Source organism: Bradyrhizobium sp. 197 (assembly GCF_023073375.1).
Taxonomy (GTDB): domain Bacteria; phylum Pseudomonadota; class Alphaproteobacteria; order Rhizobiales; family Xanthobacteraceae; genus Bradyrhizobium.
In genome coordinates this window covers 1-110,779 of the sequence record NZ_JADPJJ010000065.1, presented here as the reverse complement: position 1 = coordinate 110,779, position 110,779 = coordinate 1, and the positions used below count along the sequence as shown (strand labels likewise).

Annotated in this window: 113 protein-coding genes, 1 tRNA gene and 2 pseudogenes (1 of these 116 cut by a window edge); 69 read left to right on the top strand and 47 right to left on the bottom strand. The window is 64.3% G+C overall.

From position 1 onward, the window contains the following. From IVB27_RS15345 to IVB27_RS15330, 4 genes are all read right to left on the bottom strand, one after another. Positions 1-1,276 carry the 5' portion of an MFS transporter gene (locus IVB27_RS15345; RefSeq protein WP_247444343.1) on the bottom strand. Its footprint begins 146 nt before the window's first position, so only the first 1,276 of its 1,422 coding nucleotides appear in the window; it begins with the start codon at positions 1,274-1,276; the stop codon falls past the left edge of the window. A gap of 175 nt (positions 1,277-1,451) precedes the next feature. Beyond that, entirely contained in the window at positions 1,452-2,477 is a 1,026-nt protein-coding gene (locus tag IVB27_RS15340) for an aldo/keto reductase (protein WP_247444342.1), read from the bottom strand. A 117-nt stretch (positions 2,478-2,594) separates the two neighbouring features. Then, positions 2,595-2,885: a hypothetical protein gene (locus tag IVB27_RS15335; RefSeq protein ID WP_247444341.1), complete on the bottom strand. Its 291-nt coding sequence runs from the start codon at positions 2,883-2,885 to the stop codon at positions 2,595-2,597. A 45-nt stretch (positions 2,886-2,930) separates the two neighbouring features. Further along, the gene (locus IVB27_RS15330; protein WP_247444340.1) at positions 2,931-3,887 is read right to left on the bottom strand and encodes an AraC-like ligand-binding domain-containing protein; all 957 of its coding nucleotides are present in this window, start codon (positions 3,885-3,887) and stop codon (positions 2,931-2,933) included. 186 nt (positions 3,888-4,073) lie between these two features. Between IVB27_RS15330 and IVB27_RS15325 the strand changes: the two genes are divergently transcribed. Together IVB27_RS15325 and IVB27_RS15320 are read left to right on the top strand one after the other, a co-directional pair. Continuing rightward, complete coding sequence (locus tag IVB27_RS15325; RefSeq protein WP_247444339.1) at positions 4,074-5,090, top strand: carbon-nitrogen hydrolase family protein; 1,017 nt, start codon at positions 4,074-4,076, stop codon at positions 5,088-5,090. 28 nt (positions 5,091-5,118) lie between these two features. After that, the gene (locus IVB27_RS15320; protein ID WP_247444338.1) at positions 5,119-6,159 is read left to right on the top strand and encodes a phenylacetaldoxime dehydratase family protein; all 1,041 of its coding nucleotides are present in this window, start codon (positions 5,119-5,121) and stop codon (positions 6,157-6,159) included. A 3-nt stretch (positions 6,160-6,162) separates the two neighbouring features. On the opposite strand, the gene IVB27_RS15315 is transcribed toward IVB27_RS15320, so the two are convergent. Continuing rightward, positions 6,163-6,801 carry an HAD family hydrolase gene (locus tag IVB27_RS15315; protein ID WP_247444337.1) on the bottom strand — a complete coding sequence of 213 codons (639 nt, stop codon included), beginning with the start codon at positions 6,799-6,801 and terminating at the stop codon, positions 6,163-6,165. 232 nt (positions 6,802-7,033) lie between these two features. Here IVB27_RS15315 and IVB27_RS15310 point away from each other — a divergent pair, with 232 nt between their 5' ends. Both IVB27_RS15310 and IVB27_RS15305 read left to right on the top strand, forming a co-directional pair. Continuing rightward, positions 7,034-7,315 carry a type VI secretion system-associated protein TagO gene (locus IVB27_RS15310; protein ID WP_247444336.1) on the top strand — a complete coding sequence of 94 codons (282 nt, stop codon included), beginning with the start codon at positions 7,034-7,036 and terminating at the stop codon, positions 7,313-7,315. 76 nt (positions 7,316-7,391) lie between these two features. Next, entirely contained in the window at positions 7,392-7,592 is a 201-nt protein-coding gene (locus tag IVB27_RS15305) for a hypothetical protein (protein ID WP_345946877.1), read from the top strand. A gap of 55 nt (positions 7,593-7,647) precedes the next feature. Here the strand turns inward: IVB27_RS15305 and IVB27_RS15300 are convergent, their stop codons facing one another. Next, a complete protein-coding gene (locus tag IVB27_RS15300; RefSeq protein WP_247444334.1) occupies positions 7,648-8,664 on the bottom strand; it encodes a TRAP transporter substrate-binding protein in 1,017 nt (338 codons plus the stop codon). A gap of 21 nt (positions 8,665-8,685) precedes the next feature. On the opposite strand from IVB27_RS15300, the gene IVB27_RS15295 reads away from it, so the two are divergent. The 4 genes from IVB27_RS15295 (at position 8,686) to tsaA (ending at position 11,442) form a co-directional block, all read left to right on the top strand. After that, positions 8,686-9,726, top strand: coding sequence for a lytic transglycosylase domain-containing protein (locus IVB27_RS15295; protein WP_249811585.1), 1,041 nt, complete (start codon positions 8,686-8,688; stop codon positions 9,724-9,726). A 105-nt stretch (positions 9,727-9,831) separates the two neighbouring features. Further along, positions 9,832-10,572, top strand: coding sequence for an AzlC family ABC transporter permease (locus IVB27_RS15290; RefSeq protein ID WP_247444333.1), 741 nt, complete (start codon positions 9,832-9,834; stop codon positions 10,570-10,572). After that, positions 10,569-10,919 carry a branched-chain amino acid transport AzlD family protein gene (locus IVB27_RS15285; protein WP_247444332.1) on the top strand — a complete coding sequence of 117 codons (351 nt, stop codon included), beginning with the start codon at positions 10,569-10,571 and terminating at the stop codon, positions 10,917-10,919. The genes IVB27_RS15290 and IVB27_RS15285 overlap by 4 nt, the downstream gene beginning before the upstream one ends. Positions 10,920-10,950: 31 nt before the next feature. Next, positions 10,951-11,442, top strand: a complete 492-nt coding sequence (tsaA, locus tag IVB27_RS15280) for a tRNA (N6-threonylcarbamoyladenosine(37)-N6)-methyltransferase TrmO (protein ID WP_247444331.1) — start codon at positions 10,951-10,953, stop codon at positions 11,440-11,442. A gap of 13 nt (positions 11,443-11,455) precedes the next feature. Here the strand turns inward: tsaA and IVB27_RS15275 are convergent, their stop codons facing one another. The 4 genes from IVB27_RS15275 to IVB27_RS15260 are packed head-to-tail and all read right to left on the bottom strand — an operon-like array spanning position 11,456 to position 14,450. Next, positions 11,456-11,884 carry an HIT family protein gene (locus tag IVB27_RS15275; RefSeq protein ID WP_247444330.1) on the bottom strand — a complete coding sequence of 143 codons (429 nt, stop codon included), beginning with the start codon at positions 11,882-11,884 and terminating at the stop codon, positions 11,456-11,458. A 51-nt stretch (positions 11,885-11,935) separates the two neighbouring features. Then, positions 11,936-13,177: a GNAT family N-acetyltransferase gene (locus IVB27_RS15270; protein WP_247444329.1), complete on the bottom strand. Its 1,242-nt coding sequence runs from the start codon at positions 13,175-13,177 to the stop codon at positions 11,936-11,938. Between the two features lie 53 nt (positions 13,178-13,230). Beyond that, positions 13,231-13,977: a glycerophosphodiester phosphodiesterase gene (locus tag IVB27_RS15265; protein WP_247444328.1), complete on the bottom strand. Its 747-nt coding sequence runs from the start codon at positions 13,975-13,977 to the stop codon at positions 13,231-13,233. A gap of 5 nt (positions 13,978-13,982) precedes the next feature. Further along, positions 13,983-14,450 carry a RidA family protein gene (locus IVB27_RS15260; protein WP_247444327.1) on the bottom strand — a complete coding sequence of 156 codons (468 nt, stop codon included), beginning with the start codon at positions 14,448-14,450 and terminating at the stop codon, positions 13,983-13,985. Positions 14,451-14,691: 241 nt separating this feature from the next. On the opposite strand from IVB27_RS15260, the gene IVB27_RS15255 reads away from it, so the two are divergent. Then, a complete protein-coding gene (locus IVB27_RS15255; RefSeq protein ID WP_247444326.1) occupies positions 14,692-15,537 on the top strand; it encodes a cell envelope integrity EipB family protein in 846 nt (281 codons plus the stop codon). 162 nt (positions 15,538-15,699) lie between these two features. Further along, on the top strand, positions 15,700-16,101 hold the full coding sequence (locus IVB27_RS15250; protein WP_247340667.1) for a RidA family protein: 402 nt from the start codon (positions 15,700-15,702) through the stop codon (positions 16,099-16,101). 30 nt (positions 16,102-16,131) lie between these two features. Here IVB27_RS15250 and IVB27_RS15245 read toward each other — a convergent pair. The 3 genes and pseudogenes from IVB27_RS15245 to IVB27_RS15235 form a co-directional block, all read right to left on the bottom strand. Beyond that, positions 16,132-16,506, bottom strand: a pseudogene (locus IVB27_RS15245) (ACT domain-containing protein); the annotation flags it as partial. Continuing rightward, positions 16,506-17,810, bottom strand: a complete 1,305-nt coding sequence (locus IVB27_RS15240; RefSeq protein WP_247444325.1) for a DNA polymerase IV — start codon at positions 17,808-17,810, stop codon at positions 16,506-16,508. The pseudogene IVB27_RS15245 and the gene IVB27_RS15240, both read right to left, overlap by 1 nt. Beyond that, on the bottom strand, positions 17,807-18,118 hold the full coding sequence (locus tag IVB27_RS15235; protein ID WP_247340660.1) for a DUF3572 domain-containing protein: 312 nt from the start codon (positions 18,116-18,118) through the stop codon (positions 17,807-17,809). The genes IVB27_RS15240 and IVB27_RS15235 overlap by 4 nt, the downstream gene beginning before the upstream one ends. Before the next feature lie 241 nt (positions 18,119-18,359). Here IVB27_RS15235 and IVB27_RS15230 point away from each other — a divergent pair, with 241 nt between their 5' ends. Then, entirely contained in the window at positions 18,360-18,725 is a 366-nt protein-coding gene (locus IVB27_RS15230; RefSeq protein WP_247340659.1) for a response regulator, read from the top strand. 14 nt (positions 18,726-18,739) lie between these two features. Further along, entirely contained in the window at positions 18,740-20,113 is a 1,374-nt protein-coding gene (locus tag IVB27_RS15225) for a PleD family two-component system response regulator (protein WP_247444324.1), read from the top strand. Positions 20,114-21,100: 987 nt separating this feature from the next. On the opposite strand, the gene IVB27_RS15220 is transcribed toward IVB27_RS15225, so the two are convergent. Together IVB27_RS15220 and IVB27_RS15215 are read right to left on the bottom strand one after the other, a co-directional pair. Further along, positions 21,101-21,373, bottom strand: a complete 273-nt coding sequence (locus IVB27_RS15220; RefSeq protein ID WP_247444323.1) for a hypothetical protein — start codon at positions 21,371-21,373, stop codon at positions 21,101-21,103. A gap of 1,708 nt (positions 21,374-23,081) precedes the next feature. Beyond that, positions 23,082-23,690 (bottom strand): TetR/AcrR family transcriptional regulator, encoded by a 609-nt coding sequence (locus tag IVB27_RS15215; RefSeq protein WP_247444322.1) that lies wholly within the window; start codon positions 23,688-23,690, stop codon positions 23,082-23,084. Positions 23,691-23,819: 129 nt separating this feature from the next. On the opposite strand from IVB27_RS15215, the gene IVB27_RS15210 reads away from it, so the two are divergent. Next, positions 23,820-25,058 (top strand): MFS transporter, encoded by a 1,239-nt coding sequence (locus IVB27_RS15210; protein ID WP_247444321.1) that lies wholly within the window; start codon positions 23,820-23,822, stop codon positions 25,056-25,058. 351 nt (positions 25,059-25,409) lie between these two features. After that, entirely contained in the window at positions 25,410-25,580 is a 171-nt protein-coding gene (locus tag IVB27_RS15205) for a hypothetical protein (RefSeq protein WP_247444320.1), read from the top strand. A gap of 446 nt (positions 25,581-26,026) precedes the next feature. Here IVB27_RS15205 and rpmG read toward each other — a convergent pair whose 3' ends face one another. Together rpmG and IVB27_RS15195 are read right to left on the bottom strand one after the other, a co-directional pair. Beyond that, positions 26,027-26,194 (bottom strand): 50S ribosomal protein L33, encoded by a 168-nt coding sequence (gene rpmG / locus IVB27_RS15200; RefSeq protein ID WP_247321864.1) that lies wholly within the window; start codon positions 26,192-26,194, stop codon positions 26,027-26,029. A 123-nt stretch (positions 26,195-26,317) separates the two neighbouring features. Further along, a complete protein-coding gene (locus IVB27_RS15195; protein ID WP_247340647.1) occupies positions 26,318-27,643 on the bottom strand; it encodes an LLM class flavin-dependent oxidoreductase in 1,326 nt (441 codons plus the stop codon). A gap of 216 nt (positions 27,644-27,859) precedes the next feature. On the opposite strand from IVB27_RS15195, the gene IVB27_RS15190 reads away from it, so the two are divergent. Then, the gene (locus IVB27_RS15190) at positions 27,860-28,405 is read left to right on the top strand and encodes a hypothetical protein (protein WP_247444319.1); all 546 of its coding nucleotides are present in this window, start codon (positions 27,860-27,862) and stop codon (positions 28,403-28,405) included. Here the strand turns inward: IVB27_RS15190 and IVB27_RS15185 are convergent, their stop codons facing one another. The 4 genes from IVB27_RS15185 to topA are packed head-to-tail and all read right to left on the bottom strand — an operon-like array spanning position 28,406 to position 34,750. Then, positions 28,406-29,167 (bottom strand): NUDIX hydrolase, encoded by a 762-nt coding sequence (locus IVB27_RS15185; RefSeq protein WP_247444318.1) that lies wholly within the window; start codon positions 29,165-29,167, stop codon positions 28,406-28,408. A 33-nt stretch (positions 29,168-29,200) separates the two neighbouring features. Then, positions 29,201-29,641 (bottom strand): DUF983 domain-containing protein, encoded by a 441-nt coding sequence (locus tag IVB27_RS15180; protein WP_247444317.1) that lies wholly within the window; start codon positions 29,639-29,641, stop codon positions 29,201-29,203. Further along, positions 29,635-31,983 carry a ribonuclease R gene (rnr, locus tag IVB27_RS15175; RefSeq protein WP_247444316.1) on the bottom strand — a complete coding sequence of 783 codons (2,349 nt, stop codon included), beginning with the start codon at positions 31,981-31,983 and terminating at the stop codon, positions 29,635-29,637. Before rnr ends, IVB27_RS15180 begins: the two co-directional genes overlap by 7 nt. A gap of 7 nt (positions 31,984-31,990) precedes the next feature. Then, positions 31,991-34,750, bottom strand: a complete 2,760-nt coding sequence (gene topA / locus IVB27_RS15170) for a type I DNA topoisomerase (protein WP_247444315.1) — start codon at positions 34,748-34,750, stop codon at positions 31,991-31,993. 228 nt (positions 34,751-34,978) lie between these two features. Here topA and IVB27_RS15165 point away from each other — a divergent pair, with 228 nt between their 5' ends. Beyond that, complete coding sequence (locus tag IVB27_RS15165; RefSeq protein ID WP_247444314.1) at positions 34,979-35,218, top strand: hypothetical protein; 240 nt, start codon at positions 34,979-34,981, stop codon at positions 35,216-35,218. A 158-nt stretch (positions 35,219-35,376) separates the two neighbouring features. Here the strand turns inward: IVB27_RS15165 and IVB27_RS15160 are convergent, their stop codons facing one another. Further along, the gene (locus tag IVB27_RS15160) at positions 35,377-35,862 is read right to left on the bottom strand and encodes a winged helix-turn-helix transcriptional regulator (RefSeq protein WP_247444313.1); all 486 of its coding nucleotides are present in this window, start codon (positions 35,860-35,862) and stop codon (positions 35,377-35,379) included. Positions 35,863-35,981: 119 nt separating this feature from the next. Here IVB27_RS15160 and IVB27_RS15155 point away from each other — a divergent pair, with 119 nt between their 5' ends. Then, positions 35,982-36,755, top strand: a complete 774-nt coding sequence (locus IVB27_RS15155; protein ID WP_247444312.1) for an SDR family oxidoreductase — start codon at positions 35,982-35,984, stop codon at positions 36,753-36,755. Between the two features lie 175 nt (positions 36,756-36,930). Then, on the top strand, positions 36,931-37,113 hold the full coding sequence (locus IVB27_RS15150) for a hypothetical protein (protein ID WP_247444311.1): 183 nt from the start codon (positions 36,931-36,933) through the stop codon (positions 37,111-37,113). A gap of 58 nt (positions 37,114-37,171) precedes the next feature. Here IVB27_RS15150 and IVB27_RS15145 read toward each other — a convergent pair whose 3' ends face one another. Next, positions 37,172-37,771 carry an FMN-dependent NADH-azoreductase gene (locus IVB27_RS15145; protein ID WP_247444310.1) on the bottom strand — a complete coding sequence of 200 codons (600 nt, stop codon included), beginning with the start codon at positions 37,769-37,771 and terminating at the stop codon, positions 37,172-37,174. Positions 37,772-37,853: 82 nt separating this feature from the next. Between IVB27_RS15145 and IVB27_RS15140 the strand changes: the two genes are divergently transcribed. Continuing rightward, the gene (locus IVB27_RS15140; RefSeq protein ID WP_247444309.1) at positions 37,854-38,264 is read left to right on the top strand and encodes a winged helix-turn-helix transcriptional regulator; all 411 of its coding nucleotides are present in this window, start codon (positions 37,854-37,856) and stop codon (positions 38,262-38,264) included. On the opposite strand, the gene dprA is transcribed toward IVB27_RS15140, so the two are convergent. Next, positions 38,261-39,403: a DNA-processing protein DprA gene (gene dprA, locus IVB27_RS15135; protein ID WP_247444308.1), complete on the bottom strand. Its 1,143-nt coding sequence runs from the start codon at positions 39,401-39,403 to the stop codon at positions 38,261-38,263. The genes IVB27_RS15140 and dprA overlap by 4 nt on opposite strands. Before the next feature lie 90 nt (positions 39,404-39,493). Between dprA and IVB27_RS15130 the strand changes: the two genes are divergently transcribed. Beyond that, a complete protein-coding gene (locus tag IVB27_RS15130) occupies positions 39,494-40,738 on the top strand; it encodes an amidase (RefSeq protein ID WP_247444307.1) in 1,245 nt (414 codons plus the stop codon). On the opposite strand, the gene IVB27_RS15125 is transcribed toward IVB27_RS15130, so the two are convergent. The 4 genes from IVB27_RS15125 to IVB27_RS15110 all read right to left on the bottom strand — a co-directional run bounded on the left by IVB27_RS15125 (position 40,730) and on the right by IVB27_RS15110 (position 44,984). Continuing rightward, positions 40,730-41,923 (bottom strand): patatin-like phospholipase family protein, encoded by a 1,194-nt coding sequence (locus IVB27_RS15125; RefSeq protein ID WP_247444306.1) that lies wholly within the window; start codon positions 41,921-41,923, stop codon positions 40,730-40,732. The genes IVB27_RS15130 and IVB27_RS15125 overlap by 9 nt on opposite strands. A gap of 147 nt (positions 41,924-42,070) precedes the next feature. After that, the gene (gene plsY, locus IVB27_RS15120) at positions 42,071-42,667 is read right to left on the bottom strand and encodes a glycerol-3-phosphate 1-O-acyltransferase PlsY (RefSeq protein ID WP_247444354.1); all 597 of its coding nucleotides are present in this window, start codon (positions 42,665-42,667) and stop codon (positions 42,071-42,073) included. Positions 42,668-42,729: 62 nt separating this feature from the next. After that, positions 42,730-44,031, bottom strand: a complete 1,302-nt coding sequence (locus IVB27_RS15115; RefSeq protein WP_247444353.1) for a dihydroorotase — start codon at positions 44,029-44,031, stop codon at positions 42,730-42,732. Between the two features lie 5 nt (positions 44,032-44,036). Further along, positions 44,037-44,984 (bottom strand): aspartate carbamoyltransferase catalytic subunit, encoded by a 948-nt coding sequence (locus tag IVB27_RS15110; RefSeq protein WP_247340632.1) that lies wholly within the window; start codon positions 44,982-44,984, stop codon positions 44,037-44,039. Positions 44,985-45,117: 133 nt separating this feature from the next. Here IVB27_RS15110 and IVB27_RS15105 point away from each other — a divergent pair, with 133 nt between their 5' ends. From IVB27_RS15105 to IVB27_RS15095, 3 genes are all read left to right on the top strand, one after another. Beyond that, complete coding sequence (locus tag IVB27_RS15105; RefSeq protein ID WP_247444305.1) at positions 45,118-45,876, top strand: M15 family metallopeptidase; 759 nt, start codon at positions 45,118-45,120, stop codon at positions 45,874-45,876. Positions 45,877-45,895: 19 nt separating this feature from the next. Beyond that, positions 45,896-47,539 (top strand): acyl-CoA dehydrogenase family protein, encoded by a 1,644-nt coding sequence (locus IVB27_RS15100; protein WP_247444304.1) that lies wholly within the window; start codon positions 45,896-45,898, stop codon positions 47,537-47,539. A gap of 124 nt (positions 47,540-47,663) precedes the next feature. Further along, positions 47,664-48,428: a CPBP family intramembrane glutamic endopeptidase gene (locus tag IVB27_RS15095; RefSeq protein ID WP_247444303.1), complete on the top strand. Its 765-nt coding sequence runs from the start codon at positions 47,664-47,666 to the stop codon at positions 48,426-48,428. Here the strand turns inward: IVB27_RS15095 and IVB27_RS15090 are convergent. Next, positions 48,425-49,354 (bottom strand): AEC family transporter, encoded by a 930-nt coding sequence (locus IVB27_RS15090; RefSeq protein WP_247444302.1) that lies wholly within the window; start codon positions 49,352-49,354, stop codon positions 48,425-48,427. The genes IVB27_RS15095 and IVB27_RS15090 overlap by 4 nt on opposite strands. Positions 49,355-49,357: 3 nt before the next feature. Next, entirely contained in the window at positions 49,358-49,849 is a 492-nt protein-coding gene (gene ruvX / locus IVB27_RS15085; RefSeq protein WP_247340622.1) for a Holliday junction resolvase RuvX, read from the bottom strand. Between the two features lie 47 nt (positions 49,850-49,896). Here ruvX and IVB27_RS15080 point away from each other — a divergent pair, with 47 nt between their 5' ends. Continuing rightward, a complete protein-coding gene (locus tag IVB27_RS15080; RefSeq protein ID WP_247444301.1) occupies positions 49,897-50,112 on the top strand; it encodes a hypothetical protein in 216 nt (71 codons plus the stop codon). Here IVB27_RS15080 and IVB27_RS15075 read toward each other — a convergent pair. Further along, positions 50,099-50,992, bottom strand: a complete 894-nt coding sequence (locus IVB27_RS15075; protein ID WP_247444300.1) for a LysR family transcriptional regulator — start codon at positions 50,990-50,992, stop codon at positions 50,099-50,101. The two genes, IVB27_RS15080 and IVB27_RS15075, sit on opposite strands and share 14 nt — an antisense overlap. Before the next feature lie 97 nt (positions 50,993-51,089). Between IVB27_RS15075 and IVB27_RS15070 the strand changes: the two genes are divergently transcribed. The 8 genes from IVB27_RS15070 (at position 51,090) to IVB27_RS15035 (ending at position 58,675) form a co-directional block, all read left to right on the top strand. Then, a complete protein-coding gene (locus tag IVB27_RS15070; protein ID WP_247444299.1) occupies positions 51,090-52,067 on the top strand; it encodes an NAD(P)H-dependent flavin oxidoreductase in 978 nt (325 codons plus the stop codon). A 19-nt stretch (positions 52,068-52,086) separates the two neighbouring features. Further along, complete coding sequence (locus IVB27_RS15065; RefSeq protein ID WP_247444298.1) at positions 52,087-53,163, top strand: NAD(P)H-dependent flavin oxidoreductase; 1,077 nt, start codon at positions 52,087-52,089, stop codon at positions 53,161-53,163. Between the two features lie 76 nt (positions 53,164-53,239). After that, complete coding sequence (gatC, locus tag IVB27_RS15060) at positions 53,240-53,527, top strand: Asp-tRNA(Asn)/Glu-tRNA(Gln) amidotransferase subunit GatC (protein ID WP_007611211.1); 288 nt, start codon at positions 53,240-53,242, stop codon at positions 53,525-53,527. 18 nt (positions 53,528-53,545) lie between these two features. After that, positions 53,546-53,758 carry a hypothetical protein gene (locus IVB27_RS15055; RefSeq protein WP_007611210.1) on the top strand — a complete coding sequence of 71 codons (213 nt, stop codon included), beginning with the start codon at positions 53,546-53,548 and terminating at the stop codon, positions 53,756-53,758. Further along, positions 53,755-55,230 (top strand): Asp-tRNA(Asn)/Glu-tRNA(Gln) amidotransferase subunit GatA, encoded by a 1,476-nt coding sequence (gene gatA, locus IVB27_RS15050; RefSeq protein ID WP_247444297.1) that lies wholly within the window; start codon positions 53,755-53,757, stop codon positions 55,228-55,230. Before IVB27_RS15055 ends, gatA begins: the two co-directional genes overlap by 4 nt. After that, the gene (locus IVB27_RS15045; protein ID WP_247444296.1) at positions 55,221-55,523 is read left to right on the top strand and encodes a hypothetical protein; all 303 of its coding nucleotides are present in this window, start codon (positions 55,221-55,223) and stop codon (positions 55,521-55,523) included. Before gatA ends, IVB27_RS15045 begins: the two co-directional genes overlap by 10 nt. Next, on the top strand, positions 55,520-56,998 hold the full coding sequence (gene gatB, locus IVB27_RS15040) for an Asp-tRNA(Asn)/Glu-tRNA(Gln) amidotransferase subunit GatB (RefSeq protein ID WP_247444295.1): 1,479 nt from the start codon (positions 55,520-55,522) through the stop codon (positions 56,996-56,998). Before IVB27_RS15045 ends, gatB begins: the two co-directional genes overlap by 4 nt. 1,410 nt (positions 56,999-58,408) lie before the next feature. Next, the gene (locus IVB27_RS15035; protein ID WP_247340607.1) at positions 58,409-58,675 is read left to right on the top strand and encodes a hypothetical protein; all 267 of its coding nucleotides are present in this window, start codon (positions 58,409-58,411) and stop codon (positions 58,673-58,675) included. A 491-nt stretch (positions 58,676-59,166) separates the two neighbouring features. Here IVB27_RS15035 and IVB27_RS15030 read toward each other — a convergent pair. The 3 genes and pseudogenes from IVB27_RS15030 to IVB27_RS15020 all read right to left on the bottom strand — a co-directional run. Then, a pseudogene (locus IVB27_RS15030) lies at positions 59,167-59,313 on the bottom strand (IS481 family transposase); the annotation flags it as partial. A gap of 60 nt (positions 59,314-59,373) precedes the next feature. Further along, a tRNA-Ser gene (locus tag IVB27_RS15025) sits at positions 59,374-59,466 on the bottom strand. A gap of 490 nt (positions 59,467-59,956) precedes the next feature. After that, on the bottom strand, positions 59,957-62,395 hold the full coding sequence (locus tag IVB27_RS15020) for a transglycosylase SLT domain-containing protein (protein WP_247444294.1): 2,439 nt from the start codon (positions 62,393-62,395) through the stop codon (positions 59,957-59,959). Between the two features lie 242 nt (positions 62,396-62,637). Here IVB27_RS15020 and dapA point away from each other — a divergent pair, with 242 nt between their 5' ends. The 4 genes from dapA to IVB27_RS15000 are packed head-to-tail and all read left to right on the top strand — an operon-like array spanning position 62,638 to position 65,118. Next, positions 62,638-63,528: a 4-hydroxy-tetrahydrodipicolinate synthase gene (gene dapA / locus IVB27_RS15015; protein WP_247340605.1), complete on the top strand. Its 891-nt coding sequence runs from the start codon at positions 62,638-62,640 to the stop codon at positions 63,526-63,528. A gap of 57 nt (positions 63,529-63,585) precedes the next feature. Then, on the top strand, positions 63,586-63,999 hold the full coding sequence (mscL, locus tag IVB27_RS15010; protein WP_247340604.1) for a large conductance mechanosensitive channel protein MscL: 414 nt from the start codon (positions 63,586-63,588) through the stop codon (positions 63,997-63,999). 59 nt (positions 64,000-64,058) lie between these two features. After that, positions 64,059-64,532, top strand: a complete 474-nt coding sequence (gene smpB / locus IVB27_RS15005) for an SsrA-binding protein SmpB (protein WP_247340603.1) — start codon at positions 64,059-64,061, stop codon at positions 64,530-64,532. Positions 64,533-64,536: 4 nt separating this feature from the next. After that, a complete protein-coding gene (locus IVB27_RS15000; RefSeq protein ID WP_247340601.1) occupies positions 64,537-65,118 on the top strand; it encodes a peroxiredoxin in 582 nt (193 codons plus the stop codon). Here IVB27_RS15000 and IVB27_RS14995 read toward each other — a convergent pair. Together IVB27_RS14995 and IVB27_RS14990 are read right to left on the bottom strand one after the other, a co-directional pair. Beyond that, complete coding sequence (locus tag IVB27_RS14995; protein ID WP_247444293.1) at positions 65,115-65,789, bottom strand: uracil-DNA glycosylase; 675 nt, start codon at positions 65,787-65,789, stop codon at positions 65,115-65,117. The two genes, IVB27_RS15000 and IVB27_RS14995, sit on opposite strands and share 4 nt — an antisense overlap. Next, the gene (locus tag IVB27_RS14990) at positions 65,770-66,414 is read right to left on the bottom strand and encodes a LabA-like NYN domain-containing protein (protein WP_247444292.1); all 645 of its coding nucleotides are present in this window, start codon (positions 66,412-66,414) and stop codon (positions 65,770-65,772) included. Before IVB27_RS14990 ends, IVB27_RS14995 begins: the two co-directional genes overlap by 20 nt. Before the next feature lie 329 nt (positions 66,415-66,743). On the opposite strand from IVB27_RS14990, the gene rpoZ reads away from it, so the two are divergent. The 14 genes from rpoZ to IVB27_RS14920 all read left to right on the top strand — a co-directional run bounded on the left by rpoZ (position 66,744) and on the right by IVB27_RS14920 (position 83,090). Beyond that, positions 66,744-67,136: a DNA-directed RNA polymerase subunit omega gene (gene rpoZ, locus IVB27_RS14985; RefSeq protein ID WP_024512695.1), complete on the top strand. Its 393-nt coding sequence runs from the start codon at positions 66,744-66,746 to the stop codon at positions 67,134-67,136. A gap of 208 nt (positions 67,137-67,344) precedes the next feature. Then, positions 67,345-69,630 (top strand): RelA/SpoT family protein, encoded by a 2,286-nt coding sequence (locus tag IVB27_RS14980; protein ID WP_247349466.1) that lies wholly within the window; start codon positions 67,345-67,347, stop codon positions 69,628-69,630. Positions 69,631-69,674: 44 nt separating this feature from the next. Beyond that, on the top strand, positions 69,675-70,427 hold the full coding sequence (locus IVB27_RS14975; RefSeq protein ID WP_247444291.1) for a pyridoxine 5'-phosphate synthase: 753 nt from the start codon (positions 69,675-69,677) through the stop codon (positions 70,425-70,427). Then, positions 70,424-70,843, top strand: coding sequence for a holo-ACP synthase (acpS, locus tag IVB27_RS14970; RefSeq protein ID WP_247444290.1), 420 nt, complete (start codon positions 70,424-70,426; stop codon positions 70,841-70,843). Before IVB27_RS14975 ends, acpS begins: the two co-directional genes overlap by 4 nt. 251 nt (positions 70,844-71,094) lie before the next feature. Next, positions 71,095-71,859 carry a signal peptidase I gene (gene lepB / locus IVB27_RS14965; protein ID WP_247444289.1) on the top strand — a complete coding sequence of 255 codons (765 nt, stop codon included), beginning with the start codon at positions 71,095-71,097 and terminating at the stop codon, positions 71,857-71,859. Then, positions 71,856-72,692 (top strand): ribonuclease III, encoded by an 837-nt coding sequence (gene rnc, locus IVB27_RS14960; protein WP_247444288.1) that lies wholly within the window; start codon positions 71,856-71,858, stop codon positions 72,690-72,692. The genes lepB and rnc overlap by 4 nt, the downstream gene beginning before the upstream one ends. After that, entirely contained in the window at positions 72,682-73,608 is a 927-nt protein-coding gene (era, locus tag IVB27_RS14955; RefSeq protein WP_247349461.1) for a GTPase Era, read from the top strand. Before rnc ends, era begins: the two co-directional genes overlap by 11 nt. Before the next feature lie 21 nt (positions 73,609-73,629). Next, entirely contained in the window at positions 73,630-74,010 is a 381-nt protein-coding gene (locus tag IVB27_RS14950; protein ID WP_247349460.1) for a hypothetical protein, read from the top strand. Positions 74,011-74,100: 90 nt separating this feature from the next. After that, entirely contained in the window at positions 74,101-74,853 is a 753-nt protein-coding gene (gene recO, locus IVB27_RS14945; protein ID WP_247444287.1) for a DNA repair protein RecO, read from the top strand. Between the two features lie 99 nt (positions 74,854-74,952). Further along, positions 74,953-75,234, top strand: a complete 282-nt coding sequence (locus IVB27_RS14940; protein ID WP_247444286.1) for a hypothetical protein — start codon at positions 74,953-74,955, stop codon at positions 75,232-75,234. A 64-nt stretch (positions 75,235-75,298) separates the two neighbouring features. After that, on the top strand, positions 75,299-77,557 hold the full coding sequence (parC, locus tag IVB27_RS14935; protein ID WP_247444285.1) for a DNA topoisomerase IV subunit A: 2,259 nt from the start codon (positions 75,299-75,301) through the stop codon (positions 77,555-77,557). A gap of 236 nt (positions 77,558-77,793) precedes the next feature. Next, complete coding sequence (locus tag IVB27_RS14930; protein ID WP_247444284.1) at positions 77,794-80,019, top strand: outer membrane protein; 2,226 nt, start codon at positions 77,794-77,796, stop codon at positions 80,017-80,019. Between the two features lie 213 nt (positions 80,020-80,232). Further along, positions 80,233-81,777, top strand: a complete 1,545-nt coding sequence (locus IVB27_RS14925) for a GMC family oxidoreductase (protein ID WP_247444283.1) — start codon at positions 80,233-80,235, stop codon at positions 81,775-81,777. Positions 81,778-82,805: 1,028 nt separating this feature from the next. Next, positions 82,806-83,090 (top strand): hypothetical protein, encoded by a 285-nt coding sequence (locus tag IVB27_RS14920; RefSeq protein WP_247444282.1) that lies wholly within the window; start codon positions 82,806-82,808, stop codon positions 83,088-83,090. 355 nt (positions 83,091-83,445) lie between these two features. On the opposite strand, the gene IVB27_RS14915 is transcribed toward IVB27_RS14920, so the two are convergent. Continuing rightward, the gene (locus tag IVB27_RS14915; protein WP_247444281.1) at positions 83,446-83,802 is read right to left on the bottom strand and encodes a hypothetical protein; all 357 of its coding nucleotides are present in this window, start codon (positions 83,800-83,802) and stop codon (positions 83,446-83,448) included. Positions 83,803-84,408: 606 nt separating this feature from the next. Here IVB27_RS14915 and IVB27_RS14910 point away from each other — a divergent pair. Both IVB27_RS14910 and IVB27_RS14905 read left to right on the top strand, forming a co-directional pair. Beyond that, positions 84,409-84,789 (top strand): GYD domain-containing protein, encoded by a 381-nt coding sequence (locus tag IVB27_RS14910; protein ID WP_247444280.1) that lies wholly within the window; start codon positions 84,409-84,411, stop codon positions 84,787-84,789. A 109-nt stretch (positions 84,790-84,898) separates the two neighbouring features. Beyond that, entirely contained in the window at positions 84,899-85,048 is a 150-nt protein-coding gene (locus IVB27_RS14905) for a hypothetical protein (RefSeq protein WP_247349445.1), read from the top strand. 5 nt (positions 85,049-85,053) lie between these two features. Here IVB27_RS14905 and IVB27_RS14900 read toward each other — a convergent pair whose 3' ends face one another. The 3 genes from IVB27_RS14900 to IVB27_RS14890 all read right to left on the bottom strand — a co-directional run bounded on the left by IVB27_RS14900 (position 85,054) and on the right by IVB27_RS14890 (position 88,076). Further along, positions 85,054-85,497 (bottom strand): DoxX family protein, encoded by a 444-nt coding sequence (locus tag IVB27_RS14900; protein WP_247444279.1) that lies wholly within the window; start codon positions 85,495-85,497, stop codon positions 85,054-85,056. Positions 85,498-85,872: 375 nt separating this feature from the next. Next, the gene (chrA, locus tag IVB27_RS14895) at positions 85,873-87,258 is read right to left on the bottom strand and encodes a chromate efflux transporter (RefSeq protein ID WP_247444278.1); all 1,386 of its coding nucleotides are present in this window, start codon (positions 87,256-87,258) and stop codon (positions 85,873-85,875) included. After that, entirely contained in the window at positions 87,258-88,076 is an 819-nt protein-coding gene (locus IVB27_RS14890; RefSeq protein WP_247349442.1) for a chromate resistance protein ChrB domain-containing protein, read from the bottom strand. The genes chrA and IVB27_RS14890 overlap by 1 nt, the downstream gene beginning before the upstream one ends. 197 nt (positions 88,077-88,273) lie before the next feature. Here IVB27_RS14890 and dmeF point away from each other — a divergent pair, with 197 nt between their 5' ends. The 3 genes from dmeF to IVB27_RS14875 all read left to right on the top strand — a co-directional run bounded on the left by dmeF (position 88,274) and on the right by IVB27_RS14875 (position 91,113). After that, entirely contained in the window at positions 88,274-89,242 is a 969-nt protein-coding gene (gene dmeF / locus IVB27_RS14885) for a CDF family Co(II)/Ni(II) efflux transporter DmeF (RefSeq protein WP_247444277.1), read from the top strand. A 79-nt stretch (positions 89,243-89,321) separates the two neighbouring features. Then, positions 89,322-90,152 (top strand): N-acyl homoserine lactonase family protein, encoded by an 831-nt coding sequence (locus IVB27_RS14880; RefSeq protein ID WP_247444276.1) that lies wholly within the window; start codon positions 89,322-89,324, stop codon positions 90,150-90,152. 82 nt (positions 90,153-90,234) lie between these two features. Then, complete coding sequence (locus IVB27_RS14875) at positions 90,235-91,113, top strand: DMT family transporter (protein WP_247444275.1); 879 nt, start codon at positions 90,235-90,237, stop codon at positions 91,111-91,113. On the opposite strand, the gene IVB27_RS14870 is transcribed toward IVB27_RS14875, so the two are convergent. Both IVB27_RS14870 and IVB27_RS14865 read right to left on the bottom strand, forming a co-directional pair. Beyond that, the gene (locus tag IVB27_RS14870) at positions 91,110-91,301 is read right to left on the bottom strand and encodes a hypothetical protein (RefSeq protein ID WP_247444274.1); all 192 of its coding nucleotides are present in this window, start codon (positions 91,299-91,301) and stop codon (positions 91,110-91,112) included. The genes IVB27_RS14875 and IVB27_RS14870 overlap by 4 nt on opposite strands. A gap of 31 nt (positions 91,302-91,332) precedes the next feature. After that, positions 91,333-92,490 carry an MFS transporter gene (locus IVB27_RS14865; RefSeq protein ID WP_247444273.1) on the bottom strand — a complete coding sequence of 386 codons (1,158 nt, stop codon included), beginning with the start codon at positions 92,488-92,490 and terminating at the stop codon, positions 91,333-91,335. A gap of 163 nt (positions 92,491-92,653) precedes the next feature. On the opposite strand from IVB27_RS14865, the gene IVB27_RS14860 reads away from it, so the two are divergent. Then, a complete protein-coding gene (locus tag IVB27_RS14860) occupies positions 92,654-93,913 on the top strand; it encodes an adenylate/guanylate cyclase domain-containing protein (protein ID WP_247444272.1) in 1,260 nt (419 codons plus the stop codon). Between the two features lie 28 nt (positions 93,914-93,941). Here IVB27_RS14860 and IVB27_RS14855 read toward each other — a convergent pair whose 3' ends face one another. Then, positions 93,942-95,186, bottom strand: coding sequence for an MFS transporter (locus IVB27_RS14855; RefSeq protein WP_247444271.1), 1,245 nt, complete (start codon positions 95,184-95,186; stop codon positions 93,942-93,944). 168 nt (positions 95,187-95,354) lie between these two features. Between IVB27_RS14855 and IVB27_RS14850 the strand changes: the two genes are divergently transcribed. Continuing rightward, entirely contained in the window at positions 95,355-96,710 is a 1,356-nt protein-coding gene (locus IVB27_RS14850) for an Nramp family divalent metal transporter (protein ID WP_247349433.1), read from the top strand. A gap of 77 nt (positions 96,711-96,787) precedes the next feature. Here the strand turns inward: IVB27_RS14850 and IVB27_RS14845 are convergent, their stop codons facing one another. From IVB27_RS14845 to hemB, 4 genes are all read right to left on the bottom strand, one after another. Beyond that, positions 96,788-97,126, bottom strand: coding sequence for a hypothetical protein (locus IVB27_RS14845; RefSeq protein ID WP_247444270.1), 339 nt, complete (start codon positions 97,124-97,126; stop codon positions 96,788-96,790). A gap of 69 nt (positions 97,127-97,195) precedes the next feature. Next, the gene (locus IVB27_RS14840) at positions 97,196-97,972 is read right to left on the bottom strand and encodes an arginyltransferase (protein WP_247444269.1); all 777 of its coding nucleotides are present in this window, start codon (positions 97,970-97,972) and stop codon (positions 97,196-97,198) included. A gap of 149 nt (positions 97,973-98,121) precedes the next feature. After that, positions 98,122-98,661 (bottom strand): RDD family protein, encoded by a 540-nt coding sequence (locus tag IVB27_RS14835; RefSeq protein ID WP_247349429.1) that lies wholly within the window; start codon positions 98,659-98,661, stop codon positions 98,122-98,124. 153 nt (positions 98,662-98,814) lie between these two features. After that, complete coding sequence (gene hemB / locus IVB27_RS14830; protein WP_247444352.1) at positions 98,815-99,876, bottom strand: porphobilinogen synthase; 1,062 nt, start codon at positions 99,874-99,876, stop codon at positions 98,815-98,817. 135 nt (positions 99,877-100,011) lie between these two features. Between hemB and IVB27_RS14825 the strand changes: the two genes are divergently transcribed. The 12 genes from IVB27_RS14825 to IVB27_RS14770 all read left to right on the top strand — a co-directional run bounded on the left by IVB27_RS14825 (position 100,012) and on the right by IVB27_RS14770 (position 110,626). Next, on the top strand, positions 100,012-100,509 hold the full coding sequence (locus IVB27_RS14825) for a DUF6163 family protein (RefSeq protein WP_247349428.1): 498 nt from the start codon (positions 100,012-100,014) through the stop codon (positions 100,507-100,509). Positions 100,510-101,016: 507 nt separating this feature from the next. After that, entirely contained in the window at positions 101,017-101,535 is a 519-nt protein-coding gene (gene ldtR / locus IVB27_RS14820) for a transcriptional regulator LdtR (RefSeq protein ID WP_007603420.1), read from the top strand. Between the two features lie 203 nt (positions 101,536-101,738). Further along, positions 101,739-101,972, top strand: a complete 234-nt coding sequence (locus tag IVB27_RS14815; protein WP_247444351.1) for a hypothetical protein — start codon at positions 101,739-101,741, stop codon at positions 101,970-101,972. Between the two features lie 37 nt (positions 101,973-102,009). Continuing rightward, positions 102,010-102,231 carry a hypothetical protein gene (locus IVB27_RS14810; protein WP_247349426.1) on the top strand — a complete coding sequence of 74 codons (222 nt, stop codon included), beginning with the start codon at positions 102,010-102,012 and terminating at the stop codon, positions 102,229-102,231. 270 nt (positions 102,232-102,501) lie between these two features. Beyond that, positions 102,502-103,800, top strand: coding sequence for a serine hydroxymethyltransferase (gene glyA, locus IVB27_RS14805; protein ID WP_247349425.1), 1,299 nt, complete (start codon positions 102,502-102,504; stop codon positions 103,798-103,800). 15 nt (positions 103,801-103,815) lie between these two features. After that, complete coding sequence (gene nrdR / locus IVB27_RS14800; protein ID WP_247349424.1) at positions 103,816-104,298, top strand: transcriptional regulator NrdR; 483 nt, start codon at positions 103,816-103,818, stop codon at positions 104,296-104,298. After that, positions 104,295-105,443 (top strand): bifunctional diaminohydroxyphosphoribosylaminopyrimidine deaminase/5-amino-6-(5-phosphoribosylamino)uracil reductase RibD, encoded by a 1,149-nt coding sequence (gene ribD / locus IVB27_RS14795; RefSeq protein WP_247444268.1) that lies wholly within the window; start codon positions 104,295-104,297, stop codon positions 105,441-105,443. Before nrdR ends, ribD begins: the two co-directional genes overlap by 4 nt. Position 105,444: 1 nt before the next feature. Beyond that, positions 105,445-106,053, top strand: coding sequence for a riboflavin synthase (locus IVB27_RS14790; RefSeq protein ID WP_247444267.1), 609 nt, complete (start codon positions 105,445-105,447; stop codon positions 106,051-106,053). 71 nt (positions 106,054-106,124) lie between these two features. After that, complete coding sequence (gene ribH / locus IVB27_RS14785) at positions 106,125-106,616, top strand: 6,7-dimethyl-8-ribityllumazine synthase (protein WP_247444266.1); 492 nt, start codon at positions 106,125-106,127, stop codon at positions 106,614-106,616. A gap of 2 nt (positions 106,617-106,618) precedes the next feature. Then, positions 106,619-107,116, top strand: a complete 498-nt coding sequence (gene nusB / locus IVB27_RS14780) for a transcription antitermination factor NusB (protein WP_247444265.1) — start codon at positions 106,619-106,621, stop codon at positions 107,114-107,116. 152 nt (positions 107,117-107,268) lie between these two features. After that, a complete protein-coding gene (gene thiL / locus IVB27_RS14775; RefSeq protein ID WP_247444264.1) occupies positions 107,269-108,270 on the top strand; it encodes a thiamine-phosphate kinase in 1,002 nt (333 codons plus the stop codon). 235 nt (positions 108,271-108,505) lie between these two features. After that, a complete protein-coding gene (locus IVB27_RS14770; RefSeq protein ID WP_027567258.1) occupies positions 108,506-110,626 on the top strand; it encodes a sodium-translocating pyrophosphatase in 2,121 nt (706 codons plus the stop codon). The last annotated feature ends 153 nt before the right edge of the window (positions 110,627-110,779 follow it).

Here is a 110,779-nt window from a genome sequence, read left to right as displayed (position 1 = left end):
TCGGATAGCGACCGAGGAACAGCGCGACCAGCGCCGCGCCAGTGGTCTGGCCGAGCAGCCGCGCGGTGCCCAGCATGCCGCTCGCGCCGCCGGCGCGCTCGCGCGGAGCGGCGGCGATCATGGTGCGGTTGTTGGGGGTCTGGAACAGGCCGAAGCCGGCACCGGCGAGCGCCATCCGCCAGATCACGTCGAGCGGCGTCGGCGTCGCCGGCAGGAAGGCGAGCGTGCCGAGGCCGCACGCAAACAGCGTGAGCCCGATGCCGCCGAGCAAGCCCGCCGGATAATACTCGACCAGGCGGCCGGCCAGCGGCGCCGCGAACGCCACAGCAATCGGCCATGGCGTGATCAGGAGGCCCATATGCACCGCCGAATAGCCGAAGCGGCTCTGGAGGTAGAACGGGATCGCAACGAAGGCCAGCATCTGCCCGCAGAACGAGGCGATCGAGGTCGCAATTGAAAGCGCGAACACCGGGATGCGCAACAGGTCGACCGGCAGCAGCGGCGAAGCCACGTGGGTTTCGCGGTAGATCAGCAGCGCGCCGGCGACGATGGCGATGGCAAACTGCACGAGGCAGGCGATGGCGGCCTCGCCATGACCGACGCTGTCGACGGCCGCGATGCCGACGCCGAAGGTGATCGCGGACAGCCCCGCGCTCTGCCAGTCGAAGGAGTGGCTCGCAGCCTTGGTGTGAGGCAGGCTACGCAGGCCGAGGACGAGTGTCACCGCGCCGAGTGGGACGTTGATGGCGAATAGCCAGGGCCAGCTGCCGAACGCTAGGATGCCGGCGGCGAGCGTCGGGCCGACCGCGGCCGAGAAGGCGACGACGAGGGCGTTGAGCCCGATGCCGCGGCCGAGTTGGCTGCGCGGGTAGGTGAAGCGCACCAGCGCCGCGTTGACGCTCATGATGCCGGCCGCGCCGAACCCCTGCACGATGCGTGCAATCGTGAGGAGCGGCAGCGTGTGCGCCAGCGCGCAGAAGGCCGACGCGAGCGTGAACAGCACCAGCCCCACCAGATAGACGCGGCGATAACCGACGATCTCGCCGAGCGAAGCCAATGGCAGCAGCGAGATCGTGATCGCGAGCTGGTAGCCGTTGACGATCCAGATCGAGAAGGCCGGGCTCGCGTCGAGGTCGGCCGCGATCGTCGGCAGCGCGACGTTGGCGATGGCGCTGTCGACGACCGCCATGATGATGCCGAGCGCAATCGTCAGCACCGCCTGGTTGCGCTGCGGCTGCGGCAGGCCGTCGGCATGCTCGATGGGGGCAGGCGACATGGTGGAGGCGCGCTTGATTCGAGCCGTGGTACATCTCCGAATAGGAAATAGCGAGATGCATCGCAACCCGGCAGGAGACCGACGGTTCCTGCACCGGGAGCGGGTCTCCCGGCGGCGAGGCATGGGCAGGACGGCTTTCGCAGCCTGCCAGGCGATTTCGCGTTTCCGAAGGTGTCTACACCGGCGGCGGATTGCGGTCGGTGAAGGTCGTGCGCTGGTGCCAGTACGGATAGGGCAGGGTCACCTTGCTCGCGGCATCGAGCTTTGCGATCTGATCCTTGGTCAAGGACCATCCGACCGCGCCGAGATTTTCGCGAAGCTGCGTCTCGTTGCGCGCGCCGATGATCAGCGTCGAGACTGTCGGACGCTGCAGCAGCCAGTTCAACGCGATCTGCGAGACGCTCTTGCCCGTTTCCTTCGCGACCTCGTCGATGGCCTCGACGACACGATAGACGTGCTCGTCCGGCACCGGCGGGCCGAACTCGGCCGTCTTGGGTAGGCGGCTTACGTCAGGCTTTGGCTGGCCGCGGCGGATCTTTCCGGTGAGGCGTCCCCATCCGAGCGGCGACCAGACCACGGCGCCGAGCCCCTGGTCGAGGCCGAGCGGCATCAGCTCCCATTCGTAGTCGCGCCCGATCAGTGAATAGTAGGTCTGGTTGGCGACATAGCGCGGAAAGCCGTGCTTGTCGGCAACGCCAAGCGACTTCATCAGGTGCCAGCCGGAGAAGTTCGAGACGCCGACGTAGCGGATCTTGCCGGCGCGCACGAGCCCATCGAGGGTCGCAAGCACCTCTTCAGGCGGGGTGAAGGCGTCGAAGCCGTGAAGCTGGAACAGGTCGATGTAATCGGTGCCGAGCCGGCTCAGCGAAGCATCGATGGCCGCGAGCAGATGTTGCCGTGACGATCCGATGTCATTGGGGCCGTCGCCGAAGCGGAACGTTGCCTTGGTCGAGATCAAAACCTTGTCGCGGCGGCCCTTGATGGCCTCGCCGAGAACGCGCTCGGACTCGCCGAGCGAATAGACGTTCGCGGTGTCGAACATCGACACTCCGGCATCGAGGCAGATATCCAGAAGGCGCCGCGCTTCGGCTGCGTCAGTCGTGCCCCACGCAGCGAGGCGGCCGACGCCGCCGAAGGTGCCGGTCCCAAGACTCAAGGCGGGCACCATGAGGCCTGAGCGGCCCAAGCGTCGGTATTCCATCGATATGCTCCTCGGCTGGCCGCTGGTTGAACGGTACGGCCTTGGTGCCGAATGGTAATGCAAGCTGGCGCCGTGTCCTACTCCACGCCCACATACCGGCCTTGCTTGGGAGCGGCCCTAGTCGTGCAGAAGCATGTCGTCGAAGGCTGCGTCAGTCACGCGCGCGCCGGTCGTCGTCGCCGGAAGCCGAGCCTCGCTCCACGTTACAGGTGAGGGAAGGCAGCCGGCGTCACTCTCGCGCGCCTGCCGCGGCAAGAGCGTCAGGGTCCAGCCCACCACGACCAGCACCGCGAGCCGGATCGCGATGACGCCCAGCAAGACCTCCGATCCGCTTGTGTTGGCGTGAGTCCTCATGTGCGCCAGCCTGATCCCGGCGGCAGCACCTGACAATCTGGAATTCACGAGCATTGCCTTCGCCTGAAGCGAAGGCTCCGGCGAATGGCTACCCGGATGTCAATGCCGCAATTGGCCCTGTCTGAAGTCGCGCGGCGACGTCCCGAAATGCTCGCGGAAGACGCGACCGAAATGGGAGAGGTCGTTGAAGCCCCAGGCAAAGGCGATCTCGCTGATGTGGCGGTGGGCGAGCACGGGCGAGGCGAGGTCGCGCCTGCATTGAGCGAGGCGCTCACCGAGGACGTGGCGCTGGAACGAGGTGTCCTCGTCGGCGAGGAGATCGTTGACGTAGCGGGAGGAGATGCCGAGCGCCGCTGCGGTCTCGGACAGCGAGAGGTCGGGATCGGCAAGAAAAGCCCGGATATGCGCTTTCAGCCGGTAGAGCAGGGCGGAGCGATGGGTCGAGGACGGCAGCGGCGTCTGGCCTAGCCGCTCGCCCAGCGCCATCGCCAGGACGTCGACGGCCTGTTCCGACAGAGCAGCAGCGTGGAGCGGATCGATCTGATCCGCGCTCTGGCAAAGCCGGTAGATGAAATCATAGGCGATCCTCTGTAGCGGCGAGTCCGGTCCGAAAGTGCTGGCGGTAAGGGCTTCGGTCGCGCCGAGCCGGCGCTGCAGCATCTCGCGCGGCACCTTGAAGATGGTCTGCGTGAACGTGCCGTCGAATTTCAGCTCGTAGGGACGGGTGGTGTCGTAGAGCGCAAACTCTCCCGGATGCACCACGGCCTCGCGGCCGTCCTGCACCACGCCGCCGGCGCCGCGATTGCCGAGCGCGATCAGGATGAAATCCTGATCCGAGCGCGCGATGCGAGAGGGCGTGCGCAACACGTGCTGACGATCGGAACAGACCTCGGAGCATTCCGCCTTGCCCAGCGGCGCCCGGGTGACCGAGCCGCGAAAGGCGCTGCCAAGGTCGGACTTGCAGTCGAGCCCGACGAAGACGTCGCAGACGATATCCTGCCAGAGCGCAAGCCGGCGGTGGCCGGGGCTGTCGTCCGTGGTGAACTGGATTGGCATCTGCAGAGCCTCCCTTTCACATCCCGTAAAATCGCATGTTGCGCGGATCGCGCCTGACCGAGGCAAATCCCGTACCGCCGTTCCAGTCGAGTTTTCGTGCCGGGGCGGTCGAGCGGGCCTGGTCCGGCTCTGGCCCAATAGACTGCATCGGACGTAGCTTCCGATCAACCGGCAAGGGAGGCGGGAATGGGCATCCAACATCCGAAATACAAGGTCGCGGTGGTGCAGGCAGCGCCCGCCTGGCTCGACCTCGATGCCTCGATCGACAAATCGATCGCCCTGATCGGGGACGCCGCCGAAAAGGGCGCCAAGCTGATCGCCTTTCCGGAGGCCTTCATCCCCGGCTACCCCTGGCACATCTGGATGGATTCGCCGGCTTGGGCGATCGGTCGCGGCTTCGTGCAGCGCTATTTCGACAATTCGCTGTCCTACGACAGCCCGCGATCCGAGCGGCTGCGCGACGCCGTGCGCAAGGCCAAGCTCACCGCGGTGTTCGGCCTGTCCGAGCGTGACGGCGGCAGTCTTTACCTGGCGCAATGGCTGATCGGGCCGGATGGCGAGACCATCGCAAAGCGCCGCAAGCTGCGGCCGACCCATGCCGAGCGCACCGTCTATGGCGAGGGCGACGGCAGCGATCTCGCCGTGCATGCGCGGCCCGACATCGGCCGTATCGGCGCGCTGTGCTGCTGGGAGCATCTCCAGCCGCTGTCGAAATATGCGATGTATGCTCAGAACGAGCAGGTGCATGTTGCGGCCTGGCCGAGTTTTTCGCTCTACGATCCCTTCGCGCCAGCGCTCGGCGCCGAGGTCAACAACGCCGCTTCGCGCGTCTACGCGGTGGAAGGATCCTGCTTCGTGCTGGCGCCTTGCGCGACGGTCTCGCAAGCCATGATCGACGAACTCTGCGATCGGCCGGACAAGCACGCGCTGCTGCATGCCGGCGGTGGCTTTGCTGCGATCTACGGCCCTGACGGGAGCCAGATCGGAGACAAGCTCGCGCCGGACCAGGAAGGGCTGTTGATCGCCGAAATCGATCTCGGCGCCATCGGTGTCGCCAAGAACGCCGCTGATCCCGCCGGGCACTATTCGCGGCCCGACGTGACGCGGCTCCTGCTCAACAAGAAGCGATACCAGCGCGTCGAGCAGTTTGCGCTGCCGGTCGACAGCGTCGAGCCCACCGACATTGCCGCGGCGGCGAGCTGATCGTCGGGATCGAGGGAGGGACACGATCATGGAATCGGCAATTCCTCTGCATCTCGAGACCCCGCGCACGCGCCACAAGCGTGTGCCGGACGATTACCAGCCGCCATATCCGTCCTTCGTGGCGCGCTACAAGCCCGCCGTGAGCCGCGTGTTGATGGCCTATTTCGGCGTTCAATATCGTGGCGCGGCGCCGGCGGTCGCGACGGACGCGCTCGCCGAAATCGCGGAGCGCTTTGCGGCGGAAGACGGTCCCTCGCATTGGGACCGCGCGCAATATGTCGATCAGGCCGGCTACGAGAACGTCGTTTCAGTGGCCTATTGGGACGACATCGCGCGCTTCGACGCCTGGTTCGGACCGGCGCGCGAGGCCTGGACCGGGAAGCAGTTCGGGGGCGTCGGCACCTTCATCGAGGTGCTGCGCCCCACGGTGGCGCGGCACGAGACGCTGTTCTCCTCGCTCGACCGGCCCGAGGGCGTTGCGGTGATTGCGCAGGGCATGAGCGGCGAGGTGCAGGAGCACGCCTATTGGGGCGGCATGCGCGACCGCATCCCGCTGTCGCAGACCGATTCGATGTCGCCGGGCGGCAATCCCGAGCTGATCCGCGACGGCGCGCGGCTGCGCGTGAAGGCGCACGACAATCTCTGCCTGATCCGGTCAGGACAGGATTGGAGCGATACCGAGACCTCGGAGCGAAAGCTCTATCTCGACGACGTCGAGCCGGTGTTGCGCGAGGGGATGGATTTCTTGCGCCATGACGGTCTTGGCATCGGCTGCTACGCCAACCGCTACATGCGCGTGCTTGCAGCCGACGGGAACGCGAGCGAAAAGTCCTACGGCCAAAGCTGGTGGAAGAGCCTGGCTGCGCTGGAACGGTGGGCGGAATCGCATCCGACCCACGTCAAGATATTCGGCGCGGCGATGAAATATCTGTCGACGCTCGGGCCATCGGCAAAATTGCGGCTCTATCACGAGGTCACTGTGGCCGCGGCGGACGAGCAGTTCTTCGAATATCTGAACTGCCACGCCAAGACCGGCATGCTGGCGGCGGTGGAGACCGTCAGTGCCTAGAACTTAGGCCACGCAGTGAGTGAGCAGCTCGGGATGCGCAGCGCATATGTGATGCGCGCCGGCGTCCCGCAGCTCGGCCTCGCTGCCATAGCCATACAGCACGCCGATCGCCGTCATGCCATTGGTGAGAGCGCCGACCACGTCGTGGCTGCGGTCGCCGATCATGATCGCGCTGGCGGGATCGACCTTGGCTTCGTCGAGCGCGTAGCGCAGCAGGTCGCGCTTGTCGACGCGGGTGCCGTCGAGCTCGGAGCCGAACACGCGCTCGAAATACGGTTTTAGTCCAAAATGCTCGACGATGCGGATGGCGTAGACCGCGGGCTTGCTGGTCGCCACGAACATGCGCGGTGTCGTTGCGGCAAGCGTTGTCAGGGTGTCCATGATGCCGGCATAGGCCTCGTTCTCGAACAGGCCGACATCGCTGAAGCGCTCGCGATAGAGCAGCAGCGCCCGGTCGGCGAGTTCCGCGCTGCCGGTGAGCTTTTCCAGGCTGGCGTGCAGCGGCGGGCCGATGCACCAGGTCAGCTCGTCCTCGCTCGGCACCGCCACGTTCAGCCGCTCCAGGGCGTACTGGATGGAGCGTGTGATCCCGGGTTTTGGGTTGGTCAGCGTGCCGTCGAGATCGAAATAGATTGTAACCATGTTGCCGCGCCTGGGTTGATACCGCCATCTATTGCTTGACCTAAACGAGGCCGCGGACCAAGGCAACGCGCAACAATTGTCACGCCGACATCCGCCTTCTTGATATTGCGTATCCCTAAAAGCTCGCTATTCGCGGGAGGGACGCGTAGAGTCGCGCCATCACCGCCCTTCCATTGGCATCAACCGGTGACTGAGGGTCACCAGTGCTCCCGCCGACTGAGCAGGAGCGTGTATGGCTGGATTTCGTCTGGTCGACTGGATCCGCCGGAGAGCGCTTCTTGTCGCGTTGATGCTGGGCACACTGTCGCAAGGCGCTGTCGCGGCAGGACCGGACTGCCGCGCGATCGAAAGCACGAGCGAACGTCTCGCCTGCTACGATGCTGCATTTCCTCCGAAGGAGAAAAAGCCCGCTGCTGCGGAGAACGATGCGTCCCGTAGTGCCTACAAGGACCCGTTCGTTGCGGAAGAGGCCAAAACCGCAGCGAAGCTGAAGAACATCTGCCGCGGCTGTTGAGGGTTGCTTGTTCGCCGTGTTCTCGTCGACCGGCGATTCCGGACTAGGATCGAGACAATTTTTTGGGAGAGGCCGGATGAGCGAGCGACTTGAAACTCTGCAGAAGGCCCGTGATCGCATGATCGAGGACAGGGACGCGCATGCGAAAGTGCTGGCCGCTCCCTTTGTGCGCGAGACGGCCGAGCGAGCGCGCAACAAGTTTATCGAGATCCAGGCGCTGATCGATGCCCTCGACCGCGCCATCCGGGGCGAATTCCCGGTTCCGGTCAAAACCTAGGGCGATAAGCAGCGACACCAGCGGAGCGTTCATCGCAGATGCCGCTACAGCTTCCTCATTGCTGTCTCGCCCATTCGACGATTGCGGTCGCTTCCGCGCCTGCCTGGGTTTCCCAGGCGGCGATCGCGTCCTTTGCTGCCTTCCGCAGCTCCGTGACAAGGAACGCAGGCGCCGGCTCGGCGATATGGACGCCATTGTCCCGCATGCGCGTATAATTTTCGGATGTGCGATGGGCGAGCAGCGCAAACTGGTTTTGCTCCGTCTCGGCCGCAGCAGCCAGCACCTCGCGCTGCATCGGCTCGGACAGTTCGGCAAATGCGTCGCTGCGGACGAAGGCGATCGAGATCGGCATCGCGTAGTTGATGGCCGTGAAATGCGGCAGGAAGTCCCACAGTTTGCGCCCCGCGCCGCCGTCGCCGGAGGTGAGGAAGGCATTCAGCCGGTGCTCCCTCAGTCCGGCAAGTGCTGCGTCCATCGGCAGGAATTGCGCGTTCGCGCCGGCCGCGCGCATGACCTCGCTGGAATTGGCATCGTAGGCCCGCAAGTTCAGTTTCGGCAGATCGTCGGCACTGTCGAGCGACCGTTCCGACCAGAGGCCCGTGGCCGGCCAGATCGTCAGATAGAGCAGCTTGAGGCCGCGCGCAGCGAGCGCCTTCTCATAGAGCGGGCGCGCCCGCAAATTGCTGGCGCGGGCGATTTCGACCGATTGCACGAGAAAGGGCAGGGTGGACAATCCGAGCACAGGGTCGAGGCCCGAGAGCGCGCCCGCGAAGGCATCGCCGCCCGCGATCCGGCCGTCCAGCGCCGCGCGCGGCATCTCGCCCGAATTGATCTTGAGCTCGTTGTCGAAAGCGTTGGTCACGGTCACGAAACCGTGGGTGCGCTCGGAGATGCGGCTGGCGAAGGTCGTCAGCCCGATCCCGGAGATGTTATTCTCAGGATATTCCGTGGTCATCCGCCATTTGACCTGCGCGGCGGCTGGCGCGACGCTCAGGATGAGTGCGGCGAGGGCAAGGATCGCGCGGATCCGTTTGGCGGGATATCGCATTGAGAAAAGCAGGTCAGGCAGCATATATTGGCAACTCGTCGAACCATGGCACGATGCCACAACATGGCAGATCATCTTGTTGCACGCCGCGCCGGCGCGCGCCATCACCATGCCTGCACGAGATGGGTGCAGATTGCGTTGTGCATCATCACCGCACTGCTTGTCTCGGCGACACGGGTCGCAGCATGGGACAGCTCGCCTGCAAAGACTGACGTCGCCGTCCCCAGCGTCGAGGAACTCGCGACGCCGCCGGCTAAGTCCGGCGATGCGCGCGAGAGTGACACGCGGGAGTCGATCTGCCTGATTATCGAGGCCGCTGCGCGCGATGCCAATCTGCCGCTGGAGTTCTTTGCCCGCGTGATCTGGCAGGAGAGCCGCTTCCAGGCTGATGCGGTGGGGCCGATGACGCGCAGCGGCGAGCACGCGCAGGGGATCGCGCAATTCATGCCGGGCACCGCGAGCGAGCGAGGACTGCTCAATCCCTTCAATCCGGTGCAGGCGCTGCCGAAGTCGGCGGAATTTCTGAACGAGCTGCGCAATCAGTTCGGCAATCTCGGCTTGGCGGCCGCCGCCTACAATGCCGGCCCGCGCCGGGTCCAGGAATGGCTCGCCGGCACCGGTCCGATGCCAGACCAGACGCGCAACTACGTCTTCGCCATTACCGGCACGAGCGTCGATGCATGGGCCAAGGCCGGCAGCACCGGCAAGGGCCCGCCGAGCTCGCCGCCGACGAGCTGCCGCGATCTGATGGTGCTCCTGAAGCGCGCGCCAAATGCCTTCGTCGCCGAGCTCGAGCAGCATGTGGAGCTCGCGGCCGCAAAGATCTGGGGCGTGCAGCTCGCCGCCGGCTTCGACCGCAACCGGGCGCTGGCGATGTATTCCCGCGCGGTCACGCGGCTAAGCGACGTGATCGGCGAACGTGATCCGAGCCTGCTGAGCTCGGTGATGCGCAGCCGCGGCACGCGCGCGTTCTACCAGGTGCGCATCGGCGCCGATACGCGGAGCGAGGCGGATGAACTCTGCGGTCGCATCCGCAAAGCCGGCGGGGCGTGCTTCGTGCTGAAGAACCGCGGCGTGAGCGGGTAGGGGCATCTCTCCAGCGTGCATGCCAGCCCCGCTGCGCGCTTTCTTGACGCGAGGCGCCGCATTGCCCGTTATGCAGGCACGATTCCTCATCCGTCCAAGACTCCCGTGGCGCTTCCTCCGCTCGATTCACCTCAATGGCAAAGTCCCTGGCGCGCCTTTGCGTGGGGACTGCGCTCGATCACGCAGACGATCCTCACCCTCGTCCTGTTCGCGACCTATCTCGGCATTGGTGCGCTCGCCCACGATAGCCATTTCAGCCTGCTATGGGCGCTTTGCTCGACGCTGTTCGTCTGGGCGGGACCGGCGCAGATCATCCTGATCACCACGCTCGGCTCTGGCGCGACCGTCATCCAGTCGGCGATTGCAGTCACGGTCAGCGCGGTCCGCCTGTTTCCGATGGTGGTCTCGGTGCTGCCGCTGATGCGCACGCCGACGACAAAACGGCGCGAGCTGTTTTTCGCGGCGCATCTCACCGCGGTGACACTGTGGGTCGAATGCCATCGCTTCCTGCCGCAGGTGCCGCGTGAGCGCCGGATCGCCTTTGTCAACGGACTTGGCTTCGGTCTCGTCTCGGTGTGTCTCACCGCCAACACGGTCGGCTATTTCCTCGCTGCAAATCTGACGCAGACGCTGGGCGCCGCGATCCTGCTGCTGACGCCACTGTCCTTCCTGTTCTCGACCGCACGCAACAGCCGCGAGGTTGCCGACGGCGTCGCGCTGGCGCTCGGGGTTCTGCTCTATCCGCTGGCCGCGAAGATGAACTCCGGCCTCGACATCCTCGTCAGCGGCCTCGTGGCCGGCACGATTGCCTATGGCGTGCATTGGTGGCGCGAGGTGCGCGCATGAGCTTTGCACAGCTCATCGGCGACTGGCACGCGCTCGCCGTGCTGTTCGTCGCTGGCGTTGTTCCCAACCAGATATGGCGCATGCTCGGCCTGTGGTTCGGCGGCGGCATCGACGAGGGCTCCGAGCTTCTGGTCTGGGTACGGGCGGTCGCCACCGCGATCCTGGCCGGCGTCATCGCCCAGATCGTGGTCGAGCCGCCCGGGGCGCTTGCGAGCGTGCCGGATGCCTTGCGCTACGGTGCGGTCGGCGCCGGCCTCATCGTCTTCCTGCTGGCCCGCCGCTCGATCTTCGCGGGCGTGGTCGCGGGCGAAGTCTTCATGCTGGCCGGTACGTGGTGGTTGGGCTAAAACCGCCGGCGAACAGCAGGGAATTGGAAATATGGTTCGCGAAAACGAGCTCCGCGAAGGCGAAGTCTCCATCGAGCTGCCGTCGACGCAGGATGCCGGCCTCGTCTTCATCGGCCGCATCCGCACGCCCTGGACCTCGCGGCTGGAGACGCCGCGGCAAGGCCGGCATGACGGCCCTATATGCCGGCTCGAGATCTTCGAACCGTTCGTGCCGGCGATCAAGGGCGTCGATTTTTACGGCAACCTCGAAGTGCTCTACTGGCTCGACCAGTCGCGCCGCGACATCGTCCTGCAAAGCCCTAAGAACAACGAGAAGACCCGGGGCACCTTCTCGCTGCGCTCGCCGGTCCGGCCCAATCCGATCGGCACGTCGATCGTGAAGCTCGTCGGCATCGAGGGCAATGCGATTCTGGTGCGTGGACTCGATTGCATCGACAACACGCCGCTGATCGACATCAAGCCCGATCGTTGCGAGTTCACCCCGCTGGCCGCACCGCAGCCGGGGGACTTTCAGACGGAGTGACGGGTGGTGACGATCAAACCTCCTTCAACGCCGCGATCAGCTTGGTCGCGTTCTCTTCCAGCACCTTGACGTCTTCCTTGCGGCTGGCGGGCGGCAGTAGGGCCACGCCGTCGTGGCGCGGCATCACGTGCATGTGGAGATGAAATACCACCTGTCCGCCGGCCGCCTCGTTGAACTGCTGCACGGTGATACCGTCAGCCCTAAACGCTGTCATCGCAGCGGCTGCGATTTTGTGCGCGCCGCGGGCGACATGGGCGTAGTCATCAGGCTTGATGTCGAGGATGTTGCGGGCAGGGGCTTTTGGAATCACCAGCGTGTGGCCTGGTGCCCGCGGCATGATGTCGAGGAAGGCAAGCACGTGCTCATCCTCGTAGATCTTGTGGCAGGGGAATTCGCCGCGCAGAATTTTTGCAAAGATGTTGTTGGTGTCGTAGGCGGTCATGGCGGCGGCTCCCTGGAATTTCGCGCTACTGTCACCAGCAGCAGTGAACCGTCAAGGCGCCTCGTCGGCGCCTTTGCGGAACGGGCCGAGCTCGGCCAGCTCCCGTCCGGCTTCCGCGACATAGGCGCGCTCGCGCTTGAGGTAATCGTCGATGGCGCGGCGCAAGCCGGGATCGGCGATGAAGTGGGCGGAGTGGGTGGTCCGCGGCAGGTAGCCGCGCGCGATCTTGTGCTCGCCCTGCGCGCCGGCCTCGACATTCCCCAGGCCGTGTTTGATGGCGAAGTCGATCGCCTGATAATAGCAGACCTCGAAATGCAGGAAGGGATGATGCTCGACCGCACCCCAGTTGCGGCCGAACAGCGTGTCCGAGCCGATGAAGTTGATCGCGCCAGCGATCCAGCGATCGTTACGGCGTGCCATGATCAGCAGCACGTCCTGGCTCATGGTCTCGCCGATCAGCGAGAAGAATTCCCGCGTCAGATACGGCCGGCCCCATTTGCGCGAGCCGGTCTCCATGTAGAACATGAAAAACGCATCCCACGCGTCTTCGGTGATGTCTTTGCCCGTGAGCCAGTGGATGGTGACCCCGGCGGCCAGTGCATCGCGCCGCTCGCGCTTGATCGACTTGCGGTGGCGTGAGTTCAGCGTCGCCAGGAAATCGTCGAACGTCGCAAAGCCCGGGTTGTGCCAGTGGAACTGCTGGTCGGTGCGTTGGAGGAAGCCGTGCTTCCCGAGCAGCTTCCACTCCGCCTCGCGCGCGAAGGTAACGTGCACCGAGGAGGCCTTGCTGACGCCGCATAGCGCCACCAGCCCGCTCGCCAGCGCCTCCGTGATGCGCTCGTGGTCAACGCCGTCGCGAACTAGCAGCCGCGGCCCCGTCGCCGGCGTGAAGGGAACCGAGACCTGAAGCTTCGGATAATAGCGCCCGCCAGCGCGCTCATAGGCATCCGCCCAGCCGCGGTCGAAGACGTATTCGCCTTGCGAATGCGATTTCAGATAGCAGGGCGCTACCCCCGCAACGCGGCCGTCGATCTTGGCCACGAGATGCCGCGGCCCCCAGCCGGTGCGGATTGTTGCCGAACCCGATTTCTCGATCGCGGATAGAAACGCGTGGGAGACGAAGGGGTTATAGGCGGGCCTTGAGAGGCCGTGGAAATCGCCTGGAAGCCCGGATAAGGTTCCCTTGCCATGCCCGTTACAAATCTTGCCGGGATTGGCGCAGGCGTCCCAATCGTCCGGCGACACTTCGCCAATGGAAGGTACTGCTTCGAGGGTGATTTCGGATGGTGCCATCGTGCCCAAGATCGTGCATTGCAGCAGCGACTTCAAGAGTGGGAACATCAAGCCTACGGCACGAAGCCCTCGAAGATCATCTGGTCTGCATATTGCCCGACCCGCGTCCGCTGCTCGGTCGTGCGCACGGTCCAGCCTAGCAGGGCGCAGCCGAGCACATTGCGGGCGATCCAGGGCGCCGGGGCCGGGAGGTGGTCGACCTTGAAGGCGACGAAATGCGGCTGGGTCTGGAAGCCGTGGCGCAGGTACAGCATGCTGTCGCGCTGCTCCTGGTTCAGGTAAGCCCAATATTCGTCCTCATAGCTCCGCTGCGCGACGATGCCGCGCGGGAGGGAGGGCAACAGGTCGCGCAGCGCCAGCACCTGGTCGGGATCGAACGACATACCGACCGCGGGCCCCTGATAGGACGCCAGCACCTCGGCCATCCGCTTCACCAGATTGCGGTCGCCGTCAAAATGGCTTTTGACCTCGATCACCAGCGGCACGCGGCCGGCGACCATGCTGCAGAGGTCGGAGAGCGACATCATCCGCTCGGCCGTGTCCTTGAACGTGACGGCCTTCAGCTCGGCGGCGGTCTTCTCGACCAGCGCGCCGACGGCTTCGGTCAGGCGGCCCAGCTCATGGTCGTGATGCACCATGGCCTCGCCGTCGGACGACAGCTGGATGTCGACTTCGATCGAGAAATTGCCTGCGATCGCAGCCTGAACCGCGCCCGGCATATTCTCGACGATTCCGCGGGAAATGTCGTGCAGGCCGCGATGGGCGACCGGCCGGGCTGTCAGCCAATCGGGAGCGCGCATTCCGCTCAGGCGACCTCGAACACGCCGTCGACCTCAACCGCCGCATCCGCGGGCAGCGAGGTGACGCCGACGGTGGTGCGGGCATGGCGGCCCTTGTCGCCGAAGGCGGCGACCATCAGGTCGGAGGCGCCGTTGAGGACCTTGGGCCCGTCCAGGAAGTCCGGCGCCGAGTTGATGAAGCCGCCGAGGCGCACCACGCGAACGACCTTGTCGAGGTCGCCCAGCGCCGCCTTGACCTGGGCCAGCAGGTTGACGGCGCAACCGCGGGCGGCCGCCGCGCCGTCTTCGATGGTCACGCCGGCGCCGAGCTTGCCCTTGGCGATCAGCTTGCCGTCGGGGGCGAAGCAGACCTGGCCGGAGACGAACAGCAAATTACCGGTACGCACGAACGGCACGTAATTGGCCACGGGGGTGGGCGCCTCGTGCAGCTTGATGCCCTGTTCCGCCAGCTTCTGTTCGACCGTGCCCGCCATGTCCGACCTCGTTGTCCAAAATTCATCCGCCCGGGGCGCATCCGTTGCAGGCCGGGCGCCCTGTTTCGCCCATCGTGCCGCCACATGCAAGCAAGCCCAAGGGCCTGCAAGCGGCTGCATTTAGTCGAGGCGGGGCAGGTGGTTCAACTGGGGCCGCAACTTTACGTGAAACGGCCTCAGTTGCGACGCAATGGAACGTTCATTAAAATGTCGAATTTGCGCTTTCCCCAAGGGACCAGACATGCTGCACCTTTTTCGGACTTCGCTCGGTGTGACGGCGCTCGCGGCGGCCGCTTTCGGTCCCGGAGGCGTCGCGCAGGCCGCCAACGGTCCATTCCTCGCGCATCAGGCACTCTACGATTTGAGCCTGGTGAAATCGCGCTCCAATTCGGTCAACAGCGCGCGCGGTCGCATCCTCTACAATTTCGCCGGCAGTTCGTGCGAGGGCTACACCTCTGAATTCCGCCAGGTTTCCGAGCTCGACAGCGGCGAGGGCAAGGTCACGCTCAGCGACCTCCGCTCCAATTCCTGGGAGGACGCCGCCGGCAAAAGCTACCGCTTCAAGATCGAGACGCGGATGAACGAGGCGGATGCCGGCCGGGTCGACGGCTCGGCCGAGCGCGACGGCGACCACATCAACGTCAAGCTGAAGCTGCCGGCGCCGAAGAGCTTTACGCTCGACGGCAAGATCGTATTCCCGACCGAACAGATCCAGCGCATCATTGCCGCCGCCAAGGACGGCAAGTCGCTGCTCGAGCTCTCCGTCTATGACGGCTCCGACGATGGCCAGAAGGTCTACAACACGCTGACCGTGATCGGCCAGCCGATCCCGGCCGAGCGCGAGGGCTCGCCCGATCCGTCGACGTCCGACGAGCACATGAAGTCGCTCAAGCGTTGGCCCGTGACCGTCAGCTATTTCGACCGCGAGGTCCAGCAGAAGGAAGGCGAGCAGACGCCGGTCTACGCGATGGCGTTCGAGCTCTACGAAAACGGCGTCTCGCGCCAGCTCGTGCTCGATTACAACGATTTTGTGATTTCGGGCGCGATGGGCAAGTTCGACGCGAAGGACAGCAAGCCCTGCAATTGAGGGTTCTTTCGTCATTGCGAGCGAAGCGAAGCAATCCAGAATCCCTCCGCGAAAAGATTCTGGATTGCTTCGTCGCAAGAGCTCCTCGCAATGACGGGGCTGGCTCTCCGCTCCCTCTCCAGCTACGCTTCCTCCCAACCACAAACATCCGGGAGGCCAACCATGCCCAAGCTCGATCATCTCCGGCCCAGCGGCCTGCATCACAATCCGGCCTATTCGCACGTCGTCACCGCCACGGGGGCGCGGACCATCTACATCTCCGGCCAGGTGTCGGTGGACGAGGAGGGACGGATCGTAGGCGAGGGCGATCTCGCCGCGCAGACCACGCAGGTGATGCAGAATCTCGGCCACGCGCTGAAAGCGGCCGGCGCGAGCTACGCCAACATCGTCAAGATCACGACCTTCGTCGTGAACTACAAGCCGGAGCTGCGCCCGATCATCGGCAAGGCCCGCTCGGCCTTCTTCGATGGCATGGAACCGCCGGCCTCTACCCTCGTCGGTGTCTCCGCGCTCGCCGCGCCGGAGTGGATGATCGAGATCGAGGCGATCGCGGTGGCGGATTGATTTCGGGCTACGCTCCAGACGCCTCTTGCAAACAGCCATCGCTTCGTCGGCCCGGTCAGCAGGCACGAAGAGATGGTCGTGATAAAAGGCCGACACGGCGTTCACGCTGATGCCGGCTGCGGCGAGACGCGCCGTGATCGCCGCCAGAAAGCCTACTGCATCGAGTGCGGAGTGAACCGTCAGCGTGATTAGGCGCGAGGCGAACGCGTAGCTTAGGCCTGCTGCTTCGGCCTCTTCGCGAGGGATCACGAGCGTGATGCCCTCCTGTTCGCGAAACGTCAGCAGCGGACTGAGCGCTGCGGGAATCGGCTGGTCTGTGGGGATCGCACAGAACACGAAGATGCCCGGCCGCATCTCCGGATTCATGTATCTCAGCAGCGCGTCGAGATCGCGTTCGCCTGTCATCACTCCTGCGCCTTTTCCGGCCCCTCATAGGCGATGCCTCGGATCACCGCGGCGCTGCCGAATTTTTTACGCAAGCTGTCCACCGCGCGCTCGGCGTGGGCGGCGCGGCGGTCGAGCATGTCGGTGTCGTCGGCGACCGAGCCCTCGCGCAGTGCGCTGACGCCGGCGCCCATCAGGCGGAAGGCGGTGCCGTCGATCTCCTTGGCCAGCATCTCGCGGCAGATCGAGAAGATCTTTGCGGCAAGCTGCGTCGGGGCTGCGATCGATTGCGAGCGCGTACGCTGGCGGAAGTCGGCGGTCTTCAATTTCAACGTGACGGTGGAGCCGGCAAGCTCGCTGCTCTTCAGCCGCGACGACGTCTTCTCGCACAGCCGCCACAGGATTTTCTCCAGCGTCGCGAAGTCGCGGATGTCGGTCTCGAACGTCGTCTCGCTCGAAATCGTCTTGGCGCCCCGATCAGGCTCGACGCGGCGGTCGTCGATGCCGCGCGCGAGCCGCCACAGCCTGCGGCCCTCGCTCGGAAACTGCCGCATCATCTCGATCTCGTCGGCCTTTTGCAGATCGGCGATGATGCGGAAGCCGCGTTGCATCAGACGCTCCTGCGTGGCCGGTCCGACGCCGAAGATGAAGCCGACCGGCCTCGAAGCCAGCATCTCGCGGGCTTCCTCCTGGTCGAGCGCGGCAAAGCCGCGCGGCTTGTCGAGGTCGGAGGCGATCTTGGCTAAAAACTTGTTGCAGGAGAGGCCGACCGAGACGCTGATGCCGATATCGCACTCGATGTTTTGCGCGAACCGCGCCAGCACCTTGGCCGGGATCATGCCGTGCACCCGCTCGGTGCCGGAGAGATCGAGGAAGGCCTCGTCGATCGAGAGCGGCTCGACCAGCGGCGTCAGCGCCTGCATGGCCTGGCGAACCTCGCGCCCGACCCGGACATATTTGGCCATGTCGGGCCCGATCACCGTCGCGTGCGGGCAGGCTTCCAACGCCTTGTACATCGGCATCGCCGAGCGCACGCCATAGGTGCGCGCGATGTAGCAGGCGGCCGACACCACGCCGCGTTTTCCCCCGCCGATGATGACGGGCTTGTCGGCGATCTCAGGATTGTCGCGCTTCTCGACCGTCGCGTAAAAGGCGTCGCAGTCGATATGGGCGATGGTCAGGTTTGCGAGCGCGCGGTGGCGGACGAGGCGAGGGGAACCGCAGGTGGAACAGCGCCGCAGGCCCAGGCTTTGGATGGCCATGTCCAGATCGGCCGAACAATCCCGGCAAAAGCAGAGAGGCCCGGCCGCTTCCGGGACGGTCACGGCACGTCGCGCTCCCAATGGGGGTCGCCGAGCGCGTCGCCCAAGACCTGCCGCGCTGCGGCAACGTTGGTCGGATGCAGCTCCGCAGTGTCCGCAAAGGCCTTCACGGTGGCGTCATCGCGCATCACGAAATCGAGCACGCTGAGGAGGAAATTCGGGTCCGAGGCCGCATTGCGCAACATCTCCGGGCCGACCCCTGTCTCCGCCAGGAACAGGCCCAGCCGCTCAGGCTCGCCGGCGACGAAGGACAGCGCCTGAAGCGCAACGATTTCAGCGACTTCGCGGGGGTTGTGAACAGGCTTTTTCACGTGGCCGGTTTGCCTTTCCGTTAACTTTCAGTGTCTACTTTGGAGTCATCATGCCCGAGTCTCGTGCCCAAGTCTTGCGACCCCGGACAAGCAACTGGAAACCACATCGCAGAAAGTCGGCCCCCGGGTTTAACGAAACTCAAGCGAATCTGAGGCTAGTTTGAATCCAGTTTTCGAAGCGCCGGTGAGCGGCGCCTGAGGCGGCACATGTATCGGTCTGTGGACCAAACAGGAGGGCGGGATGGCTAAGACCGTCCTGATCGTGGAAGACAACGAGCTCAACATGAAGCTCTTCCGCGACCTGTTGGAAGCGCACGGCTACCAGACCTCGGGTACCAGCAACGGCTACGAGGCGCTCGACCTCGTGCGCAAGACGCGGCCCGACCTCGTGCTGATGGATATCCAATTGCCGCAGGTCTCGGGCCTGGAGGTGACGCGCTGGATCAAGGATGATCCGGAGCTGCGCAGCATTCCCGTCGTCGCCGTCACGGCGTTCGCGATGAAGGGCGACGAAGAGCGCATCCGCGAGGGCGGCTGCGAAGCCTATTTGTCCAAGCCGATCTCGGTCGGCAAATTTATCGAGACGGTCCGGCGTTTCATCGGATAGGAAGTGAGTTCACAGTGTCCGCGCGTATCCTCGTCGTCGATGACGTTCCTGCCAACGTCAAGCTGCTCGAAGCCCGCCTGTCCGCCGAATATTTCGACGTGATGACCGCCTCGAACGGCACCGAGGCGCTGGAGATCTCGCGCCGGTCCGAATGCGACATCATCCTGCTCGACGTCATGATGCCGGACATGGACGGTTTCGAAGTCTGCCGCCGCCTCAAGACCGATCCGGCCACGCATCACATCCCTGTCGTGATGGTCACCGCGCTCGACAGCCCGTCCGACCGCAACCGCGGACTGGAGGCCGGCGCCGACGATTTCCTCACCAAACCGGTCTCCGACGTCGTGCTAATCGCGCGCGTGCGCTCGCTGACGCGGCTGAAGATGATGACCGATGAGCTGCGCATGCGCGCCATCACCTCGCTCGAGATCGGCATGCAGGCGCCCGAGCGCACCGCCGTGGCCGACACCGGCAAGGGCGGCCGCATCCTCCTGGTCGACGACCGCCAGTCCTCCTACGAGCGGCTGGCGACGATCCTCGCCGCCGAGCACACTATCGACGTCGAGCCGAACCCGACGGAAGCGCTGTTCCACGCCGCCGAGGGCAATTACGACCTCCTGATCGTCTCGCTCGACCTCAACAATTTCGACGGGCTGCGGCTATGCAGCCAGGCGCGCTCGCTGGAGCGTACGCGCCATGTGCCGATCCTGGCGATCGCCGACCCCGAGAACTCGACGCGGCTGCTGCGTGGCCTCGAGATCGGCGTCAACGACTATCTGCTGCGTCCCATCGACAAGATCGAGCTGCTGGCGCGCGCCCGCACCCAGATCCGCCGCCGCCGCTACACCGATCATCTGCGCGACAACGTGCAGAACTCGATCGAGATGGCGATCACCGACGCGCTCACCGGGCTGCACAATCGCCGCTACATGGAGAGCCATCTCGCGACGCTGGCCGAGCAGGCCGCGACCCGCGGCAAGCCGCTCGCGCTGATGATTTTGGACATCGACTACTTCAAGTCGATCAACGACAATTACGGCCACGACGCCGGCGACGACGTGCTACGCGAATTCGCCGTGCGGGTGCGTAAGTCGATCCGCGGCATCGATCTCGCCTGCCGCTACGGCGGCGAGGAATTCGTCATCGTGATGCCGGAGACCGATCTCCACGTCGCCGGCATGGTCGCCGAGCGGCTGCGCCGCTCGATCGCGGGCGAACCGTTCGCGATCCACAAGGGCACCAAGCGCATCGAAGTCACGATCTCGATCGGGCTGACCACGCTGGAGCAGAAGGGCGAGGCGGTTGGCGACGTCCTCAAGCGCGCCGACACCGCGATGTATCGCGCCAAGCACGACGGCCGCAACCGCGTGGTGTCGCAGGCCGCGTGAGGCCGCTCGCACAGGGCCGCACGAAAAAAAACGCGAAAACAACCCCATGCACAGTAGCCGGTGATAGTGGAATCAACGGCTTACGTCGGCCGCAAAACGGCTGATGCAGACAGCAACGCCGTTTGACTCGTCGGGCAAAACAGGGACATGCTGCTAGCATCCCGAACGTCAACAAACTGCGCCGTCATTCCCAGCGACCCGGCTACGCCAAGGCTTCGCCGAGGTGAGGTCCAGTGGCGCCGAAGCTTTTAGCGTGGGCGGCAGGCGGGGAATCCAGTCCGCCGCAGCGTCTACACATCGTGGTTGGACTCCACAGGTTATTCGACGGGCGGAGTCGCGGGCAGAACCGGAGCTGGGTTGTTTCCTCAGATCAGCAGCATCTTGCTGGTGACGGCATGGACTGGTTCACGCATCTCGCAACGGTGCAGGTAGCGAACGCACTGATGGCCACAGCGGCCTGATCCGCTCCCCGGCACTCCCTCAGGGAAGCGCCAAGCGCTTATGAGCCAGACGCGGAATAATCGAGGGGAAGCCGCCGCGCAGCCCGCCGGCGTCGCTCCGCTTGTTCGATCTGAAGCCGAAGATTTTCCAGCTCTGAGAGTTGTGAAGAGAGGTCGTTCAACCGTTGGGCCAAAAGGATCGTGCGAAATTCCTGCATTTATCGCCCCAGCACCAAAGCCATTCCAAGACTTCAGAGTATTCATCGGGCGGGCGCAACTTCATTAAAGCATGTGAATCTGGAACAAAAGGACCCTAGCTTCAGGGCGGTGAAGCTGGGGCTGTCTTGAGGCTGCCCTTTGGGGAAGGCAGTCGCCCTTGGCAAAGGGCAACGGGAAAACTTTGCCATCGGCAGGTCGTTCCAAAGCCATTCGTCGGCCGCAGAATTCCCGGATTTGTTGAGGCAAGCCGCTCCCTCAGGGGTATCGGCTCGCTCTCTCCAAAGGACCGCTCTTGGACTTTCCGAGAGCGGCTGTTTCGAATGGCTTGTCAGGCAGCCTTTTCCTTGAATTCGAAGTCCATGGTCCAAGTAGAATTTCCCGGCTGCCTTCGGAATATCCATATCGTCACGGTCGAACCGGGTGGGATGACGATGCTGTCCCCTTCGTGCATCGTGAATTGACGGATGTTGCTTTCGGTCGCCCAAATCGAATGGGAATAAACGTCCTTGTCGCTGGTCTTTGTGCAGCTCAGAACTCCTCCCTTCAAAACGGCGCGGGTGGCGGTCTGGCTGAGGGACGAGTCCATGTGGATGGTGGTCATCGGCAATCTCCAAAGGGCATGAAAAACGCCAGATGCTTCCTTGGGTTGTTGTCGCGTGTCAAGCGTCACCTGAGACCTTCCACTCCCTTCAGGCCGCTTGATATGTATCGACAAATCGAAACCGCCGCCGCCCTGGGAGGCGACGGCGGTTCTAGCCAAAGGTCCTAATAAAAGGGGGGCGGCCACCCAATACTACGCTCCGGTGGCGCATGAGCTTGTTTAATATCGAGGCGGAGCGCAAGCCGTTCCTCTCAGGGACGAAGCCTCAGGCGACGTTCGGCAGGTGGGACGGTTACGAGTGTCAGGACAGATATCGATTTTCGAGACTTCGGAGTTTTTGGCGTCGATCGTAGTGTAGGTGCACCGCAGGCGCGTCGCTCCGCTTCTTTGATCCGAGTTCGAAGTTCTTCCAATTCTGAGAGCTGAGAATTGAGTTCGTTCAACCGTTGGGCAAAAAGGAGACCGGGAGAGTTCTTCATCAATGCCTCCAACACAAAGCCGCTGAAAACTCTTAGCAAAAGAAAGGGCAGGCAGCCGCACTAGGGGGTGAACCGAAGGAAGGTATCGGATTTTAGCCCTGCTTTCTGTGCACTTTTATGAAACTGCTCACATTTTCCGCTGCATTCGAACTTCGGCCCGATTGTAGGTGCCTGTCCGCTCCCTTCAGGGATATCGGCTCGCTCTCTTCAGGGGAGCGTCTCTCGGGCGTTGGATCGATCTCTTCGTCCCAGCGCTTGGAGAGGTTTAGGGGGAAGCCCACCATCCGTCGGGGAATGGCTCCAGCAAGGTCCAATCGACTTGGTTGTCGTTGTCAGGGAGGTTGATAGCTCCTGCATTCCTGTTTGGTGGCGCGTGGCGACGGAGGCGGACAGACAGGGCGCCCGGTTCACGCCTTCGAAGGCGGCGCGAAGCAGGATGTGTCAAGCGTAATGGAGGCACACCGCGGGCGCTTCGCTCTGCTTCTTCGACCAGACCTCGAAGATATTCCAATTCTGAGAGCTGAGAAGTGAGTTCGCTAAGTCGTTGGGCATATAGGATTGCGCGAGAGCTTCGCATAAATGTCCTCCGCAGCACAAAAAACAATATCGGGAAAAAGTAGAAAGCTACCATGGGCAGATATCGGATTTCAATACGTCAGGCTCACTGCCTGAGGGGCGCTGGTTCCGCTAGCGCGGTCCATGACGCGCTCAGGAAGATGTCGGCTGGCGCGGAGGCGATTGAGTGCTCGGAGGCGACTGCAATGGAGGCACAATGCAAGCGCGTCGCTCCGCCTCTTCGACTTTAAGCCGGAGATCTTTCAGATCTGAAAGTTGAGAAGAGAGGTCGTTAAACCGTTCAACAAGAAGGGTCGCGTGATCGGCTTGCATCAACGCCTCCTGAGGTCTGCAGACCAAATTGTCGAGACAGCAAAAGGACCCCAGCTTCAGGGCGGTGAAGCTGGGGCTGTTGAGGCTGCCCTTTGGGGAAGGCAGTCACCCCTTGGCAAAGGGCAACGGGAAAACTTTGCAATCGGCAAGTCGTTCCAAGCCCATTCATCGGCCCCAGAATTCCCGGATTGTTGACGCAAGCCGCTCCCTCAGGGATATCGGCTCGCTCTCTTCAAGAGATCGAAGGTGAAGCACGGTGAACTAGGTTGGACGTTCGGGGGCGTGCTCGCCTATCCGGGCTTCTTGCGGCGAGCGGATCGGGTTCTGATCTATCAGCGGCTTCAGGGATACCGGGCGGCCCGCTTGCCTGCCTTCACTGCAGCCTTATCTCCCACATCCACCCCCGCATTCCGCAGCAGCACCTTCGCCGCTTCCTTCGCCGCGCGCGCCATCGCGGGATCGTCGCGAACGAGGTCCTGCGCGATCGAGCCGTCGACCAGCAGCACGAGCTGTGTTGCAAGTGCCTCCGCGTCCGTAACGCCGAGCTCGTTCAGCCGGTCGCGAAACCAGACGCGGCGGCTTTCCTTGAAGGCGATTGCGATCTTCTTCACGGCGCGATCCGCCGGGCCAAGCTCGGCGACCGCGTTCACGAACGGGCAGCCGCGAAAATCCTTGGCAGCAAAACGCCGCTCCAGCGAATCGAAGGTGGCGAGGATCTGCTCGGCCGGGGCCTTGTCCGAGGCGCGGGGCTGCACGAAGCGGCGTTCGAGATACGCCGCGATCAGCGCGTCCTTGGAGGGGAAGTGGTTGTAGAGCGTGCGCTTGGAGATGCCGATCTCGGCCGCGATGGTATCGACGCCGATGGCGCGAATGCCTTGCAGATAGAACAGCTTGTCGGCGGTCTCGAGGATCCGCTCTTTCATCGTCTGTGGGGCGGGCGGGGGAGCCATGCGGCGGTGAATGTCCTGTTCGCTTGACAGCGCGCGCTATCCATAGCCTAAGTACACAGGTCTGTGTAACCAAAATCAACGAGCAATGCAGACGACGGCGCGCGCGCCGCGCCGATGAGGGAGAAGAAAATGCCCCTGCTGCAGGTCCTGCGTCCGACATTGCCTATCCTGATCGGCGCCTCGATCATGCTGACGCTGAGCATGGGGCTGCGGCAGAGCCTCGGCATCTTCATGCAGCCGCTGACGCACGACATTCATCTGTCGATCTCCGACTTCACGCTGGCGCTGGCCGTGCAGAATCTCGCCTGGGGCTTTCTCCAGCCGCCTATCGGCGCGCTGACCGTGCGCTACGGCTTTCGTCCGATCATGATCGCCGGATCGTTCATGTACATCGCGGGCCTGGTGCTGATGGCGACCGCCAACGGGCTCGTCAGCATCATGATCGGCGCCGGCGTCCTGATCGGGACGTCGCTGGCCTGCACCGCAGCTGCGATCGCGATGTCGGTGGCGGCGCGCGCGGTGCCGGCGACGGTGCGCTCCACCGTGCTCGGCATCGTCTCCGGAGCGGGCTCGCTCGGCGCACTGCTGTCGGCGCCGATCGGGCAGATGCTCAACGAGGGATTCGGCTGGCGCGCCGGCCTCGTCGGCTTCGTCGTCATGTCGGTGCTGATGATCCCTGCGGCCTGGTATGCCGGGCGTGTCGACGCGATCCCGCTGCCGAAGCCTTCCGCCGATGACATCGGCGATGCAACGGCCGCGACCGCGGCGAAGACCGCGTTCGGCAACGCGTCCTTCGTGGTGATGACCTGCGCCTATCTCGTCTGCGGCATGCAGCTCGTGTTCCTCACCACGCACCTGCCGTCTTATCTCGCGATCTGCGGCCTCGATCCGATGCTGAGCGCGCAGACGCTGGGCATGATCGGCGGCTTCAACGTGCTGGGATCGCTGTTCTTCGGCTGGGCCGGCCAGCGCTGGAACAAGCTGGCGCTACTCGGCGGTATCTACATCCTGCGCTCGCTCGCACTCGCCTGGTACTTCATGCTGCCTGCGACGCCGGCCTCGACGCTATTGTTCGGCGCGATCATGGGCTTCCTCTGGATGGGCGTCGGCCCGCTGGTCGCGGGCGCGGTCGCCGAGATGTTCGGCTTGCGCTGGCAGGCGATGATCCAGGGCCTCGCCTTCATGAGCCACCAGATCGGCAGCTTCCTCGGCGCGTATGGAGGAGGGGTGATCTACGACGCGCTCGGCTCCTACACCATGGCCTGGCGCATCGGCGTGGCGCTCGGCCTCGCCGGTGGCATCATCCAGGTCGCGTTCGCGCTGATCCGGCCGTCGCAGCCCCCGGCGCCGGTGTTACGGACGGCGTAGGCTATCGTCAGTTTGCGAGCTTTGAACGGACGCCACGCTGCTTGGCACGAACGTTCGTCTGATACGGAAACGGATCGGTAAAGCTGAGAACTTTGCTCCAAGCCATTTTCCAATCTCCACTCAGCAATTACTAGATGCGACGGTAGGATCGAGCGCCTGTCCTGGGAAACAAAAATCGACGAGAACTATGCAACGGTAGCAAAATAGAAGTTAGAAGAATCTGCCGCATTTGCATAGCTCCCGGTTGCGTCAGTGTGACAAGCTAATCCCGCGGGACACAAACAATGATCCGGGAACGCCTCGGGCCGGCATCGGTTGGGAACGACCAACTCGAATGCTTTGAGGGCCGCTATGCAAGAGGAACACCTGACCATCGACCAGTGCGACGAACTAGCGAAAGCCCTGCGTGAAGATGCCGCTTGCTTACCGCATGGACCGGAAAGGGAAAACCTTTTGCAATTGGCGAAGGGTTACCACGCCCTTGCAAACATGAAAAAAATGGTTCTTGCTGCGATGAATTGACTGTGTCCAATGGCCGATGATGGCGGTTATCGGCCCGTTGTCGACATCGAGCGACTCGGCTTCGGCGTCGTCTTCTGCGCGCATAGCGGACGCGACATTTCCAGAAGCACGCGTCCTCGCGCTCTCGCGCCCCGGACGCAGCGCAACGCTTCTTCAGCGGTGCGCGGCAGAGCCGGGGCCCACGTCTCCTGCACCGCGTTGTGTTGCTTTCTGGATCCCGGCTCTGCGCAGCAGCGTTTCACGCTGCAGCGCGTCCGGGACACGAGAGGGAACGTGCGGGGCGCAGTCGCAGCCCTCGCGCCAACGCCGGGCGTCTGGTTGCCGGCCGCCTTTCCGGAAGCTTTCCGAAATGTGAAAGCGCTTGCGTCAGCGCAGACACGGAGAGAGGCACAAATAAAAACGGGGCCCGAAAGGGCCCCGCAAAACTCAGCAGTGTTTAGGCGATCTTACTTGATCTTGGCTTCGCGGAATTCGACGTGCTTGCGCGCGACGGGATCGTACTTCTTCTTGACGATCTTGTCGGTCATGGTGCGCGAATTCTTCTTGGCGACGTAGTAGAAGCCGGTGTCGGCCGAGGACACGAGCTTGACCTTGATGGTGACCGCTTTGGCCATGTTCTGAACCTCAACAATAAGGGAATCTGGAGCCGGCCAAACGGCCCGCGTTGGGCGGCAACCTAGCCAGAAACCGCCTGATGTCAAGATTTTAGGGGTCGAAAAGCACTCAAATCGGCCCGATCACCCCTCGAAGAACCGGTTTTTCGGCCGCGGCAGGCCCAGATTCTCCCTCAAGGTGGGCCCTTCATACTCTTTGCGGAAAATCCCGCGCCGCTGCAGCTCCGGCACGACCTTGTCGACGAAGTCGTCGAGGCCGGCGGGCAGGAACGGGAACATGATGTTGAAGCCGTCCGAGCCGCGCCCGACCAGCCATTCCTCCATCTGGTCGGCGATGGTTTTTGCGGTGCCGACGAAGGACAGCCCGCCATAGCCGCCGACGCGCTGGGCGAGCTGGCGCACCGTGAGCTTGTCGCGCGCGGCGAGGTCGACCATGCGCTGCCGGCCGCTCTTGCTGGCATTGGTCTCGGGGATTTCGGGCAGCGGGCCATCGGGATCGAAGCCGGAGGCATCGGTGCCGAGGATGACGGACAGCGAGGCGATGGCGCTGTCGTAGTGCACGCGGCTGTCGAGCAACGCACGCTTCTCCTTGGCCTCGTCGACGCTGTCGCCGACCACCACGAAGGCGCCGGGCAGGATTTTCAGATGCTCGGGGTCGCGGCCGATCTTCTCCATGCGGCCCTTGATGTCGGCATAGAGCTTTTGGCTGTCGGCGAGGCTGCCGCCGCCGGTGAACACGGCCTCTGCTGTCTCGGCCGCAAGCTGCCTGCCGTCTTCCGATGCGCCGGCCTGCACGATCAGCGGCCAGCCCTGCACAGGGCGGGCGATGTTGAGCGGCCCGCGCACCTTCAGATATTTGCCGTTGTGATCGAGCACATGCATCTTCGCGGGATCGACGAACACGCCGCTTTCGACGTCGCGCACGAAGGCGTCGTCGGCGAAGGAATCCCAGAGGCCGGTGACGACGTCGTAGAACTCGCGGGCGCGCTTGTAGCGCTCGGCGTGCTCCATGTGGTCGTCGAGGCCGAAATTCAGCGCGGCATCCGGATTCGAGGTGGTGACGATATTCCAGCCCGCACGTCCGCCGCTGAGATGGTCGAGCGAGGCGAAACGCCGTGCCACGTGATAGGGCTCGTCAAAGGTGGTCGAGCCGGTCGCGATCAGGCCGATGCGCTCGGTGACGGCGGAGAGCGCCGACAGCAGCGTGAACGGCTCGAACGAGGTCACGGTGTGGCTGCGCTTGAGCGCGTTGACCGGCATGTTCAGCACGGCGAGGTGATCGGCCATGAAGAAGGCGTCGAACTTGCCGGCCTCGAGCTTCCTGATCAGCGTCTTGATGTGGCCGAAATTGAAATTGGCGTCCGGCCAGGCCCCGGGATAGCGCCAGGCGCCAGTGTGGATGCTGATCGGGCGCATGAACGCGCCAAGCTTGAGTTGCCGTTGTGCCATCGCCCCGTATCCGTTCCTTGTGTGGTTGAAGAAGACATAGGCACGCCGGGGAACTCCGCCATTGGTAAGGGCGGGAAGATTTTTTTGTTTTTCGCGACGCACTCAGCACAATCCCGTCATTCCGGGGTGCTAGCCCGGAACGATGGCGAGGGCCATCGAACCGATCCGCCGCTCGCTCCGACCAAGCCATGACTTCGGCTCGTGAGGAGGCCTTCAATGGCAGACGCTATGACCGTGGACGGCAGTATCGTCCGCATCGACCGGCCCATGCCCTGGGTCGGGCGGCTGCTGTCATTGCCGCTGCTGGCGGCGAGCGGCTATCTGCTGTGGAATGTCGCGCTCGGTCTGCGCCAGGATTTTGCCGGCTTCGGAAGGCTCGCCGATGATCTCGTGCCGGTGCTGGTGTTCACGGGGCTCGGGCTGCTCGTCGGGATTCCCGGAATCATCCTGTTGACGTTCCGCTATTTCGTCGTGCTGAACGAGACGCTGCGCCAGATCGTCATCACCAGGCAGTTCGGTCCGCTGAATTTTCGCAAGCGTCGCGATCTCGCCGATTATCATTTCATTGGCATCACCGACGACTACGATCCGCAAGCGACGACGCACGACGTCAATCTCTGCGGCAACAAGGGCACCGAGCCGATCGCGCTGATGAGCTTCACCAAGCGCGAGGAAGCCAGCCAACTCGCCAACGAGCTCGGGCGAGCGCTGAACCTTCCCGCGCGCGACTATGTCGGCACCGAGCCGGATGCGGACGAGTAGTCAGCTCAAAATATCCTTCTGCATCTTGCCGCCGTAGAAATGGAAGAACGGCACCGGCGCATCGTGACGGAGCGGGCCGGTGGCAAGGCGCGTGTGGAGTTCGTTGAGTACATTGCGGGTCATCGGATGCAGATCGGCGAGCGGCTTTGAGCCGAGTTCGACCCAGACCAGCTCGACAAGTTCGGCATCGGTATGGATCACGCCTTCGACGTGATGGGTGATCGCGGAGGCGTCCGCCGTGAAGAAGCGCGTGTCGAACCGCTTGACGCGGCCGGGCGGGGTGATCGCGCGCGCGATCAGGAACAGGCTGGAGGGATCGGGCAACAGGCCAGCATCCACGAACGGCTTCCAGGCACCTTCGAGTTTGGCTTTGCCCTCGAACTTGTCTTGAATCTTGCGCCCGAGGCAGAGGCCGGTCTCCTCACAGGCTTCGCGGATCGCGGCAATGGCGAGCGACTTCGCACGCGAGGCCGGGGTCTTCGGGCTGCCCTTGGCGAGATTGGATTCGAGCTCGGCGGTGATCGGCGCCGCGCACGGCACGCGATAATCGTCCTTGTCGACGCGGCCGCCGGGGAAGACGAACTTTCCGGGCATGAACACCACCTTGTCGTGGCGCTTGCCGACCAGGACTTTGGGAACGGCGCCGCTGCGATCGACCAGGATCAGTGTGGCCGCATCCCGGGGACGGAAATAGGGATGGTGGTCGGCTTCCTTGCCGTCGTGGATCTTTGCCTTCTCGGCTGTCTGCGACGTATCCGTCATGTCCTCACCCAAACCGCTTCTTGTTTATTTTGCTTACACCGGCGGAATACCATCCTGTGGGTTCTCGTCAAACCCGTGCATACGCAGAGCCCATTGCAATCCGACCACGGCGCCCTTGACCGGCTGCAGCAGTGCGAGCGAGGCGACGAAGGTGAAGGGCAGGTAGGCCGCGAAGCTGATCCAGACCGGCGTGGTGTAGTTGGTCTCGATCCACAAAATAGTCGGCACCACGATGTGGCCGACGATGACGATGACTAGATAGGCGGGCAGATCGTCGGCGCGATGCGGCGTGAAATCGAGGCCGCATCTGGAGCAATTGTCCGCGGTCTTCAGGAAGGCGCGGAACAGCTTTCCTTCGCCGCAGCGCGGGCAGCGGCCGCGAAAGCCGCGCTTCATGGCAGTCCAGACGTCGCGCTTCTCGACGAGGCCGGTCTCGCGGGTCCAGATTTTTGGGGCTGTGCTTGTTGTCACCACGCCTTGCCCTTCTGTCCTTTGCCTTTTCCCTTGGCCTTTTTGCCCCTACCGGGCTTCTTCTGCTTCTCCGGCTTGCCTTTCTTGGCTGGACTACGCCCGGGATGCGCCTTGAACGAGGGGCGGCGTTGCGGACCAGATGACCTGCGGTGCCGTGGCGCGGTTTCGCCCGTGGAGGACAGCAGCTCGAAGCGTAACGCGCCTGCGATGGGTGCTGCTTCGATCAGGCGGACGTCGACGACGTCACCGAGCTGATGCATGGTGCCGCTGCGCGTGCCGACGAGCGCGTGACGGCCTTCGTCATAGTTGAAATATTCCGCGCCGAGGGATCGGATCGGGATCAGGCCGTCGGCGCCGGTCTCGGCCAGCTTGACGAACAGGCCGGCGCGCGTGACGCCGGAGACGCGGCCCTGAAAACTCGAGCCGATGCGGTCGGCGAGGTGATGGGCGATCAGGCGGTCGACGGTCTCGCGCTCCGCCTTCATCGCGCGGCGCTCGGTCACCGAGATGTGGGCGGCGACCTCGCCGAGAGTTTCCGGCGTCTCGCTGTCGGGCAACGCGCCTTCGCCAAGGCCTAGCGCGCGGACCAGGGCGCGGTGCACGACGAGGTCGGCATAGCGGCGGATCGGCGAGGTGAAATGTGCATAGCGGCGCAGGTTCAGGCCGAAATGACCGTAATTCTCCGAGGAATATTCCGCCTGCGCCTGGGCGCGCAGCACAACTTCGCTCACCAGCGGAAAGTGGTCGTGGCCTTCGAGCTGCGCCAGCACGCGGTTGAACAGAGCGGGGCGCAGCGCGCCGCCCTTGGCGAAGGGTACGTCGAGCGTCGCCAGGAACTCGCTGAGCGCGTGGACCTTCTCCAGCGTCGGCTCGTCATGCACGCGGTAGATCAGCGGCAGGGACTTCTTCTCGAGCATCTCCGCCGCTGCGACGTTGGCGAGGATCATGAACTCCTCGATCAGCTTGTGCGCGTCGAGCCGGTCAGGCACGACGACGCGGTCGACCGTGCCATCGCTCTTCAGCAGGATCTTGCGCTCGGGCAGATCGAGATTGAGCGGATCGCGCTCGTCGCGCGCGCGCTTGACGCAGGCATAGGCGGCATAGAGCGGTTTCAGGATCGGATCGAGCAGGGGGCCTGTGGTGTCGTCGGGCCGGCCGTCGATCGCGGCCTGTGCCTGCGCGTAACTCAGCTTCGCTGCCGAACGCATCAGGATGCGGTGGAAGGTGTGCGAGCGCTTGCGGCCGTCGGGGCCGATCACCATCCGCACCGCGAGCGCGCCGCGCGGCTCGCCCGGCACCAGCGAGCAGAGATTGTTGGAGATGCGCTCGGGCAGCATCGGCACGACGCGGTCGGGGAAATAGACCGAGTTGCCGCGGTCGAGCGCGTCGCGATCGAGCGCGGTGCCCGGCTGGACGTAGAAGCTAACATCGGCGATGGCGACGTTGACGATGAAGCCGCCTCTGTTGTGGGGATCGTCATCCGGCTGCGCATGCACCGCGTCGTCGTGATCTTTCGCGTCCGGCGGATCGATGGTGACGAGTGGGACGTCGCGCCAGTCCTCGCGGCCTTTCAGGTTGGCCGGCTCCGCCGCTTCGGCTTCGCGCTCTGCCGCGGGGCGGAATTGCAGCGGAATGTCGTGCGCGTAGATCGCGATCAGGCTGATCGCCTTCTCCGACTTGACCGAGCCGAGCTTCTCCTTGACGCGGCCTGATGCCAGGCCGAAGCCGCGCGAGCGGATGATGTCGACGCTGACGAGATCGCCGTCCTGCGCGCCGTGCATCTCGGTCGGGGCGATGTTCAGCTCGCGGTCGGCGGACTTCTTGTCGACCGGAATGATCCGTCCGCCGCCTTCGGCCAGGCTGCGGAACACGCCGAGGATGCGGGTCTTGGTCTTGTCGAAGAGCTTGATGATGTGGCCGCGATAGGCCGGGCCTACGGTCTCATCGGAGCGCTCGACGCGCAGCAGCGCGCGATCGCCGACGCCGGCCGCGGTGCCAGGCTTTGGCCGGCGCGGCATTATGATGAGGATCTTTGGCGGTTCGCCGCTTTCGATCTCGTCCCATTCGGTGGGGGAAGCCACCAGCTCGCCGTCAGCGTCGCGGCCGGTGATGTCGGCGACCAGCGTCGACGGCAGGCTGTCGGGCTCTGAGATCGTGTGGCGTGTTTTCTTGACGAGGCCGTCGTCGGCGAGCTCGCGGAGCATGCGCTTGAGCTCGACGCGATCGGCGTTCTTCAGGCCGAACTCGCGCGCAATTTCGCGGGTTCCGACCTTTCCGGGATTTGCCTTGATGAAGGCGACGATGGCGTTCCGGTCGGGAAAGCCACGGTCATTGTTACGTTTCACTTAGCCTCTAATTGGTGCCGGCACTCTTCTTGGCCGGAGCTTTGGCGCCAGCTGCCTTGGTCGGCGACGTCTTGATGGCCGAAGTCTTGGCCGACGACGACACGGCGGCGCGCGCCTTGCTGGTGGATTCGGATTTGGGTTTGGCCGCCTTCTTCGCGGCCGGCTTTTTGGCTTTTGGCGCGGCGTCATCGCCGCCCGCGGCCTTCTTGGCCTTGGTCTTGGCCTTGGCCGGCTTCGCCGTCTTCTTCGGTTTCTTGCCGCCACCCTTGGCCGCGCGTTCGTCGATCAGCGCGATCGCCTGCGGCAGCGTGATGGCGTCTTTCTCGATGTCGCTCGGGATCGTCGCGTTGACGCCGCCGGCTGTGACATAGGCGCCGTAGCGGCCGCCCTTCACCGTGACGGTGCCAAGGGTGGGATGATCGCCGATCGCCTTGCCGGGATCGGCGCCGAAGCGCCGGCTCGGGCCTTTGGCGATCTTCTCCGCGATCAGCGTGACCGCGCGGTTGATGCCGATGTCGAACACCTCGTCGCCGGCCTCCAGGCTGGCATAGGTCTTCTCGTGCTTCACGAACGGCCCGAAGCGGCCGAGACCTGCCGTGATCGGCTCACCGGTCTCCGGATGCTTGCCGATCTCGCGCGGCAGCGACAGCAATTTGAGCGCAAGCTCAAGCTCGACATCGCCGGGCGAGGTGCCGTTCGGAATGCCCGCGCGCTTGGGCTTCTCGCCTTCGGCATAATCCTTGGCTTCGCCGAGCTGGATGTAGGGCCCGAACCGGCCGGCCTTGACCCAGACGTCGCGGCCGGTTTCGGGATCCTGACCAAGCGAACGGTCGGCGCTCGCCTCGCCGTCGGCAGCAAGTTGACGGGTGTAGCGGCATTCCGGATAGTTCGAGCAGCCGACGAAGGCGCCGAACTTGCCGGCCTTGAGGTTGAGCCGGCCGTTGCCGCAGCTCGGACACTGCCTGATGTCGCCGCCATCCGTGCGCGGCGGATAGATGTGCTGTCCCAGCACCTCGTCGAGTACGTCGAGCACCTGCGCGACGCGCAGATCCTTGATCTCGTCGACGGCGCCGATAAAGCCGGTCCAGAAATCCTTCAGCACCTGCTGCCAGGAGATCTCGTTGTTGGAGACGCGGTCGAGCTGCTCTTCCAGATTGGCAGTGAAGTCGTATTCGACATAGCGGGCGAAGAAGCTTTCGAGGAATGCGACCACGACGCGGCCCTTGTCCTCGCCATGCAGGCGCTTCTTCTCCAGCTTGACGTAGCCGCGGTCCTTCAGGACCTGAAGGATCGAGGCATAGGTCGAGGGCCGGCCGATGCCGAGCTCTTCCATGCGCTTGACCAGCGAGGCCTCGGAGAAGCGCGGCGGCGGCTCGGTGAAGTGCTGGGTGACGGCGAGCGACTGCCGCTTCAGTGCGTCGTTCGGGCTCATCGCGGGCAGGCGGCGGGAGTCCTCGTCCTCCTCGTCGTCGCGGCCTTCCTGATAGAGTGCGAGGAAACCGTCGAACTTCACCACCTGGCCGGTCGCGCGCAGGTCCAGCGTGCGGCCGCCGGCCTTCGCCGTGATGTCGACTGTGGTGCGTTCCAGCTCGGCCGATTCCATCTGGCTCGCAATGGTGCGCTTCCAGATCAGCTCGTAGAGCCTCGCCTGGTCGGCATCGAGCCTGCGGCTCATGCTGTCGGGGCGGCGGGACATGTCGGTCGGGCGGATCGCTTCGTGGGCTTCCTGGGCGTTCTTGGCCTTGGCCTGGTACTGGCGCGGCGCGTCCGGCACATAGGCGTTGCCGTAATCCTCGCCGATCACCTTGCGCGCCTGGGTGATCGCGGACGGATCGATCTGCACGCCGTCGGTACGCATATAAGTAATGAGTCCGGTGGTCTCGCCGCCGATGTCGATGCCCTCATAAAGCCGCTGCGCGATGCGCATCGTGTGCGCCGGCGCAAAGCCGTATTTGCGGCTGGCTTCCTGCTGCAGCGTCGAGGTGGTGAAGGGCGCCTGCGGATTGCGCCGGGCTGGCTTGGCATCGACGGAGGTGACGGCAAAGGCCGCCGTTTCCAGTGCCTTCTTGAAGTCTTCCGCTTCCGCGCCGGTGCCGATGTCGAGACGCTGGATCTTCTTGCCGTCGGCGCCGATGAGACGCGCCTCGAAGGCATCGCCGCGCGGTGTCAGCAGGGTCGCGATCAGCGACCAGTATTCGCGCGCGACGAACTTCTCGATCTCCAGTTCACGATCGCAGACCAGCCGCAGCGCCACCGACTGCACGCGGCCGGCCGAGCGGGCGCCCGGCAGCTTGCGCCACAGCACGGGGGAGAGGGTGAATCCGACCAGATAGTCGAGCGCGCGGCGCGCCATATAGGCGTCGACCAGCGCACCGTCGATCTGGCGCGGATTCTTCATCGCGTCCGTGACCGCCTGCTTGGTGATGGCGTTGAACACCACGCGCTCGATCTTGTGGTCTTTCAGCGCGCGCTTCTCTTTCAGCACCTCCAGCACGTGCCAGGAGATGGCCTCGCCCTCGCGATCAGGGTCGGTCGCGAGAATCAGGCGATCAGCGCCCTTCAGGGATTTTGCGATGTCGTTGAGCCGGCCGGCCGCCTTGGGATCGATCTCCCAGATCATCTTGAAATTGGCGTCGGGATCGACGGAACCGTTCTTCGCAGGCAAGTCGCGGACATGGCCGAACGAGGCCAAAACCTCGTAGGACGAGCCCAGATACTTGTTGATCGTCTTGGCTTTCGCCGGCGACTCCACAATAACGATATTCATGTAGTTCCAGTAACTTACGGGGAAAATCTGGGCCGAATTCGATGAGATTCGGGTCGGCCGTTTCGTCCCGAACATGGGTGGTGCGACCCTCGCTGTCAAATCGAGGGGTGTTGAAAGCCATCCCGATGGGAAAAGTTTCATATCGAGAAAGTTGCAAAATACCACCTTTGAGTTGCGGCCGATGTCGGCGTAATGTTTCTGCGGGGATATGGATTCGGGTGGGGTCTGGTGGCTAGGCCAGGAAAGAAACGGGCGCGCGCCGTATCAGGCGCGCTGGGAGGCTCGCGTCACGAGGAACCGGGCGAGGGCGGCGTCGAGGAGGCGGTAGCCTTCATCACCGAGCAGGTCGGCGCATTGCGCAAGCTCGCCGAGCGGCACAAGCTCGACGTGCTGCATTATCTTTTGGGGATGACCAAGCTGGAAGCCGACGAGCATCTGCGGCTGCGGAGCAAGCGCAAGCTGTCGTGAGGGCACCGGCCAGTATCAGACCCGTCATCCTGAGGTGTGAGCGGCGCGATGCATGGCATCGCGCCGGGAGCCTCGAAGGATGAGCGGTCGGGATGCAGCCGGGCTGTCATCCTTCGAGGCTCGCCCTGCTTTGCAGGACGAGCACCTCAGCATGACGGTCAACGATCTGAGCGCGCTGCAGCCGACCGCCGCCGCGGCGCCGGCCGCGGCTTCAGCATCGTATCCGCGGGACTGAGCAGCCGCCCGTCCTCGGCGCGCATTTCGAGCTTCTTCACCGGGCGGCCCTTCTCGCGATCCACCAGAATCGTCGCGATCTCCTCCGGGTGATCGTCGAATTCCTCGCTCCATTGCCGCAGCGCCACCAGGATCGGGAAGGTGCCGCGGCCCTTCTCCGTCAGCACATACTCCTGATACGCGCTGCCGTCGGAAGCGGGGGCGGTTGCCAGAATGCCGTGGTCGACCAGCACACGCAGGCGCGCGGACAAAATGTTCTTGGCCATGCCGAGCTTGTTTTGAAACTGGCCGAAGCGGCGCAGGCCGAACCGCGCCTCGCGGATGATCAGCAGAGACCACCAGTCGCCGATTGCTTCCAGTGATCGCGCAATCGGGCAGGCATCGCCCTCGAAGCTCGTTCGTTTCACCATCGTCTTCGTTCCGTCGTGCCGTGCGTTTTGACATCAGTCACGCGCTTGTGTGGTTGCATCATAAAACCGTAGGTCCTAGATGGCAATCTAGTTTTATGATGCAACCACTGGAGGCGAGCGTGAGACTGAAGAACAAGACGGCCCTGATCACCGGCGGCAACAGCGGCATTGGATTGGCAACGGCGAAACTTTTCGTGGCCGAGGGCGCCAAGGTGGTGATCACCGGGCGCAACAAGGAGACGCTGGAGGCGGCGGCGAAAGAGCTTGGCCCGAACGCACTCGCGCTCGCCGCCGACGCCACTGACATCGCCGCGACGGAAGCTGCAATCAAGAAGGGCGCCGAAAAATTCGGCAAGTTCGACATCGTGTTCGCCAACGCCGGGATCGCCGGCGGCACGCCGCTCGGTTCGTCGACGCTGGAGGTCTTCGAGAAGGTCATCCGCACGAACCTCACCGGCGTGTTCTTCACCGTTCAGTCGGCGCTGCCCTATCTCAACGATAATGCCTCGATTGTCCTCAACGGCTCGGTGATCTCCGTGCTTGGCATTCCCGGCTACTCGGCTTACGGGGCTGCGAAGGCGGGCGTGCGCGCGATGGCGCGGATCATGGCATCAGAACTGTCGCCGCGCGGCATCCGCGTCAACGTTGTCGCGCCCGGCGCGACCCGTACGCCGATCTGGGGACCTGCGACCGCGACACCCGAAGCCGAGAAGGCGTTCGAGAAGCGGATCTCGCTGTCGACGCCGCTCGGCCGCATTGGTGAAACAGATCACGTTGCGAAGACGGTGCTGTTCCTCGCCTCCGATGATTCCGCGCATGTGCAGGGCCAGGAGATATTCGTCGACGGCGGCGCGGTCGCTTCTCCGAGCGGCGCGCCGATCTATCGCGGCTGATCAATCTTTGCGAAAATTGAATCGGTCGGCGCTGCCGCAAGCGGTTGCGCCGGCCGGTTCCCTCGTCCGGCGAGACGTTTTTTCTGAACCTTGCGTGAGGCGTTGAACCTTCGCTTGCGCTGCAAAGACCCTTTTACGGGCAGGGTCACAAGACTCATTTTCAAGGGAGCCCGATATGCCGAAGGCAGCTCGCATTTCATCGTCGATTTCAGCACCGCGTATTTACGCCGAACGTTCCGTCATTCCCGCCAAGCGGTCCGACACCTCCGAGTTCATCGGGGTGGCTCTTTTCTCAGGCATCGGTCTGTTCGTTTCGCTCGTCGCCGTCATTCTCGGCGTTCAGGGCGCCTGGTTTTAATTTCGTCGAACTCTCAGCCGCCGCCGGAGTCCGGCAGCGGCTGGTGTCGGCGTAAGCTTTACGCCGCGCGCAAGCTGGTGGCCGCCTCAAGTGCGCCAGCCACCGCTTTCTCGCGGTGATCCGGACCAACCTGAATACCGTCGGCGAAAATGAACTCGGGGCTGGTGATGCCGATGAAGCCGAACACCCAGCGCAGATAGGTTTCGAGATGCTCACCGAGCGCGGCTGGGCCGTAATAGCCGCCGCGCGAGATAGCCACGATCACGCGCTTGTCACCGGCAAGACCCTGCGGTCCGTTCGCCCCGTAGCTGAACGTCTTCCCCGCCACCAGGACCCGGTCGATCCAGGCCTTGAGCTGGCTGGGAATGGTGAAATTGTACATGGGTGCGCCGATCACGACGATGTCGGCAGCCAGGAACTCGTCCAGCACCGCCGCGCTCGCGGCAAGATCGGGTCCGAGCTCCGCCGGCGCAGGTGCGCCTTGCGCGGCGGCGAGGTGCGAGCCGGAGAGGTGGGCGAGCGGGGTCTGGGTCAGGTCGCGATAGACGATGTCGAGCGACGGTGTCGACTGCCGGAGCCGGTCGACGATAGCGGCGGAGACCTGCCGGGAGACGGAGTGGGGGCCGAGCACGCTGGAGTCGAGATGAAGGAGTTTCATTTGGGTCACCCTGGTATATGTTTGTAACCAGAGCTACATGAGTGACTATCGAAATCCCCGCAAGAACGCACTTTTTTGAGCCATGGGCACATCCCTGAAACCTGCACACATCGATTTGCCTGCCTCACCGAGGCCGGATCCCAACCATGCGGACTGCCGCGGGGTCGCCTCCGTGCTGTCCCGCGTCGGCGACAAATGGAGCGTGTTCGTGATCATGATGCTCGGGGGCGGGCCGAGGCGCTTCAATGAGCTCAAGCGCATGATCAACGGCATCTCGCAGCGGATGCTGACCTTGACGTTGCGCGGGCTGGAGCGCGACGGCCTCGTCACGCGCACGATCTTTCCGACCATTCCGCCGCGCGTGGACTACGAGCTGACTGATCTCGGCCGCGGGCTGTCGCAGCCCGTCGAAGCTCTCGGCAAATGGGCGATGGACCATCTGGCGCAAATCGAGGCTGCAAGGACGCGTTTCGATCAGCGCAACGAAACCTAAAGCAGCGACACCAGACCACCGCCGTGACGCTCGAGCCGGCCGGCGAGTTCCAGCTCCAGGAGCACGATGCGCACGATCGCGGGCGAGGCGCCCGACATCCGTACGAGATCGTCGATCGTGACAGGCGTGGGGCCGAGCAGGCCGGTGATCTGGTCGCGGTCGTGCCCTTGCGGATCGCTCTCGAACGGCTCGCTGTCGGGTTCTCTCGCCGGATGCATCAGCGGCCGCTCCATGATCGGCTGGATCGCGTTGACGACGTCTGCGGCTTCGGTGACGAGCGTCGCGCCCTGCTTGATCAGATCATTGGTGCCGGCGGCGCGCGGATCGAGCGGCGAGCCGGGCACTGCGAACACTTCGCGGCCCTGTTCGGCCGCCATGCGTGCGGTGATCAGCGAGCCCGAGCGGTGCGCCGCCTCCACCACGACCACGCCGAGCGCTGCGCCCGAGATCAGCCGGTTGCGGCGGGGAAAGTCGCGGGCGCGCGGCTCGTGGCCGAGCGGCATCTCGGAAATCGCCGCGCCTTCGTGGTCGAGGATCGAGGCCAGCAAATCGCCGTGCTCGGGCGGGTAGATGCAATCATGTCCGCCGGCGAGCACCGCGATCGTGCCGCTTTCGACGCTGGCGCGATGCGCGGCCTGGTCGACGCCGCGGGCGAGCCCCGAGATGATGATAAAGCCGGCCTCGCCAAGCTCGCGGGCAAGCTGACCGGCGAATTTCAGTCCAGCGCCCGAGGCGTTGCGCGAGCCGACGATGGCGATGATCGGCCGCATTAACGTTGCACTGTCGCCGCGCACGGCGAGCAGCGGCGGTGCATCGTCGAGCGTTGCGAGCCGGGTCGGATAACCATCCTCGCCGGGCGCGAGCCAGGCGATGCCGAACCTGCGGCTTGCGGCAAGCTCGGCCTTCGCCTCGTCGGCGCTGCAGATGCGCGCCGAACGCTGCGCGCCACCACGGCTTGCGAGATCAGGCAGCCGCTCCAGCGCCGCGCGGGCCGTGCCGAAATGATTGACCAGCGAACGGAAGGTGCGCGGCCCGACATTGTCGGAGCGGATCAGCCGCAGGCGGTCGAGCCTGTCGGCCTCGGTCAGCTCCACGCTGGGATTGATGGCGTCCACGGCGGCTCCTTGCAGGCGCAGCATGGAACAACCTGAGGGCGTGGGCAACAGTGACGTGCGCTTGCGCGGTCTCGTCGCGATGCTAAAAGCGATGGCAATAAGAAGGGTATTGCCATGATCTCACTCGCCGATCTCCAGCGCCGCATCGAAGCCGGCGAGCTTTCGCCCGAGGCCGCCATCGCGCAATCGCACGCGGCGATCGAGGCCCGGGAGAAGGAGGTCCACGCCTTCGTCCGTCACGACAAGTCTGCAAAGGCGCAAGCCTCCGGTCTGCTGCGCGGTATCGCGGTCGGGATCAAGGACATCATCGACACCGCCGATTTTCCGACCGAGATGGGATCATCGATCTATCGCGGCTGGCAGCCGCGCAGCGATGCGCCTGTCGTGATGATGCTGAAGCGGGCGGGCGCCACCATCATCGGCAAGACCACGACCACGGCATTCGCCTCGCGCGATCCGACCCCGACGCTCAATCCGCACAATCTCGGCCATACGCCGGGCGGCTCGTCCTCCGGTTCGGCGGCGGCCGTCGGTGCCGGCATGATCCCGCTGGCGCTGGGCACGCAGACCGGCGGCTCGGTGATCCGGCCCGCGGCCTATTGCGGGGCTGCTGCGATCAAGCCGTCGTTCCGGATGCTGCCGACGGTCGGCGTCAAATGCTATTCGTGGGCGCTCGACACCGTCGGCCTGTTCGGGGCGCGCGCGGAAGATCTCGCGCGCGGATTGCTGGCGATGACCGGCCGCACCGAATTCTCCGGCATCGTCGCGGCGAAGGCGCCGCGCATCGGCGTGGTCAGGCAGGAGTTTGCCGGCGCCGTGGAGCCGGCGGCCGAAGAGGGGCTGCAAGCCGCGATCAAGGCCGCCGAGAAGGCCGGCGCCAGCGTGAAGACCATCGATCTGCCGGAGGCGGTGCAGGAGGCCTGGCGCATCCATCCGATCATCCAGGATTTTGAAGCGCATCGCGCGCTCGCCTGGGAGTTTTCGGAGCATCACGACGAGATCGCGCCGATGCTGCGCGCCAGCCTCGATGCGACCGTCGGCCTGACGCCGAAGGACTACGACGACGCACGCAGGATCAGCCGCCGCGGCCGCCGCGAGGTCAGTGAATTGTTCGAGGGCGTCGACGTGCTGCTCACCTATTCGGCGCCGGGCACGCCGCCGGCCAAGGACCTCGCCTCCACCGGCGACCCCCGCTACAACAGGCTCTGGACGCTGATGGGCAATCCTTGCGTCAACGTGCCGGTGCACAAGGTCGGGGGCTTGCCGATCGGGGTGCAGGTGATCGCGCGATTCGGCAACGATCCCGGCGCGCTTGCTGCCGCGTGGTTCCTGGAGAACGCGTTGGCGAAATCAGGCTAGCGCCGGTTCAGGTGCGGGAAGAGCGCGTTTGGCCTCCGCGCCTGTCGCGCCTTGCCCGAGCCAGCGCTCCGCGGCCTCGCGCCCACTCCGGTGCAGCGCGCGAATGAAGCCGCGGCCGAGATCGGTGGATGAGCGCTGCGCCAGCCCGTCGACGAAATCTTCCGCGGCGATCCTGGAGAGCCGCAGCGAAGACGCCGCGTGCGATTGCGTCCATTCGATTGCCGCGATCTCGGCATTGAGGGCGGCATTGGCCGCGATCTGGTCGAGCCGGCGGTCGATCGCGGCGAGCGTGATCGGCACGTAGCTGTCGCGCGCCGGCGTGACCTGGACGAGCAGGATTTCGGAGCTTGTCGTGTCCTGCACGAGCCGCAGCAGCGGCGGATTGCCGCCGAGGCCGCCGTCCCAATAGGCCTCGCCGTCGATCTCCACGGCGCAGTGAACCAGCGGCGGACAGGTCGAGGCCAGCGCGACGTCGGCGGTGATCGCGTCGTTGCGGAAGATCTGCTGCTGCCCGTCGCAGATCCGCGTCGCCGCGATCAGAAGCTTCGGGCAGCGCGCGTCGCGCAAGGCGGAAAAGTTGATGTCGCGCGACAGCGCCTGCCGCAGCGGATCGAGATCGAACGGATCGAACTGGCCGGAGCGCAGCGTCGGACCGAACGCGACCGAGCTTCCCGCCGGCGAGAAGCCGCCGATCAGCATCAGCGATCGGAACGAGGCCTCGTGCATCAGCCGGATCCAGAACCGGTTCAGCCGCGCGCGCGCGCCTTCACGGCCGCCTTCCGCGAAACCGGAGGCGAGCAGCAGCGCGTTGATGGCGCCGGCGCTGGCGCCGCTGATGGTGTCGATCGCGATGGATGGCTCTTCCAGCAGTCGCTCCAGCACGCCCCAGGTGAAGGCGGCGAAGGTGCCGCCGCCCTGGAGTGCCAGCGACAGTTTCTGCGGCGGCCATGGGTTGGCGCTGGGCCGCGCCGGCGCAACTGGTGCGGCCGCGATCACGGCCTCAACCGTCAGAGGAGCTTGCGCGATGCGAGCAGGCTGCGCCGCTGGGGGCGAAACGGGCACAGGCTTGGGAGCAGGAAACGGCGAGGGCGCACTGGACCAGATGTCCGTCAACGAGAGCAGCCGGCTTGCCGCCGTGCCCTGCAAGGCACCTTCAACGTGCGCGCCGACAATTTTCTCGCTCATTCTGAGCAACCGCGTAGAGCCATGCCCATGATCAGGGCCAGGCCAGGAACCCGTTCCACCATACAGCCGTGATTCGGCGGCAAGTTGCGAACAGCATTTGGGACATAATGCAGAAGGGGGCCGCTTCGGTATCCGTAGATGCCCGGCTCAGGCCTTCTCGCCAATGCGGCTTTCCTTGCCCGATTGTAACCGCTTGATGTTCTCGCGATGCGCGTAGAACAGCAGCAGCGTCAGCACGACTGATAGCGCAGACAATGCAGGTTGGCCGAACCACCACAGGAACATCGGCGTGATGAAAGCCGCCACCAGCGCCGAGAGCGATGAGTAGCGGGTCGTGGCTGCGGTGGCGAGCCAGAGCAGGCAGAACACCACCGCTGCCGGCCAGATCAGGCCGAGCAGGATGCCGATATAGACGGCGACGCCCTTGCCGCCCTTGAACTTGAGCCAGACCGGGAAGAGATGGCCGAGGAAGGCGCCGAGCCCGGCCAGCATCGCGGCATTGGGACCCGCGATGTAACCGGCGATCACCACGGCCGCGGTGCCCTTGAGCGCGTCGAACAGCAGGGTTGCCGCGGCAAGGCCCTTGCGCCCCGTGCGCAGCACGTTGGTCGCGCCGATGCTGCCGGAGCCGATCGAGCGCAGATCCTGTGTACCGCCGAGCCTGGTCAGAATCAGCCCGAACGGAATCGAGCCGAGCAGGTAGCCGATGACGAAAGCCACCGGCAGGAAGGCTTCAAGCCCCATGTCTGAAAATCCCATGTCTGAAGATCCCATGTCTGAAGATCCCATGGCTGCAGCTCAGCACGTCAGACATGCTCGTACACCGTCCGTCCGCCGACAATGGTGCGCACCACGCGGCCTGTAAAGCGGGCCTCGTCGAACGGCGTGTTCTTGCAGGGCGATTTGAGGTCGGCGGGATCGACCACCCAGGGGACATCGGGGTCGATCACGATGACGTCGGCCGGGGCACCTGTGCGCAGGGTTCCGCCAGGCAAGCTCAGGATCTCGGCCGGTCGGGTCGACATCGCCCGGATCAGCGTCTTCAATTCCAGCTCGCCATTATGCACGAGCCGCAAGCCCGCTGGCAGCATGGTCTCGAGCCCAACGGCACCGGGAGCGGCTTCCGCGAACGGCAGGCGCTTGCCCTCGACGTCCTGCGGATTGTGGTCGGACATGATGACGTCGAGGAGGCCGGAGGCGACGGCTGCGACCAGCGCGCGGCGGTCGTCCTCGGTGCGCAACGGGGGCGACAGCTTCAGGAATGTCCGGTAGGGCCCGATGTCGTTCTCGTTCAGCGCGAGGTGGTTGATGGAGACCGACGCGGTGACGGGGAGCCCGGCATCGCGGGCGCGTTTCAGGACGTCGAGCGAATCTGTGCAGGACAGCGAAGCCGCGTGATAGCGACCGCCGGTAAGCGCGACGAGGCGCATGTCGCGTTCCAGCATCACGGCCTCCGCCGCGTTTGGGATGCCCATCAGGCCGAGCCTCGTGGCGAACTCGCCCTCGTTCATCACGCCTTCGCCGACCAGCTTGGGGTCTTCGGTATAATGCACGATCAGCGCGTCGAAATCGCGCGCGTAGGTCAGCGCCCAGCGCATCACCTGCGCGTTGGTGACGCTCCTGTCACTGTCGCTGAAGGCGACCGCTCCTGCGGCCTTCAGGAGACCGAACTCGGTCATCTCCTCGCCGTGCATGCCCTTGGTGAGCGCCGCCATCGGCAGGATGTTGACGATTGCGGTGTCGCGGGCGCGGCGCATCACGAAGTCGACGGTCGCTGAATTGTCGATGACAGGCTCGGTCTCGGGCTGGCAGATGATGGTGGTGACGCCCCCGGTCGCCGCCGCCTGGCTCGCCGAAGCAAACGTCTCGCGATGGCTGAAGCCGGGTTCGCCGACAAAGGCGCGCATGTCGATCAGACCGGGTGCCACGATCTTGCCGGAGCAGTTGACGATGTCGGTGCCTTCGGGGACGCCGGCAGCTCCAATGCCGCGGCGGGTCTCGCGGATGGTGCCGTCGGCGATCAGGACGTCGCCGATGCCGTCAAAATCCCTGGAGGGATCGACGACGCGGGCATTGGCAAGCAGAATGGGTCGTCGATCGATCAACATGGGCATCACGCGTTCGGAAGGTTACGGGCGAGCGCTTCCAGCACGGCCATGCGCACGGCGACCCCCATCTCCACCTGTTCGCGGATCAGGGACTGTGCGCCGTCGGCGACCGCCGTGTCGATCTCGACGCCGCGGTTCATGGGGCCGGGATGCATCACCAGCGCATCGGGTTTTGCGTAGGCCAGCTTCTTCTGGTCCAGCCCGAAATAATGGAAGTATTCGGAGGAGGAAGGCACGAAGGAGCCGTTCATGCGCTCGCGCTGCAGCCGCAGCATCATGACGATGTCCGCGCCGTTGAGCCCCTCGCGCATGTCGCGCGCAACCTCAACCCCCATCCGTTCGAGCCCCGGCGGCAGCAGCGTCGAGGGGCCGACGACACGGACGCGCGCGCCCATGGTGTTGAGCAGGATGATGTTGGAGCGGGCGACGCGCGAATGCAGCACGTCGCCGCAGATCGCGACGACGAGGCCCTCGATGCGGCCCTTGTTGCGGCGGATGGTGAGGCCATCCAGCAGCGCTTGCGTCGGATGCTCATGGGCGCCGTCGCCGGCATTGACCACGGAACCGTCGACCTTGCGGGCCAGCAGTTCCACCGCGCCGGAGGCGTGATGCCGGACCACCAGGATATCCGGGTGCATGGCGTTCAGCGTCACCGCGGTGTCGATCAGCGTCTCGCCCTTTTTCATGGACGAAGAGGACACCGACATATTCATGACGTCGGCGCCCAGCCGTTTGCCGGCGAGCTCGAACGAGGATTGGGTCCGGGTGGAAGCCTCGAAGAAGAGGTTCACCTGCGTCCGTCCACGCAGGACGGTGCGCTTCTTGTCAACCTGGCGGTTGACCTCGACATATTCTTCGGACAGGTCGAGGAGGCCGGTGATGTCGGCCGCGGAAAGGCCCTCGATGCCCAGCAAATGCCGGTGGCCGAGGACGAAGGTCGATTTCGATGTCATTAAAACGAGAGCTATAGGCGGGGATGGCTGAGGGGGCAAGGGCCAAAGCCGAACCGGTGACTTATCCCCTGATCTGTCTTGCTGGCATTCCGGGGCGATGCGAAGCATCGAACCCGGAACGAGGGAAGTTTCAATGCGCTCCGCTAGCCTGATTTTGATTGTACTTTTAACGGTCGCCTCAATCTCATCCGCCCACGCCCAATCGCTTCCCGGCGGTTTCGTCTATTTGCGCGACATCGACGCCAGCATCGTCCAGGACATCCGCTACGCCACCTCGAACAATTTCGTCGGCCGTCAGCTGGCCGGCTATGGCGCCGGTGAATGCGTGGTGAAGCGTGAGGTGGGGCTGCGGCTGAAGGCGGTTCAGCAGGAACTGGCGGGGCAAAATCTCTCGCTGAAGATGTTCGACTGCTACCGGCCGGTGCGGGCCTCGCTCGACATGGTCAGGTGGTCGCAGAACGGCCACGAGACCGCCGCCGAGCGGCGCTACAATCCCAAAATTCCCAAGACGGAGCTGTTCCGCCTCGGCTATATCGCGAGCCGCTCGCAGCATTCCACCGGCGCGGCGCTCGATCTCACCCTGGTCGATCTCAAAGCCGACAATTCGGGCAGATACGATCCGTCAAAAAGCTACGCCGATTGCACGGCGCCGGTCGAGGCGCGGCTGCCGGAAGGCAGCGTCGACATGGGCACGGGCTATGACTGCACCGATGTGAAAGGGCATACCGCCGCACCGTCGATCAATCCGGACCAGCGCGCCTGGCGCAGGCGGCTGGTGGCTGCGATGGCGAAGCAAGGCTTTGTGAACTATTCGAAGGAGTGGTGGCATTTTTCCCTGCCGGGGACGGGTGGAGCGGCCTATGATTTCCCGATTCCGCCGCGGCGGAACTGATCCCGCGCCGAGAAACAAGATGACCCAGCCCAGCTTCGCGACTCACGAGGTTTTCAACCAGTCGCCGCCGCTCGAGGACGTCGACCTGTTCGCCATGGATCGGCCGCTAGTCGAGGCGGTGAAGGCCAATGGCGGCGCGGCGGCGGAACGGGCGCTGTCGGAGTTCGGGAGGCATTGGGGCTCGGCCGCGATGGCGGACCGCGGGCGCGTCGCGAACGAGAACACGCCGAAGCTGCGGACCTTCGATTCCAAGGGCAACCGCCGCGACCAGGTCGAGTTTCATCCCGCCTATCACGAGCTGATGGCGCACAGCGCGCATGCCGGCCTGCACAATTCGACGTGGACGACGGATGGAAAGCCTACGGGCGATGCCGCCGAGGTCATTCGTGCGGCAAAATTCTACATCGCCGCGCAAGTCGAGACAGGGCATCTTTGTCCGATCACGATGACGCGCGCCTCCGTCGCGGCGCTGGTGATGCAGCCGGATCTGCTCGGCAAGGTGATGCCGGTGCTGTCGACGAAGAGCTATGATCCCGCCTTCGCGCCGTGGTGGGACAAGCGCGGCATCACGCTCGGCATGGGAATGACCGAGAAGCAGGGCGGCACGGACGTGCGCGCCAACATGACGCGGGCGGTGCGCGATGGGGATGCCTATCGCATCACCGGCCACAAATGGTTCATGTCGGCGCCGATGTGCGATGCGTTCCTGGTGCTGGCGCAGGCGGAGCAGGGGCTGACCTGCTTCTTCATGCCCCGGTTTGCACCTGATGGCTCGGTCAACGCGATCCAGTTCCAGCGTCTGAAGGACAAGCTCGGCAACCGCTCCAATGCCTCGTCCGAGGTCGAGTTCGTCGGCGCCTATGCGGAAGCCGTCGGCGAGGAGGGCAAGGGCATCCGCACCATCATCCAGATGGTGCAGCTCACGCGCCAGGACTGCGCAATCGCCTCCGTCGGCCTGATGCGCTCGGGGCTCGCGCACGCGCTGCATCACACCCGTCACCGCAGTGTGTTCCAGAAGCATCTTGCCGATCAGCCCTTGATGCAGGCGGTGCTGTCGGACATGGCGCTGCATGTCGAGGCGAGCGTCGCGCTGATTATGCGGCTCTGCCGCGCCTTCGACCGCACGCCGCACGATGCGGCGGACGCCGCCTATATGCGGCTGCTCACGCCCGCTATCAAATACTGGACCTGCAAGAGCGCGCCGGCGTTTCTCTACGAGGCGATGGAGTGCCTCGGCGGCAATGGCTATGTCGAGGACGGCATTCTGGCACGTCACTACCGGGAGGCGCCGGTCAACGCGATCTGGGAAGGCTCGGGCAATGTGATGTGCCTCGACGTGCTGCGCGCGCTCTCGCGCGAGGCGGATGCGGCGATGGCGGTGCTGCAAGGACTTGCGGCTGAGACGAAGGGCTTGTCCGGAGCAGGCGAGGCGATCACTTTCATCGGCGAGAGCTTCCGCCGGGCGGACGGCGAGCGCGTCGCGCGGCTTGCCGTCGAGAAGCTGGCGCTACTTGCCGCAGCCGCTGCGCTCAACGCTGTGTCGCCCCGCCATGCCGAGCTGTTCGCCGTCACTCGGCTCGCGGCCAACCACGCCAGCATGTATGGCGCGGTGGAGCTGGAGAGCGGTGAGGTGCGTGCACTGCTGGAGCGGGCGCTGCCGTGAACGGGGCATGCTGGAACCACATCGTCATGGCCGGCACATCCGTCCGAAGGACGGCGTCGCTTCCGTTCACCTACGTCCCGGGCATGACGGTCGCTCGATAGACTGCTTCTAACGAAAGCCCCTAATGGACTCCCTCAATCCCGACCATCCGCCGCTTACCGTGACCCTTGCGACGCCGCGCGTCTGGAAGTTCCTGGGCACGGCGCTGTGGGGCCTGCTCATCTTCGTCGCGATGTTCGTCGGGCAGATCGGCGCCATCGTTCTGCTGGTGGTGCAGCGTGGCCTGCCGATGGACCTCGCCTCGCTTCAGCTCGTCGGCCGCGAGCCGCAGGCGCTTGCGCTGTCGGTGACCATGGGCCTGCCGGCGACGCTGACCGCGGTGTGGCTCGCCATCCGCATCAAGAAGGCCGCTTTCGCCGATTATCTCGCGCTGCATTGGCCGTCCTGGAAGCAACTCCTGTTCGGCGCCGTCGGGCTTGTCCTGATCGTGGTGGCCTGGGAGACGATGTCGCGGAGCCTCGGCCGCGAGGCGACGCCGGGCTTCATGACCGATCTGCTGAAATCCGGCCGCGACAAGGGCGCAGCCTTCTTCCTGCTATTCGCCTTCAGCGTGGCAGCGCCGATGTCCGAGGAGGTTTTGGCGCGCGGATTCCTCTACCGCGGCTGGTCGGCGAGCTTCCTGCGCGTGCCCGGCGCGATCGTCCTGTCGTCGCTGGTGTGGACGGCGGTGCATCTGCAATACGACATGTACTTCCTCGCCGAGGTCTTCTCCATCGGCCTGTGGTTCGGCTACATGCGCTACCGCAGCAGCTCGCTCTGGCTCACGATCGTGCTGCATGCGCTAAACAATTTGACGGCGGTGGTGCTGACGATGTGGCTGGGGAGCTAGGCCACCAGCGCGATCGCGATCGCGATCGGCATGGTGATCGCCGCCAGGATCGTTTGCAGCGTGATGATCTGCGCCAGCAATGGCGCGTCGCCGCCCATCTGGCGGGCCAGCACATAGGCGCTGGGCGAGGTCGGCACCGCCGCGCAGGTCGCGATGATCGCGAGGTTGGTGCCTGCTAGCCCGAACCAGACGGCAAGCGCCAGCGCGAGCACGGGCATCAGCACCAGCTTGAACGTTACGCCGATCGTCGCGCCCACGCTCGGGCGGAGCAGGCCTTTGAGCTGCAGGCCGGCACCGGTGACGAGCAGGCCGATGGCGAGCGAGGAGCGGCCGAGCGCATCCGCGACCTCGTGCCAGATTTTTGGCAGCGGCAGATGGCCGACGTTGATGACGAGGCCGATCACGCAGGCCCAGATCAGGGGATTGCGGACCAGCGTCATTACGATCGCGCGGGCAGACTGCTTTTCCGGCGCGGCGTAATGGGCCAGCACCGCGACGCTGAACACGTTGACCAGCGGGATGATCGCGACCATAGCGACCGAGGCGAGGGCCAGCCCGACATCGCCGAACATGTTGGCGGAGACGGAGAGTGCGACATAGGTCTGCCAGCGGGTGGCGCCCTGGAAGATCGAGGTGAAGGCGGGACCGTCGATGTCGAGCCGCGCGAGAGCCGGGCGGAGCGCGAGGCAGAGCAGCGACATCGCGAGCGCCGACAGCAGCAACGCGCCGCCGACGCCGGCGACCGGGACCCTGGACAGGTCGGCCTTCACCAGAGTCTGGATCAGCAGCATCGGAAACAGCACGAAATAGGTCAGCCGCTCCAGCCCGTGCCATTGTGTGTCGAGCCGCATCAGGGTGCGCTTCAGCACGACGCCGAGCACGATGAGGATAAAGACCGGGAGGAGCGCCGCGATCACGACGGCCATGGATCAGTCAGGCCCCGGCGCTGCGCGCAGATTGGCGAGCCGGTCGAGCGCGCCTTGCAGGATGAAGATCGCGGCGTGCTCGTCGATCACCTCGGCGCGCTTGGCGCGGCTGACGTCCATGCCGATCAGTTCGCGTTCGACCGCGGCGGTCGACAGACGCTCGTCCCAGAGGCCGATGGGCAGCGCGGTCAGGCCGGCGAGGTTGCGGGCAAATGCCCGGGTCGATTGCGCGCGCGGGCCCTCGCTGCCATCCATGTTGATGGGCAGGCCGAGCACGAAGCCGACGGCCTTGCGTTCACCGGCAATCGCGAGCAGCCGGGCGGCATCCTGTTTGAAGGCCTTGCGCTGGATGGTCTCGACGCCGGTAGCTAACCGGCGGTCCGGATTGGAGACGGCAACGCCGATGGTCTTGGTACCCAGATCGAGCCCGACCAACCCGCCGCGTTCGGGCCAGTGGGTTGCAGCATCGACGAGAGGCAGGATAAGAGCCGGCATGGGATTAGCGCATATCACGCGTCGCGCTACGGAGTGAACCCGAAACAATGGATGCGCTGACACTATTTGGCCTGTTCGCCGTGACGGCGATGCTGGTCACTTACGCCCTGGAAGACCGCAGCCACTGGTTCGTGCTGCTGTTCGCGATGTCCTGCGTGCTCGGTTCGGCTTACGGCTTCCTGCAAGGGGCCTGGCCGTTCGGCCTCGTCGAGGCGATCTGGGCCGCCGTGGCGCTGCGGCGATGGCGTCTCAGGCCGCGATGACGTCGTCGTTTTTCTTCAGGCAGGCGGCGGAAAACCCGCTGAGCGCGCTGGTTTGATGCCCGGCGCGGCGCTGGATGAAGAGGGTCTCGACGCGCGCATGCAAGGCGCCGAGCGCGTGGACGGTCACGCTGCCGTTGATCGCGCTGCGTTCGACGACGGCACGCGGCAGCAGCGTCACGCCCATGTCGGCGGCGACACAGCCGATCATGCCGTCGAGCGTGCCGAGCTCGAAGCGTGCGGCTGACGGCCAGCCGAACTCGACAAAAATCTGTTCGAGCCGCTGCCGGTAGGTGCAGCCGGTGCGGAACACCAGCGCGGTCGGGCCGGACTCCGGCGTGCCGGCGCGTAGCTCGGCAAGCGTGGCCCAGCGCCGCGCGCTGACCAGCACGAGCTCTTCGCGGAACGCGCTTGTCGCGGTGAGATCGGCATGCGCAATCGGACCCGCGACGAAGGCGCCGTCGAGCGTGCCTTCGAGCACGCTCGCGACGAGGTCGGCGGTGGGCGCGGTACGCAGGCTCAGCCGGACGGCAGGAAAGCGGCGATGAAAGTCCGCGAGCAATGGCGGCAGCCGCACCGCCGCGGTGGTTTCCATCGAGCCGATCGCAAGCGGTCCCTTCGGCTCGCCGTCGTCGCGGGCGGCAAGCACAGCTTCGCGTGACAATGCGGCCATCCGCTGTGCGTAAGGCAAAAGGCGCTTGCCCGCGCTCGTCAGCGTCATGCCGCGGCTGTGCCGCTCGAATAGCGGTGTGCCGATCTCGGCTTCCAGCGCCTTCACACGCTGGGTGACGTTGGACTGCACGGTGTTGAGCTCTTCCGCGGCGCGGGTGATGCCGCCGGTGCGGGCAACCGCCGCAAAGGTCTGGATGTCGCTGAGTTCCATGATATCGTTTCGCTTTTGAGATGGTTGCGTTCATTGGAAATCATTTTTCCAGAATGTTATTCAAGCCTAGTGTCCGTGTCCAGCCAGGAGGGCGACCATGCCGATCGTGACATCGCTGACCCAGCTGCTGGGAATCACGCATCCGATCCTGTTGGCGCCGATGGATACGATCGCGGGCAGCCGGCTGACGCGGGCCGTCAGCGAAGCCGGCGGTTTCGGGATTTTGGGTGGCGGCTATGGCGACCGGGCCCGGCTCGAGGCCGAGGCAAAGAGATTGAGCGGGTTTGCGCCATTCGGCATCGGCTTCATCACCTGGAGCCTCGCAAAACAACCTGAACTTCTCGACGTTGCGCTGGATGCCAAACCGCAGGCGATCATGCTGTCGTTCGGTGATCCCGCGCCGTTTGCGGCGCGCATCAAGGCGTGCGGGGCGCGCTTGATCTGCCAGGTGCAGAGCGAGGACATGGCGAAGCAGGCGCTCGACGCCGGTGCGGACATCCTGATCGCGCAGGGCACCGAAGCCGGCGGCCATGGCGCATCGCGCACCACCGTCGATATCGTGCCTGTTATCGTCGATCTCGCGGCCGGGCGCGTGCCGGTCGTTGCCGCCGGCGGAATTGCCGATGGCCGAGGGCTCGCGGCGATGATGATGCTGGGCGCCTCCGGCGTGCTGATCGGAACGCGCTTTTACGCGAGCGTGGAGGCCGACGGTGCGGAGGAAGCGAAGCAGCGCATTCGCGACGCTGATTCCAATGACACCGTGCGCGGCGTTATCGTCGACTGGTCGCGCAGCCTGTTCTGGCCGGCTCCGTTCACCGCGCGAACGCTGGTCAACGATCATATCAGGCGCTGGACCGGCCGCGAGATCGAGCTGATGCAGCGCGCGGCCGAGGTGACCGTTGAGTATGCTGCGGCAAGGGCCGCGGGCAATTTTGAGGTCGCCGCGGTCTTTGCCGGCGAGGCTGTCGGCCTGATCCATGATATTCCGCCCGCCGCCGAGATCGTCGAACGTATCGCGACCGAGGCCGAGCAACTGCTAACCGGTCGGCGTAATTCCATGGCACCGCTTGCCTGAACCACGAGAGAGCAAAACCATGTGGCCTGACCGTCGATTGATCGACCTCTTCAAGACCGAATTTCCGATCGTGCTGGCGCCGATGGCTGGTGTGATGGATGCGGAACTGGTGATCGCCGTCGCGCAAGGCGGCGGGCTCGGCTCGCTGCCGAGCGCGATGCTGTCGCCGGATAAGGCGCGCGAGCAGGTCAATATCATCCGACAACGCGTCTCCGCGCCGGTGAACATGAACTTCTTCTGCCATACACCGGTCGAGCTCACGGCCGAGGCGGAGGCGCGCTGGAAGCATCGCCTCGCGGGCTACTACAGCGAGCATGGCCTCGATCCCGCCGCACCCATCAATGCCGCAAACCGCGCACCGTTCGACGCCGGCTTCTGCGAGGTCGTGGAGGAGTTGAAGCCGGAGATCGTCAGCTTCCATTTCGGCCTGCCCGAGGACGCGCTGCTCAAGCGGGTCAGGGCGGCAGGATGTCTCGTCATCGCCTCGGCGACCACGGTGAGGGAGGCGGTCTGGCTCGAGCAGCACGGTGCTGACGCGGTGATCGCACAAGGTGCGGAGGCTGGCGGCCATCGCGGCATGTTCCTGACCGACAAGATCTCGGAACAGCCCGGCACCTTTGCGCTGGTGCCGCAGGTGGTCGACGCGGTGAAGGTGCCAGTGATTGCGGCCGGCGGCATTGCGGATGGCCGCGGTATCGCGGCGGCGTTTGCGCTCGGCGCGGCCGGCGTGCAGATCGGGAGCGCCTATCTGCGTTGTCCGGAATCCAAGGTCAGTGCGGCGGCCCGCGCGGCGCTCGCCGAAGGACGGGACGATTCCACCGTCATCACCAATGTCATGACCGGGCGGCCGGCGCGCGGCGTCCAGAACCGTCTGATGCGCGAGGCCGGCCCGATCTCGCCGGATGCGCCGCCATTTCCCCATGCCGCAACGGCGCTCGGACCGCTGAAGGCGGCTGCCGAGAAGCAGGGCAGGGTGGATTTCACCAATCTCTGGGCCGGCCAGGCCATTGCCTTGGGCCGCGAGGTCCCGGCGGCCGAATTGACCCGGGATCTCGCCAGATCGGCACTTGCCCGGATGAAGGCGCTGGCCGGCTAGTCCCCAGCCCCGGTTGCGGCGCAAAAGCGGCCTCTGCTATACGGCACATAGGTTTTGCCGTGAGAGGCCTTATATTATGTCCGTCGACGCCGCTACCGTCCGCCGCATCGCGCATCTGGCGCGCATTGCTGTTTCCGAAGGCGAGGTTCCGCATCTGCAGGGCGAGCTGAACGCCATGCTCGCCTTTGTCGAGCAGCTCTCGGAGGTCAATGTCGAGGGCGTGGAGCCCATGACTTCGGTCACCCCGATGCAGATGAAGAAGCGGCAAGACGTGGTCAACGACGGCGAGATCGCCGACGATATCGTGGCCAATGCGCCGGCGACCGAAGGTCACTTCTTTCTTGTGCCCAAAGTGGTCGAGTAATTCTCAGGACGCTGTCCGATGTGCATGCTTTGCGACGACGAGAAGGCCTATCAGGCCTACATGAACTATCTCGACAAGATGGAGAGGCAGGGCAAGGCTGCCGACCCCAACGTCGCCGTCAATGCCGTGCTCGACGAGATCGAGGCGGCTGCGAAAGCGGCCGCCAAGAAAGACGACCCGGCCAACGACAAATCCCTGTCTCCGTTCTTCTGCAGCCCGATCAATAAATGACCGATTTGACATCGCTGACGCTCGCCGAAGCCCGCAAGGGCCTCGCGGCCAAGACTTTCACGTCACTCGAGCTGACCGATGCGCACCTGAACGCGATCGAAGCCGCGCGCGTGCTCAATGCTTTCGTCATGGAGACGCCGGATCAGGCGCGTACCATGGCGCGCGAGGCGGATGCCAGGATCGGGAAAGGCGATGCGGGGCCGCTCGCCGGCATTCCACTCGGCATCAAGGACCTGTTCGCGACCAAGGGCGTGCGCACCACGGCGTGTTCAAAAATCCTCGGCAATTTCGTGCCGACCTACGAGTCCACCATCACCTCGCAGCTCTGGCGCGACGGCGCGGTGATGCTGGGCAAGCTCAACAATGACGAGTTCGCGATGGGCTCGTCGAACGAGACCTCGTGCTTCGGCCCGGTCGGCAATCCCTGGCGGCGCGACGGAAGCAACACGACGCTGGTGCCGGGCGGCTCGTCCGGCGGTTCGGCCTCTGCGGTGGCCGCGCTGCTCTGCATGGGCGCGACCGCAACCGATACCGGCGGCTCGATCCGCCAGCCGGCGGCGTTCACCGCGACCGTCGGCATCAAGCCGACCTATGGCCGCTGCTCGCGCTGGGGCATCGTCGCCTTTGCCTCCTCGCTCGACCAGGCCGGTCCGATCGCGCGCAGCACGCGCGATGCCGCGATGCTGCTGCGCTCGATGGCCGGCCACGATCCGAAGGACACGACCTCGGTCGATATCCCCGTGCCGGACTATGAGGCCGCGATCGGCAAGTCCGTGAAGGGCATGAAGATCGGCATTCCCAGGGAATACCGTCTCGACGGCATGCCGGCCGAGATCGAAAAACTTTGGGAAGCGGGCGCGGCCTGGCTCAAGGCGGCCGGCGCCGAGCTGGTCGAGATATCGCTGCCGCATACGAAGTACGCGCTGCCGGCCTATTACATCGTGGCGCCGGCGGAGGCGTCCTCCAACCTCGCGCGCTACGACGGCGTGCGCTACGGTTTGCGCGAGCAGGGCAGGAATATCAACGAGCTCTACGAGAACACCCGTGCTGAAGGTTTTGGCGCGGAGGTGAAGCGCCGCGTCATGATCGGCACCTACGTGCTCTCGGCCGGCTATTACGACGCCTACTATTTGCGCGCCCAGAAGGTGCGTACGCTGATCAAGAAGGATTTCGAGGACTGCTTCGCCAAGGGCGTCGACGCGATCCTGACGCCGGCGACGCCGTCCGCCGCCTTCGGCATTGGCGAGAAGGGTGGGGCCGACCCCGTCGAGATGTACCTCAACGATATCTTCACGGTGACCGTGAACATGGCGGGGTTGCCCGGCATCGCGGTGCCCGCCGGCAAGGACGCGCAGGGCCTGCCGCTCGGCCTTCAGCTGATCGGCCGGCCCTTCGACGAGGAGACGCTGTTCTCGCTCGGCGAGGTGATCGAGCAGGCGGCCGGCCGCTTCACGCCGGCGAAATGGTGGTGAATATGGCGGCGTATATCGCCAGCCTCGACGGCGCCGCGCCGGCGCCGGATCTCAGCGCGCCGCTCGCCGGCCTGTGGTGGGCCGCCAAGGGCGACTGGGACCAGGCGCACAAGATCGTTCAGGACGAGGGCAGCCGCGAAGCCGCCTGGGTGCACGCCTATCTGCACCGGGTCGAGGGCGACCTCGGCAATGCCGGCTATTGGTATCGCCAGGCCGGCCAGCCGGTGGCGAAGGATTCATTGCAGGCGGAGTGGGAGCGGATCGCTGTCACGCTGCTCGGGAGCAAGACATGAGCACGGCCACGCACAAGCTTCTCAAAGGCGCCACCGGCGACTGGGAGATGGTCATCGGCCTGGAGATCCATGCCCAGGTGACGTCGAACTCAAAACTGTTCTCGGGCGCCTCGACCGCGTTCGGCGGCGAGCCGAACAGTCACGTATCGCTGGTCGACGCCGCGATGCCGGGCATGCTGCCCGTCATCAACGAGGAATGCGTCAGGCAGGCTGTCATCACCGGGCTCGGCCTCAATGCGCAGATCAATCTGCGCTCGGTGTTCGACCGCAAGAACTATTTCTATCCGGACTCGCCGCAGGGCTACCAGATCAGCCAGTACAAAACGCCGATCGTCGGCGAAGGCGAGGTCGTGGTCGAACTGGACGGCGGCAAGACCGCAACCATCGGCATCGAGCGACTGCATCTGGAGCAGGACGCCGGCAAGTCGCTGCACGACCAGTCGCCAACCCTGTCCTATGTCGACCTCAACCGTTCCGGCGTCGCGCTGATGGAGATCGTATCAAAACCGGACATCCGCGATGCCGAGCAGGCCAAGGCCTATGTGACCAAGCTGCGCTCGATCCTGCGCTATCTCGGCACCTGCGACGGCGACATGGAGAAGGGAAGCTTGCGCGCCGACGTCAACGTCTCCGTGCGCAAGCCGGGCGCGCCGCTCGGCACCCGCTGCGAGATCAAGAACATGAACTCGATCACCTTCATCGGCCAGGCGATCGAGTACGAGGCGCGGCGCCAGATCGAAATCCTCGAGGACGGCGGCGCGATTGACCAGGAGACCCGGCTCTACGACCCCAACAAGGGCGAGACACGGTCGATGCGGTCCAAGGAAGAGGCGCACGACTATCGCTACTTCCCCGATCCCGACTTGCTGCCGCTGGAGTTCAGCCAAGAATTCGTCGACAGGCTGAAGGCGAAGCTGCCTGAACTTCCGGACCAGAAGAAGCTGCGCTTCGTCGCGGATCTCGGCCTGTCGGCCTACGACGCCAGCGTGCTGGTCGCCGAGCGCGAGAGCGCGGTGTTCTACGAGACCGTGCTGGAGAAGCTCGCCAACCGCGCGCGTGACGGCAAGGTCGCCGCGAACTGGGTCATCAACGAGCTGTTCGGCCGTCTCAACAAGGAAGGCCGGGATATTACGGGCACTCCGGTTGGCGCCGAGCAGTTGGCTGCGATCATCGACCTGATCGGCGAGGGCACCATCTCCGGCAAGATCGCCAAGGATCTGTTCGAGATCGTCTGGCAGGAGGGCGGCGATCCCCGCGCGCTGGTCGAAAGCCGCGGCATGAAGCAGGTGACCGATCTTTCCGCAATCGAAAAGGTGGTCGACGACATCATCGCGGCCAATCCCGACAAAGCCGCGCAGGTCAAGGACAAGCCGCAGTCGCTCGGCTGGTTCGTCGGCCAGGTGATGAAGGCGTCCGGCGGCAAAGCCAACCCGCAGAGCGTCAACGACCTGCTCAAGTCCAAGCTCGGCATCTGACTTCGCGCGTTCGAACGAGGTGACGGACACGCGTCATCACCTCGCTTTCGGTTCGCGATGCGATGCTCGCGCGCATCCTCGGCGGCAAACTTCATCCTGATCGACCGCGATACGCCGACCGAATCGCCGCACGCGATTCGCGCAAAACGGCGGCTTGCACACGCTCTGACGAGCGCTCGCGGCGTTAATCATGAAAATATTTTCGTTGCCAAAAGTCGCGACTCAGAGTCCGCGAAGCGCCTTCGCGAGGCCGTCGCGGGATTGGAGATGCGCGTCGTCGCGACGATCGCGCGCGATGTGTGCGTGCAGAAAAATACTTGCTGCATAGTGTTTCCTGCAATTGCATCTCTCACGGAAGCTGATGCGGCGGGCACTCTCCGCGATCGCAAGCACACGTCACGCAGTGCGCTTGCATCGCGCTCGCCAAGCGCACGCGTCTTTGCTCGTCAACACTTCTTTAAGCGAGACGCTGTTTTTTTCGTTGTGTTGGTGTATTCGGGATGAGTGTGCACTCGATCCCCGACTGCATGCAGCGATTAAGCCATCTCACACATCGGAGGGCAACATGGCCAAGAAAGCTAAGAAGGCGAAGAAGGCGAAGAAGGCGAAGTCCGCAGTGAAGAAGACTGCGAAGAAGACCCGCAAGGTCGCGAAGAAGAAGTAACTTCGCTTTTTGAAGTTGCCGGCTCCTAGAGAGCCGGCACGTCATCAGCGCCTCTCAAAAGGTTCTGGTCGACGATAGAGGGTGTCGGCGAGACATCAGGTCAACGGTCGGATCGTTCTCTTCGCGGGTTCGCTCGCTAAGCCCGGTCCGGCAGAAGAAACAAGTTTTCTTCGTTCGGTGCGGTTCTCCGTAAGGAGCTCCGCAATTTCACAGGCGGCCTTCGGGCCAACGTGAAATCTGGTCCTGACGTGTTCGCCGACGCCCTCGTTCTCTTGAGGCCGGGGTATTGCCGGCATTCCCATATCCCGACATTGCTGATCTGACCGCGACGTGGCTGCTCTGCCTTGGCCGCTCTGCCTTGGGGCAGGCGAGGGCTGCGGCGCAAGCATGGGACAATTGCTGTCTCTGGAATGCTGGTGACGCCAACGGGCGGGGACGCCACAGGACCCGCGTCACCGTGCGCGATGGTTATCGTTCTCCCAAGATCCCAAGGTAAACCGAATCTGACGAATTGCAGAAGTGCCTGCAAAACAGGGGCTTATTGCATTTATCGCGCGCGCCCCGGGCGGGCGCGTTTACGTCTGCTTCATCGCGATACTTAAACTGCCATTCAAATTTGCCCGCCATCATTACCTCCAACAAGCCGGCAAACGGCATGGGCAAAAAGACGCTGGGATGAGTTGAACAGTTGATCGGACGGGAGCCGCGCTCGGGGGACGAGACGGCAAAAAAAGAGGGGATGCGTTATGTTTCAGGGTACTTTCGATCTGGAGACCGCGACACCTATCGACGCAGGCGCGCTGTCGGACGTGCTGTTCGAGCGCGGGATTTATTGGGCGAGCGGACGCTCCGGTCTCGTCGATCTCGTCGCCGCGCATAAATGGTTCAATCTCGCCGCCCTGAAGGGCCGCAAGGACGCCGTGACGCTGCGCCAGGAAATCGCCGGGCAGATGTCGGATGCCGAGATCTCGGCCGCGCAGCGCGATGCGAGGGCGTGGGTCTCCGCCCACTGAGCCCGGCATCACATCCGGGGCGGTGTTTTCATAGCTGAGCCTGATTACGCTGAGTCAAATGCGTTCGTCGTGCCGCCATCTGAACCGGCGCGGCGTGAGCGACCCCGACGGGAATGACCCGGCGTGGGTCCGAGACTTACTCAATGGCTGCCGATTTAGATCGCGGCCGACGACGGCGACCTGGAACTCGGACGGACGCGGTGCCGATTGGCCCTCGCATGGGCCGATCTGGCGATCCATCCGCCGGATGCGGACACACCTATATCAGGAGAGCGCGAATCGAGCTCGTGGCGCTGATCCTTGCGCCAGGCTTGCGCACCGTCTCAACGATCGCTTTCAGATGATGGAACGCACGGATATTTCTGTGAGCGGCCCGAGACATAGGTGGCATTTCGTACCGGACACATGGGTTACACTTTTCGCTTTTTTGCAAGCGGGAGGTGTGGATGCCGTGGAAAGCGAGTTCGGTCATGGAAGAACGCCTGCGCTTTGTCGCCCGCCTGTTGGACGCGGAGGCCATGACGGACGTCTGCGCCCCCGTGCGGTTTCTCGGCCTTGAGGCGGACAATCAGGCTCTCGAGCTGTTCCGGCAACTGGTTGACATAGCGCACCGGCCGCCTCGAGCGATCGCCCAAGGCCGCCACCCATGTCTTAGGGACGACCTGTTACCGATGTCTCCGGGCTGGACACACGCTGGGTGGCGGAGAGGGAGGGATTCGAACCCTCGATACAGCTTGAGACCGTATGACGCTTTAGCAAAGCGTTGCCTTCAGCCACTCGGCCACCTCTCCGGTGCGAGCCTTATGCATCTAATTACTTGGGCCGGTCAATTTGGAAGCGCGTGTTTTCGCTCGAATATTCCCAGCGATTTTCGAAACGAAGCGGTTTGCTCCCGGAGCGAGAACATAACGCCGCGACAACGGACACAGCGCTGGACCTTTTGCGGATGTAGCAAGGAGGGTTTCGGTCTCGTTGAACCCGGCTAAATAGTTGAATTTGCTTACAAATTAGGGGGGCGGCTTGATCGAGAGAAGCCTGTCAATGATTCGAATCCGTCCCGCAGATGCCGTTAAGCCGTTGATTGTATTATTTCTTCCTGCCGTCGCATGTTCGCGCCCGTCTCTCGTAAATCGGCTGACAGGGGTTCGATCTTAGTCAGGCTGCAGGAAGTTCCTTCGCCATTAGTTCGACAACCCGTTCGCCAAACCGAGGAGGCGCCCTGCCGCACCGGGCCGTCGTCCTCAATGGGCTTTCCCGGCAGCGAGTCGAAGAGGGTGGCCTCTATTCCACGCTGCCGGCGCCGCGGCGCAAATCGGCCTCGATCTGCAAGCGCGTGCCGCCGCCGAAGCGAGCGCGGTAGACCTGAAGGTTCTCCATGATCCGCTGCACGTAGTTGCGCGTCTCGGAGAACGGGATCAGCTCGACCCAGTCGACCGCGTCGACCTTCGGGTCGCGCGGATCGCCGTAGCGATTGATCCACTTCTTCACACTGCCGCGGCCGGCATTGTAGGCGGCAAAGGTCATGATGTACGAGCCGCGATAATCCTCGAGCAGGCCGCCGAGCTCGGCCGAGCCGAGTGTGGCGTTGTAGACCGAATCGTTCTTCAGCCGCCCCAGATCGTAGGTCCCGCCGTGCCGTTTGCAGACATAGCGCGCGGCGTCCGGCGTCACCTGCATCAGCCCATAGGCCTGCGCCGGCGAGACGACTGAGGGGTTGAAGGCGCTCTCCTGCCGCGCGATGGCGTAGACAATGCTACGCTCGACCTCGGGGCCGATCGGCGTGAACTGCGGAATGCCATTGACGGGATAGGCATAGAAATCGAACGGCAGCCCGCGATTGAGCGCGGCCTTGCCGAGCAGCAGCATGCCGCGCGCGTCGCTGTAGCGCTGGGCGAGCTCGCCGAGGCCGGCAAGCGCTTCGGGATCGCCATTCTCGCCCATATCGGCGAGAACAGGCACCGCCATCTCGCGCTCGTCGAGCTCGTAGAGCAGTTGCGCGGCGCGCACGATCTCCAGCCGTTCGGCGCCGCGGCCGCGTGGCTGGCTGTTGAGCTCGATCTGCGGCAGGCCGAGCTTGGCGCGTGCGAGCTGGCCGTAATAGCTGGTAGATTGCTCGGCTGCCCGCGCGTAGGCGTTGCGCGCCTCCTGCTGGCGGCCTGCCGCTTCGGCGGCGCGGCCCTGCCAATAGCCGGCGCGCGCCAGCGTGGTCGGATTGACGCTGCCGATCCCGATGCGGGCAAAATGCTGGGTGGCTGCCGCGGGATCGTTGAGGAAACGCAGCGCGATCCAGCCGGCGGTGAATTCCTGCTCGGTCTTGTAGATGTCGCGCGAGGGCAGGGCCGCATCGCGCGCGATCAGATAGGCGGTACGGAATTCCTCGGTGTCGATCATCTTGCGCGCCAGCAGGCGCCGCTCGATCCACCATTCGTCGAGATTGTAGAGCCGGCCCGGATCCTTCGGTGCCGACAGCATGAGCTGGGCGGCTTCTGCAAATTTCTCCTCGCGGCGCAGCAGCTGGATCTTGCTGAAGATGAAGCCGGGATCGCCATGCAGCTCGCGCGGCACGGCCTCGAGCAGCGCGCGTGCGTTCGGCGCTTTCCTGAGGGAGGCGATGCGGGCCTTGGCGAGGGCGACATAGCCGGCACCGAGGCGCTTTGCAGCACGCAGCGCGGCCTCGTTCTCGCTGCCGTAGAGCAGCGTGTCCATCCGCGCCTTCTGATCGCCGGGCGTCAGCAGCGCGCCGAACTGGTCGAGCGCGTTGTTCTCGGTGTCTTCCGACATCGCATCGCTGCGCCAGGCCTCGCGCACCAGACGTTCGGCGTTGGCGCGGTCGCCGCGCGCCAGCATCGCCTTGGCTAGCGTGAAGCGGCCCTTGGCGGACACGGGGGATTCATTCTCGAACCACGACCACGCGACTGAATCGTCGCGCCTGTCGTCCCACATCGCGGCCTCCAGACGCCGGCGCAGGAAGGTCTGCGACGGCCAGCTCGGATTGGCGGACAGGAAGGCGCGGTAGCGCTCCACGGTGGCGCCATTATCCTCGCCGCGCAGGATGATCCATTCCGCGAGTTTTCGCGCCACGGGATCCGACATCGTGGCCGCGGCATTGGTGGCGTCGCCCGACTTGCGCTTGCGCACGAGCTCGATAACGGTCTCCAGCGTGTCCTTGTCGGCTTGCGACGTCGAGGAGGTCGCAGCAACCGCGGCCGGCGTGACCGGCTTGCGCGGCGCGGCATGCTGGCGGGTCGCCGGCGCCAGGACCGGAGGCGCGACGGGCTTGGCGGGGGCCGGGGCGGTCGGTCTGACGGTGGCCGTCACGGACGGCGCGGGGGCGGGTTTGGGGGGCGAACCGTTGGCGGTCGGCGTTGATTTTGGCGCGGCGGCCGCCGCAGGCCTGGGCTTGTCCTTCGCGGGTTGCTTGCCGGCGTTCTTGCCAGCATCCTTGCCAGCATTCGTGGTAGGCTTCTTCGCAGCATCCTTGGCGGGGGCGCTGGTCGCACCCTTGCTCGCACCCTTGGCGGCGTCCTTCGAAGTTTCCTTGCCGGTTCCCTTGGACGACCCCTTTGCAGTGGTCTTGGCGGCTGGTTTCGCGGTGTCCTTGGCCCCTTCCGCGGTCGTCTCATTGGACTTGGCCCAGGCGGCGCAGCCGACCGACAGCCCTGCCATCAGGCACACGGCCAGACCGGTCAATCGCCATGTGGCACGCGGAAAGGAGGTCATGGCGTTTCGTCGCCCCGAATCAGTCAATTGGCTCAGACCAGTTGTACAAGATTTGGCTGTATTTGATTGAATATGCGGACAAAATACCAACAGCCGCTTACCTTCGCCGGGTTTGCACCACCACAGCGGCAAAATCGCGGCCTAAACGGTGCGTCACACGGAAGCGGGTCTTTTACCGGCGGGATAGACCCGATATGAATGCGGCTTGCTCTCGAGATCGCCGCGTACGGAGGAGGAAGTCCATGGCAGCCAAGACGAAATTCCGGGGTTCGTTCACCGCCTTGGTCACGCCGTTCAAGAACGGCTCGCTGGACGAGTCGGCGTTCCGCTCCCTGGTCAACTGGCAGATTTCAGAGGGCACCAACGGCCTGGTCCCCGTCGGCACCACCGGCGAGAGCCCGACGCTGAGCCATGACGAGCACAAGAAGGTCGTCGAATGGTGCATCGAGGAAGCGAAGGGCCGCGTGCCCGTCGTCGCCGGGGCCGGCTCCAACTCGACCAAGGAGGCGATCGAACTCGCCCAGCACGCCGAGAAGGCGGGCGCGAACGCGGTGCTGGTCGTAACGCCTTACTACAACAAGCCGACCCAGGAAGGCATGTACCAGCACTTCAAGGCGATCAACGACGCGATCGGGATTCCGATCATCATCTACAACATTCCGCCGCGCTCGGTGATCGACATGTCGGTCGACACCATGAAGCGGCTGTGGGAGCTGAAGAACATCGCCGGCGTCAAGGACGCCACTGCCAGCATGGTCCGCGTCTCGCAGCAACGCGCGGCGATGGGCGAGGAATTCAACCAGCTCTCCGGCGAGGATGCGACCATCCTCGGTTACATGGCCCATGGCGGCCATGGCTGCATTTCGGTGACTTCGAACGTCGCGCCGCGCCTGTGCTCGGAGTTCCAGGCCGCCTGGGCCAAGGGCGATCATGCCACTGCGCTGAAGCTGCACGACAAGCTGATGCCGCTGCACAACAACCTGTTCATCGAGAGCAACCCGGCGCCGATCAAGTACGCGCTGTCGTTGCTCGGCAAGCTGGACGAGACGCTGCGGCTGCCGATGGTTCCGGTCACCGAACCGACGCGCGTTGCCGTGCGCAGCGCTATGGTGCACGCTGGCCTGATCAACTGAGATCTGGGAATCCGCACTGGCTGGTCCCGCGCGTGACATCGAAGGAAGGGGACGGATATGCTGAAGGAATTCCGCGAATTCGCAATGAAGGGCAACGTCGTCGATCTCGCCGTTGCCGTCATCATCGGCGCCGCCTTCGGTGCCATCGTGACGTCGATGGTCAACGACATCATCATGCCGATCATCGGTGCAGCCACCGGCGGCCTGGATTTCTCCAACTACTTCGTTGGACTCTCCAAGCAGGTCACGCAGACCAATCTTGTCGAAGCCAAGAAGCAGGGTGCGGTACTGGCCTATGGCAACTTCCTCACCTTGGTCGTGAACTTTGTCATCATCGCTTTCGTGCTGTTCATGGTCATCCGCACCATGAACCAGTTCAAGCGCAAGGACGAGGCCAAGCCCGCGGAGCCGCCGAAGCCGTCAGCGGAAGTCGCGCTCTTGACCGAGATCCGCGATCTCCTCAAGAAGTGACGCGCGCGCTTCATCCAAACTGTTAGCTTACGCGCGCATCTCGACCGGATCTGTCTGTCATGGCCGATAAGAACGAACGTCCTATCAAGGTCATGGCGGAGAATCGCAAGGCCCGCTTCAACTATGCGATCGAGGATACGGTCGAGGCGGGCATTGCGCTGACCGGCACCGAGGTCAAGTCGATCCGCAGCGGCAAGAGCACGATCGCGGAGTCCTACGCCGATTCCAGGGACGGCGAGATCTGGCTGATCAACGCCACCATTCCGGAATATCTCCAGGGCAACCGCTTCAATCACGAGCCGAAGCGGCCGCGCAAACTGCTGCTGCATCGCAAGCAAATCAACAAGCTGATGGGCGCGGTCGATCGTGAAGGCATGACGCTGATCCCGCTCAAGCTTTACTTCAACGAGCGCGGTCGCGCCAAACTGCAACTCGCGGTTGCAAAGGGCAAGAAGCTGCACGACAAGCGCGAAACCGAGAAGAAGCGCGATTGGAGCCGGGAGAAGGGCCGCCTGCTACGGGCTAGGGGCTAGCGAGATGACTCAGAAAAACCTGCTTGAGGTCGACTGGAGCCGGATTCCCGCACCCGCAGATGACGGCGGCGCGGCGCATCTGAAAGGCATGACGCTGCCCGCGATCAGCCTGCTCGCGACCGACGACACTTCGGTGACGCTGTCGGCGCTCTCCGGTCGCACCGTGGTGTTCGCCTATCCACGCACTGGCGAGCCCGGCAAAATCTCGCTCGTCGACGATTGGGACATGATTCCCGGCGCCCGCGGTTGCACGCCGCAGACCTGCGCGTTTCGCGATCTGTTCGCCGAACTGAAGGCCGCCGGCGCCGCGCAGGTGTTCGGCCTCTCGACCCAGAGCAACGCGTACCAGACCGAGATGGCCTCGCGGCTGCATCTGCCGTTCCCGGTGCTGTCGGACGAGAAGCTGGCGCTCACGCGCACCCTGAATTTGCCGACCATGGAGGTCGCAGGCCTCACGCTGATCAAGCGCCTGGCGTTGATCGTCGACGACGCAGAGATCACGCATGTGTTCTATCCGGTGTTCCCGCCCGACCGGAACGCCGGCGATGTCCTGGACTGGCTCCAGGCCAATCCGGCGAAGACCTAGTCGAGATCCGCCTTCACCTTCGCGAACACGGAGCGGAACATGTCCGGCGTCAGCACGCGGGTGTTCGTGTTGTAGCGCGAGCAGTGATAGCTGTCGTAGAGCCTGAACGCGCTGGCCTGGTGCACCGCGCCGTGGCCGAAGGGGGCTTGCGATGCCTTCAGGTTCAGCGGCTTGAGCACAGTGTCGTGCGCAATGCGTCCGAGGGCGACGATCGCGCGCAGGTTCGGCATCGTTGCGAGATTCGCCAAGAGAAACTGGCGGCAGGTGTGGATCTCGACCGGCAGCGGCTTGTTCTGCGGCGGCACGCAATGCACCGCATTGGCGATTCGGCAGTCGACCAGCTTCAGGCCGTCGTCGGGACGCGCCTGATATTTGCCCTTGGCGAAACCGTATTCGAGCAGCGTGGCGTAGAGCAGGTCGCCGGCATAATCGCCGGTGAAGGGACGGCCGGTGCGGTTGGCCCCCTGCATTCCCGGCGCGAGGCCGACGATCAGCAGGCGCGCCTTGATGTCGCCGAAAGGCGCAACCGGCGCATTGTGCCACAATGGCTCGCGCGCGCGGTTGGCCTCGCGAAAGGCAACCAGGCGCGGACAGAGCGGACAGTCACGGTCGGGGACGACTGTGAGGGCCGGGCGGCTTGGCCGCGCCGCCTCACTCGTCGAGGTCGTCATCGCCCCTTGGCGCCATCGTCGTCGCGCGCTGGAGGAATTGCGGGGCATGATGGCGCGGCTCGCGCTCACCGCGGTCACGCGGGGCGGGGCGTTCGGACGGGTCTCGGCCGAGCTTGGCCTGCAGCTCGACGAGGTCGGTGAAGACGTCGGCCTGGCGGCGCAGCTCGTCGGCGATCATCGGCGGCTGGCTGGCGATCGTGGAAATCACGGTGACCCGCACGCCGCGGCGCTGAACGGCCTCGACAAGGGAGCGGAAGTCGCCGTCACCCGAGAACAGCACCATCTGGTCGATGTGTTCGGCGAGTTCCATGGCGTCCACGGCGAGCTCGATGTCCATGTTGCCCTTGACCTTGCGGCGGCCGGAGGCGTCGATGAACTCCTTGGTCGCTTTGGTCACGACCGTGTAGCCGTTGTAGTCCAGCCAGTCGATCAGGGGGCGGATCGAGGAGTATTCCTGATCCTCAATGATCGCGGTGTAGTAGAATGCCCGCGTCAGCGTCCCGCGGCTCTGAAATTCCTTCAGAAGGCGCTTGTAATCGATATCGAAGCCGAGAGTTTTCGCCGTCGCGTAGAGATTGGCTCCGTCGATGAAGAGCGCGATCTTGTCGGTAGAGGAAGGTGACATTCAGTTTGCTCGCGTAGAGTTCGTGATTGATCGTTTATTGTTGGCGCAGCGACAGCAAGCCGCGCAGTTCTAAAGTCCCGCCGAAACCCGTCGAAACCGCAAATCCGGAGAAGCCGGGGCAATCAAGGTATAGTTATGGCGGACTTGCATACACCCCGCGCCGCCCTCGATGGCAGCCCGGGAAACCACCCATCCCAGCCCCAATGTGGGCGTAGCAGAGCCGTTTGGCGAGGCCAAATTACAAATTGGCCTTGCGAAACCGTCCCGGCCCCTATAACTAGCGCCAATCATCCACATATTTCGTCCCACCCACAACGGAGCGACAGTCCATGGCTCGCGTCACCGTAGAAGATTGTATCGACAAGGTCGACAACCGGTTTGACCTGGTCCTGCTGGCCGCCCACCGTGCCCGCATGATTTCGTCTGGTTCACAACTAACGGTTGACCGCGATAACGACAAGAACCCTGTTGTGTCTTTGCGTGAAATTGCTGACTCGACCATCTCGCCGGAGGACCTCCGCGAGGAGCTGGTGCACTCGCTGCAGAAGTTCGTCGAAGTCGACGAGCCGGAGCCGGACACTGTGCCGCTGATCGGTTCCGCCGGTGCAAGCGTAGACGCGGACGATACCGAAGTCGCGGTCGAGCGCATGACGGAAGAGGAGCTCCTGAAGGGTCTCGAAGGCCTCGCGCCACCCGAGGAGCAGCCCGAGGAGGACGAGTAGATCGTCCCGTCGCAGTCATCGACTTCTTGTGATCTTGTCAAAGGCCCGAACCGTTGTTCGGGCCTTTGCTTTTGTTGGCGTTTTCGTGGTTACCATAGTGTTGTCGGTTCGCGCGGGGCCCTGTCACCGAATTGATCGGACACGCGTGCGATCGGAGCTAAGATGTATGCAACGGGCTGCTTCGTGGCCCGTTTGAAGGCAGGACGGCATGGTATATCGGCGTCGCACACAAACGCAGATGCAGGCCGCAACCGAATCGGTTGCCGTGGCCCCGACTGCGCCGGTGGCGCGTCCGGCGAAGTCCCGCGCGCGCATGATGCGTCAATACGACCTCGTCGAGCGCGTCAGGTCCTACAATCCCAACACTGACGAAGACCTGCTGAACCGCGCCTATGTCTACGCCATGAAGGCGCACGGCTCGCAGACCCGCGCCTCAGGCGACCCGTATTTCTCGCACCCGCTCGAAGTGGCGGCGATTCTCACCGATCTGAAGCTCGACGACGCAACCATCGTGGCTGCGTTGCTCCACGACACGATCGAGGACACCGAAGCGACGCGGGCCGAGATCGACCAGATCTTCGGGCCCGAGATCGGCGCGCTGGTCGAGGGTCTGACCAAGCTGAAGCGGCTGGAGCTGGTGTCGCGGGAGGCCAAGCAGGCCGAGAATCTGCGCAAATTGTTGCTGGCCATTGCCGACGACGTCCGCGTGCTGCTGGTGAAGCTCGCCGATCGCCTGCACAACATGCGCACGCTGGACTTCGTGCCGACCGAATCGCGACGGCGCATCGCCGAGGAGACGCTCGACATCTATGCGCCGCTGGCCGGGCGCATGGGCATGCAGGAAATGCGCGAGGAGCTGGAGGATATGTCCTTCCGGACTCTCGATCCCGAAGCCTATTCGGTGGTGATGCAGCGGCTCGATGCGCTCGCCGAGCGCAACCGCAATCTGATCGGCGAGATCGAGGCGCAGCTTTCCAACAATCTGCGGCACAGGGGCCTTGGCGCGCGGGTCTATGGCCGCAGCAAGAAGCCGTTCTCGATCTGGACCAAGATGGAGCGCAAATCGGTCGGCTTCGAGCAATTGTCCGACATCTTCGGCTTTCGTCTCGTCGTCAACGACATCGAGTCCTGCTATCGCGCGCTCGGCATCGTCCACACCACCTGGCCGGTCGTACCGGGGCGTTTCAAGGATTACATCTCGACCCCGAAGCAAAATGACTACCGCTCGATCCACACCACCGTGATCGGCCCCGGCAACCAGCGCGTCGAGCTGCAGATCCGCACCGAGGCGATGGACCAGATCGCCGAGCGCGGCATCGCCGCGCACGTGTTCTACAAAGAGGGCGCCGGCTCGCCGACCGAGTTCCTCAAGCGCGAGTCCAACGCGTTCGCCTGGCTGCGCCACACCATCGGCATCCTCTCCGAAAGTGCGAACCCGGAGGAATTCCTTGAGCACACCAAGCTCGAGCTGTTCCACGACCAGGTGTTCTGTTTCACTCCGAAGGGCAAGCTGATCGCGCTGCCGCGCCATGCCAATGTGATCGACTTCGCCTATGCCGTGCACACCGACGTCGGCAACAGCGCGGTGGGCTGCAAGATCAACGGCCAGTTCGCGCCGCTGTCCTCGGAGCTTCAGAACGGCGATGAGGTCGAGGTGCTGACCTCGGAAGCACAAGCGGCGCCGCCGTCCGCCTGGGAAACGCTCGCGGTCACCGGCAAGGCGCGCGCCGCGATCCGCCGCGCCACCAGGACTGCGGTGCGCGATCAATATGTCGGTCTCGGCCGGCGCATCGTGGAACGCCTGTTCGAGCGCGCCAAGATCGAATACGCCGACGACAAGCTCAAGGGCGCGCTGCCGCGGCTCGCGCGGACCTCGATCGAGGACGTCATGGCGGCTGTGGGGCGCGGCGAGATCAAGGCCTCCCACGTCGCGCGTGCGATGTATCCCGACTACAAGGAGGAGCGCATCGCGCGCTACGGCGTCAAGAAGGGGCTTGCCGCCAAGTTCAAGGAGAAGTCGTCGGAACCGCCGCGCAGCTCGGTCGCGATCCCGATCCGCGGCATCAATTCGGACCTGCCGGTGAAGTTCGCGCCGAACGGCGGCGCCGTGCCCGGTGACCGCATCGTCGGCATCGTCACGCCGGGCGAGGGCATCACCATCTACCCGATCCAGGCGCCGGCCCTGAAGGATTTCGAGGAAGAGCCGGAGCGCTGGCTCGACGTCCGCTGGGACATCGAGGACTCCGCGCCGCAGCGCTTCCCGGCCCGCATCAGGGTCGAGAACGTCAACGAGCCCGGCGCGCTGGCGCAGATCGCGACCGTGATTGCCGAGCACGACGGCAACATCGACAACATCAGCATGCAGCGCCGCTCACCGGACTTCACGGAGACGACGATCGATCTCGAAGTCTACGATCTGAAGCATTTGAGCGCGATCCTGGCCCAGCTGCGCGCGAAGGCGGTCGTCGCCCGCGTCGAACGTGTTAATGGATAGACGCCTTCTGTCTTGGTCTGTCCCTATGGTTCCGTGAGTCTGAAATGCCTGCACCTCCGCTCCGCCTCGGCGTCAATGTCGACCATGTCGCGACCCTGCGTAATGCGCGCGGCGGCCGCAATCCAGATCCGGTGCGCGCCGCACTGCTTGCGATCCAGGCCGGCGCGGACGGCATCACCGCTCATTTGCGCGAGGATCGCCGGCACATCCGCGACGAGGACATGGCGCGGCTGAAAGCCGAAATCTCCAAGCCGCTCAATTTCGAGATGGCGGCGACCGACGACATGATGCGCATCTCGCTCGCCACCAAGCCGCACGCGGTGTGCCTCGTGCCGGAGCGGCGCCAGGAGGTGACGACCGAGGGCGGGCTCGACGTGGTCGGTCAGCACAACGCGCTGGCGCCCTATATCGCGCGGCTGAACGATGCCGGCATCCGGGTGTCGCTGTTCATCGCCGCCGATCCCGCCCAGATCGAGATGGCGGCGCGGCTGCGTGCGCCCGTGATCGAGATCCACACCGGCGCCTGGTGCGACGCCGTCGTCGACGGCCACACCGACAAGGCCGAGGCCGAATGGCGGCGGATCGTGGCGGGCGTAAAGCTGGCGAAGCAAGCGGGGCTGGAGATTCATGCCGGACACGGGCTCGACTATGCCACGGCGGAGACGATCGCGGCCCTGCCGGAGATCATGGAGCTCAACATCGGCTACTACATGATGGGCGAAGCGCTGTTCGTCGGTCTCGCCGAGACGGTGCGCAGCATGCGCGCAGCGATGGATCGCGGCCGGAGTCGGGCATGATCATCGGCATCGGCTCCGATCTGATCGACATCACCCGCGTCGGGAAGGTGATCGAGCGCCATGGCGAGCGCTTCCTCGATCGCATCTTCACCGCGGCCGAGCGAGCCAAGGCGGAGCGGCGCGCCAAGAACGAGAAGATGGTTGTGGCGACCTACGCCAAGCGGTTCGCGGCCAAGGAGGCCTGCTCCAAGGCACTCGGCACCGGCATAAGACGCGGCGTGTGGTGGCGCGACATGGGGGTGGTCAACCTGCCGGGAGGACGGCCAACCATGCAATTGACGGGCGGGGCGCTGGCCCGGCTCCAGGCCCTGACGCCGGAGGGGTTCGAAGCACAGGTCGATCTGTCGATCACCGATGACTGGCCGTTGGCCCAGGCCTTCGTCATCATTTCCGCCGTGCCGCTGGTCAAACCCTGACGGGTCTCCTGCGATTTTATAATTATCATTAAAAATCAAATACTTATCCAGTTTTGATGCGTTCCTTGATTGCGTGGCCTCCGACAACCGTCTAAAAGTCCGCGGACGCAAATCAGCCTGGGCGAATTCGGCTTTACGCCGGAATTGGCTCTCATTATCAGAATCAGGACAATCTCCTTGGGACGCGAACTTGACGGGCCGTTCGCGGGAGGGGGGCGCGCTGTGGACCGCCGGCCGGAATTGAGAGAGCAATGAGCGTGACTTCAGGGACCAAAGCTGAGACCGGCGTGGGCGAAACCATCCGGGTCGTGATCCACGCCCTCTTGATCGCGCTCGTGATCCGCACCTTCCTGTTCCAGCCGTTCAACATCCCATCCGGCTCGATGAAGGCGACGCTGCTGGTCGGCGACTATCTGTTCGTCTCGAAATATTCCTACGGCTACAGCCACTACTCGATCCCGTTCTCGCCGCCGCTTTTTTCGGGGCGGATCTGGGGCTCGGACCCGAGCCGCGGCGACATCGTCGTATTCCGCCTGCCGAAGGACGACTCCACCGACTACATCAAGCGCGTGATCGGGCTTCCCGGCGACCACATCCAGATGCGGGACGGTCTGCTCTACATCAACGACACGCCGGTCGAGCGGCAGCGCATGAGCGAATTTGTCGGCGAGGATCCCTGCGGTTCGGAAGGCGGCGGCGTCTCCCGGGTGAAGCGTTGGAAGGAGACGCTGCCGAACGGCGTGTCCTATGAGACGTTGGACTGCGCCGACAACGGCTACGTGGACAACACCAACGTCTACACCGTGCCGACCGGCCATTTCTTCATGATGGGCGACAACCGCGACAACTCCACCGACAGCCGCTTCCTCGGCCAGGTCGGCTACGTGCCGCAGGAGAATTTGGTCGGGCGCGCCCAGATGATCTTCTTCTCGATCGCCGAAGGCGAGCATGCCTGGATGTTCTGGCGCTGGCCGTGGGCGGTGCGCTGGAATCGCTTCTTCAAAATCGTCCGATGAAAGACGAAGTCAAGGATATCGCGACCCACCCGACCGAGGCGCAAGCGGGCCCCGACGGCGAAGCTGCGACCAACACCCTTGAAGTCAAGACGCCTGCAAAGAAGAAGCGGGTGCGGAGCAGCAAGACCAAGGGCCCGGATGCGAACGCGGCGCTCGAGGCCCGCATCGGCCACAGTTTCGCCGATCCGAACCTCTTGATGCAGGGCATCACGCATGTCTCGGCGCTGAAGTCCGGGCGCAAGCGTGGCGACAGCTATCAGCGGCTGGAATTCCTCGGTGACCACGTGCTCGGACTTGTCGTCTCCGACATGCTCTATCACGCGTTCCCGAACGCCGACGAAGGCGAGATGTCCAAGCGACTTGCTGAACTGGTGCGCAAGGAGAGCTGCGCCGACGTCGCCAAGTCGCTCGGTCTACTCGACGACATCAAGCTCGGCTCGGTCGGTCCTGGTGCCGACGCGCGCCTGCGCAAGAGCGTGCTCGGCGACATCTGCGAGGCCGTGATCGGCGCCGTCTTCCTCGACGGCGGCTACGCGGCGGCGTCCGAGTTCGTCAAGCGCAACTGGACCGAACGCATGCACAAGCCGCGGCGTCCCTTGCGCGATCCCAAGACCGTTCTGCAGGAATGGGCGCAAGGCAAGGGACTGCCGACGCCGGTCTACCGCGAGGTCGAGCGCACCGGTCCGCATCACGATCCGGAGTTTCGTGTCGCGGTGGATCTGCCGGGGTTGGCGCCGGCCGAAGGCACCGGCGGCAGCAAGCGCGCAGCGGAGAAGGTAGCGGCTTCAGTGATGATCGAACGCGAAGGTGTTGGCGGCGGCAATGACGGTTGAAACAAGTGGCGAGGCGCCCGCCGCAACGAGCTGCGGCTTTGTCGCGCTGATCGGCGCCCCGAACGTCGGAAAGTCCACGCTGGTCAATGCGCTGGTCGGGGCCAAGGTCACGATCGTCTCGCGCAAGGTGCAGACCACGCGGGCGCTGATCCGCGGCATCGTGATCGAGAACAACGCGCAGATCATCCTGGTCGATACGCCCGGCATCTTCCTGCCAAAGCGCCGGCTCGACCGCGCAATGGTCTCGACGGCCTGGAGCGGCGCGCATGACGCCGACCTCGTCTGCGTGCTGCTGGATGCCAAGGCCGGTATCGACGAGGAAGCCGAGGCGATCCTCACCAAGGTCGCAAGCGTCAAGCACGAGAAGATTCTGGTCATCAACAAGGTGGATTTGGTCCAGCGCGAGAAGCTGCTGGCACTGGCGCAGGCGGCCAACGAGCGCATGGCCTTCGCGAAGACCTTCATGATCGCGGCGATCTCCGGCGACGGCGTCGACGACCTCAGGCATACTCTCGCCGAGATCGTGCCGCCGGGGCCGTTTCTCTATCCCGAAGACCAGATGTCGGACGCGCCGATGCGGCAGCTTGCGGCCGAGATCACGCGCGAGAAGATCTTTCGCAAGCTGCACCAGGAATTGCCCTACCAGTCCACGGTCGAGACCGACAAGTGGGAGGAGCGCAAGGACAAGTCGGTCCGCATCGAGCAGACGATCTTCGTCGAGCGCGAGAGCCAGCGCAAGATCGTGCTTGGCGCGGGCGGCGCGACGATCAAGTCGATTGGCGCGGACTCACGCAAGGAGATCGGCGAGATCCTCGGTGTGCCGGTGCATCTGTTCCTGTTCGTCAAAGTGCGCGAGAACTGGGGCGATGATCCCGATCGCTACCGCGAGATGGGCCTGGAATTTCCCAAAGAATAGCCAAGAAAAGATCGGTCACCGATGAGCGTACCCGGCAACGTACGGCGCTTCGAAGCGTTGCTCTATGCATCCTTGATGCTGGATGCCCTGTCGGTCGCGGTGCAGGACCGCACACCGAATGCCGAGATGACCGAGCAGATGATCATGACGGCGACGCTGCTCGCCGGCGGCATGATCCTGCTGCTGGTCTATTTCGTCTGGCTCGCTGCACGCTGGCGCAAGAACTGGCCGCGATGGGTGCTGGCGGCAGCGCTCGTGCTGTCGGTGATCTCGCTCGGCCAGATCATCGGCGAGAAGGGCATGGAACTCGACAGCGCCATCGAGATCGTCTCCTGCGTGCTGACGGCGATGGGATTGTATTTCTCGTTCAGCGGAGATGCACAGGGTTGGTTCAACGCGTGAGGATTCGCCGCTTTGCGCGGTTGATCAAATTGGTGGGCACGCTTCGCTTTGCCGACCCTACGATCGCCTGAAATGCGCTAGACTCCGCACATGGAATGGACCGACGAAGGCATCGTGCTGGGCGTGCGGCGGCATGGCGAGAGTAGCTCCATCGTCGAGCTGCTGACGCGTGCGCACGGCCGCCATCTCGGTCTCGTCCGCGGCGGCGCCGGCTCGCGGATGCGGCCGCTGCTGCAGCCCGGCAACAGCCTCAGCGTGGTGTGGCGGGCGCGGCTCGACGAGCATCTCGGCACCTATGCCATCGAGGGCCTCAAGCTGCGCGCGGCGACGCTGCTGACATCCCCCCACGGCGTCTATGGCATCACCCATCTCGCCTCGATTGCGCGGTTGCTGCCGGAGCGCGATCCGCACGAAAACATCCTGGCGCAGCTCGAGCATTCGCTCGACGATTTCGACGAGATCGGCGGCGCCGCCGTGCACCTGATCCATTTCGAGCTGGCGATGCTCGCCGAGCTCGGCTTCGGGCTTGCGCTGGAAAACTGCGCGGTAACCGGGGAGACTACCGACCTGATCTATGTCTCGCCGAAATCAGGCGGCGCGGTGTCACGCGGCGCGGGCGAGCCGTGGCGGGATCGGTTGTTGCGGCTGCCGCCGTTTTTGCGTCGTGGCGTAGCCGCGAGCGACGTCACCGACCAGGATCTTCAGGACGGCCTTCGGTTGACCGGGCTGTTCCTGCTGCGCCATGTGCTGGAGCCGCGGGGGCAGGGCCATTCCGACGCGCGGGCAGGCTTCATCAACGCGCTGACGAGACAGCAGGCGAAGGCCGCGATTCCCGCGTCATGAGGCCGGCGCGGCTCTGCATTGCCCTAATAGGCCAACCGTCATTGGAACCAAATTGGGTTTCCTGGACTTGCCCTCGGGGTTCCAACCGGGATAAGCCTCATGCTGATCAAGGGATTTGTGATATCGGCGGCGCTTGTCACGCTGGCGCCGGACGCCCTCGCAGGCGAGCAACCCGGCGTCTTTCGCCGCGCCTCCTGCACCGTCGTCAGGTTCTATGTGGCTAAATATTCCGCTGCAGCAGCAGAGGCATGGGCGCGATCCAAGGGTGCGACGGAGGCCGAGATCGAGACGGCGCGGCGGTGCCTGACCAATGCCCCGGCCACCACGCAGGCTAAAAACGCGCAACCCACCCAGACCTTCACCGCAGGCTGGGCCGGCTAGTAGGCCGCCCACAGGGAACCAATCGATCCTTGCCCGATTCGCTTCCACGGTTTAACCGGGCGGCATGGGAAAACGATTGATTCCGCCGGAAGAACCGGCCGAAATTCACGAAGTGCCGCTGCGTGAGGCGCTGGAAGAGCGCTATCTTGCGTACGCGCTTTCCACCATCATGCACCGCGCGCTGCCAGATGCCCGCGACGGCCTGAAGCCGGTGCACCGGCGCATCCTCTACGGCATGCGGCTGCTCCGGCTCGACCCCGGCACGGCGTTCAAAAAATCCGCCAAAATCGTCGGCGACGTGATGGGCTCGTTCCATCCGCATGGCGACCAAGCGATCTACGACGCCATGGTCCGCCTCGCGCAGGACTTCTCCTCGCGCTATCCGCTTGTCGACGGCCAGGGCAATTTCGGCAATATCGACGGCGATAATCCCGCTGCCTACCGCTACACCGAGGCGCGGATGACCGACGTCGCGCGGCTTCTGCTCGACGGCATCGACGAGGACGGGGTCGAGTTCCGCCCTAATTACGACGGCCAGTCGAAAGAGCCCGTCGTGCTGCCCGGCGGCTTCCCGAACCTGCTCGCCAATGGCTCGCAGGGTATCGCGGTCGGCATGGCGACCTCGATCCCGCCGCACAACGCCGCCGAACTCTGCGAAGCCGCGCTGCATCTGATCGAGAAGCCCGACGCGAAATCCAAGGCGCTGCTGAAATGGGTCAAGGGCCCGGATTTCCCGACCGGCGGCATCTGCGTCGATTCCAAGCAGGCGATCGCTGAAGCCTATACCACCGGCCGCGGCTCGTTCCGCGTCCGCTCCCGATGGGAGCAGGAAGAGGGCGCACGCGGCACCTGGGTCGTCGTCGTCACCGAGATACCCTTTCTGGTGCAGAAGTCGCGCCTGATCGAGAAGATCGCCGAGCTGCTGGACCAGAAGAAGCTGCCGCTGGTCGGAGACATCAGGGACGAGTCGGCCGAAGACGTCCGTATCGTGATCGAGCCGAAGTCGAAGAATGTCGATCCGGCCCTGATGATGGAATCGCTGTTCCGGCTGACGGAGCTCGAAAACAAGATCCCGCTGAACCTCAACGTGCTGATCAAGGGCCGCGTGCCCAAGGTGGTGGGACTCGCGGAGTGCCTGCGCGAATGGCTTGACCATCTGCGCGACGTGCTGCTCCGTCGGACCAACCATCGCAAGGCCGAGATCGAGCGCCGGCTGGAGATTCTCGGCGGCTTGCTGATTGCCTATCTGAACATCGACGAGGTGATCAGGATCATCCGCAACGAGGACGAGCCGAAGCCGGCGCTGATCAAGGCGTTCAAGCTCACCGAAGTGCAGGCCGAAGCCATCCTCAACATGCGGCTGCGAAGTCTGCGCAAGCTCGAGGAAATGGAGATCCGCAGCGAGGACAAGGATCTGCGCAAAGAGCTGAAGGGCATCGAGGGACTGCTGGCGTCCGAACCCGAGCAGTGGAAGAAGGTCGCCGAGCAGGTTGGCAAGGTCCGCGACATGTTCGGGCCGAAGACCCCGCTCGGCAAGCGCCGCACCACCTTTGCGGACGCGCCCGAGCACGATCTCGCCGCCATGGAGGAGGCCTTGGTCGAGCGCGAGCCGGTGACCGTCGTCGTCTCCGACAAGGGCTGGATCCGCACCCTCAAGGGTCATGTCGAGGATCTCTCGGGGCTGGCCTTCAAGCAGGACGACAAGCTCGGGTTCGCGTTCTTCGCGGAAACGACCTCGAAGCTGCTGCTGTTCGCCACCAACGGAAAATTCTACTCGCTCGATGTCGCAAAACTTCCGGGCGGCCGCGGTCATGGCGAGCCGATCCGCCAGTTCATCGATCTCGAGCCGGAGGCCGCGCCGGTCACGCTGTTCGTCAACAAGGGCGGACGCAAATTCCTGGTCGCGAGCCACGAGGGCCAGGGCTTCGTCGTCAACGAGGACGATTGCGTCGGCACCACCAAGAAGGGCAAGCAGGTCCTCAACGTGGACATGCCGAACGAGGCGTGCGCGATCACCGAGGTGCTCGGCAACACTGTCGCGGTGATCGGCGAGAACCGCAAGATGCTGGTCTTCCCGCTCGACCAGACGCAGGAGATGCCGCGTGGCCGTGGTGCGCGCCTGCAGAAGTACAAGGACGGCGGCCTTTCGGACATCGCGGTGTTCGACGCCAAGGCGGGGCTGACCTGGAAGGATTCCGCTGGCCGCGAATTCTCGGCGACGATGAAGGAACTGGCCGAGTGGCAAGGCACCCGCGCAGACGCCGGCCGCCTGGCGCCGAAGGGTTTTCCGAAATCGAACAAGTTCGGCAAGGTGATCGGGTAGCTCGACTTTCAAACGGGAGGTGCGGTTTGTTGATTCGCAAATCGCGCACCTCCTAACGTTTGATTGCGATTTCGTCCTATGTGCCGATTAATGCAGCATTTCCCGCGGCGTGCTGTTGCCGTTTGAACACGCCGAAAGGCTTTCGCGATTCGCTCGCTCAACGAGAGGTAGCGAATCACGAATCTCCGTGATTCCATCTGCACCAGATATTTTGAGAATTTCGTTGGGGACTGGGAATGGGGCCGGGATCGAACACGGTGTTGCGTCCGCCGCGCTGCCTGCTTCTTTGTAGCGTCTCGCTCATCGCATTGTCCGGTTCAGCGCTCGCTGCGGACTTGCCCGTGGTCAAGGTGGCGCCGGCGCTCGCCGCGTCCTGGGCGGGCTTCTATCTCGGCGTCCACGGCGGCTATGGTTGGGGGCGCGACGACTTCTCACAGTCGGAAGCGTTTGCGCTGGCGACGCCGCAATCGGTCAACGGCATCCGCGGGAAAGGCGCCGTCTACGGCGCCCAGGCCGGCTACAATTGGCAATTTGGCCGCGCCGTCACCGGGCTCGAGTTCGATTTCTCGGCGACCGACATCAAGGGCAGCAACGCGGTCAGCCAGCTCCTCGGCGGGACGGACGCGACGACCATCACCCTCAGCGAGAAGGCACAATATCTCGGCAGCGTTCGCAGTCGCCTCGGTTGGCTGCCGGCCGACAATGTGCTGCTGTATGGGACCGCAGGCCTCGCCTGGGAGCGGCTCGACTCCACATCGCAGACATTGCAGACCTCGACTGCGCCGGTCAGTGCGACGCTGTCGTCCAGCGGCACGCCGACCGACCGGTTCGGCTGGGTCGCCGGCGCCGGTGTCGAGGCGATGCTGGGCAGCCCGAACTGGATCGGCCGCATTGAATATCTGCATTATGATTTCGGCCATATCGCGGACTCGTCTGCGATCACCGCTGCGATCGGCCAGGTGAACTCGACGTCGGGGTCGCAGACCATCGACCTGGTTCGCGCCGGCGTGTCCTACAAGTTTGGCGAGCAGGCGCGTCTCGCGCCGGTGCCTTACGTCAAGGCGCCCGTGATGGCATCGGCGCGCAACGGCTGGGTCGGGTTCTATGCGGGTACCCATGGTGGCTATGGCTGGGGCGATGATCCCGCGACCTTGCCGCTGCCGCTGCTCGACTTTGCACCGGATGGCGCACTGACCGGCGCAAAGTCGCAAGGCTGGGTCGCCGGAGGTCAGTTCGGCCACAACTGGCAATATGATCGCGTGGTCGCCGGCCTCGAGGCCGACCTCAGCGCGGCCGACATCAAGGGCAGCACCTCGACAGCTTCGATCGCGGTTCCTGGCTTCGCCTCGACGCTGAAGTTTGACGAGAAGGTGAAATATCTCGGTACCGTGCGCGGCCGTCTCGGCTGGACGCCGATCGACACCTTACTGCTGTACGGTACCGCCGGCCTCGGCTGGGAACGGCTGGAGATCTCCCAGGTGCAGCAGGACACCACCGCGACGGGCGTCACCACCACGCGGACGGCCACACCGAGCGACCGCTTCGGCTGGGTTGCAGGTGTGGGGGGCGAGATGATGCTCGGCAGCAGCAACTGGATCGGGCGGCTGGAATATCTGCACTACGATTTCGGCCGCGTCCGTTCCGATTCAAGCCTGGTTTCCGTCTCGCCGCCGCTCGCGAATTTTGCCGCGGCGACCGCGATCGGCCGTCAAACCGTCGATCTCGTGCGCGCGGGCGTGTCCTACAAGTTCGGGCCGGACGCGGCTTTGCCGGTGTCTGCGCTTGCCTACGCCAAGGCGGGCCCGCCGCCATCGCTGCAAAGCTGGTCCGGCTTCTATCTTGGCGCCCATGGCGGCTATGGCTGGAAGCAGAACGATTTTTCGGACGCCTCCCTGCTTGGCGGGGTCACCATCGGCGATATCAAGTCGAAAGGCTGGCTCGGCGGCGGCCAGGCCGGCTACAACTGGCAGTATGCGAGCGTCGTTGCGGGTATCGAGATCGACGGCAGCGCCACCGGCATCAAGGGCTCGACGCCAACCGTGCTCGCGGGCACCATCAGCGACACGCTGTCGGACAACGTCAAATACCTGGGCACGTTGCGCGGGCGTCTCGGCTGGACACCCTCGAGTGGTTGGCTTCTCTATGCCACCGGCGGCCTCGCGTTCGAACGTGCGCACCGCATCGATAGCTCGGCCAACTCGGCCCCCAGCCCGGTCACGGCCGCTGTGATCGAGACGGCGCGCAATCATTTCGGGATGGCCGCCGGCGCCGGTGTCGAGACCTTCCTCGGCAACTCGAACTGGATCGGCCGCATCGAATATCTGCACTACGATTTCGGCACAGTAGAAGCGACCAGCAACATCACGACCACTGAGCCAGGCGGCACGCCCACCACGGATCGGGGCGGCCGGCAGACCATCGATACCGTGCGCGCCGGCCTGTCCTACAAGTTCACACCATAGAGCTCGGCTCAGATCACCCCGACCAGCCGCAGGGCCGCTGCCGCGCCTGCAAATTATCGTCGCCGGCGATTTCCGTCCTATGTTTTCATATGCCGCAACGCGCGGCGGGTGAGACCGGATCGTCGCTCGCCCAGCCCGCCGCCTCTCGCGCCGGTTTGCGCGGTCTGATACCGTCCGCCATCCCGGTTTTCTGGAACGTTGAGAAGTAGCGCGATGTACGATGTCATTGTTGTCGGCGGCGGCTCCGCCGGCGCCGCTGTTGCGGCACGGCTCTCCGAAGATCCCGCACGGCGCGTCCTGCTGCTGGAGGCGGGTCTCGACTGGCGCGCCGACGAGGCGCCCTGGGAAGTGATGACGCCAAATCCCATCCCGATCATCCACAAGCGCGAGTATCAGGAGAAATGGCAATGGCCTGATCTTCTGACGCGCCGGGTGGCGGGGCAGGAGCCGCGCTTCTACTGGCGCGGCAAGGGCCTCGGCGGCTCGTCGATGATGAACGGCCAGATCGCCATCCGCGGCGTCGCCGATGCGTTCGACGAATGGGCCGCCAATGGCTGCACCGGCTGGTCCGCGAAAGACGTGATGCCGTTGTTCTCGGTGATCGAGGATGATCTGGAATTCGGTGACGCAGCGGGCCATGGCCGCGGCGGACCGCTGCCGGTCTATCGCGCGCCTCCGGAAAAATGGGGGCCGATCGATCGCGGCTTGCGCGATGCGGCGCTGGCGAGCGGCTATCCCTGGTGCGCCGACGTCAATGGTCCCGACGGCGAGGGCGTCGCCTGCTATCCCATCAACAGCCGGGACAGCCGCCGCATCACCACCAATGAAGGTTATCTCGAGCCCGCGCGGAGCCGCGCCAATCTGGAGATTCGCGGGCACGCACTGGTCGATCGCGTGCTGATCAGTGACGGCCGGGCGACCGGCCTTCGCGTTCACATCGAGGGGCAGGGCACCAGCGAGATCAGCGCGCGCCAGATCGTGCTCTGCGCCGGTGCCATCCACAGTCCGGCGATCCTGCTGCGCTCGGGCATTGGACCTGCCGATGAGTTGAAGGCGATGGGAATCGCGGTCGAGCGCGACCTGCCGGTCGGCCGGCACTTCTTCGACCATCCGCTGTTTCGCGCCACGGTCCAGCTCCATGAAAACCTGCGGCCGAGCGATCCCGACACCCGCCATACCAATTGCTGCGTGACCTATTCGTCGGGCCTTCGCGATGGCGGCAAACGGGACATGATCCTGATCGCCTTCAACCACCGCGGCATCGGTGTATCAGGAGCGATCGGCGCCGGGCTGTTCAATGCGTATTCTCGTGGAACACTTAAACTGGCCTCGACCGACCCCGCGATCGATCCTGTTGTCGAGGAGAACATGCTGGTCGATCCCCGTGACATGCTGCGCATGATGGATGCGGTGAAACGGCTGGCCGTGATCACCTCCCAGCCGGCGCTATCAGGCATCGCCGACTGGATCCGGCTGACGGACACCGATCTGACGCTGCCGCAGGCAGCCGCGCTGCCGGATCATGAACTCGATGCGCTGCTGCGGCGCGAAACCGGCGACATCCAGCACGCCGCCGGCAGTGGCCGCATGACCGGCTTCAAGCAGGCCGACGGCGTGGTCAACCCTGATGGTACGGTGAAGGGCATCGCGGGCCTGCGCGTCGCCGACGCCTCGATCATGCCGTCGGACTGCCGCGCCAACACCCACTTCACGACGGTGGTGATTGGGGAAGCGATTGCGCGGATGATGAGGCGTTAGTTCTGCTGCGTCAAACCACTCTTCTCCTCATCCTGAGGAGCGCGGAACGCGCGTCTCGAAGGATGGCCTCGGGCAAATATCCGGGCCTTCATGGTTCGAGACGCGCTTCGCGCTCCTCACCATGAGGGTCTTATGACGCAGCAAGATTCAGCCGTTTCTCTTCAATTCACATTTCAAACAGCGGGCGAGAGTTCGCATTCTCGCGGAGCATTTCGCCCGAGTTCTACCGCTCGCGCCACCTTCAAGGAAAGGGCGCAGGGAAGGCCGGGCGCCGGCGGGCACCCGCAAGGTCCGTGCGCCATAGAAATGCACACGGGGTGGACCGCAGGTTCGCCGGATCGCCCGGCCTTCCCTGCGCGATGGTTTTAACGTGTCCTTCGTGCTCTCCCCGGGGAGCGATGCACTATTGCCCCCGTCGCCCTGCGGATAGCTGATGCGCGCGCCCGGTCGGGCCGCCTCATCACCGCAGGACTTGACGCACAGACCCCGGGCGTCAGGACCACACGACTTGTTCGTCCGCGCACATCTTCGCTGGGACTTCGAGTGCTGGCGTGTGCTCACACCGGAAGCCATGCGAAGACGCTGTCGGCGTCGTGTCGTCGGCGCGAAGCGATTGCTCACAGCCGAAGCCGCCCTGCAATGCCTGTTACGCCCGACGCCGTCGCGTCCATCGCTGCCCAGCCCGCGGTTCGTGACGATCGCGATCCGCCCCTTGTCTCGGGCCAGGGTGTTCTGTCTGTACGATAAATCAGAAATTCGGTAAAGTGGAATATTTTGCGAGGTGGGCTTGACAGGCGGTGTGGCGGAAGTGGTCGCGACTGTTTTGCCCGACGGGACGGGGAGGCGAGGGTGACGGCTTTCGCCCAAAGGGCGCGTGCTGAGAGACGGCAGCTTCCGAGGGCAGAGCGGAAGTCGTTCGGCGCGGTCATCATCGACCGGTTGTGACCCGAAGCAGACATTGAAGGACTGATCCTGCAAACCAGCCGCGTCGAGTCACTGCAGTCGAGCCAGGCAGACTTGGATTTTCCATGGCGGCGGCACTGGGTGCGAGCAACACTGCCCGCACCATGGCACTTTATGCCTGTGCGAGAAGCACGGCTTTAGTGATCGCGAGCGCGGTCCCATTTATTACGGGGTCAACTGGATGGCTCCAAGCCGTCGCATGGAGCATGATCATCGTTCAGGCCGGTGATGCCGTCATAGGCGGGACGATCAAAGATCCGATGAAAACCTATGGTCCTGCAGGCACTGCTCTACTGAACCTCGCGGCAGTGATTTGGCTGATCCAAGCCGTTCGATTCGGAGCTAGCTGATTGCAGACGATCAGGTGTGGTCCTGGCCCATCGGCGAAGTGGCGACCCGCTTCATTAAAGTCCGCTAATCGAGGCATGGCGGACTAGATTAGCGCAGGTTGAGTATTTCGGATTTTGACCCCTTGCGGACATTTGAGGCCGCCGCAGTTGGCGGCCTCTTTCATGATCCTCGCAGACCGACGCCAACGCAAGCAGTTCGGTTTTAACGAGACGATCGTCGGCCTGCTCGACAAGTTTCAGACACGTGACCGCTTGATCCCGTAGATAGATAAGCCAATCATGTATGCCGAACACGGTACCGTTAAGCTTGGAGTGGTGACAGTCCATGGTGGAGCTTTCACTAGAACTTCCCGCTTTAGGCCGTCTTGGCGAACATCGTGAGCACACCGTCGGCGATGTTGATGGCAACAACCTGCGACGAGCTCAAGCCCTTCGCTTTAAGCGCAGATACTGCCGCCGGTGCCGCGTCAATGGACTTCCGAAGTGATTGCAAATCTTCTTCGCTTGTCTGCGCGACGATTTCATCGACCTTTGAGCGAACCGCAGGTTGCAATTGCTTGACGTCGACTACCTGTATGCTTCGAATGACCGTGTCGGACTGAGCAGGCGGTTCCTGCGCTCTGGGTTGCGGGGACGCTCCTTCAGCCTGCACGAAAGCGGTCATCCCAAGCGAGAGTGCTGCAATAATGACGGATGCAGTAATGATGCGCATGGTTATTCCTTTCCTCAGTTTAGGAACCAAACGCACTATCCACGAACTTTGGTTAGCGTTGGATTCTCTCGTGGCCGTTCGGTGAAACCAATGCGGCAGTAACAGTTCCCCGGCCCACAATGATGTGCGTGCGGGCAGAAAAGTTTGGCGGATAGGCGAGCCACTTCCGCTGCGGCCTAAGCAGAAGAACGTAACAACCACTCATGTCGGCTATTGAGGGTAGAAGCTGGCGAACATCGCGCCAGGCTGCGTCGACCGCTTCTGGCCCATCACGTTGGCTGGCACAGCGCAGCGACATGTCCGGAGCGAGAGGTACAGCGGAAGTAGTCCCACTCGGGTCCGACCGCCACCTTTGACCCAGATCCGACAATAGTTTGGCTCGAGGGATGGCTGATGCAGGTAAGTCCCGCTGACACTTGGCGGTAGGGCTAGCGAATCAGATTCTTTTGGCGCGCGACAGATCTTTGATGTAGGCTGTTTATTCAGCCGCGAGCGGGCAGTGCCGAAGGCCCGTTTATTCTCAGCGGCATGTTGCCCACGGCGGGGTATATGGTCTTTCGCTCAACGCGGTTATGACCGCCTATTTTGTTGAGCCCGAAATAAATCTTGCGCTTTAGTGACCTGAACATTCTCCGACAGGAGGAATGTCACCATGTATTTTGTATGACAGGGCAATACACACCAAAATCCCTCAACAGCATTATGGACAAGCCTGGGACCAATCGCGTGGAAGCGGCCAACAACCTCATCGAAGCCGCCGGCGGGAAACTGCTCTCAATGTATAGCACCGCTTCCGAAGGTCCGGGCGTCCTGGTGATTTTTGATGTGCACGATCCCAGTGCGGCACCGGCCATTTCCGGTACCGTGGTGGCATCCGGCCCCATCCACAATGTAAACCTCATCAGGCTTTGGACGCAGGACGAAATTGCCAAGGTCCGCCAAACTGTAAGTCAGCTTCGGGGCAAGTACTCCCAGCCTGGCAGTTGAGGGAGATACACGCCGCCGCAGGAGCGCGCCGATTGCCGCCTCGGTCCCGTTAAGTAGCATTTGAAGTAGCATTTGCCGATTCAGAACAGATATTTTTGATGAGGTCATCATGCCGGAGACATTTGAACTATTGCTGTGGTGTGCCGCGCTTGCGACGTGGCTGATGCTTCTCTTCGCGATCGTGAGCGAGGCACTCAAGCCGCTATCAAAGAGCATCCGCCGACTGATCGAGGAGGCTTTCAAGGTCAAGGTGAAGTGATCGGGCTACATTTTTCGGTCGAAACTGAAGCGGCCCGCCCCAGTGACGAAGATCAACATCGCGCCTCCCATGATCGAGATGTTCTTCAGAAAATGATTGTATTGACCAATCTGCTGCGCACCGGATGGATACTCCCAGTAGCGGTGTGCAATAGCAGTTGCCACCAGTACGAACATAAATGTCAGCACTGCGCAGAAGCGCGTACCGATGCCCAATACCAAACTAACGGATATCAATATTTCCAGTGCGATGTTCGTCGCCGTGAACAGCTCGGGTGCTGGAAGGTTCAGCGACCTGGAGTAGCCGACGGAGCCGCTGAAGTTGATTATTGCTCCGTAGGCGCTTCCGACGAATACCCACGCAAATAGGATGCGACCTACCAAGATCAGTGCATCGGCTTTACTTGTGGCGAACTCATCTACCGGCCGTGAGTAAAAATTGGATTTCATTGGCAAAGCCTCCGTTGTTGTCCAACACGGCTGAAAACGTTTACGGCTGAGAGTAACCTATCACGAATAGCGGAACGGCATGAAGCGGCTCTACCAGCTCTTCGGCGCACTGCAACCGCTTCGTCGTTCGTCTGCCAATGGCCGTCAGCGAACGTCCGGGCGGTTCGCCGCCTCTTGTTTTCGGAAATGTCGCCTATTGGCCCATCGCGTCGGTTGGCGCAGTGCAGCGACAGGTCCGGAGTCAGGGGCTAGACCGGACGTCTCGAAGGCAGGGATTGAGCGACGTGAATGGCCCAAGGCCGCCATGCAACCCTGACGGCGTAACGACGCCTTTCAATGGGCAAACCGGATGCGACGAACCTATGAGCCCGCTCCCTAGATCACGCCCGCCAGCCGCAGCGCCACGCCCGCAGCGCAGCTGCCGGCGAGCACCGTGAGCATGCCCAGCTTGAACCGGAAGAGCGCGGTCGCGGCCGCGATCGACAGCACGAGCGCTGGGATGTCGACGCTCGTCAGCACCGGCATGTCGAAGGCAAACGGGAAGGCGTGCACCGGCACGGTCTCGCGGAACAGCGTGTGCAGCGCGAACCAGATCGAGAGGTTGAGGATCACGCCGACGACGGCGGCCGTGATCGCGCTGAGCGCGCCGGCGAGTCCGGTGTTGCCGCGCAGCCGCTCGATGTAGGGGGCGCCGACGAAGATCCAGAGGAAGCACGGCGTAAAAGTGACCCAGGTTGCGAGCAGTCCGCCCAACGTAGCCGCGAGCATCGGCGACAGGCCGCTCGGATCGCGGTAGGCCGCCATGAAGCCCACGAACTGGAGCACCATGATCAGCGGGCCCGGCGTGGTCTCGGCCATGCCGAGGCCGTCCAGCATCTCGTGCGGCTTGAGCCAGTGATAGTGCTCAACCGCCTGCTGGGCGACATAAGCCAGCACCGCATACGCGCCGCCGAAGGTGACAAGCGCCATCTTTGAGAAGAACAGCGCGATGTGACTGAAGACGTTGTCTGGTCCAACAGCGAGCAGCAGCGCGATTACCGGCACCAGCCAGAGCGCTAGCCACAGCGCACCCACGCGAATCGTGCGGGCGGTGTCGGGTCGGACGTGATCGGGCACGGCTCCGCCGAGCATGCTGTCGACCAAGGCGCTGCTGCCGCCGTGACCATGACCGGCCGGCGCGAACTCCGGACGGCCGCTTCTCGCGCCGGCATAGCCGATGATGCCTGCGGCGATGATGATGATGGGGAAGGGGACCGCGAAAAAGAAGATTGCGACGAAGGCAATCGCAGCGAGCGCAATCATGATGCGGTTCTTCAATGCGCGCTTGCCGACGCGCACCACGGCCTCGACGACGATGGCGAGCACGGCGGCTTTCAGCCCGAAGAACAGCGCCTCGACGAAGCTGACATTGCCGTAGGCGGCGTAGACGTAGCTCAGGCCCATGATGGCGATGATGCCGGGCAGGATGAACAGCCCGCCCGCCATCAGCCCGCCCGCGGTGCGATGCATCAGCCAGCCGATATAGGTTGCGAGCTGCTGCGCTTCGGGGCCCGGCAGCAGCATGCAGTAGTTCAGCGCGTGCAGGAAGCGGCCTTCGGAGATCCAGTTCTTTTCCTCGACCAGGATGCGGTGCATCACCGCGATCTGGCCCGCGGGCCCGCCAAAGCTCAGGCAGGCGACGCGGAGCCAGACGCGAAAGGCTTCACCGAAGCTGATGCCGTGACCGGCATCAGCTCCTGTTTCGATAGTACGGCTATCCATTACGCCTTCACCTTGTTGGTCGGCCAGTTGTGGGTCTCAGCCGTGGCATCGCGGCACCAGCGGTAGAACGCGTCGTAGAGCAGCATGCCGGCCTCGAGCTGTTCGAGATCGTCGTCGTACATCCGCGACAGCCCGAGCGATGCCGCGAGCAGGCCGGGGGCCTCCGGTGCGAGGTCGGGCCGCGCCGTGTCGGCGCCGCGCACCAGCGTTGCCAGGCGAAGCAGAGCCGGTGCCGCGATCCCGAATTCCTCGATCATCACGTCGAAGGTGCAGAGCTCGCCGCGGTGGCTCCAGAACACGTTCTCGATGTCGAAGGGGGCTGCCTTGAATCGCTCGCCGACGGCGACCACTTCGGGGGGGGCCACGAACAAGAATACCGCGTTGGGATCGACGAAGCGGCGGATCAGCCAAGGGCAGGCGATGCGGTCGACCTTGGGCCGCGCACGAGTCACCCAGACGGTGCGTCCCTTGGCGTCGCGCGGCGGCAGCTTGCTTGTGTCGAGCAGCGGCAGCTTTGCCTCCTTCCAGCCCTCGAAGCCGCCTTCCAGCGTCTCGGCCTGGACCCCAAGCTGCCTGAGCCAGGCCGCCGTGCCCTGCGCGAGCTTTCCGCCGCGCAGGCAGGAGACGATCGCGGTGCGGCCAGCGAATTCGCCGCCCCATTCCGCAACATTGTCGTGGCTGAGCTTGATCGAACCCGGGATCAGCCGCCGGTCGGCGGCAAAATCCTCGTCGGTGCGCACGTCGATCAGGACCGGGGCATTTGCCGTGCCGATCAGCCGTGCCAGTTTTTCAGATGATATCGTCGTGTAGGAAGACATGATGCGCCCTCGTAAAAAACAACGGGACGCGATACTTGGGCATGTCGCCTCGTGGGGAGATCGCTCAAATCCCCATGGACTTCATTACACCGAAACCGCGCCGACCTGTCAATCGGCCCGTTTTCGCCAATTTTGCCGGGAAGACCCGCGGGTCTATATTGCGGGTCAACGGACCGGACCTTATCGGAGAATTCTCGATGCATTCCCATTCCATCGAACAATGGACCCATGACCACGCCTTTCTGGGCGACAAGCACGACGAGAATGAGCGGCGCACCTGGCTGGTTGTCGTCCTGACGCTGGTCATGATGGTCGGCGAGATCGTCGCCGGCTCGCTGTTCGGCTCGATGGCGCTGCTCGCCGACGGTTGGCACATGGGGACGCACGCGGCGGCACTGGGGATTGCCGCGTTCGCGTATCGCTTCGCGCGACGGCACCTCGGGAATTCGCATTTCACCTTCGGTACCGGCAAGTTCGGCGATCTCGCCGCCTTCGCCAGCGCGATCATTTTGGGTTTGATCGCGGTCGAGATCGCGTACGAGAGCGTGCTGCGACTGTTCACGCCGGTGCCGATCGTCTATGGCGAGGCGATTGCGGTCGCCGCGCTCGGCCTTTGCGTCAACCTCGCCAGTGCGTGGCTCTTGCGCGACAGCCACGATCACCACCATCACGGCCATGCGCATGATGACCATGAGCATCATGATCACGGCCACGATCATGATCATCATGACCGCCACCACCACCACGACAACAATCTCCGCGCCGCCTACGTCCACGTCATGGCGGATGCGGCGACCTCGGTGCTTGCGATCGCCGCGCTCGCGGTCGCCATGTATTCGGGATGGGTCTGGGCCGATCCGGCCGTCGGCCTGATCGGCAGTGCCGTGATCGCAAGCTGGGCGTTCGGCCTGATCAAGACATCCGGCGCGGTGCTGCTCGACGTGCGCGCCGACGAGAAGCTCGAGCGCACCATCCGCGCGCGAATGGAAGTCGGCGACGACCGCGTCACCGATTTGCATCTGTGGCAGGTCGGTCCCGGCCATTGCGCGGTGCTGCTCTCGGTGGTGTCGGACCAGCCGAAGCAGCCGGCCGTCTACAAGCGGCGGCTCGCCGGCCTGAAGGGGCTGAGCCACGTCACGATCGAGGTCGAGACCTGCCCGCATTGACGATGGCTTTGCGGGAATTCTGCGTACAGGCCGGGGTTGATCCTCGGTCACAGCCGACATGGCTGCCAGGGAGGAACGAATGATGCCAAGGATCAAGCTCGCGCTCGCCATCGCCGCACTGGCTCTGTCCGGTCATGCGGCGCCGGCGCAGTCGGAAAAGACCGGTGTCGAAAAGCTCTACGTCCTCAATTGCGGGGAAGGCACCGCCGGCGACATCTCGCGCTGGACGCCCGGCCTGAACGAGGGCAAGACGATGGACTTCGTCGATAGCTGCTATCTGATCAAGCACACCAAGGGCTGGTTCCTGTGGGACACCGGCATCGCCGACGCAGTCGCGGCGATGCCAAATGGCTTGCCGCCCGCCGATCCCAAGGCCGTGACCTGGCGGCGGCCGAAGACGCTTGCCGCCCAGCTCGAACAGCTCGGCGTCAAGCCCGGTGACGTCAAGGTGATGGCCGTCTCGCACACCCATCCCGACCACACAGGCAATGTCGAGCTGTTTCCGCAGGCGACGCTCTACGTGCAGAAGGCCGAATATGATTGGCCCGGCGCCAACAACGAGCCGCGCTTCAAGCCGTCGCATCCGGTCGAGCTGCTTGCGGGCGACAAGGACGTATTCGGCGACGGCAGCGTGACCATCCTGTCGACGCCCGGCCATACGCCGGGACACCAGTCGCTGCTGGTGAAGTTGCCGAAGACCGGCGCGGTGGTGCTGTCCGGCGATGCGGTGCACTTTAGGGATAATTGGGACAACCGCCGCGTGCCCAGCATGAACGCCAACAAGGACCAGAGCGCTGCCTCGATGCAGAAGATCGCCGACACGCTCGGCAAGGAGAAGGCGCAGCTCTGGATCAATCACGATAGGGCCCAGCGCGACAGCCAGAAGATGGCGCCGGAGTTTTACGACTAGCTTCCCGCAATGCCTTGTTGCCACTACGGTGGCAGCAGGGACGTGCTAGCGCCCTCAACAAGCTCCACAACGGGAGACGTTTGTGGGAGAATGGGCCGGGGTCGCGATCGCGCTGGTGTCGAGCAGCCTCGGCGGCACGGCCGCGGCGATCACCCGCTATCTCGTTGGTGGCGCCGATCCGATCTTGCTCGCAATCCTGCGCTGGGGGATCGGCTTTCTCTGCCTTCTTCCGTGTGCGCTGATGCTCGGCGTGCGCTGGCCGCAGCGGTCCGACTGGCCGGCCGTGACGCTGCTCGGCATCTGCTTCTTCGGGCTGTTCTTCATCCTCTACAACATCGCGGTGTCCTACACGACCGCGGCGCGGGCCAGCCTCGCTCTCGCGACGCTGCCGCTCCACACCATGGTGGTCGGCGCGATCCTCGGCCTGGAATGCCTGACGGCGCGCAAGATCACCGGCGTCGGCATTGCCGTGCTCGGTGTGGTCGCGGCGCTCGCCGCGGGCCTGGCGCAGAGCCCGCCGGGCGCGTGGCGTGGCGAGTTGATCATGACCGGCGCCGTGTTCTGCATGGCGTTCTACAACGTGCTGTCGCGGCCGCTGATGCAGCGCTCGAGCCCACTCGGCTTTCTCACCGTCGGCATGGGCGCGGGCGCCGCCGTGCTGGCGCTGGTGGGTTTCGTGAAGGGCAGCTTTGCCGCGCTTGATCACTTCACGATGGGGCAGTGGATTGCCGGCATCTATCTCGGCATCGGCGGCGGCGCGCTCGCCTTCATCCTCTGGGTCATGGCGCTGGCGCGCGCGACGCCGACCCGCGTCGCCAATACGATGACGGTCAATCCGATCGCCGCCACCTTGCTTGCCGCGCTGCTGATCGGCGAGCCGATCACACCCAATCTATTGATCGGGCTGATTGCGGTGTTCGCCGGCATCTGGATCGCGACCAGCGATGCCAAGGCGGCTTAGCTCCGCGGTGCGGTCACGGCGGGCGGACTTGCTTCGGGCGTCTTGTTCGGCTTCAGCGAGCCGGCATAGAACGAGATCAGCCACACAAGAATGATGGCGAGGAGATAGACACCCCAAGCCTGCGGCGGCGTGGTCGCCCAACGCAAGAGGCCTTTGAATGTGTGGGGCGGGCTTGTGCCTTCGGTCATGCTCCGCTTGTGCGCGAAAGCTCCGGCCCGGTCAATCCGGCCGCGGTTGCGCGCGGATCAGGAATAGCGCGGCCAGCGCCGAGAGGCTGAGCGCCGACGAGACGATCAGCACCTTGGTGCCCATGATGTCGATGAGCAGGCCGAAGGCCAGCGGCGCCACGGCCTGCGCCATCCGTGCCGGCGCGCCGATGATGCCGAGGCGATAGCCAAAATCCTTCGGGCCGAAGATCGACAGCGGTAGCGTGCCGCGCGCGATCGTCAAAATGCCGTTGCCCGAGCCGTGGAGCAGCGCAAACGCGCTCGCTGCGGGAGCGCCGAAGATGGCGAGAACGGCCGCGCCGAGCGGATGGGTGAGGCAGGCGAGCCGGGTCGACCACAGCGGATGGAAGCGGCTGAGAAAACCCGCTTCGAGAATGCGCGCGGCCACCTGTGCGGGGCCGATCAGCGCGCCGGCCGCGATCGCCTCGACATGCGTCGCGCCCGTTGCCTCCAGCAGGCGCGGGAAATGAACGGCCATCGCGCCGGTGACGGTCCAGACCGCCGCGAAGACGAAGGCGAGCAGCACCATGGTGCGGTTGAGCGGCAGATGCGGCTTCTCGGCAGTCGCCGCGGCCTGCCTGGCACTCTTGATCGCCGGCAGCATGAAGAAGTTGAGCGGCAATCCGATCAGGATATTGGCGGCCGCCCAGGCAAAGCAGGTCTCTCGCCACCCGAAATGCAACAGCCCCCACGCGGTAAGCGGCCAGCCGACGGTCGATGCAAAGCCCGCCATCAGCGTGATGCCGGTGATGGACCTGCGCGCCTCGGTGCCGTAGATGCGGCCGAGCGCGGCGAAGGCGGCGTCATAAAGTCCCATCGCCATGCCGATGCCGAGCACGAGCCAGGCAATCGCCATCACCGCCACCGAGTGCGAGAGGCCCAGCAGGACGAGGCCGGCGGCGATCGTCAGGTTCGAAACCGAGAGCACTTGCCGGCCGCCGACGAGATCGATCTGTCGCCCGATGCGCGGGCCGAGCATCGCCGAGATCACCAGCGAGGCCGAGAACGCGCCAAAGATCCAGTTGGAGGAGACGCCGAGGTCGCGCGCCATGGGATCGGCGAGCAGCGCCGGCAGATAGTAGCTGGAAGCCCAGGCCAGGGTCTGTGTGGTGCCGAGCGCCAGGATGATCGGAAGCTGGCGCTGGCTCATGTCCCTGTATGTCTTGTCAGCAGTGTCATCGATTCCATTTGCAGCCGGCGACGAGAGCGCGTCAACAGCGTCCGTGACATATTCGATCTGCTGTGGACGGGAGCCTTCATTGCACGCGTTCGCGCGGCCTTTCGCTCGTCACGAATGCACGCCATAATGGCGTATGCAATTGACCTCGCGCCTCGACCTGATGAACTGGCTGGCCGGCCAGGGACTTACCGGCCTGCCCGAAACCGATCTGTTGCGCGGCTTCTGCGAGCGCTGCCGCGCCGAAGGGCTGGAACTTTCGCGCGGGCTCGTCGTGATCGACACGCTGCATCCGATCTACGAGGGGCGCGGCTTCCGCTGGAGCGACCGTCCGAGCAACGAGAGCGATGCGTTCGAATACGGATCGACCGCCGAAGGCGACGCGGCCAAGAGCTGGCGCCGCTCGGTGTTCTTCCACATGCTCGAGCATGGCGACGACGAGAGGGTGATCGACCTCGCCGACGCGCCGGCGATGGATTTTTCCCAGATCGGCGAGCTCGCCGAGGACGGCCACCGGCACTACCTGGCTTTCGTGCATCGCTTCGGCGAGAATGGCGCGCTTGGCCTGATGGACTGCCTCTATTCCTGCTGGACCACGCGCCGCGACAGCGGCTTCGCCGAAGGCGAGCTCGAGGCTCTGCGCGATCTCGTGCCGGTGCTGGGGCTCGCGATCAAGTCGGCGCAGCAGGTCGACATCGCGCGCACGCTCGGCCGCGTCTATCTCGGCCGCGATGCCTCCGAGCAGGTGCTGCGCGGGCGGATCTCGCGCGGCGTCACCGAGCGCATCAACGCCGTGCTCTGGTATTCGGATCTGCGCGGCTCGACCGGGATCAGCGAGAGCATCGGCCCGGACGAGATCATCCCGTTCCTCAACGACTATGCGCAGGCCGTGATCGATGCAATCCACGACGCCGGCGGCGATGTGCTCAAGCTGATCGGCGACGGCGTGCTCGCGATGTTCACCGGCGAGGACATGGCGGATGCCCGCCGCGCCGCGCTACGCGCCGAGCATTTGTTCCGCAAGAACGTCGCCGCGTTGAACGTGCGGCGGGAGGCCGATGGCCGTCCCACCACGTCGGCCTATATCGGGCTGCATGTCGGCGAGGTCTTTTACGGCAATATCGGCAGCGAGGACCGGCTTGATTTCACCGTGGTCGGTCCGACCGTCAACGAGGTCAGTCGCATCGCCTCGATGAGCCGTTCGGTCGATCGCGAGCTGCTGGCGTCGGCGGAATTCTACAAGGGCCTCGACGCCGCCGGCCGCCGCTACCTCGTCTCCACCGGGCGTTACGCGCTACGTGGCATCGGCCGCGCGCAGGATCTCTACACGCTCGATCCGGAGGTGGACGCGAGCGAGCCGGTGACGGGGAGCTACGAGCGGTATCTGACGAACTAGGCTGGCTGCTCCAGCACACGCGGCGGCGCTAACACCGCGCCGCCGCCTCATCGCCCACCATTTCCGGCTGCCTATCCAGCGTCACCGCGGGCGAGAGCCAAATGACCAGCGCCTGCACGCCGAACACGGCCGCCGCGAGATAGAGGCACGCTTCCGCGCTCCAGAGGCCGCCGACGATCGCACCCAGCGCCGAGCCGACCGGGCGGGCGCCGTAGCTCATGATGTTGATGGCGGAGACGCGGCCCAAGAGGCGTGGCGGGGTCACGGACTGCCGCAGCGTCGTGGTCGAGATCACCCACAGGATCGGCCCGACGCCGAGCAGGAAGAAGCTCAAACCCGCGAGCCAGGGCGAGGGGACCAGCACCGTCTGCGCCATCACCACCGCGGCGACGAAGCCGGTAACGGGGCCGAGGCCGACGACCGTGCCGAACGCGATGCGCTTCATCACACGCGTGGCGAACAGCGCGCCGATCACCATGCCGACACCGTACATCGTCAGCACGGCGCCGACCCCGGCCGCCGTCAGGCCGAGGTGGCGCACGGCGTAGGGCACGAACACCGCGATCTGCAGGAACCATCCGGTGTTGAAGATGAACTGGGTGATGAAGACCGGCCGCAGCAGCGGATGGTGAAACACGAAGGCCGCGCCTTCGCGGATGTCCTGGAGCGGATGCCGCCGTGGAGCCGGCGTTCGTGCGGGCTCGTAGATGCCGGAGAGCAGCACGACGGCGATGACCGAGAGAGCCGCGGCGAAGCCGAAGGCCGGACTAGCGCCCCACCATCCCACCAGTACGCCACCGAGCGCAGGGCCGCAGGCGAAGGCGATGGTGCGTGCGAGCTCGATGCGGGCATTGGCGGCCGGCAAGAGGTCAGAACTCACCAGCGAGGGCACCAACGCCGGCGCGGCGACGCTGTAAACGACGGTGCCGCACACGGCGGCAAAGCCGAGCAGCGCCAGCAGCGACAGATTGAGGGCGCCGAGCGCGAGCAGGAGCACGATCGTCGCAAGGGCAGCAGCCCGCAGCGCCTCGGCCCCAGCCATCAGCGAACGGCGGGAGATGCGGTCAGCGAGCAGGCCGGCTGGAATGGCGAAGAGGACGAAAGGCAGGGTCAGTGCGGTCTGCAACAGGCCGGTCTGGCCCTCGGCCACGCCGAGCGTCAGCACCGCGACGATAGGAGCCGCGGCCAGCGCGATCTGTTCGGCCGACTGTGCCGCCAGGTTGGACCAGGCGAGGCGGTTGAATGTCTCGGGGAGGCGCGGGGGATTTGACATGGCTCATTTCCTGCAAAGTCGAGTTGGCGCCAGTATTGGTGTCCGAGGACGGCCAAACCCACCCGCTTCCCGACATGGGCGACAAGGAGCGGCTGCCGCGGGAACCCATGCGGCTAGATGCAGTTGCAAATTAGTTGCAATAAGGCTCGGCTTCGGTATTCTCTACCCATGGATGCTCGCTCTCCCGATCTGACCCGAGACGCCGCCGGCTGGCGCTCCGACGCGCCTGTTACCAAGAGCCTGGCCGAGGTGAATGCCACGGTCGCAATCCCCATCGCGGGTGCGTGGTGGCGGCGCCTGCTCGCCTTCGTCGGCCCAGGCTATCTGGTCTCGGTGGGCTACATGGACCCCGGCAATTGGGCGACCGACCTCGCCGGCGGGTCCAAGTTCGGCTACACGCTGCTCTCCGTCATCCTGCTCTCGAATTTGATGGCGATCCTGCTCCAGGCGCTGGCGGCACGGCTCGGCATCGTCACCGACCGCGACCTCGCGCAGGCCTGCCGCGCGACCTATTCGCCGGCGGTGAATTTCATGCTGTGGCTCGCCTGCGAGGCGGCGATCATTGCCTGCGATCTCGCCGAGGTCATCGGCACGGCGATCGCCCTCAAACTCCTGTTCGGCATTCCCCTGATCGGCGGCGCGCTGATTGCCGCGCTGGATGCCTTCCTGCTTCTGGTCTTGATGAATCGCGGCTTCCGCTTCCTGGAGGCCTTCGTCATCGCAATGCTTGTTGTGATCGCAGTCTGCTTCACGGTCCAGCTTGCCGCGGCAGCACCGCCGGTTGCCGAGATGCTGAGGGGATTTGTGCCGAAGACCGAGATCTTCACCAACCCTGAAATGCTCTACATCGCGATCGGCATCATCGGCGCGACGGTGATGCCGCATAATCTCTATCTGCACTCGTCGATCGTGCAGACGCGCGCCTATGAGCGCAACGACACGGGCCGGCGCGAGGCGATCAAATGGGCGACGACAGATTCGACCATCGCCCTGATGCTGGCGCTGTTCATCAATGCTGCGATCCTCGTCGTGGCTGCCGCAACCTTCCACAAGAGCGGCCACTCTGACGTCGCCGAGATCGGCCAGGCCTTCGAGCTGCTGTCGCCGCTGCTCGGTCTCGGCATCGCCTCGACGCTGTTCGCGGTGGCGCTGCTCGCCTCGGGCCTGAATTCAACGGTCACAGCGACGCTCGCCGGCCAGATCGTGATGGAAGGCTTTCTCGATTTGCGCCTGCCAAGCTGGGCGCGGCGCCTGCTGACGCGCGGCATCGCCATCATTCCGGTGATCGTGGTCACCGCGATCTATGGCGAGCGCGGCACGGCTGATCTGCTGGTCTTCAGCCAGGTCGTGCTGTCGATGCAATTGCCCTTCGCCGTCATCCCGCTGGTCCGCTTCGTCTCCGACCGCCGCAAGATGGGCAAGTTCGCCATACCGGTGTGGGTGGCGGCGATCGCGTGGATCGTCGCGGGCATCATCGTGGTTTTGAACTTGAAGCTGCTCGTGGATTCGCTGTTCGGATCGTGACTGTTGCGCGCCACTGCGCATCAAATGCCGAAGCTGCAATCACGCATTTGTCTTTCGGCAAACCGACCGTGCGCAGACTAGACCCGGCGTCGCGGCTGATAAGGACTGAGGGGATTTACGTCGAGATCTACAACCTTCACACATTGTTGGCGCTCGCGATGGCTTGAGCCCGCGTGCCATTCCCCGCTTTGAAGCTCGACCCCCGTCATCTCCGCCAGCCTAAAGCACTTCCATTCCCCTCCGGGCGGCAAGCCTTTGCTGGAACTGCCGGCAAACTGAAAGGCGAGCGTGCGTTCCTGGCCATCGGTATGGCCCAATATTGCGGGGCAAATTGCGCGCGGGTGGCCTTGATAGAAACAGAGCACCTGTTGGCGCTCGACCATGCCCCGCGCGATCAGATCATAGGTGCTTGACAAGGAAACCTCCGGAGCTGGTCCCATTCTCGCAAGTTACAAGCTGCCCGGCTTATGAGATCGGCGCGCCAATCAATCCTGCGGCTCGGACGCCGCATCGTCCTGCGCGTCGATGCGCAGCCAGCCTGACGGCGCGAGGCGCTGCTGCGGCAGGAAGCGGGCCTTGTAGTCCATCTTCTTCGAGCCTTCGATCCAGTAGCCGAGATAGACGTAAGGAAGGCCCTGACGTCGGGCACGGGCGATGTGGTCGAGGATCATGAATGTGCCCATCGAGCGGCTGACTTCGCCGGGCTCGAAGAACGAATAAACCATCGACAGGCCGTCGCTGAGCACGTCGGTCAGCGCGACCGCGATCAGCTCCTCGCCGCGGCCGGTGATGCCGCTGTCGGGACCGCGCCTGCGGTACTCGATGATGCGGGTTTCGACGTGGCTGTCCTCGACCATCATGGCGTAGTCGAGCACGGTCATGTCGGCCATGCCGCCATGGCGGTGACGGGAATCGAGATAGGCGCGGAACACCGAATATTGCTCGGAGGTCGGCACCGCGCTGCGCTGCTCGCCGATGATGTCGGCGTTACGCGCGATCACCTTGCGGAAATTGCGGGAGGGGCGGAACTCGTTGGCGATCACCCGGACCGAGACGCAGGCGCGGCACTGGTCGCAGGCCGGCCGGTAGGCGATCGACTGGCTGCGACGGAAACCGCCATGGGTCAGGAGGTCGTTGAGGTCGCCGGCGCGCTCACCCACGAGGTGCGTAAACACCTTGCGCTCGTGCCGGCCCGGCAGATAGGGGCAGGGGGAGGGCGCCGTGAGGTAAAATTGGGGGGTGTCGCGCGAGTGCTGGGTCAAGGGACGTCGTGGGCCTCCAAAATACGTATCAGCATCGCGCTACCAAAGCCCCTGGTCAATCGGTCAACTCGGCAGGTCAGATGGGTCAGCATAGCGGGTCCAGGTTGATAGGTTCTTGATCAGTAGGTCCTTGATCAAAAGGTCGTTGTTCAGTAGGTCCGCGCGCCCTGCGGCACCGGCGCGCGAACGGAATTGTTGATCACGACCGTTCCCAGCACGAAATCCTGCAGCAAGCGCCTGCGGCCGTTGAACAGCCCAACCAGCACCACGAAGGGCGACAGGAACGAGACCGTCACCCAGAACAGCACGGCGTGGGTGGCGCCGAGCACGAAATAGCCCGGCGCGCCGTACCAGGTGCGCAGCTCCAGATCCATCAGGCGCATGCCGATCGTCGCGGACGACGGACCGCCGATACAGGCGCCGTAATAGACGATGGCCCAGATCACGGAAGCCGGCCAGGCCAGCCAGAACAGCGCCCAGCCGATGCCGAGCGTGACCACGCCGAATACCGCGATGAAGAGGTAGCCGAGGATCACCGGCACCGAGATCACGACCATGTCGATCAGGAAGGCGAACACCCGCCGCGTCGCAACGCCGCGGAACAGTTCCGGGTGCAGATAGGGATCGTAGGCGTGCGGCTGCGCTCCGCCGTCATTGCGCCAGGCGTTGCCCGAATCCGAATAAGACATGTCCGTCCTCCCAAGGGAAAACTCCCGTGGCAGGAGATGGGAACAGGCCGTCCGTGTGCCAAGGGCGCGCTGGCGTTAACAAGCCGAAATATTCCGGCGATTCGGGGGCGGTGGGGCGAGTTGCGACCGCTACAAACCCGGGACCGGCGTGCCTTACCCCTGCGCCCGCAGCTTCTCCGCCACCTTCGGTGCAAAGTAGCTCAGCACGCCATCGGCGCCGGCGCGCTTGAACGCCAACAAGCTCTCCATCATGGCGCGGTCGCCGTCGAGCCAACCGTTGTTCGCGGCGGCCGCGATCATCGCGTATTCGCCGGAGACCTGGTAGGCGAAGGTCGGCATTGCGAACGTGTCCTTCACGCGGCGGACCACGTCGAGATAGGGCATGCCGGGCTTCACCATCACCATGTCGGCGCCCTCGGCGATGTCGAGCTCGACCTCGCGTAGCGCTTCATCCGTGTTGGCGCTGTCCATCTGATAGGTGCGCTTGTCGCCGGTGAGCGTCTTGGCCGAACCGATGGCGTCGCGGAACGGGCCGTAGAAGGCGGAGGCGTATTTTGCGGCATAGGCCATGATCTGCACGTCGAGCAGGCCGGTGCGATCCAGGCCCTCGCGGATCGCGGCGACGCGGCCGTCCATCATGTCGGAGGGCGCAATGATGTCGCAGCCGGCTTCGGCCTGCACCAGGGCCTGGCGCACCAGCACGGCGACCGTCTCGTCGTTCAAAATCTTGCCGTCGGAGATCAGGCCGTCATGGCCGTGGCTGGTGAAGGGATCGAGCGCAACGTCGCAGAGAATGCCGATCTCCGGAAACTCCTTCTTGATCGCGCGCACCGCCTGGCAGACCAGATTGTTCGGGTTGGTGGCCTCCGAGCCTTCCTCGTCGCGCAAGGCAGGGTCGGTGTAGGGAAACAGCGCGAGGCAGGGGATGGTGAGCTTCATCGCGCGCTCGGCCTCGCGCACGGCCTGATCGACGCTTAGACGCTCGACACCCGGCATCGAGGCGATCTGCTCGCGCTTGTTGTTGCCGTCGATCAAAAACAGCGGCCAGATCAAATCGTCGGTGGTGAGGACGTTCTCGCGCACCATGCGCCGGGCCCATTCGGCCTTGCGGTTGCGGCGCGGCCGGACGGTCAGATCGAGGGCAGGGGAGGCGCCAGCGCCATCCCGGCGCGAAACCTCGCGCAATTCGATCGGACGTCCGTATTTGATCGCCATCATTCTTCCTCCGGCTGGAATTATTCTTATACCAGTTCGCATGGTTCCCGTCACCGCGGCTTGACCTGCCGCAAGGCAGAATTGAAGACTTGGGCAGCCGGTTGATTTTGCGGGGCAAAGCAGCCAGAAGGGGCCATGTCCGAGATCTCCACCCGCGATGCGGCCCGCGACAGCGCCAGGGACGCCCTCCGAGACAACGCCAGAGACAACGCAATGTCGGTGGCGGCGATCTCGTCGGAGCGTGCCGAATCCGACGACAATGTCTGGACGCGCCGGCTCGTGCTGTTCCTGCGGGTGATGGCGCTGCTCTCGATCCTGAAAGGTCTCTATCACTGGGCCCAGGTCACCGGCTTCGTCGGCGGCGAGGACGAGGCGTTCGAGAACCAGTCGATGGCCTGGCAGGCCGCCACCGTCTACTTCGCGGTGATCGAGCTCGTTGCCGCGGTTGGCCTCTGGCTCGCCACACCCTGGGGCGCGGTGGTGTGGCTGACGACCGTGGTGTCGATGGCGGTGATCGAGCTGATGTTCCCCGGCATCTACGGCGGCAGCCTGGTCGTGGTCGGGGTCGAAGCCTTCATGCTGGCCGCCTATCTCGCGCTCGCCTGGATGGCCGCGCGCGAGCGGCCGCCATAGGCGAAGCTTTCGACACACCAATATTCTCGTGCCCTGGACGCAGCGCAGCGCGCCGCACTTGCGGGTGGTGCGCTGCTGAGCCGGGGCCCATCTCTCCACGATCCATGCCTTGGCTATCTGGGTCCCGGATCTGCGCTTCGCTTGTCCGGGACACGAGAGTGTCGCGCTTGGTTGACCGTTGGTTGCCTAAAATTCGAGGTAACTTTTCGTTGACTCCGTGCATTTCGCCACAGCTCTTACGCGCCCGTTTCGAAACGGGGCGAGGCTGTTCTGGAATGCGACAATCGGGGCGGACGGAGGGTGAACAGGGCCTTGCGAGAGTCAACAGACGGTTGCGGAAAGTGCTTGTGGCACAGGCTTAATCCGCAATTCACTGTCTTAAATTCATGATCTCTTTATTCTCTTATTTAAGCCGATCTTCAAACGAGCCCCTTAAGTTGCACCTATCAGACGGAGCACAAGTTTCGTCGAATGAGTGTCGATAAAAACGACAACAGGGGAAGTGTCATGATGAAAGCCGTCGCAACTGCGGCAGATACCGCAGAGCGCGTCTCCGGCCAGCAGGGTTCGGTGCAGACGCTCTATCTGGAAGCTTTGACTCTGGTGGAGCGGCTGCATCGCCGGCTGCTCGACGTCATCAAGGACGAGTTCGATCGCCGCGGCCGTGCGGACATCAATTCGGTGCAGGCGCTCCTGCTCTACAACATCGGCGACAAGGAGCTGACCGCGGGCGAACTGCGCACGCGCGGTTATTACCTCGGCTCCAACGTCTCCTACAATCTGAAGAAGCTCGTCGAGCTCGGCTTCCTCGATCACCAGCGCTCGCGCGTCGATCGCCGCTCGGTGCGCATCCGCCTGACGCCGCAGGGCCAGGAAGTTCGCCGCATCGTCGACTCTCTCTACCAGAAGCACGTCAAGACGGTGGAGCAGGTCGGTGGCATCTCCGGTGAGGAGTTCTCGACCCTCAACAAGTCGCTGCACCGCCTCGAGCGGTTCTGGACCGACCAGATCCTGTATCGCCTCTGAGTTCGTTCGACGAGACTTGGCCAAGCCGGCCCACAATAAGACCGGCAGGCCTCCCGAACGTGCCTGAACTTCCCCAAGCGCATCGGCCCGGCTCTCTGCCCGGACCGGTGCGTTTTGTCATTTCGCGGTTGCGAAAAAAATCGCTAACCGGTGGGAACGAGTTCCCGGTTCCGCGCTTATCCTCTTCGGATCGGAGGCTGATGATGCTGGTCGAGCGTGGCGTGGGGGCGAACGTGGAAGTCGTGAGCGAGGCCTATGCCATCGCCGCGAACTATCTTCGCCGCTCCGGCGCGATCCGCGACACCCTCGTCACCGACGAACGCCTGCTCGAGATCGTCATCAAACTGCTCCAGCACGGCGAATTCAACAAGATCAGGCTGGCCAACAAGGCCATCGCCAGGTTCGAAGCGCAGTCCGAGGCCAAAGCGGTTGCCTGATCACGACTCCCAACATGTCGAAGAACCAGAGGATGCCATGGAAGCTGCCATCGACCGCATCATGCAGACCTATGACCTGCTCGCCAACCGCAGCTCTGCGGCGAGCGCGGAGGCGAGGGCCAAGGTCACTAACTATCTCAATACGTTGATGGAAGCCGGCGAGAAGGACACCCACAGGTTGACGGTGTGCGGCCTGACCTACCTGCGCCAGCTCGACGGCAGTGTGGACCCGGTGAAGGCGGGGTATACCGGGCTGTGACGGGACGCTGACCTCGCCTGGCGGGTCCGGCGCGGCGTTTGAGGCTCAAAGCGGCCCCATTTCGGAGGGTCGCAGATGGGGTGATTCCATAGAACCGCCCCAGCGCCGAAAACCTTCACTCCCACCATATCTTGCACAAATCTCACGCCCGACCCGCAAACCCTTGGCCGGGGGCGGGCGATGTGGTAGATCGCGCTCGCCGCTTCCGATCGCCACACCAGACCCGCCCGTAGCCCGCCAAAAGGCTGCGGCGGTGGAGATATTCGCAAGATGACCTTCGCCAAAACCGCCTCCGCCCCAGATTCGTTTTTCACCGCCTCGCTCGATCAGGCCGACCCGGAAATCGCAGCCGCCATCAAGGGCGAGCTCGGCCGGCAGCGCCATGAGGTCGAGCTGATCGCCTCCGAGAACATCGTCAGCCGTGCCGTGCTGGAAGCGCAGGGTTCGGTGATGACCAACAAATACGCGGAAGGCTATCCCGGCGCGCGCTATTACGGCGGTTGTGAGTGGGTCGACGTCGCCGAGAATCTCGCGATTGATCGCGCCAAGAAGCTGTTCGGCGCCGGCTTTGCCAACGTGCAACCCAATTCCGGCAGCCAGATGAACCAGGCGGTGTTTTTGGCGCTGCTCCAGCCCGGCGACACCTTCATGGGCCTCGATCTTGCGGCCGGTGGCCATCTCACCCACGGCTCGCCCGTCAACATGAGCGGCAAGTGGTTCAAGGCGGCGCACTACACCGTGCGCCGTGAGGACCAGATCATCGACATGGACGCGGTCGCCAAGCAGGCCGAAGAGGTCAAGCCGAAGCTGATCGTCGCTGGCGGCTCGGCCTATTCGCGCGCCTGGGACTTCAAGCGTTTCCGCGAGATCGCGGACAGCGTCGGCGCGTACCTGTTGGTCGACATGGCGCACTTCGCGGGCCTCGTGGCCGGCGGCGTGCATGCCTCACCCGTGCCGCATGCCCACATCACCACCACCACGACGCACAAGTCGCTGCGCGGTCCGCGCGGCGGGCTGATGCTGTGGAATGACGAGGCGCTGACCAAGAAGCTCAATTCGGCGATCTTCCCGGGTCTTCAGGGCGGACCGCTGATGCACGTGATCGCGGCGAAGGCGGTGGCTTTTGGCGAGGCGCTGCGTCCGGACTTCAAGGTCTATGCGAAGAACGTCGTCGAGAACGCCAAGGCGCTGGCCGAAACGCTCAAGGGCCACGGGTTCGACATTGTCTCCGGCGGCACCGATAACCATCTGATGCTCGTTGACCTCCGGCCGAAGGGCCTGAAGGGCAACGTCTCGGAGAAGGCGCTGGTCCGCGCCGCCATCACTTGCAACAAGAACGGCATTCCCTTCGACCCCGCGTCGCCGTTTGTCACCTCCGGTATTCGGCTGGGCACGCCGGCGGCAACCACGCGCGGCTTCGGCGTCGCTGAATTCCAGCAGGTCGGCAGCATGATCGTCGAAGTCCTGAACGCGATCGCGCAGTCCGACGACGGCAAGGCGCCGCTGGTGGAAGCCGCGATCAAGGAACGGGTCAAGGCGCTCACCGACCGGTTTCCGATCTACCAGTAAGGTTGGGTTAAACGGATGCGCTGCCCGAACTGCAACAGTCTCGATACGCAGGTAAAGGACTCGCGTCCGACCGAGGACTCGTCCGTGATCCGCAGGCGGCGCGTTTGCGTCGCCTGCAATTTCCGCTTCACCACTTTCGAGCGCGTGCAGCTGCGCGAACTCACGGTGATCAAGCGCAACGGACGCCGCGTGCCGTTCGACCGCGACAAGCTGATGCGATCGGTGTCGATCTCCTTGCGCAAGCGGCAGGTCGAGCCGGAGCGGGTCGAGAAGATGGTCTCCACCATCGTGCGCGAGCTCGAGACCGGGGGCGAGGCCGAAATCTCCTCCGAGGTAATCGGCGAGACCGTGATGGAGCATCTGCGCACGCTCGACGACGTCGCCTATGTGCGCTTCGCCTCGGTCTACCGCAATTTCCGCGAGGCCAAGGATTTCGCCGACGTGCTCGGCGAGCTCTCCGGTGAGGAGCAAGCGCGGCTCGCCGCGATCCGCAAATGATCTTCCGCATCCTGGAGGATCAATTCGCGCAGAAGGCCCGCGAGTCCAGGGATACCGATCGGCGCTTCATGGCGCTGGCCCTGGCGCTCGGCCGGCGCGGGCAGGGGCGTACCTGGCCCAATCCGGCCGTCGGCGCCGTCATTGTCAAGGACGGCGTCATCGTCGGCCGCGGCTGGACCCAGCCTGGCGGACGGCCGCATGGCGAGCCTGAAGCGCTGCAGCGTGCGGGTGAGGCCGCGCGCGGCGCCACGCTCTACGTCACGCTGGAGCCGTGCTCGCATTTCGGCAAGTCGCCGCCCTGCGCTGACGCGGTGATCGCCGCCGGCATCAAGCGGGTGGTGTCCGCGATCGAGGATCCCAATCCGGAAGTCGCCGGCCAAGGCCACGCCCGCCTGCGTGCTGCCGGCATCACGGTGGATGTGGGTCCTTGTGCGGCGGAGGCCGCCTTCGACCACGCCGGGCATTTTCGCCGTATCCGGGATCGCCGCCCACATGTGATCCTGAAGCTCGCGGTCTCGCCCGACGGCAAGATCGGCGCGGCCGGGGGCAAGCCGGTTGCGATCACCGGCGAGGCGGCGCGCAACCGCGTGCATCTCTTGCGCGCGCAGAGCGACGCCATCCTCATCGGCATCGGCACGGTGCTGGCGGACGATCCGGAGCTCAACTGCCGCCTGCCGGGCATGGCGGCGCGCTCGCCGGTGCGCGTGGTGCTCGATCGGAGCCTGCGCATTTCCGGCGCGAGCAAGCTCGTCGGCTCTGCGCGCGAGACACCGCTGTGGGTGGTGGGTTCTGAGCTCGCGGAAGCTGCGGCCGCCACGCGGCTTGGCGCCGCCGGTGCGCAGGTGATCCGCATATCGCCGGGCAACGCATCCGGGCTCGATCTTGCGGCCGTGCTGCAGGCGCTGGCCGACAAGGGCATCACGCGGTTGATGGTCGAGGGCGGCAGCCGTGTTTCGGCGTCCTTCGTCACGGCCGGCCTCGCCGACGAGATCTGGCTGTTCCACGGCGCGGAAGCGGTGGGCGCCGACGGGGTGGATGCGCTCGATGCATTGCCCCTGTCGAAAATCACGCAGTCGCAGGCCTACAAGGTTCATGCTAGCGAGACATTCGAGCACGATACTCTCACCGTCTACGAGCGCGCATAACATGTTCACCGGCATTGTCACCGATATCGGCGAGATCGTCGGCGTCGCGCCGACGGCGCAGGGCCAGTTGCACCGGCTGCGCATCACCTGCCGCTACGATCAGACCACCATTGCCGATGGCGCCTCGATCGCCTGCAACGGCGTCTGCCTGACCGTCGTCGCCTCGGGTGTCGAAAGTGGCTCCACCTGGTTCGACGTCGATGCTGCGGCCGAGACGCTGGCGCTGACGACCGCAAAGCACTGGAGGGTCGGCACGAGGCTCAACCTCGAGCGTGCGCTCAAGATCGGCGACGAGCTTGGCGGGCATATCGTCGCCGGCCACGCCGATGGCATCGCGACCCTCGTCAGCCGCGAGGACCTGCCCGACATGGCTCGGTTCGAGCTCTCCACGACGCGGGAGCTGGCGCGGTTCATCGCGACCAAGGGCTCGATCACGCTCGACGGCGTGTCGCTGACGGTTAATACGGTGAAGGACGTGATCTTTTCGGTGCTGATCATCCCGCACACCCTGACGGTCACGACGATCGGTACCTGGAAGGCAAGCACCGAGGTCAATATTGAGGTCGATTTGATGGCCCGCTACGCGGCGCGGCTGACGGAAATGAAGTGACGGCGTCTTTGAACTTGGCTTACCCGCCGGCGGCGACTACATAGCGCCAACCCCTGTGAAACGGATCGATTATGGCTGACGCACGGCGTGCACCCCTGAAGGACCAGACCGACATTTCCGGCGCGCGCGCGCTGATTGTCGAGGCGCGGTTCTATGACGATCTCCAGGACGCGCTTCTGGACGGCGCAGTGGCCGAGTTGAAGGCGGCGGGCCTGACCCATGATGTCATCACGGTTCCCGGCGCGCTGGAGATCCCGGCGGCGGTGGCGATTGCCATCGATGCCGCGGCTGCCAATGGCAAGCCCTATGACGCCGCGATCGCGCTCGGCTGCGTGATCCGTGGCGACACCATTCATTTCGAGATCGTCTCGCAGGAATCCTCGCGCGCGCTGATGGACCTAGCGGTGGCGCGAAAGCTGCCGCTCGGCAACGGCATCCTCACAGTCAACACCGAGGCGCAGGCCTGGGCGCGAGCGCGCGCCAGCGAGCTCAACAAGGGCGGCGATGCGGCGCGGGCCGCGATTGCGATGCTGCGGATAAAACGCCGGCTGGCACGGGCTTGATCATGGCCGATAACAGCAAAAGGCCGCCGGCTGGCGCGGAGAAGAAGGCGAACCGGCGCGGTGCGGCGCGGCTCGCCGCCGTGCAGGCGCTCTACCAGATGGACATCGCCGGCGCCGGCATCAACGACATTTTTGCGGAATTCGAGAGCCACTGGCTCGGCAATGAGGTCGAGGGCGACACTTATCTGCCGGCGGAAGCGGCGTTCTTCCGCGACGTCGTCTCGGGTGTCGTGCGCGACCAGAAGAAGCTCGATCCCCTGATTGACGAGGCGCTGTCGAAGGGCTGGCCGTTGAAGCGCATCGAGGCGATCCTGCGCGCGGTGCTGCGGGCCGGGGCCTACGAATTGGAGCACCGCAAGGACGTTCCGGGCCGCGTCGTGGTCTCCGAATATGTCGACGTCGCCAACGCCTTCGTCGATCGCGAGGAGACCGGCATGGTCAACGCGGTGCTCGACCAGATCGGCCGCCAGTTTCGCGGTGACGAGTTCGGGCGGGGGTAGATTGAGACGACGTCCGCCGTAGCCGTCATCCTGAGGTGCCGGAGCGAAGCGGACGCCTCGAAGGACGGCGGCGTGCCACCGAGGGTGCATCTCGGCCACGCATCCTTCGAGGCTCGCAAGGGCTCGCACCTCAGGATGACGGGTCTAGTACCGTGACGCAGGACAAAGAACCGGTATCCGCCGAAGACTCCCTCATCGCGCGCTATTTCAAGCCGCTGGCGACCGATCCCGGCGCGCTAGGGCTCGTGGACGATGCCGCCATCCTGAAATCCCAAGGCGAGGATATCGTCGTCACCACCGATGCGGTGGTGGAGGGCGTGCATTATCTTGCCACCGATCCGCCCGACACCATCGCGCGCAAGGCGCTGCGGGTGAATCTGTCCGATCTCGCGGCCAAGGGCGCGACCCCTGCCGGCTTCGTGCTGACGCTGGCGCTGCGCAGCAAGGAAGACGCCTGGCTCAGGCCGTTCGCGGATGCGCTGGGCGAGGACGCGAAAACATTTGCCTGCCCGCTGCTCGGCGGCGACACGGTGTCGACGCCGGGGCCGCAGATGATCTCGATCACCGCCTTCGGCCGCGTGCCGCGGGGGCAGATGGTCGGCCGCACCGGTGCAAGGCCGGGTGACCGCATCCTGGTGACGGGGACAATTGGGGACGCCGCGCTCGGCCTTGACGTGCTCAAGGGCGGCGAGGCGGCGGTCGCGCTGACCTCCGATCCGAACGCGCGCGAGATGCTGATCTCGCGCTATCGCGTGCCGCAGCCGCGCAATGCTCTCGCGCAGGCCGTGCGTGAGCATGCTACGGCTGCGATGGATGTCTCCGACGGCCTTGCCGGAGATCTGACAAAGCTCTGTGCGGCATCAGGCGTCTCGGCCACGATCGACGTGGCGAGCGTGCCGCTCTCGGCTGCTGCGGCCGGCCTGATCGCGGCCAACGTCGTTTGCGTTGAGACGCTGCTGGCAGGGGGTGACGATTACGAGGTGCTGTGCACGGTGCCGCCGGCGCAAGGCGAACTGCTGATTGCCTTGGGACGGGCGGCAGGCCTTCCCGTTACGGCCATCGGCACGATCATGGCGGGCCATGAGCGGCCGTGCTTCCTGGACGGGCAGGGCCAGGAACTGGTCTTGAAGCGGCTCTCCTACAGCCACTTCTAGGAATTGCCCCAAACCCGCGTCCAGTCTCTCCGACTGAGCCTAAATACCTGCCGAGATCGGCTTTTTCGGCCTTATCCGGCGTTGCACCCTCAATTTGATTTTGGCAAGCTTGTGACCGACTAGGGCCGCGCCTTCGGGCAAGGGCGGCCTTGTTCAACATCAAGGCGCCGCACCGCACGACGGAAACAAAAGGCGCCGGGGGTACGTTCATCAAGGATCTGAGGCAAAAAATCACATGACAGCATTATGGTTGATTGTGCTCTGCGGAGTGCTTTCCGTCGTCTACGCGATCTGGGCGACATCTTCGGTTTTGAGTGCGGATGCGGGGTCGCCGCGCATGCAGGAGATCGCGGCTGCGGTGGCCGAGGGCGCGCAGGCCTATCTCAAGCGACAGTACATGACGATCGGCATGGTCGGCGTCGTGATTTTCGCCCTGCTGGCCTACTTCCTCGGCATGCTGGTTGCGATCGGCTTCCTGATCGGTGCGGTGTTGTCAGGCGCAGCGGGCTTCATCGGCATGAACGTCTCGGTCCGCGCGAATGTGCGCACCGCGCAGGCGGCGACGACATCGCTTGCCGGCGGCCTCGAGCTCGCCTTCAAGGCGGGCGCCATCACCGGCATGCTGGTCGCGGGTCTCGCACTGCTCGGCGTTACCATCTATTTCGCCTATCTCACGCACGGCATGGGGCTGAAGGCCAACGACCGTGTCGTCGTCGATGCGCTGGTGGCGCTCGGCTTCGGCGCCTCGCTGATCTCGATTTTCGCCCGTCTCGGCGGCGGCATCTTCACCAAGGGTGCTGACGTCGGCGGCGACCTCGTCGGCAAGGTCGAGGCCGGCATTCCTGAGGACGATCCGCGCAACCCGGCGACCATCGCCGACAACGTCGGTGACAATGTCGGTGACTGCGCTGGCATGGCGGCCGACCTGTTCGAGACCTATGCGGTGACTGCGGTCGCCACCATGGTGCTCGCCGCGATCTTCTTCGCGACCTCGCCGCTGCTGGTGAACATGATGACCCTGCCGCTCGCCATTGGCGGCGTCTGCATCATCACCTCGATCATCGGCACCTTCTTCGTCAAGCTCGGCGCCAGCCAGTCGATCATGGGTGCGCTCTACAAGGGCCTGATCGCGACCGGCGTGCTGTCGATCGTGGGCGTTGCCGGCGTCATCTACTGGCTGATCGGTTTCGGCCCGCTGGAAGGCGTGAAGTATACCGGCATGGCGCTGTTCGAGTGCGGCGTCGTCGGCCTCGTCGTTACCGGGCTGATCATCGTGATCACCGAATACTATACCGGCACTGATTATCGCCCGGTCAAGTCGATCGCAGCGTCGTCGGTTACCGGTCACGGCACCAACGTGATCCAGGGCCTGGCGATCTCGATGGAATCCACCGCCGGTCCGGCGCTGGTGATCATCGCCGGCATTCTCGTCACTTACAGCCTTGCCGGCTTGTTCGGCATTGCGATTGCGACCGCCACGATGCTGGCGCTGGCTGGCATGGTCGTGGCGCTCGACGCCTTCGGCCCGGTCACCGACAATGCCGGCGGCATAGCCGAAATGGCCGGTCTTCCGAAGGAAGTCCGCAAGTCCACCGACGCGCTCGACGCGGTCGGCAACACCACCAAGGCGGTCACCAAGGGCTATGCGATCGGCTCCGCCGGTCTCGGTGCGTTGGTGCTGTTCGCGGCTTACAATGAAGACCTCAAATTCTTCATCGCCAACGCCGCGAAGTATCCGTACTTCCAGGGCGTACTGCCCGACTTCTCGCTCAACAATCCTTACGTCGTCGTCGGCCTCTTGTTCGGCGGCCTGCTGCCGTATCTGTTCGGCGCGATGGGCATGACCGCCGTGGGCCGTGCGGCCAGCGCGATCGTCGAGGAAGTGCGGCGCCAGTTCCGCGAGAAGCCCGGCATCATGCAGGGCACCGACAAGCCGGACTACGGCAGGGCCGTCGACCTGCTGACCAAGGCGGCGATCAAAGAAATGATCATTCCGTCGCTGCTGCCGGTGCTGTCGCCGATCTTCGTCTATTTCGTGATCTACGCGATCGCAGGTGGCGGTGCCGTCGGCAAGTCGGCCGCGTTCTCCGCCGTCGGCGCCATGCTGCTCGGCGTGATTGTGACGGGCCTGTTCGTCGCAATCTCCATGACCTCGGGCGGCGGTGCCTGGGACAACGCCAAGAAGTACATCGAGGACGGCCATTACGGCGGCAAGGGCAGTGATGCCCACAAGGCGGCCGTGACCGGCGACACCGTCGGCGATCCCTACAAGGACACTGCAGGTCCCGCGGTGAATCCGATGATCAAGATCACGAACATCGTGGCGCTGCTGCTGCTGGCGATTTTGGCGCACTGAGCGGCGCGAACGAACAAGACAAAACCCCGCGGCGTGAGCCGCGGGGTTTTCTGTTGTGTGCCGAGTATGAACGACAGCTTGGAGGTGGAAGTCCTCTATCCAGCCTGATGGCGGCGAAGGATTAGCGAAGCGCAAGGGCGTCATCGTGAGGTG

Bases quoted from the DNA above. Each gene is read 5' to 3' on its own strand.
- IVB27_RS14850 (WP_247349433.1), top strand. From the start codon at position 95,355: ATGGATGCTCGCTCTCCCGATCTGACCCGAGACGCCGCCGGCTGGCGC.
- rnc (WP_247444288.1), top strand. From the start codon at position 71,856: ATGAAAGACGAAGTCAAGGATATCGCGACCCACCCGACCGAGGCGCAA.
- IVB27_RS15115 (WP_247444353.1), bottom strand. From the start codon at position 44,031: ATGTTGATCGATCGACGACCCATTCTGCTTGCCAATGCCCGCGTCGTC.
- ribH (WP_247444266.1), top strand. From the start codon at position 106,125: ATGGCTGACGCACGGCGTGCACCCCTGAAGGACCAGACCGACATTTCC.
- ruvX (WP_247340622.1), bottom strand. From the start codon at position 49,849: ATGCCGGCTCTTATCCTGCCTCTCGTCGATGCTGCAACCCACTGGCCC.
- IVB27_RS15220 (WP_247444323.1), bottom strand. From the start codon at position 21,373: ATGACCACCATCCACATGGACTCGTCCCTCAGCCAGACCGCCACCCGC.
- nrdR (WP_247349424.1), top strand. From the start codon at position 103,816: ATGCGCTGCCCGAACTGCAACAGTCTCGATACGCAGGTAAAGGACTCG.
- IVB27_RS15065 (WP_247444298.1), top strand. From the start codon at position 52,087: ATGTGGCCTGACCGTCGATTGATCGACCTCTTCAAGACCGAATTTCCG.
- chrA (WP_247444278.1), bottom strand. From the start codon at position 87,258: ATGGATAGCCGTACTATCGAAACAGGAGCTGATGCCGGTCACGGCATC.
- IVB27_RS15035 (WP_247340607.1), top strand. From the start codon at position 58,409: ATGTTTCAGGGTACTTTCGATCTGGAGACCGCGACACCTATCGACGCA.
- IVB27_RS15205 (WP_247444320.1), top strand. From the start codon at position 25,410: ATGCAAGAGGAACACCTGACCATCGACCAGTGCGACGAACTAGCGAAA.
- rpoZ (WP_024512695.1), top strand. From the start codon at position 66,744: ATGGCTCGCGTCACCGTAGAAGATTGTATCGACAAGGTCGACAACCGG.
- IVB27_RS15285 (WP_247444332.1), top strand. From the start codon at position 10,569: ATGAGCTTTGCACAGCTCATCGGCGACTGGCACGCGCTCGCCGTGCTG.
- IVB27_RS14980 (WP_247349466.1), top strand. From the start codon at position 67,345: ATGGTATATCGGCGTCGCACACAAACGCAGATGCAGGCCGCAACCGAA.
- IVB27_RS14915 (WP_247444281.1), bottom strand. From the start codon at position 83,802: ATGCGCATCATTACTGCATCCGTCATTATTGCAGCACTCTCGCTTGGG.
- IVB27_RS14890 (WP_247349442.1), bottom strand. From the start codon at position 88,076: ATGTCTTCCTACACGACGATATCATCTGAAAAACTGGCACGGCTGATC.
- ribD (WP_247444268.1), top strand. From the start codon at position 104,295: ATGATCTTCCGCATCCTGGAGGATCAATTCGCGCAGAAGGCCCGCGAG.
- IVB27_RS15320 (WP_247444338.1), top strand. From the start codon at position 5,119: ATGGAATCGGCAATTCCTCTGCATCTCGAGACCCCGCGCACGCGCCAC.
- dmeF (WP_247444277.1), top strand. From the start codon at position 88,274: ATGCATTCCCATTCCATCGAACAATGGACCCATGACCACGCCTTTCTG.
- IVB27_RS14995 (WP_247444293.1), bottom strand. From the start codon at position 65,789: ATGACGACCTCGACGAGTGAGGCGGCGCGGCCAAGCCGCCCGGCCCTC.
- IVB27_RS15330 (WP_247444340.1), bottom strand. From the start codon at position 3,887: ATGCCAATCCAGTTCACCACGGACGACAGCCCCGGCCACCGCCGGCTT.
- ldtR (WP_007603420.1), top strand. From the start codon at position 101,017: ATGATGAAAGCCGTCGCAACTGCGGCAGATACCGCAGAGCGCGTCTCC.
- IVB27_RS15275 (WP_247444330.1), bottom strand. From the start codon at position 11,884: ATGACCGCCTACGACACCAACAACATCTTTGCAAAAATTCTGCGCGGC.
- IVB27_RS15255 (WP_247444326.1), top strand. From the start codon at position 14,692: ATGCTGCACCTTTTTCGGACTTCGCTCGGTGTGACGGCGCTCGCGGCG.
- IVB27_RS15100 (WP_247444304.1), top strand. From the start codon at position 45,896: ATGACCCAGCCCAGCTTCGCGACTCACGAGGTTTTCAACCAGTCGCCG.
- IVB27_RS15110 (WP_247340632.1), bottom strand. From the start codon at position 44,984: ATGACATCGAAATCGACCTTCGTCCTCGGCCACCGGCATTTGCTGGGC.
- IVB27_RS15000 (WP_247340601.1), top strand. From the start codon at position 64,537: ATGACTCAGAAAAACCTGCTTGAGGTCGACTGGAGCCGGATTCCCGCA.
- IVB27_RS15210 (WP_247444321.1), top strand. From the start codon at position 23,820: ATGCCCCTGCTGCAGGTCCTGCGTCCGACATTGCCTATCCTGATCGGC.
- IVB27_RS15325 (WP_247444339.1), top strand. From the start codon at position 4,074: ATGGGCATCCAACATCCGAAATACAAGGTCGCGGTGGTGCAGGCAGCG.
- IVB27_RS14790 (WP_247444267.1), top strand. From the start codon at position 105,445: ATGTTCACCGGCATTGTCACCGATATCGGCGAGATCGTCGGCGTCGCG.
- IVB27_RS15300 (WP_247444334.1), bottom strand. From the start codon at position 8,664: ATGCTGCCTGACCTGCTTTTCTCAATGCGATATCCCGCCAAACGGATC.
- IVB27_RS14900 (WP_247444279.1), bottom strand. From the start codon at position 85,497: ATGAAATCCAATTTTTACTCACGGCCGGTAGATGAGTTCGCCACAAGT.
- IVB27_RS15080 (WP_247444301.1), top strand. From the start codon at position 49,897: ATGGATGCGCTGACACTATTTGGCCTGTTCGCCGTGACGGCGATGCTG.
- IVB27_RS15265 (WP_247444328.1), bottom strand. From the start codon at position 13,977: ATGCGCGCTCCCGATTGGCTGACAGCCCGGCCGGTCGCCCATCGCGGC.
- acpS (WP_247444290.1), top strand. From the start codon at position 70,424: ATGATCATCGGCATCGGCTCCGATCTGATCGACATCACCCGCGTCGGG.
- lepB (WP_247444289.1), top strand. From the start codon at position 71,095: ATGAGCGTGACTTCAGGGACCAAAGCTGAGACCGGCGTGGGCGAAACC.
- IVB27_RS14810 (WP_247349426.1), top strand. From the start codon at position 102,010: ATGGAAGCTGCCATCGACCGCATCATGCAGACCTATGACCTGCTCGCC.
- IVB27_RS14990 (WP_247444292.1), bottom strand. From the start codon at position 66,414: ATGTCACCTTCCTCTACCGACAAGATCGCGCTCTTCATCGACGGAGCC.
- gatA (WP_247444297.1), top strand. From the start codon at position 53,755: ATGACCGATTTGACATCGCTGACGCTCGCCGAAGCCCGCAAGGGCCTC.
- recO (WP_247444287.1), top strand. From the start codon at position 74,101: ATGGAATGGACCGACGAAGGCATCGTGCTGGGCGTGCGGCGGCATGGC.
- IVB27_RS15315 (WP_247444337.1), bottom strand. From the start codon at position 6,801: ATGGTTACAATCTATTTCGATCTCGACGGCACGCTGACCAACCCAAAA.
- IVB27_RS15105 (WP_247444305.1), top strand. From the start codon at position 45,118: ATGCGCTCCGCTAGCCTGATTTTGATTGTACTTTTAACGGTCGCCTCA.
- tsaA (WP_247444331.1), top strand. From the start codon at position 10,951: ATGGTTCGCGAAAACGAGCTCCGCGAAGGCGAAGTCTCCATCGAGCTG.
- hemB (WP_247444352.1), bottom strand. From the start codon at position 99,876: ATGGCGATCAAATACGGACGTCCGATCGAATTGCGCGAGGTTTCGCGC.
- IVB27_RS15250 (WP_247340667.1), top strand. From the start codon at position 15,700: ATGCCCAAGCTCGATCATCTCCGGCCCAGCGGCCTGCATCACAATCCG.
- parC (WP_247444285.1), top strand. From the start codon at position 75,299: ATGGGAAAACGATTGATTCCGCCGGAAGAACCGGCCGAAATTCACGAA.
- IVB27_RS15310 (WP_247444336.1), top strand. From the start codon at position 7,034: ATGGCTGGATTTCGTCTGGTCGACTGGATCCGCCGGAGAGCGCTTCTT.
- IVB27_RS15185 (WP_247444318.1), bottom strand. From the start codon at position 29,167: ATGACGGATACGTCGCAGACAGCCGAGAAGGCAAAGATCCACGACGGC.
- dapA (WP_247340605.1), top strand. From the start codon at position 62,638: ATGGCAGCCAAGACGAAATTCCGGGGTTCGTTCACCGCCTTGGTCACG.
- IVB27_RS15045 (WP_247444296.1), top strand. From the start codon at position 55,221: ATGGTGGTGAATATGGCGGCGTATATCGCCAGCCTCGACGGCGCCGCG.
- IVB27_RS15090 (WP_247444302.1), bottom strand. From the start codon at position 49,354: ATGGCCGTCGTGATCGCGGCGCTCCTCCCGGTCTTTATCCTCATCGTG.
- IVB27_RS15150 (WP_247444311.1), top strand. From the start codon at position 36,931: ATGCCGAAGGCAGCTCGCATTTCATCGTCGATTTCAGCACCGCGTATT.
- topA (WP_247444315.1), bottom strand. From the start codon at position 34,750: ATGAATATCGTTATTGTGGAGTCGCCGGCGAAAGCCAAGACGATCAAC.
- IVB27_RS14835 (WP_247349429.1), bottom strand. From the start codon at position 98,661: ATGTCTTATTCGGATTCGGGCAACGCCTGGCGCAATGACGGCGGAGCG.
- IVB27_RS15160 (WP_247444313.1), bottom strand. From the start codon at position 35,862: ATGGTGAAACGAACGAGCTTCGAGGGCGATGCCTGCCCGATTGCGCGA.
- nusB (WP_247444265.1), top strand. From the start codon at position 106,619: ATGGCCGATAACAGCAAAAGGCCGCCGGCTGGCGCGGAGAAGAAGGCG.
- gatB (WP_247444295.1), top strand. From the start codon at position 55,520: ATGAGCACGGCCACGCACAAGCTTCTCAAAGGCGCCACCGGCGACTGG.
- IVB27_RS15260 (WP_247444327.1), bottom strand. From the start codon at position 14,450: ATGGCGGGCACGGTCGAACAGAAGCTGGCGGAACAGGGCATCAAGCTG.
- IVB27_RS15095 (WP_247444303.1), top strand. From the start codon at position 47,664: ATGGACTCCCTCAATCCCGACCATCCGCCGCTTACCGTGACCCTTGCG.
- plsY (WP_247444354.1), bottom strand. From the start codon at position 42,667: ATGGGGCTTGAAGCCTTCCTGCCGGTGGCTTTCGTCATCGGCTACCTG.
- glyA (WP_247349425.1), top strand. From the start codon at position 102,502: ATGACCTTCGCCAAAACCGCCTCCGCCCCAGATTCGTTTTTCACCGCC.
- IVB27_RS15190 (WP_247444319.1), top strand. From the start codon at position 27,860: ATGGCAGACGCTATGACCGTGGACGGCAGTATCGTCCGCATCGACCGG.
- IVB27_RS14975 (WP_247444291.1), top strand. From the start codon at position 69,675: ATGCCTGCACCTCCGCTCCGCCTCGGCGTCAATGTCGACCATGTCGCG.
- IVB27_RS14815 (WP_247444351.1), top strand. From the start codon at position 101,739: ATGCTGGTCGAGCGTGGCGTGGGGGCGAACGTGGAAGTCGTGAGCGAG.
- mscL (WP_247340604.1), top strand. From the start codon at position 63,586: ATGCTGAAGGAATTCCGCGAATTCGCAATGAAGGGCAACGTCGTCGAT.
- IVB27_RS15070 (WP_247444299.1), top strand. From the start codon at position 51,090: ATGCCGATCGTGACATCGCTGACCCAGCTGCTGGGAATCACGCATCCG.
- IVB27_RS15055 (WP_007611210.1), top strand. From the start codon at position 53,546: ATGTGCATGCTTTGCGACGACGAGAAGGCCTATCAGGCCTACATGAAC.
- IVB27_RS14920 (WP_247444282.1), top strand. From the start codon at position 82,806: ATGGCGGCGGCACTGGGTGCGAGCAACACTGCCCGCACCATGGCACTT.
- IVB27_RS15145 (WP_247444310.1), bottom strand. From the start codon at position 37,771: ATGAAACTCCTTCATCTCGACTCCAGCGTGCTCGGCCCCCACTCCGTC.
- IVB27_RS14905 (WP_247349445.1), top strand. From the start codon at position 84,899: ATGCCGGAGACATTTGAACTATTGCTGTGGTGTGCCGCGCTTGCGACG.
- IVB27_RS15295 (WP_249811585.1), top strand. From the start codon at position 8,686: ATGGCACGATGCCACAACATGGCAGATCATCTTGTTGCACGCCGCGCC.
- IVB27_RS15075 (WP_247444300.1), bottom strand. From the start codon at position 50,992: ATGGAACTCAGCGACATCCAGACCTTTGCGGCGGTTGCCCGCACCGGC.
- IVB27_RS15130 (WP_247444307.1), top strand. From the start codon at position 39,494: ATGATCTCACTCGCCGATCTCCAGCGCCGCATCGAAGCCGGCGAGCTT.
- IVB27_RS14880 (WP_247444276.1), top strand. From the start codon at position 89,322: ATGATGCCAAGGATCAAGCTCGCGCTCGCCATCGCCGCACTGGCTCTG.
- IVB27_RS15335 (WP_247444341.1), bottom strand. From the start codon at position 2,885: ATGCTCGTGAATTCCAGATTGTCAGGTGCTGCCGCCGGGATCAGGCTG.
- IVB27_RS15125 (WP_247444306.1), bottom strand. From the start codon at position 41,923: ATGAGCGAGAAAATTGTCGGCGCGCACGTTGAAGGTGCCTTGCAGGGC.
- IVB27_RS14870 (WP_247444274.1), bottom strand. From the start codon at position 91,301: ATGACCGAAGGCACAAGCCCGCCCCACACATTCAAAGGCCTCTTGCGT.
- IVB27_RS14825 (WP_247349428.1), top strand. From the start codon at position 100,012: ATGTCCGAGATCTCCACCCGCGATGCGGCCCGCGACAGCGCCAGGGAC.
- IVB27_RS15305 (WP_345946877.1), top strand. From the start codon at position 7,392: ATGAGCGAGCGACTTGAAACTCTGCAGAAGGCCCGTGATCGCATGATC.
- IVB27_RS14925 (WP_247444283.1), top strand. From the start codon at position 80,233: ATGTACGATGTCATTGTTGTCGGCGGCGGCTCCGCCGGCGCCGCTGTT.
- IVB27_RS14930 (WP_247444284.1), top strand. From the start codon at position 77,794: ATGGGGCCGGGATCGAACACGGTGTTGCGTCCGCCGCGCTGCCTGCTT.
- IVB27_RS14860 (WP_247444272.1), top strand. From the start codon at position 92,654: ATGCAATTGACCTCGCGCCTCGACCTGATGAACTGGCTGGCCGGCCAG.
- IVB27_RS14950 (WP_247349460.1), top strand. From the start codon at position 73,630: ATGAGCGTACCCGGCAACGTACGGCGCTTCGAAGCGTTGCTCTATGCA.
- IVB27_RS14855 (WP_247444271.1), bottom strand. From the start codon at position 95,186: ATGTCAAATCCCCCGCGCCTCCCCGAGACATTCAACCGCCTCGCCTGG.
- IVB27_RS15215 (WP_247444322.1), bottom strand. From the start codon at position 23,690: ATGGCTCCCCCGCCCGCCCCACAGACGATGAAAGAGCGGATCCTCGAG.
- era (WP_247349461.1), top strand. From the start codon at position 72,682: ATGACGGTTGAAACAAGTGGCGAGGCGCCCGCCGCAACGAGCTGCGGC.
- rpmG (WP_247321864.1), bottom strand. From the start codon at position 26,194: ATGGCCAAAGCGGTCACCATCAAGGTCAAGCTCGTGTCCTCGGCCGAC.
- IVB27_RS15020 (WP_247444294.1), bottom strand. From the start codon at position 62,395: ATGACCTCCTTTCCGCGTGCCACATGGCGATTGACCGGTCTGGCCGTG.
- IVB27_RS14865 (WP_247444273.1), bottom strand. From the start codon at position 92,490: ATGAGCCAGCGCCAGCTTCCGATCATCCTGGCGCTCGGCACCACACAG.
- IVB27_RS15340 (WP_247444342.1), bottom strand. From the start codon at position 2,477: ATGGAATACCGACGCTTGGGCCGCTCAGGCCTCATGGTGCCCGCCTTG.
- IVB27_RS15195 (WP_247340647.1), bottom strand. From the start codon at position 27,643: ATGGCACAACGGCAACTCAAGCTTGGCGCGTTCATGCGCCCGATCAGC.
- smpB (WP_247340603.1), top strand. From the start codon at position 64,059: ATGGCCGATAAGAACGAACGTCCTATCAAGGTCATGGCGGAGAATCGC.
- IVB27_RS15140 (WP_247444309.1), top strand. From the start codon at position 37,854: ATGGGCACATCCCTGAAACCTGCACACATCGATTTGCCTGCCTCACCG.
- IVB27_RS14770 (WP_027567258.1), top strand. From the start codon at position 108,506: ATGACAGCATTATGGTTGATTGTGCTCTGCGGAGTGCTTTCCGTCGTC.
- IVB27_RS15270 (WP_247444329.1), bottom strand. From the start codon at position 13,177: ATGGCACCATCCGAAATCACCCTCGAAGCAGTACCTTCCATTGGCGAA.
- dprA (WP_247444308.1), bottom strand. From the start codon at position 39,403: ATGCTGCGCCTGCAAGGAGCCGCCGTGGACGCCATCAATCCCAGCGTG.
- IVB27_RS14940 (WP_247444286.1), top strand. From the start codon at position 74,953: ATGCTGATCAAGGGATTTGTGATATCGGCGGCGCTTGTCACGCTGGCG.
- IVB27_RS15230 (WP_247340659.1), top strand. From the start codon at position 18,360: ATGGCTAAGACCGTCCTGATCGTGGAAGACAACGAGCTCAACATGAAG.
- gatC (WP_007611211.1), top strand. From the start codon at position 53,240: ATGTCCGTCGACGCCGCTACCGTCCGCCGCATCGCGCATCTGGCGCGC.